A 115,343-nucleotide genomic window follows, 5' to 3' on the forward strand; every position below is an offset into this window, starting at 1 on the left:
TTAATTTCAAACTCTGGGCCAATTTGTTTAACGCCCGCATGATGGATCCAGCGTACTTTGATAACGTCTGGAATTGGAGAGCTGATCTCAGCTGTCAGCAGGGTGCCGTTCAGCGTATCCCCTTTAATATTAATCGGCTTCGTTGCACAGTAAGCTGTCAGCTTTCCGTTCTTTTCTTTCACTTCACGTACATCTACCGGATGCTGCATCTCTACGCCTTCGCGAATTTGCCAATAACCATCTGTAAATTTCATTGAATGGAAACCTCCCAGCATAAGTTTGCCCACTTAGTAGCTTCTCGTACCTTGTAAGCGGTTATGTTATAATAATATTGTCTTATCTTGTTTAACTCTGCCTAAATATTGCCCATTATTATCACGATTTTGACATTTGTCATCCGAATCGTTAGGAGTTCTTATAAATGGATAAATCAAGACTAAAAGAAGCACGAAAACATGGCAATCCGATCTATCCGGTAAGCTTGTATGACATCACTTGCCCACCGGATGCACCACTGCTCGACCTGCATTGGCATGATGAACTGGAGCTTCTGATGGTGACGGAAGGAACGGCTGTATTTCGCGTCGATATGAATGATTACGAGCTTCAAGCAGGCGAAGCAATCTTCGTAAATTCAGGGGAACTGCACTCAGGATATGTTGTTGGAGATCAGCCGTGCTCCTTCTCCGCTGTCGTGTTTCATTCCAGCTTGTTCAACAGCGGATCAATTGATTATTTATTTGACCGTTATATTTCTCCTGTATTGGAGAGAAGATATGATGTACCTGTTCATCTGCGGCGAGAGCCTGGAAACATGCAGGATTTATTGATCCTGTTGGATCAACTGTTTGCAGTTAATCGTATGAGTCTAATGGCTCCGGAGCTTACGATTAAAGGATTGCTGTACGGCATTATATCTAGGCTGATCAACCTCGGCGGAACGGCTGCCCGGGCAAAACCTGAGCAGGAAGGGTATCGGATTGAAAGGCTCAAGACTGTAATCGAATATATCGAGCAGCATTACGCCGATCCTATCCCCTTGCAAAAGCTTGCTGAGCTTGCGCGAATGAGCGAATCTTATTTTTGCCGATTTTTCAAACGGATAACAACAAAAAGTCCAATCGAATACATGAATAATTACCGCGTACAACTGGCGGCGAATCGCCTGCGGCAGTCCGATGCGAAAATTATGGAGGTTGCCCTTGATGTAGGGTTTAACAGCCTTAGTTATTTCAATACCGTGTTCCGCCAGCGATACGGCTGTACGCCGCGGCAGTATCGAAGCCGAACTGAGGGACAGCGGTCATAATTCACTAATTGGTCCAAATAAAAAGAGCCGATCCTTAATGGATCGGCATGATCTATTCTTATTTGATTAATTCGAACAGCGCACCTTGCACTTCCTTGGAGTTACCACCGATATATACTGTAAACTCCCCTTCCTCTGCGCAATAACGAAGCTGCTTATCATGATACTTCAAGTCTTCTTCTGTAATCTGGAAGCTTACTTCCTTCGTCTCGCCTGGTTCAAGATAAACCTTTTGGAACCCTCTCAAACGTTTTACCGGTCGTACGGTACTGCCGTAATGATCTCTGATATAAAGCTGAACCGTCTCTTCACCTGCATAATCTCCGTTATTGGTAACCGATATGGTTGCTGTAATCGTCTCCGTTCGCTGCATAGCCGTTTGATCCAGCGTAATCTCCGAATAAGCAAAGGTCGTAAAGCTAAGACCATAGCCAAACGGATAGAGTGGATCATTAGGTCCGTCAATATATTTTGAAAGGAATGTCTCATGTTGATTGCTCTCTGTCACTGGTCTGCCTGTTTGGAAATGGTTATAGTAAACAGGGGTTTGTCCTTCACTACGAGGGAAACTCATCGTCAGCTTTCCGGTAGGATTGTATTCGCCGAACAAAATATCAGCCGTTGCCGCACCAGCACAGGAGCCGAGGAACCAGGTTTCCAGAATGGCATTTACTTTCGTATCGAGCCCATTAAATACTAGTGGTCTGCCCATTAGTAAGAACCAGGACCGTTGGCTTGCCCAGCTCCAAAATAAATTCAGCCAGCTGTTGTTGAACCTCAGGAAGTCCGATATCCATCCGGGAAGCCGCCTCACCGCTCATGGTCCATGTCTCACCAAGTGCAAGCACGACCACCTCAGCCTCTTTTACAGCAAGCTTCCATCATGCCGTCTTCGATTTCCCCATTCACTTCGCAGCCTTTTACAATGTCCAGCTCCATATGGGGAACAAGCTGGCGAATACCTTCCGCAAGTGTGATCGTCTGCTCATGGTATTTTGTTCCTTGCCAAGGGCCAAGCTGATCCTTACTGTCTCCGAATGGTCCAATAATGGCAAGGCGTTTGATCGTCTTATCGAGTGGCAAAACGCCGTCATTTTTCAATAGAACTGCAGATTTAAGCGCAAGCTCCTTGCTTTCCTTCAGATGATCAGGATGGAAATGATACTCCGCTTCCTTCTCCGGCCGAATATATCGGAATGGATCATCCATGATGCCGATCTTATATTCGAAAGTAATGATTCGTCTAACGGCCAGATCGAGCTGCTCTTCCTTCACTTTACCTTCAGAAATCAGCTTCGGAAGATAAGCAGCATATGCGCGGGTCACCATCTCAATATCCATCGTTGCATCCAGCGCAAGCTTCGCAGCATCCTTGCTGTCTTTTGCCGCACCATGAGCAATGATCTCCTCAATGGAGCCAAAATCCGAGATTATCATCCCATCGAAGCCAAGCTCGCCCCGAAGCAATTCCTTCAACAAAAACTCACTCGCCGCACATGGGATCCCATCATATTGATTGAAGCCATTCATGACGGACGCTGCTCCTGCTTCTATCCCGGCTTGGAATGGAGGAAGATAGACATCACGAAGCGTTCTTTCGGAAAAGTCGACCGTGTTATAATCCCTGCCCGCTTCCCCAGCGCCATATCCGATAAAATGCTTCAAACAAGCAAGCATCGTCTCTTCGCTGAACAAGCTGTCCCCCTGATAGCCCTCAACTTGAGCTTTTGCAATCAGCCCTCCCAGATACGTGTCTTCACCAGCTCCTTCAACCACACGCCCCCACCGCGGGTCACGCGAGATATCTACCATTGGAGCATGGTTATACGTAATGCCAGTCGCGGTTGCTTCTTTTTCTGCGATTACACAAGCACGTTTGATTGCTTCCGGGTCCCAGCTGCAGGACCATGCTAGTGGAACAGGGAAAATCGTATGGAAGCCGTGAATAAGATCGGAGTTAAACAAGAGTGGGATGCCGTGCGGCGACTTCTCGACTGCCATCCGCTGCAGATCAAATACACGCTCCGACTCAATTGCGCCAAGTACCGTCCCTACACGTCCCTGCTCCTGCAGCTTCTCTACACTTTCTGACTCGACATCTCCTCCAAGTGAAACCTGGGAGCCAAGCACCTGACTCATTTGTCCAATTTTCTGATCTATGGTCAGCTGTCCAAGCAGCTTGTCTACTTGCACCGCAATATCTTCATCCGTCCGTGGCTTGATTGGTTCCATTGGGCGATAAGCTTGCAGGGAAGCCTGCCAGGTTTTCGTGGTCTGCCTACTTTCGTTCAATACAAACAACCCCTTCCGGTTGTAAACGCTTAATTCCATAGTAGAAGAGTGTCATGCAATGAACTATCCCTAATATTCGGTTGTAAGAGGGAGGATTTTCGGAACATAAAAAAGGACCGAAAAGCGATTCGCTTTTCGATCCTTTTATTCTTGCATTGCTGCTTAATTAACAGGCTTGTATTCCGAATTTGCTGTATCCAGCATTGATTTCCAGCTGTTAAATTTCGTTTCTCTTGCCACATGACGATCAAACAATTCCTCATGGATGTTATTGATTTCTGCTTGCGTCGAAGCTTGGAAGTTACCTTTTTCCAGAAACTCCGCAAAACTATCGAAACTCGAATGCTTTCTCATAAACGATCCATTAAACAATTTGTCTAATGAAATATTGTTCGGGTCTTCCTGCATGTTTTTTTGTCCTTGAAGATCCTTCAACAGGTCTTCCATCGACATCGGTTTTTGTTTTCTCAAATAAACACTCCTTTTCGTTTTTGTCTAACCTATCTTTTGGATAAAGATGCCCAAGTCGATTCCAGCCAGTTATCAAAGTCTGCGCCCTTGACACCATCATAGGCATCATACACATCAAGTCGCATTTTTCTTAGCTTTTCTTTAAACTCTTCATAAGAATGACCTTCTGGCAAGCTTTTCTTAATACGAATCAGGATTTTTGCGGTTCCTTTAATCGGATCGCCTTTTTTCTGTGCTGGCAGCTGAACATCCTCACCAAATGCCCTAAGCTTACGATAAGCAGCTTCTTGAACGGTGTACACGGAATCGTTATTCAATCTATGCGTTAGTACATCGATGATTTTCGGATGGCTCGACTGGCCCAGCTCTTCAACTGCATCCAGACGTTCTCTCCAATTAGATCGATTAGCTGCTGCTTTTAATTCATCATAATTCTCAGGCAATTCATTGTTAAATCCACGTTGACTCAAATGATCCCATCCGTTCTTTAAATATTTCACTTTTATAATTACCGGATATTACAACGTTATCCTTAACTTGCGCCGTTGACAACCCAATGTAATTTATCCTTCAGTTCTTTATAGTAACACACAATTCATCATCAGACTTGACTATTTGGTCATTAAACTTTTAAATTTAACAACTTCTTGCTGCTTCGCTATGTCTTTCTTTCCATTATCGCCATCCAAGCAGGCAGAATAAACTTTGCAACTTATATTTTGGCAATGTTTGACTGTATCCTCACGCTCTCCCTATGGTAAAATTATCTAATATTATTTACGTAAAGAAAGGGTGGCTGCTTTTGATAGGAATAGATAGAACCCAAACCATTCATACGGAAGCTGAACTTCGATCACTTATTGGTTTTCCAAGCGAGCTGGTTGAGCATAAGGTTATTCCTGCCATTGATCATAACTGCCGGGACTTTATCAATAAATCACCTTTTGTATTCCTTTCAACGTCTGATTCTCATGGTAAATGTGATGTCTCACCTAGAGGTGATGCCCCCGGATTTGTACATGTCCTGGATGACAAGCATCTCGTAATCCCAGAGCGTCCAGGCAACAAAAGAATCGATACCTTACGCAACATTCTGTCTAATCCTCATATCGGTATGGAGTTTTTGATCCCTGGTCTCGGCGAAACACTTCGAATAAATGGCCGCGCATCTATTACGAAAGATATGGAGCTCCTGAAGCAGCTGGCTGTAAAAGACCGCATTCCTCTGATCGGAATTATTGTTGAAGTTGAAGAATGTTATTTGCACTGCGCCAAAGCCTTCTTCCGCTCCCAGCTCTGGAAGCCCGAGACATGGTTAAGCAAAGAGCAGCTGCCTTCGCCAGCTAAGATCATTTCCGAGCATGCGAAGATTGACGGAGCAACTCCGGAAGTCATTGCTGCAAGGCTTGATGATGGATATAAGAATCGGTTGTATTAAAAAATAAGCAATCTGATACAGCCCAGCGGCTCGTCTGATTGCTTGTTTATTTTATCACTTCTTTAATTCAACAATGATATCTTCTAGTATAACCTCTTCTTGTTCATTATCTTTTCCCTGTTGTACCGTACTTTCCTCATCAGATCCTTCTCTCGTCATTTCCACTGAACCATGATTATCAGAGGTATGATTATATAAAGAAAGCTGAGGAGTAATAATAAGCTTCGTTGCTTTTAGATCTAATTTCTCAAATGTTTTACTCCAGCTCATATTATATCCCTCTTTATCCCCCGCACCTCCATTACTTTGACCTGAGTAAAGATTCCCTAAATCATCTTTCACTTTTATTCCAATATCTACGGCGTCCCACTTCGCTCTAATCTTCTGGTTAACCACTTGATCGTAATAAATAATAAAAGATATTGGTGTGACCGTTATTTTATCAAGATGAACCGTAACGCCGTCGTGCTCTATACTGCGATCAATCCGTTGTGTGCTGCTTTCGGTTGCTTTTAGCTTCAGCGAAAAATTCCAATCCCCTGTTATTTCCACCCTACTGTCTTGCTTCCATATAGTTCCAATATCCCATTTGATATTTGCAGTTTCTCGATCCTTATCCTGACTAAAGCTGGTTCCCGTCATTAAGCCTACGTATTTGTTATTTCCTACTTTAGATATTTGGTTGCTGCCCGCTACACCATCTGCACCCTTCATATCCAATAAACTGTGTACAATAGGATGAGTCCCTAAATCCTGATTACTCTCTAAAGAATAAGTTAAAAATGCGGTTTCGCCGTCAAATACCGCATCATTTATAGTGATTTTAATCCCGTTATTTTCTTCTGCTACGTTCATTGCGCTGGAATACTCCTTATAGTGATCAAAAAGCCCCGATCTTCCCACATCCAAAAATCTGAAAATATTATCGATTACAGGGATGCTGTTAGCGTAAGCGGGGAAAGTCATCCCAAGCAAGGCAGTTGATAAACCGGCTAAGAGGAGAGCTGCCGCAGCATTCCTTGTCCATCGTCTTTTCCGTGGGAGAATGGAGGACATCACTGCTCTTTTAACTTTAGTTCGTTCTAATTCACTTACTTCCATTTCCTCAAATTCGTTCTCATCGATGTCCATTTCATTTATTAATTCATAGATATCCTTCATCATATTTGACCTCCAGGATTAACCTTGTTATAAAGTTTCTTCTTCCCTCTATAGATTCGATTGTCTATCGAGGCTCTGGTCAGACCAAGTTTGCTGGATATATCGTCCGTCTTTAAACCCAGAAAAAATTTCATAACAAAGATATTCCGATCAACTGGCTCTAACAAATTAATGAGTTGGATGAGTTCCTTTTTATTTTCGCTCATAATAAGTTCATCTTCTGCCGACATCCCATGCTGGAGCTCCACATCAGTTGAGGTAAACTCCACTTTTTTACTGGCCCGTCTGTAGTAATCGATAGCCTTAAACTTAGCAACCGCACAAATCCATTTCTTAAAATCAGTGGAGTCTCCATCAAATTTACTCGAATTATTCCATACAGAAAGAAAAATATCGTTGATACATTCCTCTATCATGCCATCGTTATCCAAAGGGGAAAGAACCTTGTAAGTTACCCCTTTTATAAGCGGTAAGTATTTATCAATGATGAATTCTAATGCATCTTCTTTTTTACGCTTCAGCCGCTGGATAAAGTTATCCTCATTCGATCTCAATTACGGTCCTCCTTTATTTGTAAAACCAACACACCCTATATAACGAAGGAAATAGCAGTTTCTCTCATCTCAAGTTAATTTTAAAGGCAAAAAAAGCACCTCTTGGATAGGAGGCACTTTCTATTTTAGAAGCTATATTTTAACATATATTTCATCTGTATCGTCCAATCCTTTGTTTAACCTGCTCCAGCAATGGCTGAGCCATCGCCCTTGCCTTCTTGGCTCCTGCACTTAGTATCTCGTCAATCTCATCTCGAGAAGCCATAAGTTTATGGTACTTTTCCCGCGGCTGCTCCAAGTACGCGTTCATGACTTGGTATAATTCTTGCTTAGCGTCTCCCCAACTGATACCGCTATGGAAATTGTCTCTTAACTTTTCTACTTGAGCCGCTGATGCAAACTCTTTGTACAATAAGAAAATATTCGACGAATCAGGATCTTTAGGCTCATGAGGAGCGGTGGAGTCTGTTTTGATTCTGTTAATCAATTTTTTTAGATTCGCGGCCGATTCGAAAAGCGGAATCGTATTGTTGTAGCTTTTACTCATTTTCCGGCCGTCCAATCCTGGGATAACCGCTGTTTGATCATCAACGATATAGCTAGGTAATTTAAGCGTGTCTCCATAATTTCTGTTAAATGCTTCTGCAAGATCTCGCGCGATCTCTACATGCTGGATCTGATCCTTGCCGACCGGCACTTCATCGGTTTGGAACAGTAAAATATCCGCCGCCATCAAAATCGGATACGTGAACAACCCCATATTAACGCCAGTGTCCATATCGAGTCCCAGTTGTTCGTTCTTATCAACGACAGCTTTATAGGCATGAGCACGATTCATCAGTCCTTTTGGTGCAAGGCAGGATAGGATCCAGCTAAGCTCAAAGATTTCCGGTACATCCGATTGTCTATAGAAAATGACTTTCTCCGGATCCAGACCTAAAGCCAGCCATGTCGCGGCAATCCCGTATGAAAGTTCATTAAATAATTCCCGATTCTGAATGAACGTAAATCCATGATAGTCCGCTACAAAATATAAAGCGGTGCAATGGCTATTCTGGGCAATCTGCAAAGCAGGCTTAATTGCGGCAATGTAGTTTCCTACATGGACTTGCCCCGTTGGCTTAATTCCTGTTAATACGATCTTGTCGCTCATGTTATCCTATCCCTCCTCGATATAAATAAAAAAGGGGCTCCCGTCCTGAAAAGGACGAGAAACCCCGTGATACCACCTTAATTAGCCCGAATTTTGATCGGACTCACTTTAACGTATCGAAACCTAATAAAGGTTTGAATACGCGTCTCTTGTAACGACGAGACTTTCGCCAAAGCCTACTCAACTTAACTTTCGGTTTGGATGCTCAGAAGCCCACTTCGGCATAATCCCTACACTGATTCGCACCATCCATCAGCTCTCTGGAGTATTCATTATGCTTACTCTCTTCATCATCGCAATTTGGTATAAAATTGTATTAGTATATTTTTACAACAAAATGCGTCGTTTTGTCAAATACTTCCTTATCTGTTTTTAGGAAATAACCTCCATCAAACTTTCATTAAAACTTAAGGCCCTTTCTGGACCTTAAGTGACTTCATTTTATATGTACTCAGCAACTTAAGGCCCTCCAGGGACCTTAAGTTTTCGATAACATCCTTTTTCATCTTATATTCAGATATTCTTGATGACTTAAGGTCTCTTGGGGACCTTAAGTGCCCTACTCTTGCCTTCTGGAAGAGATTTAAGGCCTTTTAGGGACCTTAAATCGAAAAAAATCAGTCCCAGAAGCGTCGCTGCTTCTGGGACTGATTCAATTCTAGCTATTTCGTGTAAATCCGATACAGCACAACGGCTGTTTGGGCTTTCGTTACCTTGCCCAGCGGGTCGATCTTGCCGCCGCTGCCGAGGAGAATACCCGACTTCACAAGTGTCGCCATATCCTCTACCGCATACTTGGCAATCACCGATTTGTCTTTGAAACCATTCAGGTCCGACGCTGTGCCAGTTACTTCTATTTTACCTGCAAGCTTCAAAGCATGTACGATAAACGCTGACATCTCTTGTCTCGTAATTGGCGAGTTCGGCTGGAACTTACCATTGCCTATACCTTTGAAAATCCCCAGTTGTCGAGCGATCCCTACCATGTCACAGTAAGCATCAGTCTCTAAAATATCGTTAAAGTTTGAATCGAACTTAGCTGTAAGGCCCAGCGCCTTAATTAATCCGTCAATAAACTCCGCTCTAGTGATCGGAGCAGCTGGACTAAAGGTTGTTGCCGATGTACCGCTCATTACACGTTTAGCCGTCATCACTTCAATCGCATGGTTGCCCAGCTGATCAAAGCAATATCACTAAATAGAGTAGAGCTATAAGCCACGGCATATTAACTAAAGTGCGTAGTTGTGAACGTCACTTTCCCGGTTGCTGATCGTATTTGCCGCTTGGAATAGAGTGAGGCTTACCTTCGCCATCCACATACCAGACCACAATTAATCAAGGCACTACCGTGCTGATCACATTGCCGATTCTCTCTGATCTATAGTACAAAAAAGGCGATACAGGTGTTAAACCTGTACCGCCTTTTTCGTTAATACCTTTTCAAAGGCATCATTAAAGTATTGCATCACATACTTCGCGACATGACACTCAAAGGATGCGTAATCCGTCAGTACCTCGGAAGGATTCTCGATAAAATCATAGACCTTATCTGATACGAACTGAGGCTGATCGATAAACAACGTATTCGTTGCGTCAGGAACAACGATTACAGATGAATGCATCAGAAGCTGCGATGATAAAGCAGTAGACGATAAATAGATGGAATCATCGGCACCAACCAAGGCTAGTGTAGGATGAGAGAGCGAGGCAAAATCCTCATTCGTCCCGGCTCCTGTATACAATTCAAGAGCTTCAAAATACGTCTCCGGCTGGACTGACATATAGGCCGTTATCATCTTCTTAAATAATGAGCTGTCAGGTGGCAGCTTGGAAATCCCCTGTACCATACTTTCCGCTAGTGTTAGCATATTCCCATTACTCGTCAGCTGCTTGCGGCTTTGGATAATGGAGCCGACCGTTTCCCTCGGTAAAAAGGCCGGAACTGCAAGCAAAACAAGACTTTTAACCAGATCTGCATGCTGTAGGCTGAACTTAACCGCCAATGTGGCACCGAAGCCATGGCCCATCAGATGAATAGGACCTAGCTCTACATTGATAATGAACTGGAACAAATCTTGTATAAATAAATCCCAGCTAAGCTGCTCTGCACCTCTCTCTGTGTTGCCATGTCCGCGCAAATCGAGTACAACAACCCGATAATGCTGCTGGATATAAGGAAGGATTGGCTCCCATACATCCTGGTTATGCCCCAAATCATGTATAAATACAATGGTTTCCATCTTAGAATTGGCATTATAGATCTGATAGTTGATCGAGATCTCTCGCACTTGGATAAGTGGCATAGAATCCTCCTACGAATATGAACTTCATTTGAGCTTCACTTTATGATATCTCGATTCTTCCTATACGTCTGTTGACTTTAAGTCACATAGCAGATAATCTCAAAGTAGACTACTAGATTCTGGAGGTCCTGTTTATGGATATTCGCCTCGAGTTTGGACAACGGATTAAAGAGTTACGGGCCCGGAGCGGAATGTCGCAAGAGCATCTCGCCTATCGCGCCGGATTAGATCGGAGTTACATAAGCGGAGTTGAACGCGGTGAGCGGAATGTCAGTATTGTGAACATTGAGAAAATAGCCGCTGCGCTCCAAATTACAGTAGCGTATTTGTTCTCAACTGAACGCTTCTCTCTTACTCAAGCCTATCAACCTAAAGAATTTATAATCCCTTTTAAAGATAGAGTTCAATATACGCTGGATCCAGACAAGAAACTACTTTCCTTCCAGGTCAATGGATTAGCTTCCGGTAAGCAGGATGTTGAATACATGTCCTCCATCGTTCTTGGGATCTGTTCAGCTTTTGGTAAAGATGAGCTCGATGTGTTGGTTGATCATCGCGGCATGATCACTTCTGATGGCCAGCCCGTTGTCTACTCACCTGAGGTTGCAGAAAGAGCTGTACAGTTCCAGCAAGAGCTTACAGCTTACAGCAAAAAGGTTATTGTTCTATGTAATTCAGAGTTTATGGTTGAGCAATTAAATCATGTAGCGAAATTCAGCGGGATATACGATAAAGCGACCCATCTATTCGAGAAGGACCGGGATATGGTCGGCAAAGCCTATGAAATGCTGGATATTCATGATCATCAATTTATCCAAATGAACAAATAAAACCGCCTCCCAGGCGGTTTTATTTGTTCATTTTTCTATACAGAAGAACGTTGCAGGCGGCGTGGCCGGTTCACCATGTAGATACTGCAAAGTACAAATACAAGCCCGATCAAAAGAGTAAAGGTAAACGGTTCATGAAGGAATATCGTTCCGATCAGGATCGCTACAAGCGGGATCAGGAACGTATAAGAGGCTACCTTGCTCGCTTCCCCTGAATCCATCAGCTTGTAGAAGACAAGCCAGCCAAGTGCAATAACAAAGATCGAAATAAATAACAGGCTGGCGATAAACCCGCCGCTCCATTCCACATCCGACCAGCTTTCCGTCACAGAACCCAGCCCCGTCATGAATAAACCGCCGATCATTAACTGAAGGGTAACTAACCATATATTGTCTACCTTAGCGCTGGACTTCTTCACATAGATGGTGCCAAGCGCCCAGCTTAGCGCCGATCCAAGTGCGAGCAGAACACCTGCAATGGAGATATGGCCGGATGCGCCACTCGCTCCACTAGATATAACCCCCACACCAGCAAAGCCCAGAACAAGACCCGTCACTTTCAACCCGTTCATAAGCTCACCGAGCCATAACCAAGAGAAAATACCTACAAGAACCGGCTGCAAGAATACGAGCGCCGAGAACAATCCGGCAGGCAAATATTGAATACCAATCGTTTGCAGACCATAATACAGCACAACATTGACGATAGCAGATACCACATAAATGAACCAAGTTTCCTTAAACCGTAAACGGCGGTATCTAGGAATCGCAGCAAAAAGGAGAAGCACACCACCTAGTAAGGTTCTGACTCCGGAGAACAGCACAGGCGGCATGTAATCTAACGCATATTTGGATAATGGCCAATTAATACCCCAGACCAAAACCAGAAATATAATAAGGAAAACGGTCTGTTGTTTCGATAATTTTTGCACATGAACTCTCCCTTTCGGATGTAACAATAGCAGCATTAATGCCCCAACACAAGTGGCGTCAAGAATAACGTTATAACGGCGGCTAGTATCATGGACACACTGGATACGGTACCGGAAATACTACCCAGCTCAAATGCCTTGGATGTACCGGCTCCATGTGCACTTGTACCAAGCAGCACACCTTGTGCAACAGCATTCCGGATTCGGAACAAACGTATCATAAGCGGACCAATTAAGGAGCCGAAAATACCCGTAATCATTACCGCAACAGCCGTGATTGTCGGAATCCCTCCGATTGATTGTGACACATTCATCGCAATAGGTGTGGTTGCAGAATGAGGAATCAGGCTGTATGTTATTTTATCGTTTAAGCCTAATCCTTTTGCAAGCCATAAGGAGGATGCAACAGCCGTCGCTGATCCCGCTAATACACTCACAATAATTTGAGCTGCATGTTTCTTTATCAGCTCATAATGTCTCGACAGCGGAATCGCAAAAGCTATTGTGGCCGGGCCTAACATATCGGACAGCCAATGTGCACCGGCATTATAATCATCATAACTGGTTCTCGTGACCACCAGCAGGATGATCAACACGACGGGCGTAAGTATAATTGGTGATAAGAGCATATGGCTTTTTTGCTTATAAATCCTTTTTGCAACTACATACACAATGATCGTAATAAGTAAGCTTGCTGCTGCAATTATCATAACCGCGAGCCCCTCTTCCGCTTGGAAACCTGCTGAGCAACCAATCCGCTGCACAACATAACGATAATTGTCCCTAATCCAATAACCAAAGCAATTTGGACACCTTCATTCAGGATGAGCTGACGGTACCCTATTATTCCAACGGCAGGCGGGATAAAAAAGAGCAGCATCGTAGCAATAAGCCAATCTGAACCGGATTCTATATATTTGCGGGGAATAATCTTCATTTGAAGCATTACAAACAATAAGATCATGCCTAGAATACTGCCAGGGACCGGTATGTGAAGCCATAGGACAAGCCGGTTCATAATCCATGAGAATACTATAAAGAACAAGATTTGAATGATGATTTTCGATAAGAAACGCATAACAGCCAACTCCCTTTAATGGAAGTGTACAGCAGCCATTATCATAGGTAAAATACATTTACAGAATGTTTTTCATTCCATTTATCTATGGATAAGGAGAAGTTTACGATTGGATATCCGACATTTACAATATTTTGTTGAGGTTGCCCGCCTGCAAAGCTTCACGAAGGCAGCTCAATCCCTCTATATCACTCAGCCGACCATTAGCAAAATGATCAAAAACCTCGAAGAGGAGCTTGGCGTCGTCTTGTTCGAGCGTACCGGGAAAAGAATTGCGTTAACCGATGCTGGCTCTATTCTGTTGACGCAAGCTCAGCAAATGGTCCAGTCGTTCAGCAATATGAACTCCAGCCTGTCCGAATTAATGGAGCTGAAGGCGGGCCATATCCGTATTGGCCTTCCTCCGATGGTAGGCGTTACTTTTTTTCCTCGTATTATCGGAAAGTTTAGGGAGAAATACCCCAAAATTACGATGCAGCTGTTTGAGCATGGAGCCAAAAAAGTTGAAGCCGATGTAGGCTCAGGGGAACTGGATATCGGGGTTATTTTGCTGCCAACTAATGAGGAAAAGTTTGAATCGTTTTGTTTCTTACGACAAAATCTGATGCTTGTTGTCCCTCCCTCGCATAAGCTCGCGAATCAGAACGAGGTGTCTCTTATTGCGCTAAAGGAAGAGCCCTTCCTGCTGTTCCATGAAGACTTTACGCTGCATGACCGGATTATTGAGGAATGCGAGAAGCTTGGATTCCAGCCGGATGTCGTGTACAAAAGCACGCAGTGGGATTTTATCAGCGAAATGGTAGCGGCGAATTTGGGCATTGCTCTCCTGCCTGAAGCGGTCTGTAAGGAACTGGATCAGAAACGTCTGCGGGTCATCCCACTAATCTCACCAATCATTCCGTGGCATCTTGCCATGATCTGGCGCCGAGACAGCTACCTGTCGTATGCCACGCGTGAATGGATTGCTTTCGCGAAAGAGACGCTTCAGAGTATTCCGTAAAAAAAAACAAAGACGGTTTCCCGAAAAAGAAGGAAACCGTCTTATGTAAGTTATTGGACTTGCTTATTCTGCATCAGTCAGGTGGATATAAACTGTAGACCCCCACCACATAGTTAACTTGTAATCTTCACCCGGCTGGTAGCCCGTTGTATCAAATGAGTAAGTCTGATCTGCAGCATCGTCTGGAATTGCAACCTTGCCTCCGAAACCTCCCGTAACTTCTTCTTCATAATTATTCGAATCATCAAGTACGAAGTATACGGTACCGCCATGACTTACTGTAAAGTGCAATGTAGTCCCAACCGGAACGCTTAGCTCCATTTTGCCATTTTGTTCATTATGGCTAGCTCCATCAACTTGAATGAGCATAAAGGAATCGTGAGAACCCGTTTGTTCTTCCTTGTTTACAGAATCACCATTCAGCGTTTGAATCGAACCTGCAGCAATTTTGAACTGTACACTTTTTAATTTAAACTGCTTTTCAGGTATATAGAAGAGGTCATTCCCTTCTATCTCCACACTATCACCGGCACTGATAGGTAGGAATTCACCATTGCTTTCACTTGTAGCTACTGTGATAACATCGTGCAAATTCACTCCATCAACTGCTTTAATCTCACGGTTGAAGTCAATTCTAAATTTCTCTTGCTCAACGCTTGCATTGCCGCCTTCATTTATTTTTTTAAGAGGCGTTCCTTCAGTGTCAAAAATTGTGATCCAGTAGTTATAAGAATAATTCCCTTCAGTATCTACAATAATTAGCGTAACATCATCTGCAGAAGTTAATCCTGTAGTTTCGAAGTTTGCTGACTCATTGGCATGTACCTCCATCTTCTTAGCTATGCCACCTTCAACAGCTGCCTCGAGGTAATCAACATTATGAAGGTCGCCAATGTATTCACTGAGTAAATAAGCGGTACCGTTCCGAGGACTTGTTAAAGTAATCGAATCTCCGCTTACAACTTTTGATGTTGTTATCGAGATCCAGAAGCTACCCTCATATGGATTTTCATTACCATTGTCTCCGCCGGTACCATTATCCCCACCAGTGCCAGTGCCAGTTCCACTGCCGTTACTATTTCCGGTCCCGCTTCCACTGCTTATTCCTCCGGAAGGTGTAGTATTGCTAGCAGACTGCTCTTGTCCGCCAACGTTTACTTTAACGTCTGCAGGAACATTGCTGCCTGTTTCCATTTTTTTCGGAGCTTTGTCCATCGTTACTCCTGTGGAGTTAACAACTGCCTTCTCAACTGTGCCTTCACCCAGCATTTTGACGGCTGCATTTAGAATCGCATTCACAATGGTGGCTTCCTTATCGGCTTGTACACTGCTTCCAGCAGCTGTATCCGCCACAACCATTTGATCAATAGAACCTTTTGGTATCTGAACAATAACGCTTTGTGCTTCAACATTTACCGTATCAAAGTGTCCCGTCAACACAACACGAGAGTTATTCGGCAATTGATCAGAAAGGGTTACTTTATTGATATCCGCGCCTTCAGCCGATTCTACTTTTGCCCCTGTTTGAACGGTGATTTCCTGTACTGTCGTTTTACCCTCTGCTACAATGCGCACGGTTCCATCTGCTTTGTTGACAATAACGGTAAGAATCACAGAATCTTCTAGATGAATACTGTTCTCGCCGCCGCCATATACAAATGTCTTTCCGTGTACCGTAACATTCTTCAAATAGACATCGCCATCGCCTACACCCTTACCGATGATCAAATCGCCGGCGATATCCATGTTTTGTAAAGTGGTGCCAGCCGAGTTAATAATAATACTGCCAGCTTGTTTTTGTACGCCTTCCGCAGGTCCGTTGACGCCCGCTTCAGCCCATGTTCCGTAAGTATTAAACGCACGGTCTAAAATACTCGTTGCTTCAGCACGGGTTACTTGCTGCCCTGACTTGAATGTACCATCCGTATAGCCCGTAATAATACCTGCCTGTGCGGCAGAAGCAACACCTTGTAACGCCCAGTTGGAAATCTTATTCGCATCACTGAAAGAAGCATTTGTTGTGGATGCAGGAAGTGATAGCAGTTTCGCTATTGTAAGCGCCGCTTCTTCACGTGTAATGCTTGCATTGGGATGGAATGTTCCATCCGTATACCCTTTCATATAGCCTGTCCCATAAGCAACTGCTACATCATTTGCAAACCAGTCTGCAGCCACTACATCCTTGAAAGTTATCTCAGCTGCTTGACGATATTGGAACAGGCGGTTAATTAAAGCTGCCCATTCTCCGCGTGTGATAGCACGTTCCGGTTCAAACTTTTCCGAAGACACACCATTAATTACTCCTCTTGTACTCCAACGATCAATAGCTGATTTTGCCCAATGTCCAGATACATCCCCAAAGCTTGAACCAGCATCAGCTGCTGCATTCGTTATCGAAGTTGCTGCACTGGCCGCTCCCGCAAACAATGTTCCAAACATAAGAAACATGGCTAGCAGGAGGCTCGTTACTTTCTTCATTATTATTCCTCCCTTTCTGGTTATAATTTCCTATAAAAATCACATCTATTAAAATACCACAGCTCATACTAAAGTTCTATAATTATTTTCAAGATATTAGGATAATACGAATTTAGTAGATTTTCGAATAGATAATAACAATAAATAGACGAATGTCATCCTCTGTTTGGAGGATACATTCGTCCTTATATTGGAACTTTTATTATATCTATAAAATTTATTTTGAATTTATTTCACTTTACTTCCTGCTAATTCGTGGTCCTGGCGGCATTCCGCCTGGTCCTCCTGGACCACCTGGACCACCTGGACCTCCAGGTCCTCCAGGTCCACCATGCCATTGGCCAGGTCCTCCTGGTCCGCCTGGCCCCCATGGACCACCCGATCCTGGACCAACCCACGGTCCTCCCCATGGCGGACGCGGCGGTGGCCCCCAACCCCACCATGGTGGACGAGGTGGCTGCCAACCCCAAGGTTGGGCCTGCCAGGGCTGCCAGCCCCATGGCGGGCGAGGCGGCGGGAATCCGCCACCTGGAGGGAAAAATCCCCGATGCGATTTCGTCATTTGAAATTACTCCTTTGTCAAAAAAGTAATTTAATGCATGCGTTAGCGTATGTGAATACCCAATGGGATGTATAGGCAAACATAACACCTTCCAAGGATTAGGTGAATATCCTGTAGCAACTTGGTTTGTTTGGAGGAACAAAATGATCCCGATTTATCCTTATTACAGTCAGGAGACAAAATGTAAGCAAGTTCCCATTACTTTCCCGCCCCAGCATCAGGATCAGCAGCCTGGTCTCGAATATTTAATGAATCCTACACCTATTTCGGATAACCCCCAATATAAGGGCAGCGGTAAGCTGAAAGGTAAAGTTGCCATTATTACAGGCGGTGACAGCGGAATTGGCCGTGCGGTTGCCATCGGTTTTTCCAAAGAAGGTGCTGATGTAGCGATTGTCTATCTCTACGAAAGAGAAGACGCACTTGCGACGAAACAAATGGTTGAGAAATACGGAGGCCGCTGTTTGCTGATTGAAGGTGATTTGAGGAAGCCGGAGTTCTCCTCGGAGATTGTCCGCCAGACATTGGAGTGCTATGGTTGTCTTGACATATTAGTGCTCAATCAAGGCGTGCAATTCCCGCAAACTTGTATTCTGGACGTTACAAATGAACAGCTAGAGGACACGTACCGCACGAATATTTTTCCTCATTTCTATTTAACCAAAGCAGCCCTGCCCCATCTCAAACCGGGAAGTTCCATCATCAGCACGGCTTCAGTTACGGCTTATGCGGGTGCCCCCTTACTTGTGGATTACTCCTCCACAAAAGGGGCAATTGTCTCCTTCACCCGTTCCTTGTCGCTCCAGCTTGTAAGCTGCGGCATACGAGTAAATGCTGTCGCTCCAGGTCCAATCTGGACGCCGCTTATCGTATCCAGCTACTCTGCTGAATATGTCAAAACGTTTGGTCTTGAAACGCCGATGAAACGTGCCGGCCAGCCGTTCGAATTGGCCCCAACTTATATCTATCTCGCCTCCGATGACTCCTCCTTCGTTACGGGCCAAGTGCTCCACGTAAACGGCGGAGTAATGACGGAGACATAGGAGAAGAACGTCAAAAAGCCTCATAATCCACATTGTGTTGGGATTGAAGGCTTTTTTATCTTGCATGCTATACCGAAGTCTAGCTCTTCTTCAGCACCAGACTGGATCTTGTACAATAGAATTCTACCCCAACGCGAAATATGTACGCTATGTTTTTCATTGTACGTAATCCAACGCAGACATTAAAGTCTACACCCGCTGCTACTCGTACTAAACACCTTGTTCCATCGCATCCGCCAAAGCGACAAGCTTATTAACGGTATTCCAATTGCGGACAGTCGTATGACCGCCAAGCTTGTCCGCTTTGACTGCGAGCTTGGAATTACGGACGCTCTGTTTAAACAAAAGGTACAGATCCCGCCCAACGATTCCGAATGTCTCCTCTTCCGATTCGAACGTGCGGAGCTTCTCAATCTGCTCGAGGGTTGGTTCCTCATGCATCATCGACACATACAAATATTCACCTTGCGCGCTTGCTGCCGCATCTGCAATTTGCTTCTCCGTGAAGGGGCAGCTGGAAGCAATCGCGCGCATCTCATCTGCCGTCCTCATAATCACTCTGATCGACAAGCCAAACACTTTCTCAATTTGCTGCTCGATACGCTGCCGAAGTGCTGCCTCATCCTCATCAGAGGTGAACAAGATATTCCCGCTCTGGATATAGGTCTGAACATCAGATAAGCCTATAGAAACCAGCGCCTCTCTCAAATCTGCCATCTTTATTTTATTTTTACCACCGACATTTATCCCTCGCAATAAAGCAATCCGTACGCTCATACAGCACCTCATCTTTTCCTTATTGACTTTCAGTGAATGATTTCCGTTCAAACTGCTTTGCATGTAAATCTTTGTATACCCCACCAAGTTCGAGCAGCTCGTCATGTTTTCCTTCTTCTACAATCGTCCCCTCCTGCACGACCAGAATATGATCCGCCGCCATTATGGTGGACAACCGATGTGCAATAACGATACTCGTCTTATCCTGCAGCAGGACACTCATCGCCTTCTGAATATAATACTCGGATACCGTATCAAGCGAAGAAGTTGCTTCATCCATGACGATAATCGCCGGATTTTTGAGAAGCACCCTCGCTATGGAAATACGCTGCTTCTCACCGCCCGACAGCTTCATCCCCCGATTACCAACAACTGTGTCATAACCATCAGGCAGACCCATTATGAAGTCATGAATATAGGCAGCCTTGCATGCATTCTCCATCTCTTCCTCCGATGCTCCATCATTGGCATACATCAGATTCTCTCTTATGGTCCCGTTAAAAAGATAGCTGTCCTGCGTCACTAGTCCAATCTGCGATCGAAGCGACTCCAGCGTCATATCGTATATATCCGTACTGCCGATCCGAATACTCCCTGAAGAACGTTCATACAGCCGCGGCAGCAGATTCGTAATCGTTGTTTTCCCCGCTCCACTTGGCCCAACAAGGGCTGTCATCGTACCAGCCACAGCGGTGAATGAGATATGCTGAAGTGCTGGTTTATCTCTCTGATAGGCAAAGCCTACATCCTCAAACACAATATCTTGTCTAGAAATATTAACCGGCAGAGCTTTGGGCTTGTTCACAATAACCGGCTCCATATCGAAATAATCAAAAATCCGTTCAAATAATGCAACCGACCGGTTAATATCGACATACAAGTTCGTTAGCTGACCCACCGGACCGTAAATTCGGCCAAGAAGCGCGACAAAACTGATGATAGCCCCGATCGTAATCTCGCCTTGTATAAAAAGATAACCCCCATATAAGTAGATCAACATAGGCCCTATCGTTGTAAAAGTAGACAGCACCATCATAAACCAGCGGCCAGCCATCGATTCTCTGATTTGCAGGCGAGTTGATTCGGCGTTAACTGCTGTGAAGCCGTCAAATTCCTTCTGTTCCTTCGTGAACAGCTTCATCAGCAGGTATCCGCTAATGCTAAGCGTTTCCTGGATGATATGGTTCTGATCGGACATTTTCTCCTGGGTCTGCTTGGCAATATTCCAGCGGACACGACCCATTTTCCGAGTTGGCATAATAAAGAGCGGAACAACAAGCATACCCAGAATAGCTAGTTTCCAGTTCATGAAGAACAAGGTGCCAAGCGTTGTCGTCAATATAAATAAATTGCTGGAAAAATTGACTACCGTACTGCTGAATACCCCCTGAATCCCGGCGATATCACTCGTCATTCTCGTAATGACCTCGCCTTGCTTCACATTGGAGTAGAACTGCAGCGGCATTTGCTGCAAATGCTGGTACATCTGATTTTTCATATCATAGACAATATTTTGCGAGATATAGGAATTCAGATAGCTCTGCAGCACACCAATTAAGCCTGAAGCTACGGTAGCAGCAAGTGAAATAAGCACCAGCTCCACAAGCAGCCCCATATCTTTATTCGGCAAGGCATCATCCACAATATGCTGAATAAAGATCGGCGGCAAGAGGCCAAGCCCCGAGGAAACAAGCAGGATTAGCAGCACAACGATCGTCTGTTTCCAGTAGGGGATAAAATAACTGGCGATACGGGCAAGCATAGCTTTCGTAATGTTGGGTTTAGCTCCATCATCGAACTTCAGCTTGTTAAACCCCATTCCTCCAGGTCCTCCATACATTTTGGACATTACGGGACCCCTCCGTTCATAAATGTTTTAAAATTTGCTGATGCAGTTCAGAAAGCCGGTCAACGTCTTCCTTCCGCAAATGTGCAAGCGCAGCACTCAGCGCCTTATACGACGCTGCTTCCTGTTTATATACCTGACATAACTCTTCTCCGGCAGGCGTAATAAACAGCTGAATCTCTCTCCGATCCTGCTCGGAAGGCTCACGAAGGACAAGCCCCTTCTCCACAAGCTGGTCGATATAAACACTGACCCTGCTTTTCGCAAAAACAAGCTTCTCCGTTAAATCCTTTTGCTTCTGACCCGGATTCAAACGAACGGACTCCAGAATGTTGATCTGGTGAACCGTTAAGCCTAAATCAGCAGCACTTTGAAAAGCCAGTTTTTTTAATTGACGTGCTATTTTAAAAAACGATTGGTATATATCCATCTCTTTCGCATTTGAATCCAACAGCCACTCCACCTTATTAGTTATGTTTGTAAACAGTTACGGTTGTGAACTAATTATACATAAAAAGAAGAGAGCTTTCCAGCTCCCTTCCGTGCTTCCTAATATAGTGGAAATTTCTGACGGAGATCTTCCCGATGGAGGACATGTGAATCCTCTCGAATGTAGTGGCAGACATAGGAACGGCGCCATCTGTCTATGCTTCTATTCTTATTCGAGGAATGAATGAGCAGCTCGCTGAACAGGAGGATATCACCCTTCTCCATGATGACCGGTATTTGCTTCGTTGTATCTACACCTTCTGTCTCCTCGGTCCAATGCTCATGCTCTTCGATATTTTTCACAGCTCCATGCGGCAGGAGACCTAGCTTATGCGTGCCCGGCATTACCCATAAGCAGCCATTCTCGATATCAACGACATCCTCCATGGCTGTCCACGCGGCAATCATCGTCATGGGATCATTTTTAATATAGTAGTAATCCTGATGAGCGGCCTGTCCGGGGGAACCTGGTTCCTTGTAAAAATACATACTTTGCACGCATACCGCTTCTTTCCCCATCAATTGCGCCAGCGCCCCGCGTACAATCGCATGCTTCATCAGCTGTCTGGACATGCTGTCATGCTTATGTGGATTAAAGAGTCGCAGGGAATATTTCTTACTCTCCTCACATGCCGCCCATTCCGGCATTGGAGATTCATTTCTTATATCATAGATGTGTCCGTTAAAGGCATCAATCAAATCGCTGGACATGCCTTTTTTCCATAACAGATAACCATTTTCCTTAAAAAATTCAATTTGTTCTTCCGAAAGGGGAGTACGAGGAGCTGTATACGTTATATTCACTGTTCATTCTCCTTTATCATTTATTTGCTCGAGCGATAGCTTTATCGTACTGCTCCTCCTTAGGTCGGAACAATGGCTGCCATTTGCCTTTTTGTATCTGTAATTGATATTCAACTTTACATAGCAGTAGAATATAGACAAGAGGTGATTCCATGATCGTGACATCAACAGTAGCAGGCTCCGTTGTATATCCGCCTGGCGGAAAATTTGGTCCTCGCATACAGCCGGATATCCAGCTCGTTATGCTCTACACCGGAGAAATGTGCGTATCCATTGACGGCCGGGAAATCCATGCTCAGCCTGGTCATGTCGTGATTCTTCTGCCCGGTCATGAAGAACAGTTTGTCTTCTCCAAAACCGAAGATACCTGGCACCGCTGGATTGCCATACATGTACCCGAGTTTGATGAGGAGGCGCGGAAAGCACTCCAATTATTACCCGAATGCCTGCCGCTAACCGAAGACATGAACCGACTAACGGATCTCATTCTTCGCTTACAGCGGGATACATCCGCAAGTGATCCTCTCTTACTCCAGCTTGGTCTCGCGGCCTTACATCTGTACCCGGTTGAATCAAAGCGGGTCTTGCAGCAGAGGGAGAAGCATCCTGCCATTTACTCTGCATTGTCCTGGATTCAGGAGCATTATGCCGAAGACATAGCTTTAAAAGATATAGCTGCTTCCGCGAATGTTTCTCCAGAGCATTTGGTCCGGCTGTTTAAGCAATATGAGTTGACCACACCATTTCAATACTTGTGGAGCTACCGCGTTAACAAAGCAGTCGAATTGCTGAACAATACTGGTCTTACGATTACCGAAATCGCTTCGCGCTGTGGATTTAAGACTTCACATCATTTTGCAAGACAGCTTAAAGAAGCAACAGGCCGAACCGCGTCTGAGATTCGCCAATTATCCTGGAGTGGCCTGCGGAAAGCATAAAAAAACACCGGGAGTCCCGGCGTTAAAGAATCGCTTCCTCTTGCGTTTGCAAAGGTGCGAGTACCCCTTCCAAATACGCTTTATTATGTAGAACGGATGGATGGTTCGGGCGATAGGCCCGGGCAACCTCGTTATGTTCATAAGCTTTCAGCCATTGGCCAAGCTTATCGTAACAAACACAAAGCTGCAGGTGAGGCAGCCAGGTGGAACAGGATGTATTTTGCAAGGACCATGCCTCATCCTGTTTGGGAGTATGCAGTGCCGTATTATACCAGTACGCCGCGGTTTCGTAAGCGCCAGATTGAAGATGATAATAACCAATTCGGCAGCAGTTCTCAGAGCGTGGACTCCCATATTGGAAGGAGCGAAGCGCAGATTCCATAGCAGACTCCTGATTGCCTAGAGCCGCGTAACAATCCGACAGCTTTCCGCATGCCGCAATATTATCCTCTACCCAGCCTTTTTTTGTATTAAGGAAAAGATTATAGAATTGGATAGCTTTCTCGTTATGACTGTGATCCTTCAACTCATTTGCATAATAATACAAATCCCTTGGACTAAATTCTTCCCCCTTGGCCAGCCGTTGCTCATAAATACGCAGATTTCGATCACTATCATGTCGTGTGCTGGCATGTGTAACGGCGATATCTGATACAAGCGAAACCCCATATACCTCTAAATACTCATGAACAGCACCTATCCAACGGAACTGACGGTCTCTTCGAACTAATCGATTGCGGCGAAGCCTGCTCGTTATCATTCCGTTCTCGTCCTGCGATAAATAATAGAACATCGAAACGGTATCTACCTCAGAGGAAAGGGTTGCTTTCAGCTCCAGCAGCTTGATCTGATCCAGCTCCAGAAAAATATCGTCCGCATCCAGCCACAAAATATATTCGGAAGTCGCTTTATCAAACGCAAAGTTACGCGCTGCAGCAAAATCATCTATCCATTCAAAGTCATATACGTTATCCGTATAAGAAGAAGCAATCGATCTGGTCTCATCCGTTGATCCCGTATCGACTACGATGATTTCGTCCGCAATTCCTTTTACTGAATCCAGGCAACGAGCGAGAACATCCTCTTCATTCCTCACAATAAGACAAAGACTAATACTTACCATAGCCGCCATACTCCTCCTTTAGAGTTATTCCACCAGCAATCGACGCCTTTCGATGGACTTGCCCTCTTTTTACTTCAGAGATAAAGAATATTACTAATTTATGGAACATAATTTTCATTATTCCATTATTCAGGTATGCCATGAGGTGAAAGGAAAGGAAGCTGCTCACCACTGCCAAGATCTATCGGCCTATCCCGCAGCATTGTTAATTTTAGAGGAGTGAATGAGGATGGCGAATGGTTCAATACCGATTACCGCTCTACAATTAAGTGCCTTACGAAATCTGCTCACTGACCTGTCGAACCTGCTACCAAATGTACTTGCAAACCCTACATCAAGTCGGGTTGCCCAGCTCAATACCATATTGACTGAGCTTCGGGCGCTGGTATTGGAAATTGACTTTACTGCGACGGAACAAGCGACATTGCTTGGCCTGTTCGAGAATCTGATTACACACGTTGAGGTGACGCCTTTCTCCCCGCTAGGCACCGTTATTCTTATCGAAGATTTGGTGAATTTACTCGGAGCTTACGGTCTTCTGTTTGCAATAGCGCCAACAGAAAAAGATGCCCTCATTGGTCAAATTCGTACGATCGCTCGTCAGCTTGCTATTGTTATACCTACGCTTAGCGCGGAAGGAGCAACAGGTCCCACTGGACCACCGGGACCTGCTGGACCGGTTGGATCGGTCGGACCAGCGGGAGCTGCGGGAGCCGCTGGAGCTGCTGGATCTGCTGGATCTGTTGGTGCGCAAGGCCCTACGGGAACGGCTGGAGCCGTTGGTGCGACAGGTTCTACGGGGGCAACTGGGGCAACTGGGGCAACTGGTGTAGGTTTGCTTGGCATTACGGTTTTTAATCCGGTTAACTCTCCTCTATATCCGCAAGGCCAAGTTGTCGCTTTTGACAGAAGCACTTACTTAGCGCTTGTAGCAGGACCTTCAGGAATTCCTGGGGCATCACCCGATTATATGGAACTCGCTGGAGGTGCGACTGGACCAACAGGTGCGACTGGCGCTGGCGATACTGGCGCGACGGGCGCTACCGGAGCTACTGGGCCGACGGGTGGCACTGGCGCTACTGGCTTGACTGGCGCCACGGGAGCTGGCGCTACTGGCACGACAGGAGCAACCGGAGCGACGGGCTCTACTGGAGGCACTGGTGCGACAGGCTTGACTGGGGCCACTGGTGCTGGCGCGACTGGCACGACAGGAGCAACTGGAGCGACGGGCGACTCTGGGGCTAATGGCGCGACGGGCGACACTGGGGCTACCGGAGTTACTGGGGCAACCGGAGTTACTGGGGCAACAGGTGACACTGGGGTTATCGGAGTTACTGGGGCGACGGGCGACACTGGCGCGACCGGAGCTACGGGGGCGACGGGCGACACTGGCGTGACCGGAGTTACTGGCGCGACCGGAGTTACTGGGGCGACAGGTGACACTGGCGCGACTGGAGTTACCGGGGCGACAGGTGACACTGGCGCGACTGGCGTTACCGGGGCGACAGGTGACACTGGCGCGACTGGCGTTACCGGGGCGACAGGTGACACTGGCGCGACTGGAGTTACTGGCGCGACCGGAGTTACTGGGGCGACAGGTGACACTGGCGCGACTGGCGTTACCGGGGCGACAGGTGACACTGGCGCGACTGGAGTTACCGGGGCGACAGGTGACACTGGCGCGACTGGAGTTACCGGGGCGACGGGCGACACTGGCGCGACTGGAGTTACCGGGGCGACGGGCGACGGCGCGACCGGGGCTACTGGGGCGACGGGCGACACTGGCGCGACCGGAGTTACCGGTGCCACGGGTGACACTGGCGCAACTGGAATTACCGGTGCCATGGGTGACACTGGCGCAACTGGAGTTACCGGGGCGACAGGCGACACTGGCGCGACCGGAGTTACTGGGGCGACAGGCGACACTGGCGCGACTGGCGTGACTGGCGCGACTGGCGTCACCGGGGCGACGGGCGACACTGGCGCGACTGGAGTGACCGGTGCGACAGGTGACACTGGCGCGACTGGCGTGACTGGCGCGACTGGAGTCACCGGGGCGACGGGCGACACTGGCGCGACTGGAGTTACCGGTGCCACGGGTGACACTGGCGCGACTGGAGTTACCGGGGCGACGGGCGACACTGGCGCGACTGGAGTTACCGGTGCGACAGGTGACACTGGCGCGACTGGAGTTACTGGGGCGACGGGCGACACTGGCGCGACCGGAGTTACCGGTGCCACGGGTGACACTGGCGCAACTGGAATTACCGGTGCCACGGGTGACACTGGCGCAACTGGAGTTACCGGTGCCACGGGCGACACTGGCGCGACTGGAGTTACTGGCGCAACAGGCGACACTGGCGCGACAGGAGTCACCGGGGCGACGGGCGACACTGGCGCGACTGGAGTTACCGGTGCGACGGGCGCGACAGGAGTCACCGGGGCGACGGGCGACACTGGCGCGACTGGAGTTACCGGTGCGACGGGCGACACTGGCGCGACTGGAGTTACCGGTGCGACAGGTGACACTGGCGCGACAGGTGACACTGGCGCAACAGGCGACACTGGCGCGACAGGTGACACTGGCGCGACTGGAGTTACCGGTGCCACGGGCGACACTGGCGCGACTGGAGTTACTGGGGCGACGGGCGACACTGGCGCGACTGGAGTTACTGGCGCAACAGGCGACACTGGCGCGACAGGAGTTACTGGCGCAACAGGCGACACTGGCGCGACTGGAGTCACCGGGGCGACGGGCGACACTGGCGCGACAGGTGACACTGGCGCGACAGGTGACACTGGCGCGACAGGTGACACTGGCGCGACAGGTGACACTGGCGCGACAGGTGACACTGGCGCAACAGGCGACACTGGCGCGACAGGTGACACTGGCGCTACCGGAGTCACCGGGGCGACGGGTGACACTGGCGCGACTGGAGCTACCGGTGCGACGGGCGACACTGGCGCGACTGGAGCAACTGGCGCGACCGGAGTCACCGGGGCGACGGGTGACACTGGCGCGACTGGAGCTACCGGTGCGACAGGTGACACTGGCGCGACTGGAGCTACTGGCGCTACCGGAGATACTGGTACGACGGGTGCTACGGGTGTCACTGGCGCTACGGGCGTTGCTGGTCTCACCGGAGCTACTGGTGCTGCCGGCGCTGGCGCCATACTTCCATTTGCTTCAGGGACACCAGCTGTACTAACAACCGTTCTTGGCGGATTGCTTAACACTTCCACTTTAATCGGATTCGGAAACAACGCTGCCGGAGTATCCATCGTCGGCGGAACGATTGATTTAACGGGAGCCGCAGGACTCCTCCTTAATATGGCCTTCTCAGCACCTCGCGCTGGAACGATAACATCACTAGCCGGTTACTTCAGCATAACTGCAGGATTATCACTTGTCGGCTCGACAGTAACACTAACTGCCCAACTCTTCCAATCGACAGCACCAAATAACACCTTTACAGCTGTTCCTGGCGCCCTTGTTACTTTGGCTCCCCCTTTATCAGGCACCCTTAGCTTAGGCGCCATTTCTTCAGGGCTTACAACTGGATTATCCATTCCTGTAGCTGCTGGCACCCGCTTGCTTCTCGTCTTCTCAGCAAGTGTTACTGCAGGTATTGACGTCGCAACAACTGTTGCCGGTTATGCTAGTGCTGGACTAACGATCGTTTAATCTCAACACTTCAATTGAACTACAACAAAAAAAGCACGGAGCAGATGCTCCGTGCTTTCCCTATTAGTTATTGTAAGGGTCAATCGTCTGGATTGTACCGTCTTCGTTATACTTAAGCTCAGTGAATTTCACACTGCGCTTATGATCCACGCCGCCGGACAGCGACGCATCATGGTAGAACAAGTACCATTTGTCTTGGAACTCCACAATGGAGTGATGAGTTGTCCAACCCAGAACAGGCGTCAGAATCGTTCCTTTATAGACAAACGGGCCTTGCGGAGTATCGCCAATCGCATAAACAAGCTTATGCGTCGAACCTGTAGAATAAGACAAATAGTATTTGCCGTTATATTTGTGCATCCAAGGACCTTCAAAATATCTGCGTTCTTCGTCGCCAGCCAGAAGCGGATTGCCTTCCTCATCAACGATAGAAATTTCAGTAGGCTTATTCTTGAAGGTAAGCATATCGTCGCTCAATTCTGCAACAAGAGGTCCAAGTGCAGGTCCATTCACATCCGGATCAGCAGCGTCAGCTACAAACTCGCCTGTTGTCCACTTCTCCAATTGTCCGCCCCAAAGTCCGCCGAAATAGATATATGCTTTGTTATCTTCATCCACGAGAACAGCCGGATCGATACTAAAGCTGCCTGGGATATAGTTTTCTTCTGCTTTGAAAGGTCCCGCAGGAGTGCTACTCGTCGCTACACCGATACGGAAGATTCCATCCTTGTCTCTAGCAGGGAAATACAAGTAATACGTATTGTTCTTGAAGGCCGCATCTGGCGCCCACATTTGCTTCGAAGCCCAAGGTACATCCTTCACATGAAGAGCTTCACCATGATCAACACATGGGGAATTTACATCGTCCATAGACAGGATGTGATAATCCTCCATTTGATATTGATCGCCGTTATCGTTCGTTGGGCCGTCATGATCCAGGTCATGGGAAGGATAGATATAAATTTTACCTTCAAATACATGCGCAGAAGGATCTGCTGTAAAAATATGCGTTACAATTGGTTCATTAGGTTTTGTCATGATCACGTTCTCCTTTTCGCGCATTACGAATTCCATTCTAATTTATCTTTTTCATTCTAATCCGAAATCGCTTGCCGTAAACTACATAAATTAAAGAATATAGCGTAGAAAATATAGTTTTGCCTATAAAAAAAGCCGCGCAATCTCATAGATACGCGGATTTTGTATATGTTTTACAATAAGAATCTATTTATTACCAACTTGAAGAACAATCCGTCCTCGACCATGGCCTTTTTCCGACTGCATATGTGCCTGCTGAGCCTCACTAAGAGGCAATACAGCTTGAACCACTGTTTGGACGATTCTCTTGTCCATCAGCTCAGCTATGTCGATTAAATCCTGCTTGGTTGCAATCGCTGAACGAAGAACACGAACACCTTCTTCTTGTCCCCGCTCAAGCGGCGGCTGACCTGCAATCGTTAAGAGAGCACCTCCCCGCTTCACAACAACCCAGGAACGTTCAAGCGTTTGTCCTCCGATCGTATCCAGGACAAAATCCACCTTCTCCTCAATCAGCTGCTCAAAAGACTCAGCCGTATAATCAATAGCCATATCTACACCGATGGAACCAATATATGCCATATTCGACGGTCCAGCCGTCCCGATTACATACGCACCTCGCGATTTGGCGAACTGTACAGCGAACAGCCCTACCCCTCCGGCAGCGCCATGAATAAGGACACGCTCACCCGGCTTCACATTTGCATTTTTAATGGCACACCATGCTGTTGTTGCTCCGCCCGATAAAGTCGCTGCTTCCTCAAAACTGATGGATACCGGCTTAAGTGCAATGGATTCTGCGGGAGCTGTCGTATACTCGGCATAGGTCCCGTTTGTACTTCTGCCAAATACCTCCTGCCCGACCTGCAAATCGTTCACATCCAGCCCTACCTCCTCAACAATACCTGCAAATGCTGTGCCTGGAATCACTGGGAACTTGACCGGCATCGGGAATAAGCCTTTACGAATCTTCCAGTCGATCGGAAGTACACCTGCGGCTACAATACGAATAAGAACCTCACCTGTTTGCGGTATTGGCCGAGGAGCCTGCTCCAGCCGCAGTACCTCCACTCCTCCATGCTCATGATAGCGGATCGCCTGCATCATTTGGGTCATCTTTGAACATCCTCCCTATTCGAAATATTTGAAGAAACATTAGGATTCGTGTAAAATCAAATTACAGAACTAACACATATTGTGTATACTCAGTGTTTTATCGATATAGCGAGTATAGTTATTTTGCTTGTTTAAAGTCAAGGAGGATTTATGCCTACATCCGAATCAGTACCTGCAGCAGGCCTTGTATTGGAAACATTGCTACGAACAACTCATCAGCTGCATCTTCAATTTGAATCACATCTAACAGATCTCGATATCCCGGACTATTTGTCAGGACCGCGGCTGCGCTTTCTCGTCTCTGTATCGGAGGCTGGACAAATCCGAATGAGTGAGATTGCTGCCAAGCTTGGTATTAAACCACGCACGGTTACCCAATTCGTGGATGCCCTTGAGCAAGAGAAGCTTATTGTGCGGATTCCGGATCCGGATGACCGCAGAGCGACTTTTATCAAGCTATCCGAGACTGCCCCGCCACTTATACAAAAAGCCAGACTCGCCATGAGCGAATCTGCGGATATAGTACTGGCTTCTTTATCGCCAGAAGAACGAGGTCAACTGCTGCGCTTGCTGCATCAAATAACCGAGCACAAAGAAAGGACTCTATAACGATGAGCTTTCAATATACGGATGATGATGTCCGGGTATTGTGCGGCAGATTTGCTTTTGAAGAAGGGGAATCAATCTGGCAGTCCGGCGGCGTAACCATTCTGCGTTATGATCCGGACAAACCCTTCTGTGAGGCGAATGTCAGAACGAATCGCGATCTAATCGTAACCGCAACGAGCAGCCGTGGTGAGATTATCGCTACGTGCACTTGTCCGGACTTTGACCCTGAAGACAAATATTGCGAGCATGTTGCTGCTATGCTGCTGCATCTATTGGAACTGCCAGAGCTGCCCGAAGAGGCTCTTAATCTCGCCCGCATATCTGCAAGCGACCAGCTGTTGTCTAACAGCATTCTAGACTTATTTAATAGCCATGATCGTGAACAGCCTTCGCTCATCAGCCGCACAAGATACGTTAGAGACACTCGAACTCCTGTTGAAGTTCAGTTTACTTGTGTGATCTTCACAAGCGGCTACCGGAATTACCGAATCGGGATAGAGCTTAGAATTGGTCTTGGCAGATTGTATGTCGTACCGGATATCCGGGCTTTTATCGAAGGAATGGCGCTGAATGTCACTCGGACATTCTCCAAGCATTTCACCTTTAACCCGGCAGAGCATTGTTTCAAGGCGGAAGATCATGCTGTGCTAAATGAACTTGCCCGGATCAGCAGGAATGAAGCGCTGTACCAGGAGGGCGCACAGCCATTACCTGGGCGAGCTCGCCTGAAAAATGCCGATCGAATGCTCATGATTCCGCCTGCAGATTGGCCAGCTCTGCTGCCGCTTCTTGCTGCATGCCCTTCCGTTCTGATTGATCAGGAGGGCACCATCACCGCCGGCTTGCAGATTAGTGATGAGACCACTCCTATCCAATTTGGATTTGGCGATCATGACGGGAATGGCTTTCAACTCGAGGTCGAAGGACTTGACCAGATTATTGTTTTGTCCGCCTACAATATGGTTCTTAGCAAAGGCCTGATCATCAAGTTGTCCCCGGATGCCTGTAAACGGCTAGCGGATCTCAAAAATATGCTGGATGCCTCCCGCAGGCAGCATGTCATCATTTCCTCGGAACAAATCGAACCGTTTATGGAGAAGGTTGTTCCCGAGCTGATGAAGATTGGGCAGGTTCAAGTTACTCGAAGTGTATCGGAGCGGATCGTGCAAACACCTCTGAAGGCTAAGCTGTATCTGGACCGTGTCCGGGAAAGACTTCTGGCCGAAGTAGAGTTCCAATACGGGGATATTAGAATCAATCCTCTGGCGGCAAACACTGATTATAAGAACACGGACCGGATTTTACTAAGAGACGGCGATCGTGAAAATCAGATCCTAGATATCATGGACCAAAGTGGTTTTGTTACAACCGAGCTTGGTTACTACATGCAGGATGAAGACAGCGAATTCGAGTTCCTGCGGCATACCATTCCAAAGCTTGAAAAATGGCTTCAGATCCATGCAACAACGGCAGTTAAGACAAGGATAGTTGTCCCTAACTCGCCTCCTAGCTTAAAAGTTGAAGTCGATGAACGAACAGACTGGCTGGAGTTCAAATTCGAATTGACGGGAATATCGGATAACGAAATCCGTAGTGTGCTGCGCTCTATTGTGGAGAAACGCCGCTTTCATCGCCTTCAGGATGGAGCTTTTCTGCCGCTGGAGGGCAAAGAATATGAAGCTATTACTAGGATTATTAATGAAACAGGCTTCTTGCGTTCGGAGCTCAATAACACCACGTTCCGCATCCCGCTTGCACGGGGACTACACCTTGCGGATATGGAAAATGACGGCCGAATTATACAGCTCGGCAAATCATTCCGTAAGCTGCTTGCCCATATCCGTAATCCGGATCATCTGGAGTTCGAGGTTCCTGCAAGCCTTCAACACGTGCTGAGGGATTACCAGAAATACGGTTTCCAATGGATGAAGACACTTGCTCATTACCGAATGGGCGGCATTCTGGCCGATGATATGGGACTTGGTAAAACCATTCAAAGCATTACTTTCCTGCTGTCCGTATTACCGGAGATTAGAAAATTCGATCAGCCAGCCATCATTGTTACGCCAGCTTCCCTGATGTACAACTGGTTAAGCGAGCTGAAGCGCTTCGCTCCGGAGATTTCGGTCATTATCGCAGATGGAACACGGCCGGAGAGAGCTGCCAAGCTGCGTTCGTTAAAAGGCGTCGATGTGGTTATCACTTCCTATCCCCTTTTGCGGCGGGATATTGATCTTTATGTCACACGCTTTTATCATACGGTCGTACTGGATGAAGCTCAGGCATTTAAGAACCATACGACTCAAACCGCACAAGCGGTAAAAGCTCTTCAAGCCAAACACCGTTTCGGATTAACCGGAACGCCGCTTGAGAATAAGGTGGAGGAGCTATGGTCGCTCTTTGGAGCCATTTTCCCGGAGCTGTTCCCTGCCCGAAAAGTATTTGCAGATATGCCAAGAGAAAGCATCTCCCGCCGTGTACGGCCCTTCCTGCTTCGACGCTTGAAGTCCGACGTGCTCAAGGAGCTGCCAGAGAAAATCGAAACCATGCAGGCCACCAATTTGCTGCCGGAGCAGAAAAAACTCTACGTCTCGTATTTGGCAAAGCTGCGGACGGAAACGGTCAAGCATCTGGACAATGATCGCAGCTTCCATCAGAACCGAATCAAAATATTGGCGGGCATTACTCGACTTCGCCAAATCTGCTGTCATCCTGCACTGTTCGTAACGGACTATGAAGGCAGCTCAGCCAAGTTCGAGCAGCTGTTCGAGATTGTGGAGGAATGCCGAAGTACTGGCAAACGGATGCTGATCTTCTCCCAATTCACACAGATGCTTGGTCTAATCAGCAAAGAGCTTGTCCGGCAAGGTATACCATACTTTTATCTCGACGGCAGTACAAAAGCTTCTGAGCGAGTGGAATTATGTAACCGATTTAATGATGGTGAGAGGGATATCTTCCTCGCTTCTCTGAAAGCAGGCGGCACGGGACTTAATCTGACTGGTGCGGATACGGTCGTCTTATACGATCTGTGGTGGAATCCAGCGGTTGAGCAGCAGGCGGCAGACCGGGCTCACCGGATTGGACAGACCAAGGTTGTCCAGGTTATCCGTCTTGCTGCTCATGGCACGGTTGAAGATAAGATGTACCAGCTTCAGCAGCGGAAGAAAAATATGATAGACGACATCATTCAGCCTGGTGAAGAGCAGCTATCTTCACTTACCGAATCTGATATTCGGGAGATTCTCGCGATAGGCGCCAATGAACGGGATTTATAAAAGAATCGAAGAAGCCTCCAAGTTCACTTTACTTGGAGGCTTCTTTTGGCATGATGGCTTGCATACCAGCGTAAGTTATAAGGTCAGATCGTTATAAATTCCGACATGAGGGGGAGATTGGGATGCTTAAGGAAGAAGTTTGCAGGTATGAACAGCATAGTCATTTCCCCTATTTCATAAGCAGCAATGAGGGTAAAGAAACAATTGTTATGCTGCATGCTGCCTTTGCGGACTATACCTTGTTCCAGGAACAAGTCTCTTTTTTGCAAGACAGCTATCAGCTTATCCTTATTAATCTGCCTGGGCACGGGGCTGGAGCTTCTGTCAAATCCAAGGTTACGATAAAAGATATACCTGCTGTCATCAGCCGTATTTTGGTGGACAACCGGATCGAAGCCTGTCATCTCCTTGGTGTATCGCTTGGCTCGCTGATCGCACAAGCCTTTGCAGATCGCTATCCGGAGCAAACACAATCCGTTATCGTTGTCGGAGGTTATTCCATACATAAAGCAAATAAGCGGATCAAAAAAGAGCAGCAAGCTGAAGCGCTCAAATGGATTGGCTACATCCTATTCTCCATGACAAAGTTCAAACAGTATGTTCTTCGCGTATCCTGTTCAACAGAACGAGGACGTACATTATTCGAGCAAGGGATCCGGCACTTCAAGCGGCGGTCATTCGAGACAATGAGCGGTATGGGCTCCTTCTTTACCGATCGATGGAAACCCATGCCGTATCCGATGCTCCTAATTGTGGGTGAGCATGACCGAGAACTGATTCATGAAGCCTTAAGTTTACTTCACCAGTTGGAGCCGTGTTCACAGCTTGTAACGATCCCGGGAGCAGGTCATTGTGCAAATGCAGACGCACCGGAAGCTTTTAACCAAGTTATTGCCGATTATTTATCTACAATCACACTTTCACCATCGGCTGGAATCAGAACCTGATCCATCAATCCCTCAGTTTGCAATGCACGAGAGAGATCCTCTCTTGTCACCAAGCAGTGATTAATAGTATCCATATGAACCGCGATAACTTTGGAATAAGGCGCATAGCTGCAGACGCGAATAACATCTTCAACATTCATCGTAATCGGATCCCCTACAGCAAATTGTGCACCACCAGCGTTGACGATCACCACATCCGGCTGGAAGGCGTCCAGCGCCTGCCTTACCTCATCGCACCAGATCGTGTCACCTGCGATATAAAGGGTCGGATGTCCTTCTGCTTGAAGGACAAATCCGGACACCTTCCCCATTTTTTGTCCGATCTCACCTGTACCATGCTGGCCGCTTGTTCTTGAAATTGTGATGCCTTTATATATTGCCGACTGGTCAATCTCTGTAACAGAAGAAAAACGCTGGTCTGTTATACTGTGAGCATCACCAGGCTGACAAAATATGACCGTCGACTTAGGCAGTGCTTCTGCTGCAGCAGTGTCCCAATGATCTTGATGAAGATGTGTGACGAGAACAGCATCCGGCTTCACCAGCTCTTCCTTAGGGAGTGGCAGCGGAACAAGCGGATTGCGCCTCTCATTCGTCGAGTTGTTGATTGGCGGATTCACTCCAGCTTCACTAAACATGGGATCCACGAGCAACCGTACTCCTGCGTATTCCAGCCATAAGGTGGCATGTCGAATCAATTGAATGTTCATATTTGTAAAACCTCTCTTCCCTTTACGTCTACCTTAATTATAAAATAAGGTTCATCTAGCATGAATAACCTCATGAAACAAAATGGCCTCGATTATTTTCACAATGAAAGGATTTCCTATTACATGTCAAATCAATACGGAATCGATGATGTTGATATTCAGATCTTAGATAGCTTAATTGCAGATGCCAGCCAGTCTCATAAAGCAATCGGAGAACATGTTCATTTGACCGGCCAGGCCGTTGGTGCTCGTGTTCGGAAACTCCAGGATCTGGGCATTATTGAAGGCACAACCGTTCGTTGGAATCCTAACAAAATCGGCCTGACCGTCCATGCTTTTGTTACCGTCTTTATGAAATCCAGCACCGCCCATCAAACCTTCCAGGCCTTCGCTCAGCAAAGCAGTCATGTAATAGAAACCCATCGGGTCAGCGGAGAGGGCTGCTATTGGATGCGGGTTCGTGTAGGCTCACAGCTGGAGCTGAATGATTTTCTAGATGAGTTATTAACGTTCGGGAACTACAAGCTTAGCTTGTCTATTGGACAGGTAAAATAAAAATTGGAGGTTGTACATAATGAGTACAAGCATTGAAGAACGATTAAGAGATTTAGGAATTATCCTTCCAGAAGCCAGTGATCCAGCCGCTAATTACACAAATTGTGTTATGACGGGTTCACTACTGTTTGTAGCTGGTAAAGGTCCATCAGGGAAACCAAAAGGAAAGCTGGGACAAGCCTATTCCACAGAGGAAGGTTATCAATTTGCCCGAAGCGCGGGGATTGAAATTCTCGCTGTTGTGAAACAGGCTTTAGGCAGCTTGGATCGAGTAGCTCGAGTGGTTAAACTGCAAGGGTTTGTTAATGCGGATCCTGCATTCGAACAACATCACCTCGTACTGAATGGCTGTTCCGATCTCATGCGGGAAGTATTCGGGGATAGCGGCATTCACAGCCGCTCCGTCATGGGAGCTAATTCCTTACGAGACAATCTGCCTCTTGTTATTGATTCGATATTTGAGATTAAACCATGATGATGTGCAGCATCGTTTAGCACAGTAAAAAGCTCATTCCACCTATCATTCAGGTGAAATGAGCTTCTTTATTTAATCAAGCACGGTCTTGTAACGGTCCGGCTTATAGCCTGCTTTTTCCGCCATTATTAGGGTCAAGTCTTTGCCCTGCTCACGTAAATCATCCATGTAGAGGTCCGCCTCAATTCGGCCTCTGGACATAATAAGCGCCCGGTCAATGACCGTTTCGATCTCGTCGAGGTGATGAGTCACGATCAGGATTGTCTCATCGCCCTTCAGGTTGCCAATCATCAGCTTCAGGAAGTCCCGCCGGGTGAACATGTCTTTTCCAAGGAACGGCTCATCCATCAGTATATATTTAGCACCCTTCGCCATACCCGCGCTAATCTCCAGCTTCGATTTCTGCCCTCGCGAGAACGTCCGAATTCTCTTGTTTGGTTCAAGCTCGTAAAATTTCAGCAGCTTATTATAGTACACAAGATCAAAGTTTGGATAAAAAGCCGCTAAGAAATCGGCATATTGGAGAGGAGTCAGTTTTGGAATGTAGCTGCCCTCTTCCGTTATAAAAGCAAGCTGATCATACTGCTGCTGCACCGGCCTGCCGTTAAGGAGAATTTCACGGTACTTCACTTCGCCGAGGCCCATTATAGCCTTGAGCAAGGTTGTTTTCCCGCTTCCGTTCTCGCCTAGTACGCCAACAATCTCTCCACTTGGAATCGTTAGATCCCTGACATGCAGGATAGGCCGCGATTGTCCAATCGATTTCTCCACATACTTTAGTTCGAGCATGTGCTACTCCTCCTCTCTTGCCTGCAGCTTCAGATGGTCGAACATACGGTAATCATCCGAATTTGTATCAAATAGCTGGCCATCTGCAAGGTTAAGCGTATTAATGCTGTCATCATTCAGATCAGACACAATCTCACCTTCATATAACAGCAGGTTCTCCTTGTACACCCTGATAAACAAATGAATCGGAAGGTAGCTGTCTGCATAATATTGGTCATCCGGTCTTGGCTCCGTTGACGTATAAACAAAGTAAAGCTGACCACCCTGATATAACATCGCCATCCGGCTGCGGAAAGTATCATGACCATTGTAATCATAATCTAAATTTGTCTTGTCAATTAACTGCATACCGTTGCTGAAATCAATCGTCCATACTGATTTATGAGCACGGATGTTAAAGTCGCTGACGGAATTCTTCTGAAAAACCAGATTCAAAATCTGATCATTAGCGTAGGCTTCATATTGGCCGGAATATTGGATATCCGTTTGATCTAGCACGATATTACCGAGCAGCTTCCCGCTATCTGGATCGTAGCCCCGCACGATAGGATGCCCATTCTCCATAAGAATAAGGGCCAGCTTATCCCCCACTACCTCAAGCCCCCACACTTCAAGAGAACCACCATCTTTATTCTGGTCAAGACTGTATTCAGCAACAGTCCGGGTCGTTCCGTCTTCTTCAAAGGAAGGCTCATAAATGCCGTTTGTCCCTGTAGTTTCAGCCGATGTTGGTACAGTAAAATACACATGATCGCCAATCTTGGCAAGTCCACGCTCTAATGAATTGGAGTAAATATTTTCGCTTTGAAACACTAGTCCTGTATTGATGAAAGAGGATTTCCTGCCACCAATATAACTTACAGAGTAGGTATATCCGCCTTCAACCTGATAATCAAGTCCGTCCATTCTTTTTTTCCATCCTTGGATGTACTTATAATGATCCGTGATAAGAGCAGGAGGATCATTCACCTCTGTATGCTTGTTTAATTGGCTATTCGATATTTCAAATCTTGTACTTGCATACTGATCACTGATATCTCCTGAGATCATAATCGGATCGATCGCTGAACGGTCTCCTAAATGATCCTTCAAATATAAAGTTCCCGCATTCACATGTGTATAATTAAGTCCAGCGACGACTCCAATCAGCAATAGAGCTGCCAGGAAACAAGGTATGGCCAGATGGCGGGACAGCTTCTTTACTTTATCCGTCATTATAAAAGTCTCCCCCTTACTTCATCGATTGCACAACGATATGATCGAACTCTCTGTTGTACGCAGGGTCATAAGTGAAGGAGTCCCGATTATAATTAAGGAATTTTATAAGATCATCATTCTGATCGGTTACAAGCTCTCCTTCATAGAGAAGCTTATGCGTTTCGTAAACTTGAATAATGAGCTTCTTGGGCTGGTAGGGATCGAACACTACCTGATCATCCGTCTTCCCTTCCAGTTCCAAATTGCTATAAATAACATAGAGCTTGCCATTTAGATAACGGATGGACTGCATATTATGTTTATCGGTTTCTCTGAGATCTTTATAGTTGATATCCGTTTCATCCAACAGTTTCACTCCGTCTGAAAAATCAAAGCTCCAAATGGTTTTATGAACTAGTCCCTGGTCATAACCGCTCATTAACGCGATACTCAATCGATTGTTTTGCACGTCAGAATAAGCTTCATACGATTCATTAAACGTTCTCTTAGATTCAGCCAAATAAGAATTAGAAACGGTAAAATCATCAGCCGCCGCTTCACCTAAGAGCTCCCCGCTCTTGCTGTCATAGCTTCGAATGACTAGCTTCTGGTCCTCCTCTAGGATAAGAGCTAGCTTGTCGTCAACTGCTTCGAGTCCAAGAACCTGAATTTCGGAAGGTGCCTGCTCCTTATTCTTATCCAAGCTGAAAGTGACAAGCGCTTCCGACGGAGGCGTCTCACCTAGATTGCTTCTGGCATCTATGAAATTCAATTTATAAATGCCGCTTATTCCAACATAATGATTCGTTGAAGGCACTACAAAAAAAGGTTGATCGCCTATCTTTGCAAGTCCGTATTCAAGCCTATTTGTATAAGTACTAGTGTTATCCTGTTTGAGTTGGCCCGTATCATCATATTCTGTAATATTAGGCATAACGGATGCCGTCCAATAGGAATTAGAATCTTTAGGATCCCTTACCGCGATGGAAGACGGCTGGTATATGAGATCATACCGGAGATTCCCTTTTAATTTATCAAGGGTAAGATTGTTGTACCAGACTTCACGAGGTGGATCGTAAACCTCTGTATGCGTTACAACATGGATATTATTTCCTGTCAGATGAAACAACGTTTTATGAAACCCATCCCCCAGCTCCCCGCTAATTGTCACATCCGCTAGTGCCGAACGCTCTCCTTGATGATCCTTTAAATAAAATGTTCCTTTATCCCGGTCCGCATTTACTTGCATGAATTGGGATCCGATAAGAAGCAGCGCAATTATGAGCGCCGGAAGCGCCAAGTGCCTTGCTGATTTCTTCCATAACGCCTGCATCAGGAGATAACTCCTTTCCGGATTAGCCGTATGCTATGCCACACGAAGAAGCCGCTCATTACTAAAAGAATAGTGCTGTACGTATAAAGCTTGCCTATTGTCCATTCCATAGAAGGCGCGGAGAGCTGAGCATTCACAATATGCCGTATGATTAAGCCAGCAGCAAATACGAAGATAATAAACCAATGGTTTCTGCTGCGCTCACAGAGGAACGCGTAATATAAGCCGATAGCCCCTGTGAGAAATACGCTGATCGACGCGAACCATCCGCTAATGCTCCAAGGTAATATCAGCTTCAGGAAGTTCGAGCGGATAAAAGCTAGGAACAACCCATTGTGCATCACGAACTTGCCGCCACCGTAACTGCCAATATGATCAACAACAGCGGAATACCCCCATCTAATTGCAACCAGATGAGCCGCAAGAAGAAGCAGCAAGCCTATGATAAAAGACAGCAGATTACTCCAGTAATATGCTTCTCGTCTCACCGGCAGCGTTAAATACGTATAAATACTTTTGCTTCCCCAATACGCGTTGTACTGCTTCACAAGAAAATAAATGCAGAACGCAGCAATAAATCCGTATAACGCCGTCTTGCAGCCGGACGAATAATACAAACTTTCAAACCGCGGATGCATCGAATTCTCATTCCAATGTTCAACCTCAGATTGCAGCAACATATAGGGTGTCAGCAGCATCCCTGCCGTCAAAATCAATAAAACAGGCAGCATCGACGCAAATTGAATATTCAGAAGCCGGTAAAATCCTTTCACTTTCCTGCACCTCCTGTATTAATCGACTAATACAATGAATGTATAAAAAGCTTATTCCCAAAGCTCGCTAATTAGCTCCACCGTTTTCTTAAACGAAAGATTTGCTTCCTTAGCTTGAGCGATAAACTCCGCCACCATTTCTTTTGTAAGCTCTGACTCAATTCGGCCATAGATCTCATCTTCCAAATAAATGACGCTTCCTAATGTACTGCTCGTTCGAACATAACCTTCATCCTCCATTAGCTTGAATGCTTTCTGGACTGTATTCGGATTAATGTTCAACTGCATGGCAATATCCCTCCTTGAAGGAAGCTTATCGCCCGACACCGCCCATTTGAGCAAAATACGCCTCTTTACATACAAGGCAATCTGCACGTAGACCGGCATTTTATTATTTAATTGTAAATCCTGAAAAGTCAGCAACTCCATCACCTGCCTCATGCTATGACTGTATTATGGCAGTAATACAAGAAGACCGCAAGAGGCAATTGGGAAAAATCCTCTGTTATAAAGTGTTTGCAAGACATAGAGGTTTTGTTACTATTAAACTAAAACAGACAAAGGAAAATATCACTATGTCTTCTACTTCTCTGGAAACCGTTGCTTATCGTGAAATACGTGAACGAATTATGCGTGCGGAATATATGCCCGGCTCCATGTTGTCCGAGAATGAGCTTGCTGGACTTCTCGGCATGAGCAGGACGCCTATCCGCGCAGCCATCTCCTTGTTAGAACGGGAAGGACTAGTTGGATCTTTCCGAGGGCGCGGAGTTATGGTGAAGGAAGTGTCCGCTCATGATTTCAGCGGAATGTATGAAGTACTCGTCTCGATGCAGCTGTTCGTACTGGATACCGCTGTGAAACGCCAGCTTAACTTCGATCTGGAAACACTAAGCCAATACCTCGAACAGCAGCAGGCGGCTATGGAGAAAAGTGATTTCTACAGTTACTATAACAGCACCCTGCTCTTCACTGAGACTATCCTTCGGACCATTCATAATGAGAGTATGCTGCAAATTATGGAGCTTTACCGCGGCAGATATGTATTCCATACCGTCTCTTACCGCAAAAAATATCCACAATACCAACCAAGCCGATCTGTTCAAACGAACCGCCGGATTTATGAGGCGATTAAGATCGGTGACATCACCGCAGCAAAAGCTGCCGTCACCGAGCAATATTCGGATGTCCATGAGCAGTTTATTCTTGGTGGATTATTGAAATAACCTCCTCATAATGATCAAACCGGAAGCCAAATGGCCTCCGGTTTTTTTGAGTTGTATTTACAAATACTTAAGCTCGCTATTACACACAACTTACATACAAGTTGCATACTTAACTTGAAGTTAAGAGGACGACAAAGGAGATTAGATAAATGACAACTAACATTCAAGAATCTCAAAAGAATAGAGTAGTTAAGCTGGATGGCGCCTATAACATGCGTGATCTTGGCGGTTATGAAACAAAAGACGGACAAGTGACAAAGTGGAGACGATTTTTCCGAGCCGATGGTCTTCACAAGCTGACGGAAGCCGACCAACGTTATGTTCTGGACCAACAGGTAAAGTTGATCGTCGACCTGCGTCATACCCAAGAGCTGGAGAATGATCCTAACGTGTTCGCAGCTTCCGAAAAAGTTGCTTACCATCATGTCAGCCTTATCAATTCTGCTACACCAGACGTCCTGCATGTGCAAAGCTTGGGTGAGCTCTATGTAGACATGCTGGATAAATCTCAACCTCAACTCCGAGAGGTGTTTGAGCATCTTACAAACGAAATTGAAGCTGTTTCACTCTTCCATTGTACCGCAGGCAAAGATCGGACCGGTGTTGTCTCCGCCCTGCTTCTTGATACCGCTCAAGTTCCTCACGAAACGATCATTAACGACTATAGCCTGACAGCAGAGTGTCTCGCACCGATGGTCGACGAAATGCGTCTGAAGCATCTTGGTAGCGCAGATGCCGCAGCGATTGAGATGTTCGAACGCTTCATGGGCAGCGCCCCGGATAATATGGTCATGATGCTCGAGCATCTGTACAACCGTTATGGTTCAGCAGAAAAGTATTTGCTTACGATTGGCCTAACAGAAGAGCAAGTAGCGGTATTGAAGCGTAAACTGCTTAACTAAGCAGGGCTGAAAGATAAAAGCCTGCACCGGACTTGGTGCAGGCTTGCTTTTTGGACTTTACGCTTTGTTGCCCCCTTGTACTATGTTGTATTCTGTACAGTAAAATATGACTGATTCAAAACAGTCTTAGGCTATGTTGTATTTTCTACAGCCTATTTCATCAGTTTGAACTACTAGTGTTCAAAGCGGCGGATTATACTGTACGTAATACAACATAGCGCTAGTTGCATGGTTGAGATTCCTCATTATGCTGGATGGAATCCAATCTGTGCTTAGTACACAAGAACCGCTCAACCCCAGGATATAGCTCCCCAAGACTCTCAATATGAAAACCGCAAGTGCGATAAAATCCTACGGCATCTTTATCCGTCTCCGCTTTCAAAGTTGTCAGCTCATACAACGACATCACTTCATCGAGTAAAGCACGGCCAATGCCCTTTCCTCGCATCTCTTCTCTTACTGCGATATGTGAAATAATGGTCTCCTCAGGTTTGATCAGAAGACCAATAATCGCAGCAATACGGCTGCCATCATCGTAAGCATATAACACCCGGTTAGCATCCGATTTATATAGTTGAACGATCCCGTTCATTTTCTCTTCTGTAGGGTTATATACACATTGTGCGATAACGGAGACAACTTGTTCTGAAAATCCCTCTACCTGTCTAAGTCGAAGCATCTATTTCACCTCTACTTCATTTCACCTTTTATGGGGCTGCTGGGCAGATTAAGTGTTAATTCATTTTCCGAATCCTCTTCATTCCACAGAACGCTCACAGTTGTTTCATTAAGAAATTGTTTGAGATCTGCTTCGTTTGCAAAGGTGTATGTCGTGTAATACTCATGCGATTCGTTTTTCTTGAGAATACCGTTCGTATTCCCCTCACTTCCCGAGCTATGTACATATTTTATCGGAAGCGGTTCATTAACACTAATCTTAATAGACTCAGCGATTTGTTCTCCTTTATTAGTTATCTCTAAAAACACTCGGATCATAACCGGATTCTTTAATGAATCACTGACGTGATCTATTTCATTGATACTTTGCTTATCTCTAATAATTTCGTAATTAAGTGAAGTAAACAGACTAACACGATCATCCCTTTGATCTTTAAATGAAGTAACATCCGTCTGATTGCTGCTGCAGCCTGTTAATAGCGATAGCAATAATAGAACGCTAATTAAAATCTCTCTCACGATAATACCCTCTTTGTTAATAAATATGGTATTTATTTCAATTATGCAGATGCCTCAGCAAAAAGAAAAGCAAAAAATAACTATAATCCTGTCTCACTGCCTCCGTTTTAGGAGAAAAGCATTAATCCTATTAAATATATTTGATAGATATTACCTAAACTGGTTCCTTCTTTTGAACTGTGCCTATATACTTGAGTTGTGAGTAATTTCATAATTTTCTCAAAATTAATCTTATGCTTACGATGCAAGAATTTCCAAAAGCAGAAATTCTTTTAGCTCATGCTTACGAAGTAAGAATTGCCAAGAGCGCAATTCTTTTAAGCTCATGCTTACGATGCAAGAATTTCCAAAAGCAGAAATTCTTTTAGGAGGGTACAGATGGAAAGAACCTTTTCGATTTCCCGCTATCCTGATGTAAAGGCAGTGACGAGCCAGCTCGATCAGCTCATCTCTAAGCCTATTTATTCAATCAAACCCGAAGCATTAAAGCACTACGAAAAGGATTATTTTGAAGCCAAATGTGCGAAATCGAAGGACATGATTGACGTTGCCAAGGAGATTATTCCCGGCGGCGTGCAGCATAATTTAGCGTTTAATCATCCGTTCCCACTCGTATTTACAAAGGCCGAAGGTGCCTACCTCTATGATCTTGACGGCAATCGTTATTATGATTTTCTGCAGGCAGGCGGCCCAACGGTACTGGGAAGCAACCCGCCCGAAGTACGTGAGAAAGTCATCGAACTTCTTAATGATTGTGGTCCCTCCACCGGACTATTCCATGAATATGAATATAAATTAGGAAAAAAAATTGCCGACAGCATCGATAGCGTCGAGATGTTCCGTATGCTAGGTTCCGGCACGGAAGCTTGCATGGCGGCCATTCGTGTAGCACGCCTCGCTACTAAGAAGAAAAAGATTATTAAAATGGGCGGCGCTTATCACGGCTGGAGCGACCAGCTTGCTTACGGGATCCGGATTCCCGGCTCCAAATGGACCCAGGCGCATGGCGTTCCTCGCTACATCTTTAAGCATACGCAGGAGTTTTTCCCAAATGATCTTAACGACCTGGAAAGAAAGCTTCGCTTCAACCAGCTTCGCGGTGGAACAGCAGCCGTGCTGATCGAACCGGTTGGCCCGGAAAGCGGCACAAGACCGGTTGATCTGGATTTCAATAAAGGTGTAGAAAAGTTATGCCGCAAATACGGCGCTCTTCTTATTTTCGATGAAGTGGTTACCGCTTTCCGAATTGGCATGTCCGGTGCCCAAGGCTATTATGGCGTTTCGCCGGATCTTACGATCTTTGGTAAAGTTGTTGCCGGTGGATATCCGGGAGCCGGTGGTCTTGGCGGCAAGAAGGAATATATGAAATATTTGTCCGCAGGTATTGAAGCCGGCAGCAAGTATAAGAAAGCACTTGTTGGAGGTACGATGGCTGCCAATCCACTGAGCTGCGTGGCCGGTTATTATACGCTTTGCGAGATTGAGCGGACAAATGCCATCCAAAGATCAGGCGAAATGGCCGACCGGCTGACGACAGGACTGCAAGCCTTGATCAGCAAATACAAGCTGCCGTTTGTCGCCTTTAACCAAGGGTCAATCTGTCACCTCGAAACGGTAGGTACAATGCATTTTTCCATCAACTGGTCGAAGCCTTGGCAAATTCCAAAGGTGCTTTCCGAGACATCTAAACGAAAAAAAGAAATGGAGCATATGGGCGCGGCTTATATGGCCGAAGGCCTTGTAACCCTGGCAGGCAGCCGGCTGTACACAAGCGGCGCGTATACGGAAGAAATGATTGATGATGTACTGGTCCGCTTCGAAAATATTTTCAAAAATGTAGCCTTGATTTAAGGAGTAAGGAGACGACTATGACCGCTGTCCAAGAAGCCAAGCAACGCGTCATTCAAGCAGGAATTAAGCTGATGGAAACAGGATTGATCGCCCGTACATGGGGCAACGTCAGCCATCGCATCGATGGCGGGCAGTTCGTCATTACACCAAGCGGCCGGGATTACAGATCTCTTAAGCCAGAAGATATTGTGACCGTTCAAATCGCTGACTGCAGCTACAGCGGCAGCATCAAGCCCTCCTCCGAGAAAGGCGTTCATGCCGAGGTGTATAAACGTTTTCCAGATGTTAATTTCGTCATTCATACTCATCAAGAATACGCTTCCGTTATCAGTGCCTGCGATGTGGATGCAATCCTTATTGAAGAAGGGCTGCTTGCAGGGAAAGTCCAATGCGGAGCCTATGCACTCCCAAGTACAAAGAAGCTTCAGCGTAACGTTGCCAAGGCGCTTACTCACTCCGTGAACCAGGCGGTTATTATGAAAAATCACGGTGCGGTCTGTTACGGCGCTGACGATCAAGAAGCTTTCGAAGTGGCACTAGAGCTGGATCAAGCTTGCCGACAATATATCGATGATACTTACAAAAGCTTAAGTGGTGAGCCAGAAGCAAATGCTGCCCAATTAAGCTGCTTTGCCCTTGGACTTGGTCAATCTGCTAACTTGCAATCGAAGTCATCAGCAGACAATCAGCTCTATCATAGTCGTCGATTGGAAGACGGTTTCATTCTCTTCGATGACTCCGGTTCCGAGATTCAGGTCCGTTACGATGAGCTGGACGGCACAATGCCTGAGGAGGCATGGGTCTATCAGCAAATCTATCGAGCACATAAGCACATTCATCATATCCACTGGAGCGGAAGTCCGGAGGTTATCGCCTTTTCCCAAACGGCACAGCCTTTAAAGCCGCTGCTGGATGACTTTGCTCAGCTCATTGGAACTTCAGCGAGAAGTGTTGAGCTCTCTCCTGCAGAGGCTGCTGCTGCTTTGAAGAGATCGTCGGCTGTCTTAATCCGCGGTATGGGAGCATTATGCTGCGGCAGCACTCATGACGATGCCCTAGCGACACTCATGGTCCTTGAGAAAAACTGCAAAGCCCATATCGGAGCTAAGCTGCTTGGTCATGTGAAGCCTATTCATTACTTGGAAAGCCTCTTAATGCGATTCGTTTATTTGAAGAAATATTCGAAGCAAGCTTCAATAACCTCCTAATAAGAATTATCACACAAATTCTGGCTATTTGTGATGATTCTTACAACGTAAGCAATCGCTAAGAAAGGTGGAATTTATATTAAAAGAATCGATCATTCACACATGAAATGGATCATTCTTTTATCGATCGTACCGATCATCGTATCAACCGAAATGATGTGGCTCTCGCTCGCGCCAATTTCAAGTCTTGCAGAAGATTTCTACGGAGTAGGCAGCATGTCAATCACTTTATGCTCCATGAGCTTTATGATTATGTTCATTCTGTTCTCTTTGCCCGCTTCCTGGGTCATTGATAAATGGGGCTACAAAGCCTCTTTGTTAATCGGTGCAGGTATAACAGCCGTGTTCGGAACGCTTCGCGCTCTTTTCGCAGATGATTTCACACTCGTTCTAATCATGCAGTTTATTCTGGCAATCGGTCAGCCTTTTCTTCTCAATATAGCGACTAAGGTAGCCTCCGACTGGTTCCCGCTTAAAGACCGGTCAACGGCGGCAGGTATTCTGACGTTAGCCCAATATATTGGATTTATTGTTCCAATGGCCATAGCACCTGCGATTGCAGAATCATCCGGCATCCCCACACTCTTCAAGTGGTTTGCCAGCTTCGCGATCATAGCCGCCTGTTTGGCTGCTGCCTTTGTAAATTTGAAACCTCCTGCTTCCCTCACCAATGACTCTCCTGCTAAGCAAGAGGTTTTACGATTCGAATCGATTCGACTTCTTGTAACGAACAAAAGCTACGTCCTTATTCTATTAATCAGCTTTATCTCCATTGGCATATTCAACACCATACTAACGCTTCTTGAAACGATTCTTATCCCACGTGGATTTACATCCGAAGAAGCCGGCTTTGTTGGAGCCGCTTTCATCGTTGCCGGTATCATAGGGGCTGTTATTCTCCCTATTCTATCGGATCGATACCGGATCCGAGTACCATTCTTTGTTTCCGCTATCGCCATACTGATTCCCTCCTATGTTGGTCTTACCTTCGTCGATCAGCCTATTCTGGTGTCCATCATCGCCGGAATTGCAGGCTTTATGATTATGGGTGTAGCACCAATTTTGTTCCAGCATGGATCGGAGGTTGCTTATCCCGTCCAGGAAGGAACATCTCTTGGCATGATTTTATTAATGGGGCAGGTATCCGGCATCGCCTTTGTCTACTTATTCGAAGTGCTTAATGATGCTTTGGGCACGATTGTCTGGCCGATGCTTCTGTTTGTGCTTTTAACCATCATCATGCTTCCTATTACCTTCCGGATTAAGGAATCTACCTTACCGGTTCCCACCACAGATATAGGAAACAATCAGCCTATGTAAAGGCAGGTGCAAGCTATGGGTACTTATGTACTCACTTATGATGTAGGAACTTCTGGTGTCAAAACCTGTCTCTATCATCTTACGGATTCGATTACACTTGTCGCGAGCGCTTTGTTTAGCTACGAGCTCTCTATTCTGGATAATGGGGGCGCTGAGCAGGATCCGGCCGACTGGTGGAACGCCATGCAGCATACGACCAAGCAAGTTCTTCAGGACAGCCTTATTCCAGCTGAGCAGATTGGAGGTATCTCCTTCTGCGCTCAGATGCAAGGGATGATCCTCGTTGATCGTGAAGGTCAGCCCATTCGCAAAGCGATGAGTTATATGGATACCCGTGCAGCCAAAGAGCATCGAGAAGGTATTATGCACGGCATGAAGATAGCAGGCGTTAACGTCTTTAAGCTTGCCAAGTCGCTTGCAATTACACGCGCTGTCCCGGCTAGTGTGAAGGACCCCGTCTGGAAGTATACCTGGGTAAAGCGTAATGAACCAGAGTTGTTCCGCAAGGTGTACAAGTGGCTGGATGTAAAGGAGTATCTCCTCTATAAATGCACGGGAGAATTCGTTATGACGGAAGATAGTGCCTATGCAACCTTGTTATATGATTCGAGAAATGGAAGGAAGACGTTCAGTAAGCAAATGTGTAAAATGTTTGGCGTCGAGATCAATCATTTCCCAAGGGTCATAAAGTCTACGGAACAGGTTGGAAATTTGTCCACACAAGCCGCTGCTGAACTTGGACTCTCGGTAGGGACACCGGTATTTGGTGGAGGCGGGGATGCTGCGCTGATTGGCGTTGGAGCTGGCGCTGTAGCTGAAGGCGACACCCATATCTACCTTGGCACCTCGGGCTGGGTATCCACTGTCGTCAACAAGCAGTTAATTGATACAACCAATATGATTGCATCAATCGTAGGAGCCATCCCTGACCGTTATCATTATTTCTGTGAGCTTGAGACAGCAGGCAAATGTTTGGAGTGGGTCAAGAATCATCTTGCCTTGGATGAGATCGGAATCTATCTGGAGAAAAAACAAATCTCCGAAACCCAGGAGACAATGTACCGGAGCTTGTATGACTACATGATGCACGCGATCAAAGACGTACCTGCCGGAAGTAACGGCGTCATTTTCACACCATGGCTGCATGGGAATCGCTGCCCGTTTGAGGATTCGAACGCTCGGGGACTATTTTTCAACATCAGCATTGATACAGGTAAGACCGAGCTGATTCATGCGGTGCTCGAAGGAATCTGTTACCATCTTAGATGGCAGCTGGAATCACAGGATCGGAAAATCAAGACATCCCAGACGATCCGTTTTGTTGGAGGCGGCGCATTAGCTCCTCTCACCTGCCAGATTCTTGCCGATATTCTCGGACGAGAAATTGAAACGGTGGACAGCCCGCAAAATGCTGGCGCCATAGGTGCAGCTCTTGTCGCAGCTGTTGGACTAGGTATGATCCCAAGTATACATGAAGCCAAAAGCTTGGTGACTGTCCAAGCAACTTACAAGCCAAACCCACGGAATAAAGCTACCTATGACATCTATTTCGAAGTATTCAAGTCCCTCTACAGCAGGAACAAGAAAGCATTTGGCATCCTAAATAATCTCAGCAGCCGTCCGGATGTTTTTCATGCTTCTCTGTGATACAATACTGGAATTGATGGGCTTACAAACTAGGGGGCTTTTAGAACAATTATGCTTATTATTGGTATTGCAGGCGGCACTGGTTCGGGGAAAACCTCAGTGGCACGCTCTGTTATAGAACGCCTTGGCGCAGACAAGGTGACCTTCATCTCGCAAGATAATTATTACAAGGATCATCCCCATTTGACATTCGCTGAGCGCGAAGGGCTGAACTATGATCACCCGCTTGTCTTCGACAATGATTTGTTGGTAGAGCATTTGAAACAACTGAAAGCTGGAGAAGCTGCCGAGGCGCCTATTTACGATTTCGCGTCGCATTCCCGCTTTAAGGATAAGACAGTAGAGCTAAAGCCATGCAAGATCGTGGTCATTGAAGGGCTTCATGTCCTCTCCGATGAGAATTTGCGGGCAATGCTCGACATTAAAGTATTCGTGGACACCGATCCCGATGTCCGAATCCTGCGCCGTGTATTGCGGGATATCGAAGAGCGCGGACGCTCGATTCAATCCATACATGACCAATACCTTAAGACGGTCAAACCGATGCATGAAGCTTTCATCGAGCCGTCCAAAAAATACGCCGACATCATCATTCCCGAAGGCGGAAAAAATGAAGTCGGCATCCAAATGTTATCGATTCTGATGGAGAAATACTTCTAAAATAACAAAGGACGCAGCCATGATGGCTGCGTCCTTTGTTTAATCATGTTAATTACCCGGGTAATACTACCCACCTTAAACAAGCTTATGAGCTTGTACTCTTTTACGATAAGACGAGTAATACCAGCCCAGCATCACAATCGCAATAACCGGACATAGGAATAGCAGCTGGTACACATGGTTATACGCATGTTCCAGAGAGGTATTGCTCATCTTATGGAGCAGCAATCCGCAGAGCGCCACCGACAATGATCCCCCGAAAAACTGAATAAGCTGCATCATCCCCATACCAGAACCAATCAGATGCCGCGGCAAAATGCTGGACGTCTGATTATTCAGCGAAGCCAGCGTTGCCGAGAAGGCAGGAGAGAAGAGCAAGTACCCGCACATAATGACAAACGGCGATCGTCCTACAAAGGTCATGAATAAGGCAACGACAGCTGTCAGGATCACTGTTCCAATAAACAGGAACCGGATATTGCCGTAACGGTCAAGCCAGCGCCCAACAAACGGTGTAAGCATCGCGGACAGGATTGCTCCTGGTGCAATGAGGAAACCGATCAACAGCTCTGATTTGTGGAACAAATTCGCGAGAACTAGCGGCATCAGAAACAAATTGCCCAGGTTAATAATCAGCAGACAGAATCCTACAACAAGCAGGCGGTTATAACCAGGCTGTCGGAATACTTCCGGATTAACAAAGGTCCCTTCGCCTTTCGACTTACGAATATGAAGCACATGCAGGACGATCGTCACTACACTTGCTGCAAACCAAATCAAAGACTGCTGGGTTACGGCAAGTAATAATGTCGTCGCGTTGATGACTGTCCATGCCGCCCCGAAGTAATCAAATTTTGCAGGCTTTGGATTTTCTTTTGGCAATAGCTTCAGCAAGATCGGCAGGATGACTAACACGAGGCAAGTAACGACAAACAAACCATTCCATCCAAAGTATTCGCTGATCACACCACCAACGATTGGCCCAAGTCCAAACGCCATCGCACTGCCGGCTGCTATCATCGAAATCGCCTTGCCTCTTCTCTCGATCGGGATATATCGGCTTGCCAATACAAGTCCAAGCCCCGCCATCGCACCTGCTCCAGCCGATTGCAAAATTCTTGCTGTCAGCAGCAGAGCGAAACTATGAGCAAAAATACCTAGAACGGATGATAATCCTAATATGAGCAGCCCTATCGCAACCAGTCTGCGGATCGGAGCAATGTCCGACAAGCGGCTGTAGATGACGGTTGATAAAGCATATCCAATCGAATAACTGGATACAATCCATGATCCGAGATCGGATGAGATACTCAAATCGTTAATAATACTTGGTACTGAGACGTTAAACATTGTCGTATTCATGACAACGACAAACAAGCCCAGCATCCATACGGGCATTACAATTCTGTCATTCAAGTTGTCCACCTAGTTTCCTTACGAAGTTACTTTACTTTGTTTAGTATAGCACAAAAAAAGATGAAGCAAGGATCGGCCCCTTGCCTCATCTTCTATTGCGTTCCTTTAAGAATTCGTTACTTGAGGGGCATGACTCTGACGATATGCCAAAGGGGTCATTCCCATCTTTCTCTTGAATACTTGGAACAAATAGTTGGTGTTCGTAAAGCCGTGGTTGACCGCAATTGATTCTACCGTATTCGACGTCTCCACCAGTTCTTCGCAAATACGCTGCAGACGGAAATCCTCCAAATAACTGCTAAAGGAGCTTACCCCATAACGGTGAAATACTCGTTGCAGCTGTCTTGTGCTGATCTGGATACGATCTGCAACCTCCTGCAAGGTAAGCGGCCTTGCGTAATTGTCGTAAATATACTGCTGGGCCATCTCGAAGCGATGCGCCTGAATATCTCGGGATGGCAGCATCTGCTGCCCTTCCCGATCAACTGTCGCTTTTGCCGCACGAAGCAGAATTTGAATTAGGGCCTGCCGTATCGTGGTATAAGCGCCAAGTTCTCCAGATCGCCAAGCTATATACGCCTGCAGGAAGCATGTCATCGCATCATGCTGATCCATGAATGGACGAAGAGGAAAATCAATCAGCGCCTGCATGCAGGCTTCCGATTCCTTATTCTCCCACTCCGCTCCCCATTCTTCTGTACCTGGCTCATCCGAAAGGCGAGTAATATCGACATGCAGGCATAGCTCTTCCATTCCAGAGCGAGCATCGGCTGTCTGTTGATGGACAACACCGGGACCGGTCAAATAGAACATGCCGCTGTTCAGCTTATAGATATGGTCGATAAGGGTAACAGTTCCCTTGCCTCTAGGTATAAAATGAAACTCAAACTCCGAATGTTTGTGAAATTTGATGACATGCCCCGGTTTGAAGGTGGTCAAATGCCATTTCAATACCCGAATGCCGTAACGTCCCCATCTAAAATGCAGATCAAGCCGTTCAAGCGCATCCATCTTATCTTTCATTATTGCATAAGGATACGGTCTCGCATTCACTTTGCTGTCTGACTCTGCTGCCTGCTCCCGTTCATCCCCACTAGACATGATTTCAGTTGAGCTCTTCAAGACGTACAGCTCTCTTCTCTGCAACCGAGCGGTTAGAAGCTTCCATAAGCATCGTCAGCTCTTGTGCCATACGAATGTTATCTACAGCTACTGTATTGCTTTGAATATGCTCTGCCCATTGCTCGAAAGCTTTGTTACGGTCGCTTTGCGGCTCCGCTGCGATCCACTCTGATTCGCCGTTTTTATTGCTGCGAACTAGTACTTTGGCATCTGGTGTTCCATACAGCAGCGAGCCTTCTGTACCATGCACCTCAATTGTAAATGGAGAATGCGCATTAACAAAGCCCGCTTCTACAATACCAAGCGCACCATTCGCCGTTGTAAGAATCGATACCGCGTTGTCCTCGACTTTTTTACCAGTCACATAGCCGAATGAAGCTTGAACCTGTACAGGCAATTCGCCCAGGAACAATCTTGTCAGATACATCGGGTGGCATCCCAGATCAATCAGAGCGCCGCCACCGCATTGTTCGAGGTTGTAGAAATGCTCAGGAAGCCAGTTAGCAGTTGCACCGTTATGCGACAAACGAACACGGACCATAGTAACGGTTCCGATATCACCTGACTCCAGTACCTTCTGAATAGTTGCTGTATACCAATCATTTAATCTTGGCAGCGAAACGGTCAGCTTCACACCTGCTTCTTCTACAGCGTTTACAATTTCGTTCACTTCTTTTGTTGTAAGCGCAAGCACTTTTTCAGTGAAAATATGCTTACCTGCCTGAGCAGCCTTCACCATTACGTCACGGTGGATGTTTGTTGGTGTATCCACGATTACGCCGTCAATATCTTCTCTAGCAAGCAGTTCATCCAGGTTTGCAATAAAAGGAACGCCTAATTTAGCCGCTGCTTCTTCGCCTCTTGCCGGAATTTCATCCCATACTGCTACAATTTCCGTATTCGGATGTGCTTGTGCCTCTCTCGTATAATCCCATGCATGTACATGCCAATAGCTTAACATTGCGACTCTAATCATATAACGTCCACTCCTTAAATTAAATGATTGCGATCACTTCATATTCGCGACTTATTTCTAAGGTAGCACACCATTCCCCAAAGGAAAACTAGAACATAAAGACAATCTGACTATAATAATGCGACATAGACAAGAACATTTCTCTAGACTTATTGACTCCAAATATCGGTCAAACCTATAGTAATGGCATAAACATATTTTACTTATAACGGAGGCTGAACATGAGTAAATTATTGAAAATTGGTATTATTGGCTGCGGCGGTATCGCCAACGGCAAACATCTTCCAGCTCTTAGCAAAAACAAGAACGTAGAAATCGTTGCTTTCTGTGACATCGTTGAAGAACGCGCTGCAGAAGCACAGCAAAAATACGGCAAAGAAGGCTCGAAAGTATATTCGGACTACCGCGAGCTGATTGCAGACCCATCTATTGATGTCGTGCATGTATTAACACCAAACGACTCCCATTCCTTTATTGCGATCGATTCGCTGGAAGCTGGCAAGCATGTTATGTGCGAGAAGCCAATGGCGAAGACAGCTTCTGAAGCAAGAGCGATGCTGGAAGCTGCCAAACGTACAGGCAAAAAGCTGACGATCGGTTACAATAACCGTTTCCGTTCGGACAGCCAATACCTGAAGAAAGTATGTGAGCAAGGCGAGCTGGGCGAAATCTACTATGCACGTGCTCATGCGATTCGTCGCCGCGCAGTTCCAACTTGGGGCGTATTCCTTGACGAAGAGAAACAAGGCGGCGGACCACTTATCGATATCGGTACACACGCACTTGATTTGACGCTTTGGATGATGGACAACTATAAGCCGGTGTCGGTAACAGGCTCCGTATTCCATAAACTTGGTCACAAAGAAAATGCCGCTAACGCATGGGGCCCATGGGATCCTGCTAAATTTACAGTTGAAGATTCGGCTGTAGGCTTCATTAAAATGGAGAACGGCGCAACGATTACGCTTGAAGCAAGCTGGGCGCTGAATACACTTGATATCGATGAAGCAAAATGTACGCTTTGCGGTACAGAAGGCGGAGCAGACATGAAGAATGGTCTCCGCATTAATGGTGAAGAGAACAGCCGCTTGTTTGTGAAAGAGGTTGACCTCTCCGCTGGCGGTGTAGCCTTCTACGACGGCGCATCGGACCGCGATATCGATGTTGAATGCGCAGCTTGGATCAATGCGATCCTGAATGATACGGATCTGGTTGTTAAAGCCGAGCAAGCACTTGTTGTAACGGAGATTTTGGAAGCGATTTACGAATCCGCTCGTACAGGCGAGACCGTCTACCTCAATCGCGAAAAAGTAGCGAAATAAATCATACAAAAAAACACGTCCGGAAACGGGCGTGTTTTTTTGTGCTGCCGTTATTCTTCATCCTCATCCTCCAGCACAACATCAAGCACCGTTGTCTGATTCGCAATGATGATCGGATGACGTAGTGCCGGTTTTTTATCTGGATACGTAAATACAGCAATAAGAGTACCTGCAGGAAGATTGGTCAGCGTATACCTGCCATTCACATCACAAATGGTGGATCGTAGGAAGGTTCCACTCACAGCTGGAGACTGCTCAAGTGCTTTCGTATTGACCCGCTTGCGGCTTCTTGAAACTGGCTGTGCCGGAATGGGGTCAGGAATATAAACCTCAACAAGCGCCTTGTAAAGAGGCCTCCCCTCCGTATCCCGAATCGTACCAGTCAACGTCCCATATTCCGTTGGCATTCGGAATTGTATAACCGGATCAGCCGCCGAATTGCTGCTTACCGTAACTCTCTGAGCTTGTGACGCGTAGATCGGTGAAGTAGCAGTGACGATATAGCTACCGGGACTTAACGTCAAGAAAATGAAATTCCCCTCTTCATCACTGGATATGGATTCAATCGCAATTAACTGCTCCGTTAATACGGTAATAACCACGCCCGAGATCGGAGCACCGCTGTCTGCGTTGAATGTAATCCCCCGCAGCTGTGCGGCACCTGGCTTCAGTTGTAGATTTACACTTGCTTGCTGGCCAGGTGGAAGAACGGTTCGGACAAGGCCATACTCATAGAATCCTAGAATGGCAACCACCGTAATAGGCCCTTCCGTTCCCGTTCCTAATGCATAGAACCCTTCTTGGTCAGTTACGCCCTGGCCGATAATAACACCGTTATCATCAATCCCAACAACCAGAGATTCTGGAACGCCCGCTCCCGTATTGGTATCCGTTACTTTGCCGATTACTCCTGCTCCAGACGGTCTTAACGTAAAGTCAACACGGGTCACTCCCCCTTTGCCAACAAAGAAAGAAGACTGCTCCAGCTGAAATCCAAACAAGGTCACATTCATCGTGTAATTACCTTGCGGTAGATCCTGAAACAAATAATTGCCTGAGCTGTCTGTCGCTGTAAGAGCTAAAGGAGCTGCAAAGTTATTAAACGGCCGTAAGACAACGATTACATTAACAAGTGGAGCACCAGTTAAGGCATTTTTGATCGTTCCCGCCACAGAGCCAGGAAGCGGCTGCAGGGCAAAACTAAGCTTCGATGTTGTACCAGGTGCAATCTGAAATCCCGATTGGCTGGTCGCAAAACCGTTTGCAGATGCAAATAAGAAGTAGTTGCCGAAGAACAGCTGGTTATATTCATAGCTTCCACTATTGTCTGTCAATACGGTCGCCAATTGCAGCTGACTGCGGTTAAACAATTTAATTTCCGCACCTGCAATAAGACTTCCATCCAGCAGGTTTGTCACAAAGCCAACAACAGAACCAGGGTTTGGGCTCAGCTCGATCGGAATATTTTGAGTAACGGCAGATATGGCATTTACCGCAACAGCATTAGTAGAGAAACCAATCAACGAAGCAAATATTGTGAAACGTCCTAAAGGCAGAAAGTTAATAATAAAGCTGCCACTTCGGTCAGTATACGCCGTTTCAACCGGTATCGCTGTCCTTCCGTTAATCCCAATCAGCACACCTTCAAGCGGCTCTTTCGTAACGGCGTTGCGAACAGTTCCAGATAAGGATACAACCTCGGGGTTAAGGATAATCGTAATGAGATTACTCATATTCGCAATGACATTTATCGTTTGAGAATTTGTCGTAAAACCTGGTGAAGTGACGCTTAGTTGATACGTATCTGGCAGGATGCCCTCTATAAAAAATAATCCATCATTATTAGCGAATAAGGTGTTGACCAAGGTCCCGTTAGCGGTAAACAGCTTAATGGAAGTTCCGTTATTGTTCAGCGGGGTATCATTGGAGCTTCTTATTCGTCCTTCGATGGAGCCTTTCAAGCGTGTCAATTGAAGTGATGCTCCTGTGATCATGTCATTACGGACGATAGCCCCAACCGAATTCGTGGCATATCCTTCCGCACTGACAATAACGGCATAGGAGGCAGGCCGCAAATCATCTACGATAAAATTACCGAATTGACTCGTCGTAGCAATCGCTATGATAATCCCAGAAGCGTCGGCTGACCGGATTTCAATACTTGCACTGATCAGCAGTTCTCCAGTATCTGCATCCGAGATCTGACCGCTTATCCCGCCTGCTAACGAGAGGAGAATGTAGCTTATTCCTGTCTGCTGTTCACCAGGGCCAAGTCTGACAGCACCAGATTGATCGGCAAATCCTGATGCTGAAATAATAATGGTAAGAAAACCAGGGGGGAGAGTGCCTACAAAATAACTACCCCATTGAGAGGTTTGCCCGTTCCCACGCAGCGTTTCGGTCTGATCGAATATCAAGACCGCCGCATTCGAGATAGGCTCCCCTGTATCCGCTGTAATAATCCCAGAAATGGAGCCAGGGTTTGGACTTAATTGAATGACGGTTTGAGCTGTCTGATTAACAGCTACCCTTACTCCCACTGGGGATGAGGAGTAGTTGTTCGCCGATGCTGCTAAGATATAATTACCTGCTCTTAGTTCAATAAATCGGAAAGTCCCTGTATTGTCCGTTAGTGTAGAAGTTAGTGATAGATTGTTATTCAAAGAGAGTCGAACAAGCACATCCGGGATAGGCGGGTCTAGTATCCCTTCAATGTTCCCCGTTAACTGCGATAAAGCAAAGTTGGTCTCGGTAATCGTATCGGCAACAATGGTTGCACCAACAATGACAAAATCATAATTATCAGCAGTAGCAAGAATGTTATAGTTGCCTGGCTGCAGACCACTTATTTTGTAAAAGCCCGTATTGTCCGTTATACTCGCACTTATCGTCAGTCCATGTTGGGTTGAAACTTTGACAAACGCTCCTTCAACTGGAGCTAATGTTACGTTATCCAACACCCTCCCTTGAACAGCCCCGGGTAAAGGAAACAGAATCAAATCACCATTAACTGTCGAATCCGTTAAGACTTCTACCGTAAGCTGATTCGTCTGAAATCCATTCGCCTGGAAAGTTAACAGGTAAGAGCCTGGTGCCAGATCATTGGTTACATAGCTGCCAGACAGCTCAGTAAATATCGTCGAAACAATTGTCTCGGTTGAATTGGTAATGATAATAGATACGTTAGCTGCTATGATCTCTCCTGTGCTGCTAGTGACCCTGCCCGCAATCCTACCGGGATTAGGCAGCAGTTGAAATGCAGTTTGCGTCTGCTGACCGGGCTGTACGACAACAATGGTAACCACATTCTGAAAACGTTGAAGAGCAGCTGTCAAAATATATTCACCTGGTGTCAACCCGCTAATCATAAATGCTCCTGTAGTATCGGATATCGATTGCGTGATGACTGTTTCAAGACCGATCACACTAAGCGCTGCACGTACAACTACACCCTGAAGGGGATTACCTGATGGATCTGTAACCGTGCCAAGCACACTTCCGTTGTCCGCTTGAAGAACAAAGTCAAGCTGAGTAGCTTGAAGAGGCTGAATAAGAGCACCAAGTTGCTTGGCAGCAAAGCCTGCTGTTTCGGCAACAACAACATAGATATCAGTAGTCAGGTTCGCAATAAAATAGGTGCCTGACTCGTCAGTAAAGTCTCTAATAATCGGTCTGTTGTTTAACAGAATTGTAATAAGAGCATCAATAAGGGGGCGCCCCCCTTCATCCGTAACACTTCCGCGCAAGGAACCACTTAGACGAGTCAGGAAAACTTCAATGGAAGTATTCATCCCCATCGAAATCGTGACACTAATCTCTCGATTGGAAAAAGTTGTGGAGTTAAGAAGTAACGTGTAAGTCCCTGCGGCTAAAGAATCTATAGAGAATTGCCCTAAATCGTCTGTTGAAAAGGTATCAAGCAGTACCCCATTCAGCTCTTGGATGATGATCGCTACGTTACTAAGAGGAAGATTGGAACCTTCTTCCCTTACCGTACCGGACAAACTCCCAGGCAGCGCAGCAAGCTGAAGATTAATCGTCTCGGTTGCTCCTGGAGCCACACGTACAAAAGCATTAGCCCCAGAAAAACCACCGGCTGTCACCCGAACGAGATATAAAATTCCTGGTACCAACAAATCCAGAGAGAATTGTCCATTAGCATCAGATCGTGTCTCGAATTGTAATCCTCGCTGTTCATTAATCAAATTAACGGCGGCTCCGGCAATCGGCTGTCCGTTTGTTGATGTGACCTGACCAGTCACGCTGCTTGGATTCGGTACAAGAACAACATCAATAATACGATCATCTGCTGGAAGCAGCGAAATAACAAAAGAAACAAGCATATAGCCTTCTGCTCCCGCACTTACACGCAGCTTTCCTGCGGGCAGATTCGTAATCGTATATTGCCCATTGTTATCTGTGAACGCTTCCGCGATGAATACGCCAAGAGGGTCTTCAATCGCAACCCGAACATTTTCGATTGGTGAACTGTCAATTGAAGAGACAATTGTTCCGTGTATCGCCGCAGGTAAAGGAACAAACAACGGGTTAAGCGTTATACTTTGCCCTTCCGCTATCGTAACGGCTATAAGCTGCGTCTGAAAGTCTGTCCGTGACAATTGAACGGTATAACTTCCTGGAGGAATACCTGTTATGCCAAATTCACCGTTAGCGACTGAGACGGTTTGGAAAGCACCTGTTGGAAGCAGAACAACACTAACTCCATCCACTGGTAAACCGCTGTAAATATCTTTTATAACCCCAGATATACTTCCTGAGGCTTGAACCGCAATCTTCTGTGACAGCTTCAGCTCGGGAAGACTGTTTCCCGTAAACTGATCAATCCCTCTAACAACAAAGGTGTCGATCGTAATCTGCCCCGGATTTGGAAAAATGGTCGTAAGGTCAACGCTATAAGAGGCAGTCTGTCCGTTTGCCAAGTTCCCGATATTCCAGCTTAAAGTATTGTTAGCTGCATCAAAGGCGGCGTTTCCAACGGATGGCGTACTATTAGAGGCAGAAATAATTGTATAATCGCCAGGTGTTACCGTAACTGAAATCGATTGCGCTGGGCTTGTTCCCACATTGCTGACTTGAAGATTCCTTCGGAAATTTTCAATGCTGCCTGATGGAATCACGGCAGGAAGGGTATTTTGTGCATTAGCGGTAAGCTGAGCCCGTACGTTCGCCTGATTAAAGGTAACGCTGTCTGAGAAGGGCAAGGAATCTTTATCGAAATTTTGATTCGTCGTAGCGGTGAAAAAGAGCATACGCACAGGAGAATTGGGAGTGAAGTTAATACCGTTTATTGTGAGCTGACTAAAAAAGGTCCCCGTATCCACGAAGAAATCAAGAAAGTAATTACTCGTCCCGCCAAACGATGAGCCGTCATTCGTAAGGCCTGCACGGGCTAAGTCAAAGTTATTGATTGGACGTTGAAAGTTAGGAAATCCATTACCATCGGATCCTTCAGGCCTATCGGACAACGGATCGCCTGATGTGCTTTGATTACCATTACGGACGAGTGTAATCCAGCTTCTTCCACCATCAACGGCCATCATAAATTCATAGGATGGAACCGCCTGATAATCAAATAACACGCCCCAAATCCTATTCTGAAAGCTGTTATTGGATCTTGGATCACCCTGTAGTCTTATTCGGAAATAAACGTTCTGTCCGTCATACGCATAATAAGCTGGCGGGAACTGTGCATCTCCAACGATGTCTACGGATGCCGGCGTTACATCGCCTGCCGGGTCAGATGGCGGAATGCCATTCACCTTTATAGGGACAAATTGAATATTAGAGGGGAACGCCATATTAGTACCTCCTTCATTCTCACGCGCAAATTTCTCACTTTTTCAAAGGTATGCAGCGGGAAATGAAGTCATTATTAAATAAAGAACCTCCAGCCAAGTGGCAGGAGGTACTTGTTATCTATTGTTATGCATTGGGCAAACTCAATTGCCACGATATACCGAACCGGTCGTTCAGCCAGCCGAACCGTTTGGCGAATGGATATTCACCAAGAGGCATTAATACGCTGCCGCTAGTTGAAAGGGCATCAAACAACCGGTCTACTTCCTCTTCTGAGTCGCAGGTTAGAAATATGGAGAACGATGGCGTGAACGTAAATGCATGTTTCACATAACTGTCGATGCACATAAAAGACTGACCTTTTAAGGTAAAGCTTGCCTGTACGACGCTTCCCTCTTTACCAGGTCCTTCTGCGCCATACCGCGTGATGTTTGTAATCTCCGAATCTTCAATTAAAGAAGTGTAAAACGTTATCGCTTCTTCTGCATCATTTCCTTGAAACATGAGGAATGAACTTACAGCCTTCATTGGGCTCAACTCCTTACTATTCATTTTGTTTGCAGCTTCGTAAGCTTTTCCGGATTCCGTACAATATAGATTTCCTGTGCCTTGCTTTGCTTCAATTGAATGAATGTCGCAGTTGTTATAATTCCATCCTGCCGTAAGAGAATACCGATTTCACCACCAATTGTGACGAGCTCCACTGAAAAGCCCCCTTCCTCCTGCTCTGCTTTACGTATAATACCAAGCAGGAACTGGACCACGCGTCCAGCAGATTGAATTGGCCGAATAGCTGAAGTAACTTTTCCGCCTCCATCTGAGAGTAGGATAGCATCCTCATGAAGCAGGGATAAGACCTCTTCCACTTTGCCTTGAGATAGTGCACCAAGAAATTGCTCAATCCATTGTTGCTGGACAGCGCCATGCTCAAGCAGGTCTTCTTCTGTTATTCCCATCTTTGCCTTTGCCCTGCTCATGATCTTGCGGCAATTTTGTTCGCTCTTGTCAGTTAGCTCAGCGATTGCAAAATAGTCGAAGCACAGCGCTTCGCGTAGAACAAAGACGGCCCGTTCAGCAGGCGTTAGTCTCTCAAGCAGGACCAGCATCGCATAAGAAAGCGTTTCATGACGTTCAGCTTCTTCAAAGCTGCTATCGTCAAAAATCGGTTCCGGCAGCCATGGCCCGATATACAACTCTCGTCTTTTACGTGCGGACCGCAGCTGGTCAATACAATGATTGTTCATTATTTTACACAGGTAGGCTTTTGGCTCCTGCAGCAAGTCTACACTAACGTTCTGCACTTTGACGAACACATCCTGCACGGCGTCTTCCGCATCTGCAGCCGATCCTGTTAATTGATAAGCCAGGCGGAACAGCAGTTTTTGATACTGCTTATACAGTTCTACCATGTCATAGCTCCTTAAGATTTCAGCATACTGGAATAATCCCACACATAGCTCTTAATTTTGTAAGCAAGCCTGCCCGAGATGATTATATCAAGCCCCCATTTGTGCGTCCACAAAAGCCCGCGTCCCGGACCAAGCCCAATGACAAAGGCATCCATAATTGCTTTATGCTTAGGCGCCTCACCGCCTGTCAAATCTGCTGCAACAATTTTACCCAAACGCTGTGCTTGCGGAATCGCCTCTTTACAGGTCATTTGACTCGCTTTGCCGCTCGCCCGCTCCACAATAAAGGCATTATCGCCAATGGCATAGACTCCGTCGGCGTCAGGAACCCTGTAGCTCTCATCTACAATTACCTGCCCGCTGTCTGTTAGAGGCAGTCCCATTGTACGAAGAATAGGATTTGGCATAAGGCCAAGCGTCCATACGGTGAGACCCACCGGCAATGAATCACCATTGGATAAAAGAAGGCGGCCTCCTTCCTCCCGAAGTGCTTTCCGCTTATGGTGCACCGTAACTCCGCATTCCGCAAGATCCTGTTCCAACTTGTGGCTTACTTTTGCTGGCCCCTCCAGAAACAACCGTTCCTGCGCATTAATGAGATGAACCTTGACCTCTGAGGGATGAAATCCATATTTGCCAGCTTCCGCCCGCATAGCAAAAGCAAGCTCAGCGGCTGTCTCAACACCGGATATACCCGCACCTGCGACCGTAGCTGTCAGTAAACACTGCCGTTCTTCCTTGCTTTTCCCTTCAGCCGCTCGTCTCATATTATCCTGCCATAGGTCGTAAATCTGTGAAGCAGCGCTCACACCGGATAACGCAATTCCTCCATGCTCCGGCTCCAGCCTACGGGCAACACTCCCGATCGCCATAACAAGAACATCATAAGCAAGCTGCTGCTGGTTCCCTTCATAATCGGTATATAAAAGACTTTTATTCTCCGTTTCTATTTGCATGAGAGAGCCCTGAATAAATCCTGTACCCTCTGGCAGCAGCTGCTCCCAAGGAACGGTAATATTGCTTCTGCTGACGGCAGGACGAAATAATAGCACTTTCCGTATATGATGCGGCTGCTGATCAAGCAAGATCAGATTAAGCTTTAGCCCACTTCCAACTGCTTTATAAGCTTTCTGAATGGCCTTCATCGCATGAATACCCGCGAATCCTCCTCCAACAACTATACAGGTCCGTTCTTTCATAGATAACCTCTCCCTTATTTCCATTTGCACATGTAACGAGAAGAGGCTGTTTTTTGTGACAGTCGTTATATAGAATTACATTTAATAGCACAAAGTTAACGTTGACGTAAAGATTAACTCATATTACATTGGTGAAGTTTGCAAACCATCTACAACAATCACTGAAAGGGAGAATGACTAACATGTCTTCACCAGCAAAAGCAATTGCTCATGAACCATTACAGAAGTCTGAATCTATGTTTAATCAACCAATTGCCGTTTGGGCCATTGCGTTCGCCAGTATTATCGCCTTTATGGGTCTTGGCCTGGTCGATCCCATCCTGCCAATGATGAAGGATCAGCTTCATGCCTCAGACAGTGATCTCACCTTGCTCTTCACCAGCTACAATGCCGTTATGGCCATTGCCATGCTCGTAACCGGCGTTATATCCTCCAAGCTTGGCACGAAAAAGATGCTGCTCACCGGTATCGTCATTATTGCCATATTTTCCGCTCTCGCAGGCAGCGTGGATAATGTCATGTCAATCGTATGGCTTCGAGCAGGCTGGGGTCTAGGAAATGCCTTCTTCGTAGCAACGGCATTGTCGGCCATCGTTTCTTTGTCCCGTGTTGGTGTTGCCAAATCGATTATTTTGTTCGAGGTTGCTGTAGGTCTTGGTATCTCCGTTGGCCCTTTGCTGGGCGGTGAGCTTGGCGCAATCTCGTGGCGCAGCCCGTTCTACGGTGTTGCTTGCCTTATGGTTCTCGCTTTCTGTCTTATTGCCTTCATGATGCCTAAACCTAAGGCGCCGGCTGTCGCAGCTGTTAAAAAGAAAGCATCTATTCTTGATCCGTTCCGGGCGTTAAAGCATCGTGCTCTACTCATCTTTGGCTTGTCTGCTGCCTTGTACAATTTCGGCTTCTTCACCTTGCTTGTATACGCTGCACTCGTTCTTGGCCATATCCATCATGTCGACGTTCATGGACTAGGTTATGTATTCCTTGGCTGGGGGCTGCTCCTTGCCTTTACTTCCGTCTTTATGGCACCTAAATTGCAGAAACGTTCGGGTACAATCAAATCGATGTGTATCCAGCTTACGCTCTTTGCTTGTACCTTGTTTGCAATGGGCTACTGGACGACGGAGAAAGCCGTTGTCATTAGCATGGTTATTCTTGCAGGGGCATTCCTTGGAAACAACAATACGCTGATTACAACTGCCGTAATGAACGCTGCACCAGTTGAGCGTCCAACCGCATCTGCAGCTTACAGCTTTCTCCGGTTCATAGGCGGCGCACTTGCTCCCTATTATGCCGTGAAATTTGCGGAATGGTTTGATTTCCATGCGCCATTCTACATTGGCGGCGGCTTCGTTATCCTTGCGGTTATCCTCATCGCGGTTAACCATAAGCATCTGAAGCATGTCGATGATGTTGAAGGACATTAAGAACAAATAAAGAACAAATTAAGAACAATTAACATACAAGTTGGCTCTGATTATTGAGGGCCAGCTTGTTTTTTTATCTGATGGGCTACAATATAGAAATATGACATTACATGGAATAGAGGTTACCTATTGAAAAAGATCGTTCTGATCCGTCACGGACAAAGCAATTGGAACGTCGAGAACCGATTTACAGGTTGGACCGATGTAGACTTATCGACTCAAGGGCTGGATGAAGCAAGAGAGGCTGGGAAAATATTAAAAAAACATGGCTACGTCTTCGACACTGCCTATACTTCCGTCCTGAAACGCGCCATTCGGACATTGTGGATTATCCTTCATGAGATGGATCTGGTATGGATTCCCGAGCATAAGACATGGATGTTAAATGAACGGCATTACGGCGCTCTCCAGGGGCTGAACAAAGCCGAGACAGCTGCGAAATACGGAGAAGACCAAGTATATCTATGGCGCAGATCCGTTGATATCCGCCCTCCCGCATTGGACAAATCCGATAAGCGATACGAGGCAGCCGATTCACGTTACAAGGACCTGAAGGACGGAGAAGTTCCTTTAACGGAAAATCTGGAGGATACGGAAGCACGTGTGCTGAGATACTGGAATGCAGAAATAGCTCCCGTCATCTCCGCTGGAGGCCGCGTTATTATTTCTGCTCACGGCAACACCCTCCGGGCATTAGTGAAATACCTGGATCAAATTCCGCCTGACGGTATAGCAGACCTGAACATTCCAACAGGCATTCCACTTGTCTATGAATTAGATGATGAATTAAAACCGATCCGCCATTATTATTTAGGCTGGGAAGGTCCCTATCCTGAGGGCCAGATTCCATCGCATATGACCCATTAATTATAATTGGAGCCGGCAGCAAGCCGGCTCCAAGAATACTACCCGAATATGAGAATTATGCTATTACCTTCCCACGAACAGCTTACAAGTTCATACCGCCTGACGCTTCGATACGTTGCGCATTCACCCAGCCGAGCTCTGGCGTACATAATGAGGCTACAACTCCGCCGATATCATCAACTTCACCAACGCGGCCAAGTGCCGTCAGCGAGCCGAGATGATCACGAATGTCCTGATTATCCCTCACAACTCCTCCTCCAAAGTCTGTCGCAATAGCACCAGGTGCAACCATATTCACACGAATGCCGCGTTTGCCAAACTCCTTCGCCATATATTTCGTCAGTACTTCAATTGCACCTTTCATAGCGGCATAAGCACCATAGCCATCTGTTGTAAATCGCGTTAATCCGGTAGACAGATTGACAACACCACCATGATCGGCAATACGAGAGAGCAGCTTCTGCGTTAAGAAAAAGACTCCTTTGAAATGAACATTCATCAGGGAATCGAATTGCTCTTCTGTTGTACTTGCAATTGGCGCATTGATGCCAAAGCCTGCATTATTGATCAGGAAGTCGAATTGGTCACGATTCCACTTCTCTTTCAGCAGATCGCCTAAACGCTCGGCAAAGCTGTCAAAGGTAGACACATTGCCCGCATCAAGCTGCAACGCCGCCGCTTTACAGCCATTTGCTTCAATTTGCTGTACAACCTCTTCGGCACCTTCCTTACGAGAAAGATACGTAACGATAACGTCGATCCCTTTCTTCGATAAAGCTATAGCCGAATTGCGCCCAAGGCCTCGGCTTCCTCCTGTGACAAGTGCGATTTTATGATTAGTTTCCATGATTGTAGTCTCTCCTTTAACCCCGAAATTTGAACCCTTGATTATTGTAACCAGTTGTTCTAAAGTGAGATTACTCCTTCGAGTTAACTCTAAGTCAAGCCAAAGGGTGAAAAAAAATGAATTATACGATTAATGAAGTCGCAGCCAAGTTTGGACTGTCTGCCCATACGCTCCGATTTTACGATAAAGAAGGCCTTCTTCCCTTCATTACAAGAACCAAATCCGGTAACCGCACTTTTACGGAGATGGATCTGGACTGGGTCGCTCTGATCTGTTGTCTGAAGGATACTGGCATGCCAATTAAAGAAATCAAGCTGTACAGCGATTGGTGCAAACAGGGACGCGGAACAATTGATGAGCGTAAAAAAATGCTTGCTGACCACCGCAGCGAGGTGCTGAAGCAGATCGAAGAGCTTAACAAAAACCTTGAGCTGATTGATAAGAAGCTGGATTGGTACGAAGACCCTGAAATGCTTCTCAAGATCGATGAACATGTAGAAAAAGCAGCTTTGGAAAAATAATGCTTTGAATTTCCGTTATTCTTCCCCTACAATAGGTACTAATATTGCGTATAACCTCGGCAATACGGGCCGAGGGTGTCTACCGGGAACCGTAAACTCCCGATTACCAGCATGCTTATTTCAGCATCGATGGTGATCGGGAGTTTTTTTATTTTCTTGGCAAAAGAATTGCTCTACCTTGGCACAAGGTGCCGATAATCTCACAATTCTTTAGGCTTATGCTTTCGAAGTAAGAATTGCTCTACCTCGGCACAAGGTGCCGATAATACCACAATTCTTTTTAGGCTTATGCTTTCGAAGTAAGAATTGCTCTACCTCGGCACAAGGTGCCGATAATACCACAATTCTTTTTAGGAGAGGATATAAATATGAAAACAAATGAACGGCTTAAGAAGCGAATCGAGGTTGCGAGCAAGCGCGCCGCCGCGGATGTTGTCATCCGAAATGGCAGCATCGTTAATGTATTTACAGGTGAGATCATGACAGGCGATATCGCCATTGTTGATGGTGTTATCGCGGGGATTGGCGAGTATACAGATGGTGCAACGATCGTTGACGCAACGGGTCAATGGATCATCCCAGGCTTAATTGATGGACATGTGCATATTGAAAGCTCGATGCTTACTCCTCGGGAATTTGCCAAAGTTGTTCTTCAACATGGAGTAACAGCAGTCGTTACCGATCCGCATGAAATCGCCAATGTAATGGGCAGCGTAGGTATTCAATATATGCTCGACCAGTCTGAAGGGCTGCCACTCGACATTTATGTCAATCTGCCGTCCTGCGTGCCGGCAACTCCATTTGAAACAAGCGGCGCACAGCTGGAAGCTGCGGATCTTCGACCATTCTACCAGCATCCTAAAGTGCTAGGTCTAGCTGAAGTGATGGATTTCCCCGCCCTTGCCGCAGCCAGCCCCGGACTAATTAATAAATTGTCTGACGCTATCGATCATCAAGCCCATATCGACGGACATGCGGCCGGCATAACACGCGAGCAATTAAATCTGTATATGACAGCAGGCATTCGTACAGACCATGAATGTATTAATGCTGAAGAAGCCAAACACCGTCTGGACTTAGGTATGTATTTGATGATACGTGAAGGAACTGTCGCGAAGGATTTGGAAGCCATCCTTCCTGTCGTGACGACGAGGAACAGCCGGAGATGCCTATTCGTAACCGATGACAAGTTAATTGATGATCTCCTTACTGAAGGTAGTGTCGATTACAGCATCCGTCTGGCTATTAGTAAAGGGCTTGACCCAATAACTGCTGTTCAGATGGCTACTATAAATACGGCAGAATGCTTTGGCCTTCGTGATCAAGGCGCAATTGCTCCTGGTTATAAAGCCGATCTTGTCATTCTTGATGATTTGCAGCAGCTGGTCATTAAACAAGTATACAAGCAAGGGGTAAAAGTGTATGCGAATGGCAAACTTGATGAAGAAGCTTTTCCCGCTCTGACACCCGCTTCTATCAGTAACAGTAATCAGAACGTTGCTGCGCTTCGAAACGGGATAAAACCGCTGCAGCCGGATGCTCTCCGCCTCCCTCTTAAGTCCAAGCTTGCCAATGTCATAGGGATCATTCCGAATTCTTTGGTAACCCGTCATTTGAAGGAAGCGGCAGAGAGAGATCATGAACAGCATTTTGTAACATCAACAAAGCAGGATCAATTAAAACTTGCTGTGGTGGAACGCCATCATGCAACAGGGAATATCGGGCTTGGCATTATAAAAGGGTTCCAATTCCGCAAAGGCGCCATTGTTTCTTCTGTTGCCCATGACTCGCACAACATCATTTGTGCCGGGGTGACGGATGAAGATATGCTTATAGCAATCGAGCATGTCGTTACGATGAACGGCGGCTTAGCGGTAGTTGCAGATGGTGAGGTACTAGCTTCCTTACCATTGCCTGTCGGCGGTCTCCTGTCCGAGCAAAGCTACAGCGAAGTGAATGAGCAAATGCTGGGGCTATATGCAGCACTTCGCGAGATTGGCGCCCCAGATACCTTTAATCCCTTTCTAACTTTATCGTTCCTGGCGCTTCCGGTTATTCCAGAGCTTAAGATAACGGACAAAGGCCTGTTCGAATTTGCTTCCAATAATCATATCAGCATCGAATGCTAATAGATTCCTATTCCTTCTAATTGATATAATAAGGAAGAGAGGAGTGGAATCGGATGACTAGATGGGTAGATCAATATATTCGCAATGAGGAACAAAGAACCCGGGTTACGGAAATCGATAAATTAGCGGCTAGTTTTGCGGAGAGAGCGTCAACGCATGATCGTGAAGGCTCTTTCCCCTTCGATAACTTCGCGGATTTGCGCGAGGCGGGTTACTTGAAATTGACAGTGCCTAAAGCTTTTGGCGGGGATGAGATTTCTCTCTATGACCTCGTTATGCTGCAGGAGCGTTTAGCATACGGAGACGGATCAACAGCTTTGGCTGTTGGCTGGCATATGGGACAGATTATCCATCTTCGGACGACGCAAAAATGGCCGCAGCCTATATTCGCAGAATTATGTAAGGCTATCGTGAATGAAGGCGCAATGATTAACACCTTCGCCAGCGAAGCTGCTTCAGGCAGTCCAAGCCGGGGAGGCAAACCCGAGACAACGGCAGTTGCAGTTGATGGCGGGTGGCTCATTACTGGCCGCAAAACCTTTAGTACATTGTCGCCGATCCTCGACCGTTTTGTTGTAACGGCTTATATCCCTACTGAAGACTGTGCCGGTGATTTCCTAGTCACACGCGGGGAGCAAATAAAGCTTATTGAAACTTGGGATACGCTTGGCATGCGTGCTACCGGAAGCCATGATGTTGTACTTGATCAAGTATTTGTCCCTGCTGTTAACCGGCTTATCAGCAATGGAACAGATGACGGAGGCGGCTGGCTGCTGCATATTCCAGCCTGCTATTTGGGAATCGCATTAGCTGCAAGAGATTTTGCCTTAGAGTTTGCAAACAGGTACCGGCCAAACAACATGGAGAAACCCATCTCTGCTATCCCATCTGTTCAACAATCGATTGGTGAGATGGAAGTTGAGCTTCGAACCGCTCATACGATGCTCTATTCGATCGCCGACCGCTGGGATCAGGAAATAGAAAACAGGCCCGCTTTGAAAGCGGACCTCGGTCTTGCCAAATATGTCGTAACGAATAATGCCATAAAAGTTGTAGATATCGCCATGCGGATTGTTGGCGGCACCAGCTTATCCCGGCAGCTGCCGCTCGAGCGTTATTACCGAGATGTCCGGGCTGGATTACATAACCCTCCGATGGACAATGCTGTGATTCAGAATCTCGCTGCCGCAGCTTTAGGCGAATTCGTAAAATAAGTTGATGTAGAGGCGCTAGAACAGATTATCGTGGTCACGTTTTAGCGCTTCTTCATTTCCTTTTATAAAATATTCATAGTCCCCTAAACGTCTCATCGCCTGTTGATCTGACAGCCACACCCATTCATCAATCTCCGTCTGACAGCGGTGTGCACGGAACGCCGCAAGCTTCGCTTTCTTCTGCCCGCTGACGTTGATTTTGGCAATGTCCTTTTTGAAGTATCCATACACTTCAGGGTATTCCATCGCATCTCCGAATGAAATGAAGTACAAAGCTTTCGTCAGCCCCGTACGATCCAATGCTTCAATCGTCGCTTTTCCTATAGCACAATGATCAGGATGCCCGCCCCACTGTTCATGGAAGGTCAGAATAACATCAGGATCTACTTCTCTGATCAAACCTGCAATACGATCAGCTAATTGATCTGGATCGGCAAATTCAACGGTTTTATCACGGATATTGAAGAAATGAAGATGTTGAATGCCGAGGCGCTCGCAGGCTTCGCGCAGCTCCAGTTCACGTGCCTCCGCCATCGTCTCACGGTTTAAATAGGGTGGATTGCCCATTCTCCGCCCCATCTCGCCTCTTGTTGCACTGACAAGCGTGATCTCAACTCCAGCATTTGCATACTTAGCCAAGGTACCCCCACAAATAAAAGACTCATCATCGGGATGAGCAAATACGGCAAGAAGCTTTCTTGTTTCTGAGCTCATTCGGCAAACGGCTCCTTTCCGATATGTAAAGCGACATTCATCCGCCCTCTGTCATCGTACCCGGCAAGTAATAGACGGCTTCCTTCGTCAAACTCATAATGCGTGAGTGCTTCCATACGCAGCCAGCCAATCTGATCAAATCGGAAAGCCACTCGGAATGGTCCGTCTCCTGCTACAAAGGCCTGCGACAGCTTCACCTTAAAATTGCGTACAAAAACATAAGAGGTTGCCTCGCTATGGACGTAGATGTCTTCGCCAATGAAAACCCGAAGCAGCTCTTCTACTTCTGATTGGATAATCGGTTTCATCACTTGTTTCCCCCGGACTCTTCTATCGATTCTTGCTTCAACTTATAAAGACAGGCTTGGCATACACATGCCTTACCTGCTAGTTCAGGCGGTATCCGTTCAAAGACCGCCTGCGGAAAGGCTTCCTTGCTGCACCAGCATTCTCCTGCCGGTAGTCCAGCCAGATTACCACAATTATTCTCTTCCTTACAGATTGGACAACGGGCTTCGCTTATCTCGGTCATCTCTTCACCTACTTTTATTGCTATTCGCTTTAATAATACTGCTTGAACCCTATAATTGCATCCTCTCAAAAAAAAAAAATGCCCAAATGGATATACTCCACTCGGGCATTTTTATCTCATTTTACTATTTTACAAGACCCTCACTGGCTCCTTCTCACCAAGTGTCCTCAAGTAGTTGGCAATGACCCTGGCCAGCTGCTCAGGTGCTTCCACAAGACTCATATGAGCGACGCCTTCAAACGTATTTTCCTGAATATGCGGGTAATCATAAGTCGACTTAGGCGTCTGCCTCTCATTGACGGAGAATGTATCATCTGGTGAGATCACTTCATCATCCGCACCAGCTACTAGTAAAACCGGGAAAGTTGCTTCATGCAGCATTGCACTTCGGTCCGGCCGCATCATCATGCCTTCCAGCGTATGAATAGCTCCTTTGGCAGACATCCTTAAACCTGCCTCCTTAACCCGCTCAACTTCATCCGGCATATCCTCACGCTTCGACTCCTTAAACAGCTTTGGAATCAGATCATGCACATAAGGCTCGATCCCATCCTTCATAATGAAGGAAATATCCTGATACCTTTTCCGCTTCATTTCTTCCGTATCCGGGAGAGCAGTAGAATGAATAAGACCAAAACCGGACAGCTTGTCTGGATATTTATCCGCAAATGCCAATGTGACATAGCCGCCAAGGGAATGGCCAAATACAACTGTTTTATCTATTCCCAACTTTTCCACTAATCCATTTATATCATCTGCCATCGCTTCCATTGTATATATATTGTCTGGTACCGATGTCTCGCCATGACCCCGCAGCTGCGGCATGATTATACGATAATGGTCGGTCAATAGCGGACAAACATTATGCCAGTAATGGGAGGAGCCGCAAAAACCGTGAATCAGAATAATCGTTTTTTCATTTTCTTGACCACATTCTTCATATACCATATCGATGCCGTTAACATGTACTTTATGCTTCTCCATCGATCCCACATCCTTTTCGATTTGGAATTGCTATCATGTTATTACTTAACCAGCTATCGAACCGATGAAACACAATTTATCAGATAATTCTGAACATATTTGATAGCTTTTTAGCTTATCCCTTTTTTTACTTATTATATTAATGAAGAAAAATTTCTTTTCCTAATAAATCAGACTTTTTGCAGATAAAACTGTTTCATCTCCGTGCATGCTGGTTAAGTATCTATCAAGCAAGACAAGCAAACAAATAAACAAGCCAACTGAAAGAAAGGTGATTCCGATGTTAGGATGGGCTTTAGTATTTTTTATCTTCGCAATCTTAGCCGGTATATTTGGATTTCTTGGTATCGCATCAGCGCTTGCCGGCATAGCGAAAATTCTATTCGTAGTCTTCATTGTTCTCTTCATTGCATCTCTAATTTTTGGAGGACGAAGACGAGCATAACAGCATTACAAACTATTAATTAGAAATCGAGGAGGAATTACAAATGACAACTCAAACCATGACGACAAGAGTACACACGGTTAAAAACATGCTGGAAGTACAGGAACAGGTTCATCGTTTCCAACGTGACGGCTATGAGAGAGAGAATATCTTTGTACTAACTCACGATAAAGACCGTACAGCACGCATTGCTAACAGAACCGATGCCGAGCAAATCGGGGTCTCCGCCGAAGGAGTCGGAACGGCTATTGCTAACATCTTCCGATCCACAGGCGATGAGCTTCGCGCTAAGATGAGATCGCTTGGGATTTCGAAACAATATGCCGAACATCTGGAAGAACAGATGGACAGGGATAAAATCCTGGTCATCGCCTGGGGCGGCAAGGAATACAAAGATGATGAATTTGACTCCTCCGTCTATTACTACCCAGAATATCGGATTTAATTAGCAGTCATCCTCTTCCATAGCACCTAACAAACGAAGACCTATCCGTACGGGTAGGTCTTTGATCTATGGTATAGTAAAAGAAGCTGCTGACGAAAGGAGCGCTTAGGATGAGTATCATCATTGTTGACGATAACACAACCAATCAGTTAATTGTGCAAACTATACTAAATAAAGCCGGCTATCGAAACTTACTGACGGCGTCTTCTGCTGTCGAGCTGTACGATATGCTTGGTATTGGCGACTCAGCACCGTCTTCGGATACAGATGTTGAGTTAATTCTAATGGATTTGATGATGCCTGATATTGACGGCATCGAAGCATGCAAAACGGTGCTGCAGGACCAACGTTATAAAGATATTCCAGTCATCTTTGTAACAGCCGTTGGCGATTCCAACAAAATGGCTGAAGCGCTTGACGCCGGAGCCAGTGACTATGTAATGAAGCCGATCAACCGTATGGAGCTTCTTGCCCGTATCCGTTCCGCCTTGAGACTAAAGCAAGAAATCGATCGTCATAAAGAACGGGACGAGAACATGCGTTACAATTTGGAACTAGCCAAGCAGGTACAGCTTAGTGTGCTTAGCACAGCCATTGATGACGAGAACATTCGAATCAATGCGGCTTACCAGCCCTCCTCCGAGCTTGCCGGCGATTTTTACAACTGGTATCGGATTGATAAGCATCGTTACGGCATCATTTTACTCGATATGATGGGTCATGGCATTTCATCTTCCCTTGTTTGCATGTACATTTCTTCCGTGCTGCGTGATACGATTACTCGTATTTCTGATATGGAGCAGGTGATGCATGAGCTTAACCGCTATATGAATCAGTTACATATGCAAGATGAATTAATGAACTACTATTTTACTGCCATTTACTTGGTGCTTGATGTAGAGGAAAAAACGATCGAGTACGTAAATGCCGGCCACCCGCCAGGTATCGCTTTCCTCGATGGTAAGCCCGCCTTACTCGAACCATGCTGTAGTGCTATCGGCTTATTTAATAAGCTGAAAGTCAGCAAAGGCAAGCTTTATTATGAGAAAGACGCTGTAATCACTCTGTATACGGACGGGTTAACGGATGGTATGGCGAATGGCCAGGAAATATCCAGCCAAACGTTAATTGACCTCATGAGAAACGAACAACAGCTGGAACCAAGTGAACTAGTAGCCTCCATTCTTCCAACTAACAACTGCATTCAGAAGGACGATATCTGTCTTGTCACCCTTCACACCAAATAAAATTTCTCCTTCCTTGTTTCAATCATTGCCTTAATGGGTAATCAATAACATGGCCAATGATAAAGGTTGGAGGGATAGCGCATGAAGAATACATTTGTTCTTTGTTATCTTGTAGGAGGGATCCTCCTTGGCGTAGTACCACTTGCATATACATCTCAGCCTCATCACGTACAAGAACTGCAAACCGATTGGGCAGAGACTGGATTAACCACCGTCTCGCATGCTGACTATGACTTATCAGAATCAGCGATCAAGCTGGAATCCGTAAACGGACTGTCACTTTATGATGATAAAACAACCGTACAGCGTTTGCTCGGCGATCCTGTAAAGGTGTCCAAAGATACGCTGTTTACGGAATTTGAGACTTATGAATATCCAAATATGAACATCGTCTTCTCCGATGGCATCATGGAAGAAATTAAGGTGAGCGGCAGCGCAAACACCATTTGGATTGATGACCAAGAAATCCCGGTTTCGATTGAAGCGTTAATTAAGACGCTTGGCGAGCCTGATTATAAGGCAGATGATGGGATTGTCTATCAACGACAGGAGAACGTGCTGAAGCTGTTCATTGACTATGATACAGGAACGCTCGATTCCATCGCTTATTACCACATATCTTCTGTATAACCTAAAATTATGATCGGAGTGAATCTAATGAAGCAGCAGCAATTTCAGATCGAACAAACAGAAACGAACGACAGCTATATTTTATCCCTTAGCGGTGAACTCGACCTATCGGTCGTAACTCAGTTAAGAGCCGCTTTGGAGCCTGTTATGGAGCGTACAGATCGCGCTTTGGTGCTGAATCTTAGAGACTTAAAATATATCGACAGTACAGGAATAGGTATTATTGTATCCGTACTGAAATACCGTGACGGGATTAACGCCTCTTTATCCGTGCAGGAAATCCCGCCTACCATTCAACGATTATTTGATCTAACTGGCATTTCCGGATATTTAACGGAAGGGACAGAACAACAAACATGATACGATTACAAATCCCTTCCCATGCCGACTATATCGAGATCGTCAGAGTATGCCTTTATGGTATTGCGTCCAAGCTGTCCTTCTCCTATGAGGACATTGAGGATATGAAAGTAGCCGTCTCAGAAGCTTGTACCAATGCGGTGCTTCATGGCCGCTCTCAGGAAAATGGTGGCAGCTTAATCGATGTTTGCTTTCAGCCTTCTGAGGCTGGTATGACCGTCATTGTTAAAAATGAAGGGGAACCATTCGAGCATTCCGAAACCACAGCTGATGAGAATACTCCACCTCTTCAAGGTATTGAGATTAGTGAACTTCCCGTTGGCGGGCTGGGCATCTATTTAATGGAGGCTCTTATGGATGAAGTAACGGTTCAATCCACGGACAGCGGAACGGAAGTCATCATGACCAAATATATCAGTCAATAACAAAAGGCCGGCGAATACTCGCTGGCCTTTTGCATTTTTCATTAACAACTCTATATGCAAGCAGAAGCAAGGAATGATGCTGAGGCTGTTAGTTGAGGGCGTCTTAAAGACAATAATCTGGAGGAATTATGAGGGGTTATTACATCACCTTTATTTCTTCAATTGATCGTTTAATAGCTTGAATATATTCCCTTCTATTGTTAACCTTTAGCTCGTCCATCAGTTTATTTATTTCTTCATTTCTTTGTGTGATAAGGTTCTCAATTTCCAAGGTGTTTTCTTGTGCATGGATGTATACCAATCGTTTGGCCTCCAGACACCAGATTGCTTCCTGGATTTTTTCGATTTGTTTATGCAGCTTATCGTTTTTTTGCTGGATCTTTATTTGAGCATGCTTTAAGAGCTCATCCAGATGCTCCAATTGCACCGTTTTTTTCTCTCTCATGGATGATCACCTCCTCTGTCTATCAATAGCATTTTCCAGAATAAAACACAAAACATTAAATGGCAATCATTCATTAGAATAGCAAAATCCCGCCTTACTGTCATCGACAATAGGCAGGACCTTGTATTCTTACTATCTTTCTAAAGCTTTTTTCTTAAAAAGACGTTCGCCGTCCGCTAGCTCCTCATAATGCTGCTTCCATGGAGCAATGAGGTATTCCATGCTGCCCAAAGCCAGAATGCCGTCTGCCGATAAACTGTCATGGAACAACTTATGGACTCGATTTTGCAGCTCGGGGTCGAAATAGATCATCACATTGCGGCATAGGATCACATGAAATTCGTTAAAGGTACTGTCCGTAGCCAAATTATGCTGAGCGAATATCATTTGATCCGCCAAGGAGCTATTGAAGAACGCATAATCACTGTTCGTCGAATAATAACCTGAAAATTCCTTTGAACCGCCGGCATGCAAATAATTTTTCGTAAAAGCCTGCATCCGCTTCAGAGGGAATTTCCCTGCCTTCGCCTGATCAATAGCCCACTCACTCATGTCAGTAGCGTAAATTTTGGCTTTATCTAAGAGGCCTTCCTCTTGTAGTAGAATCGCCATGGAATAAACCTCTTCGCCTGTCGAGCAGCCAGCATGCCATATTCGAATCTCCGGCAGCTTCCTAAGCAGCGGAACAGCATTCTCGCGAAACGCACGGAAGAAGCTTGGATCACGGAACATTTCTGTCACCTTAATAGAGAAGTCATTCACCAGCTTATTCACATAATCAGGCTCATGAAGTACCTTCCCTAGTAGCTCTGTCACTGTCGCAACGCCGTCCATGTACATCCTGTTTCGAATACGACGGCGAATCGAGGAGCGTAAATAATGGCGGAAATCATGGCCATACGCACGATATAACCCTTCAATCAACAATTCAGTCTCAATGCTTTCCCATTCGCTGACCGGAAGTTCATCCGTAGACATATCGAGTGCATCATGATCCATTAATTCCCCACCTGCTTCGTCAACCACACCCGCATCAGTGAGAACAGCTGGTCCATCTGTAACGGCTTGCTTATATAGTCAGAAGCCCCTGCTTCCAGACATTTGTCACGGTCAGCCTTCATCGCTTTCGCAGTTAGTGCAATAATTGGCAGCGACTGCAGCTGTGAATCCTTACGCATCTCTCTCATCGTCTCATAACCGTCCATAAGCGGCATCATAATGTCCATCAGCACAAGATCAAAATCGCTATCACTGCGTAAAATCTCTAGACACCGCTTGCCGTTGCCAGCTACAGTCACTTGCATGTTCTTACTCTCAAGTGCATGAACAAGAGCGAACACATTACGAGCATCATCTTCAACCAACAGTACCTTTTTACCGGCAAACTCGGAAGTTCTGGCATTCTCCGTAATCTTTTGTTTCATATCTTGTTCTAGAACTTCAGATTCAGCGGCCATCAGCTCAGCCGCAGCAGCTGCTTCTTGTTGTGCAAGAAGGATAGAGTCAAGCTTCTCTTGACTAAGCTGCGGCAAATATACCGTGAAGCAGCTTCCTTTATCTATTGTACTGTTCAGCTCAATTGACCCGCCAAGCAGCTTCACAAATTCGCTGCAGATGGATAAACCTAGCCCTGTACCGCCATATAACCTGTTTGTATTGCCATCAACCTGCTGGAAAGCCTCAAAGATCAGCTTTTGCTTATCCTTCGGTATGCCAATTCCGGTATCGGTAACTGATATGGCCAGCATGTCTTGACTAGTATGCTCAAACCGCAATTGAACGGAGCCTTTATCCGTAAACTTGAAAGCATTGGACAACAGATTTTTCAGAATCTGCTGCAATCTCTGCCCATCGGTATACCAGACATTAGGCAGATTAGCATCCATGTCTATAACAAATGCAATATCCTTTTTCTCTGCTATTGGGTTAAAAGTCAGCTTCATGAGCTCTGGGATCTCGGTCAGATTAACCTCGTCTACGGTAAGAATCACTTTCCCAGCTTCTATCTTCGACAGATCGAGAATATCGTCAATCAGCTTCAATAGATCCGTGCCGGACGTATGAATAACTTTTGCAAAACCTGCTTCATCCTCACCTAATGTTTGGTTCTCATTCTCAGCAAGCAACTGAGACAAGATAAGAATGCTGTTAAGCGGCGTCCGAAGCTCATGAGACATATTCGCAAGGAAATTTGTTTTGTACTGCGAGCTTTTCTGCAATTGCTCGGAATAATCCTCCAGCTCTTCTTTCGCTTTCTCCAGTTCCTTTGTTTTCTGCTCAGCGATCAAATACTGCTCCTCGAGATGTTCGGTTGTCATCCGCATTTCCTCTTGCTGCATTTGGAGTTCTTCCGTCAGCACCTGCGATTCGCTCAGCAGTCGCTCTACTTCCATACGGCCTGCTACATTGTTGACCGCAATCCCGAAATCTTTCTCAATCTCCTCCAACAGCTTCAAATGCAGGGAAGTGAATGATTCTAAGGAAGCAAACTCGATGACTGCCTCTAACCGGTCTTCATATTCAATCGGCACCATGAGGATACTACGCGGTTCGAAATCTACAAGCCCTGTCGTAATTAGAGGTGCTTGCTCCTTCCGCTGATTAATAAGGAACACTCGTTTTTCCAACGCACATTGACCAACCAGCCCTTCTCCAAAACGGAAGACCTCTTTGCCAGCACCCTCGCCTGAACCTGCGTAAGAGGCTAACTTCTCCAGCCGCTGCTGATCCCCTGTCCCTCTGCGAATATAAAATACGCCATAAGTGGCATTCACCATAGGGGCTACCTTCGTTAGGAAGGATTGTGCCAACAATTCAAGATTGTTTATACCTTGCGTCATAGTAGCCATTTCTGCCACATTGGATTGAATCCAGCTTTGTGCCTCAAGGCTTGATAATAACTGATTAGTTGCATCGCCAAGCTCTTTGATTTCATCATTGGTATTCACATGAATTCTTGTTGCAAGACTGCCGCCAGATGAAGCGATTTCCTTAATCGTACTGACAACCTGCTTGATCGTTCCCACAATAGAGCGAGAAACAAAAGAAACGATCATAAACGAAATAATCGATGCAATCAGGAGCAGAACGTAAATGCCGATGGTGAGCAGCCTGTTCTTATTTTCCAAATCAATAATATGCAGCTTCGTGGACTGAACTTCTTGATTACCGATGGCGTCAAACTTCGTACGCAGGTCATCCATCTGCTGTTTGCCGATATCATTTTGGAAAAAGGCAATAATATCATCATCCATATCTTGCTTTTTCATCGCAATCGTTGGCTCTCCAGCCTTGCTGATCCATTCCTGAATCGTGACCTTAATTTCTTCAAGCTCCTTCTTCGTGCTGGGATTATCAGAAATATAGGCATATAAACTGTTGTAATTAGCTTCCCACTGGGATACCCCTTTATTGTAAGGAGCTAGATAACTCTCATCTCCAGTCAGCAGAAAACCGCGCTGGGCAGTCTCCATACTGATTGCATCATATTGAATGGAAGCAATCAAATTATGAATTTCGACATCCCGGGTCGTAATTGTCTCCACTTCGTTTTGCAGCGCTTCAATACGGTCCGTAACCGTCACAATTGAAACTCCTAGGCAGATGAGAATTAGGAAATACCCGATTGCAATCTTGCTTCGGATATTAAATTTAAACGCTCGAAGCATATCAATTCTCCTTCTCTTCTTTTCTCTTCTATTAAGTATACCATTATCTCTTCACTCAGACTGCTGTTTCAATGCTATAAATTCAGGGTATTTATGAAACAAAAGAGGATGTGAATTCCATGGATCTCTACATTCAGATCAGTATTATTGTCATTACCGTTGCTATTGTCGTTCTCATGTACTTCCTCATTCAGACTATGAAAGTACTAAAAGCCGCGTTAGAAGAGGTTCGATTAACAGTTGGTGAATTAAGAAGCGACGTCTCGCAAATTTCAGTTGACGTTAAAGAAATGATTCATAACACGAATGAAATGACACTTGATGTTCGCACAAAACTAAGATCGCTGGATGTCCTGTTCGCAACCGTCAATGACGTCGGACAAGCTGTGCATAGCTTCACACACGTCATGAAGGAATCCGCTGCAAGTTTGGTTACAACCTTAAAAGGCAAGGAGCAGCATGAGGTATACGATTCCGAATCCGTCCATTCGCACAAAACCAAAAAGATCAGCGCAGTAACTGACGGTATTATGTCTTCCATACGAATTTGGCGAAAGCTCAAGAATAATTAAGTTATAATAGGATAAGCAGAGAGGAAAGAGGATAATGATGAAACCATGGGTAAGCTTAACCATTCCCGCAAAAGCCGAATATATCGATGTCGTAAGACTAACCTTGTCAGGGTTAGCTGCCAAAGAAGGCTTTTCCTACGAGGAAATTGAAGATATGAAAGTAGCCGTTACAGAAGCATGCAGTAATGTTGTCCTTCATGCTTACAACGGCAGCGATTTCGGCATTATGGAAATTGTATTTGAAATGGAGCAGGACTTCCTTCAAATCCGGGTGAAAGATTCTGGCAGCAGCTTTTTGTTTGAACCAACCCTTATTGCCAATGCTTCCCTACATCACAAACCATTAAGCGATGCAAATGTGGGAGGACTCGGCCTATTTCTGATGCAGGCTTTGATGGACAATGTGGAGGTCCGCTCAGAGATGGGTACAGAGGTGCTTCTCACCAAGCGACTTGGTAGGAAAGAGGAGATGGCATGAAATCACATTCATCCTTCCTAAATCAAGAACAAGCAGCAGAGCTGCTTCAGCGATATAAGGAAATGAGCTGCAATGATGCCGCAACGGCATTATTGCAGCATTATGAACCGCTTGTTCGGATGGCCGTGTCCAAAATTTCACGTAACCGCCCTGATTTATATGAAGATCTATTCCAGGTTGGTCAAATGTCGATGCTGCGGTTATTTAAGCAATTTGACAGCGACAAAGGTATACCTTTCGAAGGTTATGCCATGAAAAGCGTCATCGGTCAGCTTAAAAACTATTTGCGCGACAAATCTTGGTATATACAAGTACCTCGAAATATGAAAGAAAAAGGCTTGCTCGTTCAGAAGACCATTGATGAACTAACAACTAAGCTTGAGCGTTCACCGAAGATGGATGAAATTGCGGAGCATCTGGGATTAACGATAGAGGAAACGATCGAAGTGTTATCTTCAAGGGAATCATATCAGTATGTTTCCCTTGATACTCCTCTCTCGAGTGAAGCTGACAGTGCCACCATTGGAGATGTCATCAGCGATCAAACGGATGACTACCGCCATGTCGATAATCGAATGGCTTTGAATGAAGCCTTGGAACAGCTGAAGGAGGAGGAGCGCAAGGTGCTTCTCCTCGTATACCAGCATGGACAATCCCAGCGTGAAATTGCAGATCAGCTTGGAGTATCACAAATGAGCGTTTCCCGATTCCAAAAAAGAGCCCTCGATAAGCTAAGGCAGCTGTTTCAACCGCCGCAAAGCGAAGGAGGCTGATCCAACGCCTGTCTCAATAATGAGACAGGTGTTTTCTTTGGGTTAAACAGCAACCTACACATTCGAATGTTCTTCCGATCGCCATTGCTCAAAGCTTTCTGAAAGAAAGCTACTTCGTAAGCATACTCTTCGCTTCTCCAGAATCATTCGAATTGCTCCGTTTGCAGTTAACCATATCCCTTACATTTTGATACTATCCAAACACCGAAACAAAGGAGCGGCTTCCGCGACTCTACTCTACCAGCCAAATTTTCCGAACTTTCCTTTTGAGACAGCCCCTTTTTTCCATTTTATAACACACAGAAAAAAGCTGTCCCGCAGGACAGCTCTTTCTTATGATAACAGTTTAATTGGAAGAAGATCTGAGCTTGTCTTTCACATCATCTTTTGCAGAGCTTAAGGCATCCATCACATGCTCATTGGATTTTCTCGCGTGATTAGCCAAATCCGAGGTTTCTTCCTTCACACCGGATAATACATCCTTCGTTTTATCGCGGGCTGTGGAAGCAAGATCCTGTGTCCTTTGGCTGAAGGCTTGGAATTTATTCGAGATATCCTCCCTCAGCTTCTCACCTGATTTTGGAGCAAGCAGCAGCGCCCCAACCGCACCTACAGCAGTCCCGACAATTGTACCTACAAGCATTCCGTTACCTGAGTTTTCCTTTGGCATAGATATCTCTCCTTTATTCAGCAGTTGTATTCGAAACCATTTTCGATCTCGTATTATCTATTACACCAATTCGGTTATTCTGAAACGCATCATTTATAAAAAGCAGGATTTTATCTATCGCTTCAATTATTCGAGCAAGCCCATCATACATTAAATTAACCATGTCCCATAAAATTTGTATGCAGATATGCAAAAAAGTCGTTGCGTCTTTTATTGTTTATATCATATACTGTTTATATAATAATCAGTGTACGACGTACACAGAAATGAGGAATCTTGTGAATCAAATGGCGATTGAAGTATCCAATTTGCGAAAGAACTTTGGCAAGCAGATTGTGCTTAATGGTATCAACCTCTCGGTACCAGCCGGAACCGTCTTTGCCCTGCTTGGTCCAAACGGTGCTGGAAAAACAACCCTTATTCATATTCTATCTACCTTAATTGCGCCGGATGAAGGAAAAGTCCGTGTAGGCGGGTACGATGTCCTAACGCAGCAGGATCAGGTGAAACAAACCATTAGCCTTACTGGTCAATTCGCCGCCGTAGACGAAGTCTTATCAGCGGAAGAAAATTTAATCCTGATCGGCAGGCTTTCCGGCCTAACAACCGCAGAGTCCCGGCAGCGTACAGTTGAGCTTCTAAAGGCATTTGATCTTGTGGACGCGGCTAAGAAAAAGGTAAAAACCTATTCCGGAGGTATGAGGCGAAGACTCGATCTTGCGATAAGCCTTGTTGTCAGCCGCCCTGTTATTTTTCTGGATGAACCGACTACTGGCCTTGATACCATTAGCCGGCGCGCCCTATGGGAGATTATTAAGCAGCTTACTAAGAATGGCATGACAGTCTTCCTTACTACACAATATTTAGAAGAAGCGGATCAGCTTGCAGACAGAATCGGAGTTATTAACGGTGGACGGATCGTTGCGGTCGGAAGCTCGGAAGAGCTGAAGTCACATGTCGGTGGTGAAGTTATTGAATTGCTGAATGCCGATGATGAGGTTATTCATACCATCCCGACGAGCGGCAGCATCGAGGATATTAGCCGCACCTTAAATGAACTGGTCCGCTCGGTGCCACTTGGAACGCGTGTTAATATTCGCAGACCAAGTATGGACGATGTTTTTGTTGCCTTAACTTCTGCAAAGGAGACTATACACGCATGATCACGACCAATAAGCCGCTTAAGCCGGCATCACTTGCTGTTACGAACCTTGTTTTTATTGGCCGAAGCATCCGTCACAGCCTGCGTAATACAGAGGCGCTGCTTATGGCCATCATGCTTCCTGTTATGCTTATGCTGCTCTTTACCTATGTATTTGGAGGAGCTATCGATTCAAGCGGAGACTATGTCAATTACGTCGTTCCCGGCATTATTTTATTATGCGCAGGATTTGGCTCTTCAAGTACAGCCGTAGATGTATCCAATGATATGACCAACGGTATTATCGACCGATTTCGGACAATGCCCATTGCAAGTCTTAGTGTTGTAACCGGCCACGTTGTTGCAAGTCTTATCCGTAATTTGTTCGCCACAGGAGTTGTCTTTGGTGTAGCTCTGTTGGTCGGTTTCCGGCCTACAGGAAGCCTGGTGGACTGGATCCTTGCCATTGCTGTCATTACGTTGTTCATTCTCACCTTCACTTGGCTCTTCGCGGCTATTGGATTAGTTGCCGGAAGTCCATCCGCTGCAAGTGGATATGGCTTTGCGCTCTTGTTCCTCCCCTATTTATCCAGTGCCTTCGTTCCGACTGACACGATGCCAACATGGCTGCGAGGTGTTGCGAACCATCAGCCAATTACACCAGTCATCGAGACAATTCGGGGGCTGCTAACAGGTACGCCACTTGATAATAGTCCATGGTGGGCTGTCGGCTGGTGCCTGCTCATTCTGGCCGTAGCGTTCATATGGAGCATCTCCTCCTTCCGAAAAAAAGCCGGACGCCGGTAATTCCGTAAAAAAGACAACAACTCGATGAAATCAATCGAGCTGTTGTCTTTTTTATATCTGTGTTTTGGACGCAAGATAATGCTCAATCCCATCCATAATCCGCTCTAGTCCAAAATCAAAATCATCCCCAATCGGATTATCCGCTGGATTCTCCTCCGTATAGACACCTGATGCTACAATCGGTTGTAAATCTGGATAATCCTCCGCTTTAACAAGAAGCTTGAGCGCCTTGCTATAATTTTGACCGCTGAATGCCCCCGGGCTTGCGCCTCCTTTAATCGCCCGCACCATATCCCTTTGCACCATACCGACTGACCGCGCGTAGCTGCTGATGAGCAGAACCATTGACATTTTCTCATAGTCATTAAGCGAGAAGCCCCGCATCGGACGTAGTGCCAAATCCACATAGAGCAGGTTATTGGGAGTTACGGGTACACCTGCAATCGGAACCTCTCCATACCATGGATGCTCGACGAAAACTTTAATACATCCACGTACATACTGACGGATGCCATCACGCCAATCCGTTATCTCTTCACTCATTTGCAGAGCGGATTTGCAGACGGCCTCCTGCATCAGCAGCAATAGATCATCTTTACTTTCAACATATCGATAAAGAGACATTGCCGTAAAGCCTAAAGAAGCAGCAACCTTGCTCATGGATACTGCAGCAAGACCTTCGTTATCCGCGATAGCGACTGCCTTCTCAACGATTTGGTCAATTGTCAATTCCCGCTTTGGTCCTCTTTGTGATTCTTTCACAAGGCCCCATGCTAACGCCACTCCGCGAGGCAGGCTTTTTAAAACCTCAATCTCATCTTCATTTTGCATTCTATCTTTCCTCCATGCCCGACCTCGAATGTAATTGCTTACTATGTATACAGTATAACACAATCAAATAAAAAAACGGCCTCATCACGAGGCCGTTTTTCTTTAATCCATACCATGCTCTGTCCGAATTTTGTACAAACCTTTCAGGAGCAATTCTGCCGGATCACGATTGATCAACAGATGCGTATACAACAGATGAAGAGAGAAAGCGCAAACATTATTGCCATCAGAAATAGCCGGGAAGCCCGTTTCAAACACTGGGCCTTTCAACTCTTCGTTCCAAGCAAGTCCTGCGTGAACCTTCTCCTCAGGGAATTCCTCTTCAACAGCCTTAATGCAGTGCGGAATTAATACCTTATCAATTAATGCTTTGGCATCGTCTTCGCTTGCAGGAGGTTGTGGAAGCGGTTTGCCCCCTTCGACTTTCATTAATTCATAGAAAAATGAAGCCATCCATTCTGTTGCTTCTTCGTTGCCTGCCTGGAAATTCGCAATTAACTCACGAAGGAAGAAACCGCATACGTAGTCGCTGCCCGACTCATCCTTCACTTTGTAAACAAATACGGGACCATAAAGCTCTTGATTTAATACTTGGCCTTGGACGTCTTCAAAATGTTGTCTCAAAGCGACAAAACCGTTATGCTGGACCGCATTTACCAGCTCAGCGAATTGCTTCGCTTCTTCTTCTTGACTGCCTTTAATTTCTTCGTTTGTCGTCTCGTTATTCATTCGCTTCACCCGTATTCATCATATCATTCCACTAATTAATCAGTCTAGTCCATTTCCAACAAAAGAAAGCCGCCTCAAGGGACGGCTTTACTACCATAATTAGATAACACCATGCTTCTGACGAAGCTTAGATAGTGCAATTAGAAGGGTATCTGAAGGATCACGATTCAATTGCATCATCTTGTACAGGTAATGAATCGGGAAGACGCATTTCTCCGAAGGAATGTCCACGAATCCGAGCTCCAGAACTGGCGTATGATTATCATCTAGTCCTCTTTTTCCCGTAATCCTGAGAGGAGCAAACTCCTCGCTGACCGCACCAAGGCAATGAGGGAACAGAACATGATCAATAAATTCCTCTTCCTTCTGTTCGCTCTCATGTGGTGCAGGCAGTTCCTTACCGCCCTTCGTCGTCTTCATCAGCTCATAGAAGAAGGATGCCATCCATTCCCCTGCATCCCGGCCGCCGTCCTGGAATTGCTCAGCCAGCTCGCGAAGGAAGAAGCCGCAGTCATACGACTGCTTGAAATCATTCGTCACCCGGTAAATGAAGATTTGACCGAATTTCTCATCGTTTACAATAAGACCTTCCACATTCGGGAAAAACGGTCTTAAAGTTGCGAGACCCTTCTGAAAGATCGTCTTCATCAGGGAGTCCCATACTTCGGTATTATCGTTATTATCCGTATTCGTCATTTCATTATTCATCTTGTAATCACCCTCAAGCATCATATCATTCGGCGCTTTGTACCGTCCAGTGCTATACTTTAACAGTCCTATCCACGGCTTACGAAGAAGGGAAGCTTCTCGATGCCTGCCAGACGCAAATAAGTAAACAGTTGGCCTTTATGATGAATCTCATGGTCTTTTGCATTTTGGAGCAAAGCAAAGCCCGGAACCGGATTGCCAAAGAAGTCAATCGATTGCGCAAGCTGCTCTGGAGTAAGCGAACGAAGAATCGCTTCTGTTTGTTCTGTAGCTGCGGCTACACCAGCTCTCAGTTCCTCTGCACTTGCAAACGTCTGCTTGCTGCCTGGCGTGTAAGCACCATGTTGTACAGTTTTTGCGAACATCTCCATCGCACCGGTAATATGTAGGACAAGCTCCGCGACCGTCATGCCTTTTTCCCAAGGCTTAAAGGACAATTGCTCTGTTGTTACCTCTGCCAGCATGTCATGCAATACGTTGCGATGGCTCTTCCAGCCCGCAATAAACTCATTGATGTTAGTCATCTTATGATCTCTCCTCTGGTTCATTATTATCACTATTCATTATAATGGCTGAACCTTTCAATTTCATCTTTTATGCCTTTTCCCGGTTGCACCAATCCGCGATAAAAGCAATCATAACCTTCGTATAATCTACAAGCTCCCTTATATCCAAGCTTTCGTCAACAGCATGAGCCTTACCCAGTTCCCCGGGGCCGTAAATGACCGTTGGAATCCCTACCCTTCCGATCCAGCCAGCGTCCGTAACGGTTGGAGTCATCCCGACTTCGGCTTCACGCTTCAGTACCTTCTCATGATTCGTTAACAATGCCTTAACCCCATCATCATCCTGATCAAGCTTTAATGAAGGGAAAATTTCTCCCCGCTCCTCGATCATCGACCTGCCGCCCCAACGGAACTCAGGCGGATTATGTCGAAGCCACGGATCACCTTGCGCTACACGAAGCAAATGCTCCTCGATCTCTGCAGCTACAGATTCATAATCTTCATCCGGGTAAAAATGAACCGTTATCCATAACGAGCACCGGTCCGCAATAAAGGCCGCATGGCGTCCCCCTTCAATAACAGCGGGGTTAATGGTATTGGACCCCGGAAGGAATCCCGGATACGACTTCGTAACCGCCCAATGCCGTTCGAGCTCCTGGAGTCCGGTAATCAGCTTCGCCATCTTCTCAATCGCACTTGCGCCATGCAGCCCGCCTCCTGCATGAATCATGCGGGAACGCATTGCGTCATGATGGGTTACCGGACTTTGCACCGTCACCCAGCCGGTAATAACCCCTCCTTGGCCCTGAACGGCCAAATGACTTGTATCCGCCACAATGGCGAAATCCGCTGTGCAGCCCCGCTCCATACAAGCTCTTGTCCCTGCCTCTCCGGCCTCTTCTCCGATAACGGATTGGAAGAGCAAATTCCCTTTCAGCTCAATTTCTGCTTCTAATAGAAGCTTGACTGCAAACAGCATGGCAGCGAGGCCGCCCTTCATATCCGCTGTCCCGCGGCCGTAAGCTCGTCCATCAAGAACGGATAAGCGAAACGGATTAACCGACCATTCCGAGCTGTCGCCTACTTCTGCAACATCCATATGTCCGTTCAGCAGCAGACTCCGGTAAGCCCCATTGTTAGTTCCTTTACGAACAGCCGTCACATTGGGATCACCCGGATATACCTCCCACAGTTCAGTCTCAAAGCCAAGACTGCTTAGCTGCTCCTCCATAAACTGCTGCGCCTGCATCGTATTGCGCGCTGGCGGGCTTACAGTCGGAAATGCGACCAGTTCGGCCAGCAAAGCGAGCAATTCCTCCTGCCGTTCCTCCACTTGATCCCATACATGCTTCAACTGGAATTCCTTCATCTATTAGATCCCTCATTTCAATAGGAACTTTCATTCCTACTATAGAGGATTTGATCCCCATGGAGCAATTTTTACAACGCTCAAAAAAATTTACATTGCGTTAACATGATTCGGGTTTTCTGTTTACGTAGCTCTACTACAATGACTCTTGTAAGGAAAAAACAAAAATGAAAGTTTGGAAGGGGAACCTACTCAAAATGAAAAAGTCTCTGATCGTCACTATGGCACTAACATTGTCGCTCTCGCTCGCAGCATGCGGCAATAACACAAATAACGGTGCTAACAACGGAAACGCAGCTGCTACGAACAATGCTTCAACAAATAACACTGCATCCGCTGATTTGTCCGGTTCGATTCTGGCATCTGGCTCCACAGCGCTTCAACCACTTGTTGACCAAGTATCGAAAGAATTCATGGACAAAAACAGCGGTGTATCGATTCAAGTACAAGGCGGCGGCAGTGGTACTGGCTTGACGCAAGTATCCGAAGGCCAAGCACAAATCGGTAACTCCGACGTATTCGCTGAAGAGAAGCTTGACGCTGGAAAAGCAGCTGAACTGGTTGATCATCAAGTAGCAGTTGTAGCAATGGCTGCTGTTACAAATAAAGACGTAGGCGTAGACAACCTGACGAAACAACAACTGGTTGATATCTTCACTGGTAAAATTACGAACTGGAAAGATGTTGGCGGCAAAGACGAGAAAATCCAAATCGTTAACCGTCCATCGAGCTCCGGTACTCGCGCAACATTCGAGAAATTCGCACTTGGTACGAAAACAGAAGACCTTGCAGGTTCGATCCAAGAGGACGCTTCCGGTACGGTTAAGAAGCTCGTAAGTGAAACTCCTGGCGCTATCGGTTACCTGGCTCTGTCCTACCTGGATGACTCGGTAACATCCCTGAAATACGAAGGCGTTGACGCTAATGAAGACAACGTAGCAAACGGTTCTTACCCAGTATGGGCTTACGAGCACATGTATACAAAAGGCGAGCCTGATGCAGCAACTAAAGCATTCCTCGACTACATGGTTTCTGAAGAAGTTCAAAACGGCGACGTTGTAGAATTGGGCTACATCCCAGCAAGCAAAATGGAAGTTAAACGCGATGCTTCAGGTGCTGTAACGAAATAACGGATCAGATATAAATAAAGGCAAAGTCAAGAGACGGGCCAGCTCGTCTCTTGACTTCATGCCTATATGTAAACTAAGTAAAGGGTGGTCACGATGAAGAAGTCTAATGATCGAGAAGTAGCCACGCCGCATCTTGCGGAAGAATGGGTTGGCAAAGTATATACATTCATCTGCATCTTGTTTCTTATCATCACCATTTTTTCGATGGTTTACTTCGTCGCTTCAAAAGGACTTAGCACCTTTATCGTAAACGGCGTAAGTGTAAAAGATTTGTTAACAGGATTGAAATGGAAACCAGACAGCGATACGCCATTGTTTGGCGCATTGCCATTTATTTTCGGATCGTTCAGCACATCAATTCTTGCAGCTATTATCGCTGCCCCGCTTGGTTTTTGTGCAGCAGTATTTATGGTTGAGCTTTCTCCAAAAATCGGCCGTACGTTTATGCAGCCCGTGATCGAACTGCTTGCCGGCATTCCATCCGTTGTATACGGATTTGTTGGTCTCAGTGTTATCGTTCCGTTGTTCCGCGATATTTTCCCTGGTCAAGGTGTCGGAATAGCAGCAGGCTCGCTTGTACTTGCCTTCATGATTTTACCTACTATTACGACAATAGCAACGGATGCACTAGCCTCTCTGCCGTCGGGCCTGAAAGAAGGCTCTTACGCACTAGGTGCTACCCGTTGGCAAACTATATATCGCATCGTTCTGCCAACTACGCTTCCTGCGCAGATGACAGGTATCGTTCTAGGTATTGCAAGGGCATTTGGTGAAGCGCTGGCCGTACAGATGGTAATCGGCAATGCGCCGCATATCCCTCATTCCTTGTTCGAATCAACTTCTACCCTTACGAGTGCCATTACGCTCAGCATGGGCAATACGGCAATGGGTTCGGTTCAAAATAACGCATTATGGTCACTCGCATTAATTCTCATGATGATGACCTTTGTATTCGTCTTTATCATTCGCTGGCTGGAAGGAAGGAAAAAGCTATGAGCGCCAAAACGGTAGATAAAATCGCAACCGGTGTTATTGTTTTTATAACTGGCCTGATCGCGCTCGCCTTAATTGGCTTGCTAGGCTACATTTTGTTCCGTGGGCTTGGTCATATTAGCTGGCATTTCCTTACCTCTCCACCGGAAACCATCCGTAAAGGCGGCGGTATTGGACCGCAGCTGTTCAACTCGTTGTTCTTGCTCGTCTTAACGATGGTTATTACGGTACCGCTTGGTATCGGTGCAGGTATCTATATGAGTGAATACGCTAAGGCTGGCAAAATCACTTCCGCTATTCGTCTCGTCGTTGAAGTATTGTCTTCCTTCCCTTCGATAATCGTTGGTTTGTTTGGCCTTCTTGTTATCGTTAATAAATTTAACCTTGGCTTCTCCTTACTCTCAGGTGCATTAGCTCTCACCATCTTCAATCTGCCTCTGATGGTCCGTATTACGGAGCAGGGTCTTCGCAGCGTTCCGGTTCAGCAGAAAGAAGCCAGCCTTGCGCTTGGTATTTCCAAATGGAAAACGATTCGTTCGGTACAATTGCCGATCGCATTGCCAATCGTGCTTTCCGGCTCGATTCTGGCAGCAGGCCGGATCTTCGGTGAAGCAGCAGCTCTTCTGTTCACCGCCGGCATGAGCAGCCCACGTCTTGATTTTTCCGATTGGAACCCGTTGCACTCTGACTCACCACTTAATCCGATGCGTCCGGCTGAGACATTAGCTGTTCATATCTGGAAGGTCAACTCGGAAGGTCTAGCACCGGATGCAACACAAATTGCTGCTGGCGCTTCGGCTGTACTTATTATTACTGTACTACTCTTCAACTTAGGCGCTAGAGCGCTTGGACGTTATATGCACAATAAATTTACTGCATCCAAATAAGCTGATGCTTACGGTGCAAGAATCACCACAAATGGCCTAGACTTGGCATTTGGGTGATAATTCTTTTTAGGAGGTCAGTTAGCAATGGGAGAAATCGCCTTATCCGCTAAGAAATTAAATGTCTACTATGGTGAGAAGCATGCCGTACATGATGTCTCGCTTGATTTTGCAGAAAAGGAAGTCACTGCACTGATCGGACCTTCCGGCTGTGGCAAATCGACGTTCCTAAGAAGCTTGAACCGAATGAATGATCTCATTCCATCTTGCAAGGTTACTGGTGAAATCTTGATTGATGACCGCAATATTAACGGCACGGATACAGATGTCGTTGCGCTTCGCAAAAAAATCGGCATGGTATGGCAGCGTCCTAACCCATTTCACAAATCGATTTATGAGAATATCGCTTTTGGACCACGTTACCATGGCATAAAAAATAAGAAACAGCTCGATGAGATTGTTGAGCAATCACTTCGGAAAGCTGCGATCTGGGAAGAAACGAAGGACCGTCTTCACAAATCAGCGCTTGCCTTATCCGGCGGTCAGCAGCAGCGTCTATGTATTGCCCGCACAGTCGCGGTTAAACCAGATGTTATTCTGATGGATGAACCAGCTTCTGCCCTTGACCCAATCTCAACCTCGAAGATCGAGGAGCTGATCTCCGAGCTGAAACAAGACTACAGTATCGTAATCGTGACACATAACATGCATCAGGCAGCACGTGTATCGGAGAAGACAGCCTTCTTCTTAAATGGTCATGTGGTTGAATATGATAAAACGGAAACAATCTTCACTAATCCGACTCATCAAAGAACGAACGACTATATAACAGGTCGTTTCGGCTAATGATATAAACAAAAGGGCTAGGCGCACCGAATGGTGGCCTAGCCCTTTTGTTTATTCTTAGTAGCCGAGGATACTCTTCGTTTTTCCGAAGATTTCGTTAGCCATTTGCGAGTAACGGTCACTGCCGTTTGCTTGTGTTTGTTTTACATAGCTGTCGAAGTTGTCCATCTTCTCTTGGCCTGTGATGAATTTAAGCGTCATCGTGCTTACATAGTCCATAAGCGGCTTCGAGATCAGGTTCAACTGTTCGCTTTCGTCTGCTGTTGCCATAATTGGCGGTGTAACAGGACGAGCTTGACGGTTGTTCAGAATGCGGTTATTGAAGTCTATTTCGCCTTCTGTCATCTTCGACTGTCTCAGCTTTGTAGTACCGCCGTATGCGAATACGCCGCCGCCAAAGCCGTAGTCTGCGTTCAATTTCTTCGTTGCTGTAGGGTTCATACCGTTGTACGTAATATCTGGATTAAGTGTAATTTTACCACTTGCGTCCTTCGTATAAGTCTCGCCTTCTACACCCCACAGGCTGAGTGTTTGACCTTCATCGGAGTACCAGAGCCAGTCGACAAAACGAAGCATCTCAATAAATTTCTCTTCGCCCAGATCTTTCAGTGCGTTCTTGCTGATCATAATGCCGTTCTCAAGACGTGAGTTTTCAACTTGAAGCTGGCCTTTAGGACCGCCTGGAGGCGTGATCATCATAAGCTCTGCACCAGGATCTTCCATCTTCGTTTGGAAGTCAGTAAATACTTGGTAGTTGGCGTTGATTACATAGGTATCGCCTTTGTAGAATTTCGCTTTAGCTGCATCGTCTTCTTGCGTGAACGATTCAGGGTCCATAAGACCTTCTGTTACCAGTTTATTAAAGTACGAAACATAATCCTTGAAATCTTGTGTATTATCGGCAAATTCGAATTGTTTCGAATCTTGGTTGAAGCGCATGCCGTTTGCTTTACCCCAGCCAGCCGTTACGCCGTATTCTACAGCTGCAATATTCAAAGTCGCTTCGCCTTTGGATTGATCAGAGAATACATATTTCTTGCCTGTGAATTCTTTAACTTTTTTCATTGCCGCGTAGAAATCTTCATAGGTCCAGCTCGTTTCTTTGGACAGATCTACGCCGGCTTTCTCGAAAATATCTTTGCGGATGACAAAAGAGTAACCGCCGCCTGGTGCTTCCCACATACCAGGAAGAACATAGTATTTACCGTTAGCTTGCATTTTTACCTTCAGGTCATTTTCCATGCCCCAAGTTTTTACAGCTTTTTGGAAGTTAGGCATGTATTGTACATAGTCGCTGATCGGAACGATTTGTCCGCCTGCAACAAATGCTGTTTCATCATAAGTTTTAGGGATGATATATGGAGCATCGCCACTGTTTACAAGGAGCGATTTTTGGTTCTCATATTCCGTTCTAGCGACAACCGATAGGTCAAACGAAACGTTTGTTTTCTCTTTAATTGCGCTCCAGATTCTCCAGTCTTCTTTGTAAGGATAACCTTCGTTGTCACTGAACATCATGGAGTACTTAACGGGCTCATTGGAATGGAACGTGATATCCTCGCCAAATGTGTAATCCTCTGCAGGTTTATCCGATGCTGCAGGTGAAGCTGTACCATTATTCGCTGTTGGTGAAGCCTCGTTATTGCCAGACTTCCCATTGTTGTTCCCACTACATGCTGCCATTACGAACATGACCATGATGACCGATAAAATCAATGCAGTTGCTCTACTGAATCTTTTCATGCCGTGCCTCCCTTTTACTATTTATATATAACAGAAGTCGCCTAGCGGCAGTTCCGTTCTATATCGCGTTTACCCTTTCACTGCGCCAATCATCATCCCTTGCACGAAATACTTTTGTACAAATGGATAGATGCAAATCATAGGCAATGACGTTAATACCATCGCAGCAGATTTAACTGTCGCGGCAATCTGCGTCGTTTGTTCAGCGCTTGCTCCAAGTTCAGCCGGACTAATAGCCGTCTCAATAACTTGCCGTAAATAGAGAGCTACCGGCCATTTTTCTTTCGACTGCAAGTACAGAGAAGCATCAAACCAGCTGTTCCAAATCCCTACGATAACAAACAAGAGCATCGTTGCCAGAATCGGCTTAGATAAAGGAAGCGTAATGCGAAGGAAGATCCCATAAACATCAAGCCCGTCAACTTTCGCCGATTCCTCTAGTTCATTAGGCAGACTGGAGAAAAAGGTTTTCATTAATATAACGTTAAAGGCGCTGATTGCACCGGGAATAACAAGAGCCCAAATCGTGTTACGCATATCCAGCGTTTTGGCCACCAGAATGTAGTTCGGGATCAGTCCACCGCCGAAATACATCGTGAAGAGAACAAACGGGATAAAAAACTTGTTAAGACGAAGCTTTTCTTTCGAGAGCGGATACGCCATTACAGCTGTCGCCGATACGGCAATAAGCGTACCAACTACTGCATACAAAATCGTATTGCCGTAGTACTGGAAGAAATCCGGCTTACTCAAGATAACTTTATAAGTAAGTGTAGTGAACTCTACAGGATAGAACGTTACCTTCCCCCCATAGACGGCGGCCTCAGAACTAAAAGACTGCGCAATGAGATAAACAAATGGATACAAGGTAAAGAGTACGACCAGCGTCATAATTAAGGCATTGATGCCATTAAACAATCGAGAACCTGAAGTTACTTTCACGCTTAAGCACTCCTTCCTACCACAGACTTGATTTCGTCGTTTTTTTCGAGATCGTATTCGCGATCGTTACCAGAATTAAACCGATAACCCCTTCGAACAGACCAACAGCCGTTGCATAGCTGAAGTTAGCGTTCGTAATACCCATCCGGTAAACGTAGGTTGAAATAACGTCTGCCGTTTCATAGGTAAGTGGATTGTACAAGAGCAAGATTTTCTCGAAGTTCGAGCCCATTATGCCACCGATATCTAAAACAAGAAGCGTCATAATGGTAGGCAGAATACCTGGGATCGTAACATGCCATGCGAGTCTAATCCGGCTGGCGCCGTCAATCCGGGCTGCCTCATACAATTCGGTGTTGATACCTGTCATCGCTGCGAGGTATAGAATCGTACCCCAGCCAAGACCCTGCCACATACCGGAAGTCACATAAATGGTAGAGAACCATTGTGGCAGTGAAATAAATGCGATTGGCTCAATGCCGAGATGTCCAAGCATAGTGTTGATCGGGCCTGACGCGGACAACATCTCTTTCACCATACCGGCCAAGATAACCATCGATATAAAATGCGGCAAATACGAAACCGTCTGAACGAACTTCTTCAGCTTCAACCGCCGAATTTCATTAATCAACAAGGCAAAAATTAAGGTTAATGGGAACCGTACAACTAGGTAAGAGATACTTAAGAATAAATTGTTGTAAAATGCCCGCCAGAAGGTAGGATCCTTCATAAACATCCTGAAATATTGGAATCCAACCCATTCCGAACCAAGGAAATTCGGTCCGCCGCGATACTTACGGAAAGCGATTACATTTCCGATCATAGGCGCATACTTGAAGATGATGAAATAGATCAGAGGAATAATAAGGAATGAATACAGCTTCCATTCTTTTCTGACATGCCTCCAAAGAGGGGATGCGTCCAATGCCTTGTTCGTGCCTTCCATTTATCTCCACTCTCCTCTAGTCCATTTTGTCTACGCCGCCCTTAAATATAGCTATATTTAACTATTTAAGTTGCCACGAATAACGGACTATACTATGAATACATGCAATTTTAATGTCATACTTCGACAAATGTATTCGCTTTCATTGGATTCATTATATCCCTATTTGTTTTCCCCCTCTTCGTAAATATAGCTTTTCACTTCTCATATATTGCCTTTTTTGATAGACTTATTGCTTTTCGGTTCACAGGATGCCATTATCTGATAGGTAGCAATCTGACTAACGAGAGGAAGAATGATTGATGATCCCAGTCCTTAACGGTGCCAAAGAAACAGTCTCATACGGTGAACATTCCGGAATTCGAGTTTTCCTCAACAAGGAAGTCGAGAATTATCCCATTCATTGGCACACCGCCGTGGAAGTCATTATGCCGCTGGAGAACATCTACACGGTAATCGTTGATGAAACAAAGCATGTCCTCTATCCAAACGATATTCTAGTACTGCCACCAGGAGAGCTTCATGAGATTTTTGCACCGGATTCCGGAACTAGGCTGATCCTGCAATTTGACAGCTCGATGCTGTACGCGTTAAATGGCTTTGATTCTACCTTCCATTTGCTTCGTCCTTACCTGCTCATTACTGCTGAACAGAATAAGGAGCTTCATAGCCTGTTACGACCTATGCTTTTAGAGCTTGTGAACGAATATTACAGCCATACGATGTTGAAAGAAGCTTCTGCCTACGCGAAGCTCATCTCCTTTTTTGTTACGCTGGGACGTAACTTCATGCATGAGGAACGTCGTTTTCCACGTACAAAAAGCCATAAGCAGCATAAATACATCGATAAGTTTTTGCAGGTATGCAACTATATGAACGAGCATTGCACTGAAGATATTCACGTTGATGAGCTTGCCGAGTTGTCAGGCTTCAGCAAATATCACTTTACCCGTATGTTTAAGCAGTACATGGGATTATCCTATTACGACTATCTGATTCAGCACCGTATCATGCATGCCGAGAAGCTGCTTACTGATCCTAATCTGTCCATTATGGAAGTGGCTATGAGATCCGGCTTTGGCAGCCTGCCGACCTTTAATCGCGTGTTCAAAACGTATAAAAAATGTACGCCTTCGGAGTATAAGGCTTTGCACGGGAGAGGGTAAAAACCGGATAACTTGACAAACTGCGCATTCGAATGTTCTTCCGATCGCCATTGCTTGGGGATTCCTTTGAACTATTCCAATAGGATTGGAATCCCCTCACAAAAGCGAGCACTACGTTTCTCCAGAATCATTCGAAATGCTCCGTTGCATTTAACCGTTTTTTTGAGAGGGAATAAAATCAAGTGGCCGTGCAGGTTTATTCTGCACGGCCATTTGTTTATAAACATTAGAGGCTGCTTCCCTTTAATTTGGGTAAGCTCTGCTTACTCTTTTGAATAGACACTGTCGCTGCGACCAAGGCGAGAACTAGTACAATGCCTGCTACTAATGGATTGTATAGTACTGTGTCGTTCCAATCTACAACCATTCCTCCAACACCTGCGCCTGCAGCAATCCCAACCTGTGTGACTGAAATATTCAAGCTGATGATAAGATTCGAGGATTGAGGCGCTCTCTCGATGAAATAGGTTTGTGTAGCTGGACCTAAAGTAAACATCGACATGATCCACAAGGATAGAAGTGTAAGGGCGAGCGGGAAGGAATCGACGGCTAATGGCAGAAGAAGAAGCGCTAAGACATGGATCATAACTCCAATCATAATTAATTTGGCACTGCCCCATTTGTCTACAGCTGAGCCTCCAATCCGTGCACCAACTGCACCTGCAATACCGAACAGCAGCATCATCATGCCAATTTCAGTTGTACTTCTATGAAGAATTGAACTAAGGAATGAAGCGATATACGTAAACATAACGGAGTTGCCAGCTTCTCTAAATAGAACAAGCAGCAGTGCGAAGAAGATGACAGGATTAGCTAATACACCTAACTGCTGCTTGAAAGGAACTGGGGAATCACCTTCGATCTGCGGCAGCAGAAGAGTGAGGCCAATCAGAATCACAATCCCTCCTGCTCCGAGGACCAGAAAAATCATCTGCCAGTTAAACATATTGGTTAAAGCAACTCCAAGCGGTACACCAAGGATCATTGCGCTGCTGAATCCGAGAATGATCGTCCCCATTGCACTGCCTATTTTTTCAACCGGCACCAGCTTTGCTGCTGCGCTGAATGCTGCCACCATAAATACACCTGAGCTAACTCCAAGAATCATCCGTCCAGCCATTAATACAATAAAACTGGTGCTTACAATTGAAATCAAATTGCCTAATATAAAAACGGCGATTGCCATAAGCATTAGCTTTTTCCTCGGAAATTTGGCTGTAAGTGTGATAATAATTGGCGTTCCAATGGCAAAAGCGAGCGAATAAGCCGTTATAAGCTGTCCAGCAAGGCTCACCGATATTTGCATTTGATCCGCTAATACATTTAAAATTCCAGCGATCACGAGCTCCGAGGTTGCCGTAAAGAATACCGCTATCATTAAGACATAAATCACCATTCGATTCATAACTGCACATCCTTTCTTCCTCTTCATTTGCTTGCTATATTCGAATTATAACGAAGCAACTTACTTTTAGTAAGAACGCAATTTGTTTTGCTATAATCCATCTATTTGGAGTAACTAACCATTTGGTAAGTGACTTTAACACAAAAAACCGCAAGAGCACGAAGCTCTTGCGGTTTTAAGGAACCTTCTATTTAAGTACGACTAAACCTTGGATGAGGCGAGTCGCCCCATTTTTGAACCCATTTCTCCATCTCTCTGAGTGCTGCTTGAAAATCTCTGCCCTTCTCCGTCAACGAGTATTCCACGGATACGGGTACCGTCGGGAACACTTGGCGCAAAACAAGACCATTGTTCTCCAGATGACGAACCGTATTCGTTAACGATTGGGTCTTCACGACCGATATGTTCCGTTGAAGCTGATTAAAGCGAAGTGGTCCAATCATCAGCTCCTCAAGAACAAGAAAAGCCCACTTTGCCCCTAAAATCTGCAGAACTTCACAAATGCTTGAGCCTGTATTTTCATTGTTGATTGCTTCATTGTTGCCTTCCATGTTGTCCCTCCTACTATCATCAGCTGCCCTCACTATCAATCGGTATCGCTTTTCCATTCTTAATGACTTGTATACTATCAATCTTATGATTCTTATTAATCTTGAAAATAGAAAGTTTCTTCAACCGTTCATCTTGGAGATCAGATGTCTCCTTTTCTTTCATTATAATCGTAAAGACTTGACCGCGGATCTCCGCATGAATATCATCCAGGAATTTCGCCGGCTCACCTTGCTGAATTGTTGCATAGTTCACGATAAAGTACTCATCTTCACCTACTCGAGAATATAAGAAGATCCCATTTTGGTCTTTGAACTGATCGACAAATGCCCTAACCTCTTTATTCAGATGGTTGAAGTGTACTTCCTCCAATGAGGATGAAGAACGATTGCATCCAGTAAGAACAAAGATAACCAATAAAAGAATACAACCTATCTTGTTCAATTGATTCCTCCATGTACATGGGATACGCCGCTATATGCTGACTTTACCACAATTAGCCAATTCTGCACACTACATCTGAACCCATCCTCGCACCTTATATATCCGCTTACGCGCGAAAAACCTCACTATTAGCGAGGTTTTTCGCTTTTCTATCCTTTAATCGAGCCAAGCAGCGCGCCTTTGGCAAAATGCTTCTGAAGGAACGGATATACGGCCAGAATCGGAAGTGTAGCGACTACGATAACCGCCATCTTCACCGCCTGATCCGGTGGGGGCACGGCGCCGTCAAGGCTGGAGCTATAATCAAATCCGCTTGCTAGAACGACGATTTGACGCAGCAGCACCTGGATCGGCCACATTTTGCTGTCGTTCAAGTACAAAATTGCATTCAAGTACGTGTTCCAATAGGTTACAGCATAGAAAAGCGAAATGGTCGCAATAGCCGGCATCGACAGCGGAAGCACGATTCGGAACAGGATACCAAAATCGCTGCAGCCGTCAATCTTTGCCGATTCCTCCAGCCCTTCCGGAATGTTCTGGAAGAAATTGCGGAGAATGATCATGTTGAACGCACTAATCGTGAGCGGTAAGATAAGAGCCGCATACGTATCGATTAAATGGAGCTCTTTTACAACAAGAAAGGTAGGTATAAGTCCCCCATTAAACAACATGGTGAATACAACCATAAACATCAAGCCCTTGCGGCCATCGAGATCTTTGCGGGACAAACCGTATGCCATCATCGAAGTAACAAGCATACTGAAGGCTGTACCAATTAAGGTTATTCCGATCGATACCGCTATGGAGCGGAATATCGTATTCGTCGAGAAGACGAAGCGATAAGCTTCAAAGCTTATATCTGTCGGGAAAATAATAAATTTCTTGACCGCCATCTCCGCGCTTGTCGTTAAAGAGCCGGCTACGACATGGATGAACGGGAGAACGGTGGCTAGCGAAAAGATCGCGAGCAGCGTAAAATTCACGATGCCAAACAGCCGGCTTCCTAATGTGCGATCCTGTATCATGCTGATTCCTCCTGGTCATAGCTTAATAGATTCCTTCTGATCCGAATTTCTTGGAAAGCCTGTTCGCAGAAATGACCATGACAAGCCCAATAACGGATTTAAACAGTCCGATCGCTGTACTATAGCTGAACTTCCCTTGCTTTAATCCCGCCGTGTATACATACGTATCAATAATTTCCGCTACATCCCGATTCATCGCATTAAGCAGCAAATAGACATGCTCGAAGCCAAGCTCCAATACATCGCCAATCTTCAGAATGAGCAGTACGATGATAACGCTGCGGATGGCTGGAAGCGTAATATGCCAGATTTGCTCTACTCGTCCCGCGCCGTCCATACGTGCTGCTTCATACAGCTGCGGGTCGATCGCTGCCATAGCCGCCAAATAAATAATGGTTCCCCAGCCAGCTTCCCGCCAGATGACCTGAAGAATATAAGTTGGACGGAACCATTCCGGGCTAAGCAAAAAATTGATTTTTTTCAATCCGAATTGTTCAAGGACCGCATTTACGATCCCTCCATCCATCGTCAGCATCACATAGCTGATCGACACGATAATGACCCATGACATAAAATGCGGCAAATAGATAAGGGTTTGGAACAATTGTTTGAATGAATTCATCCTTAGCTCATTCAGCATTAAAGCCAGTACAATCGGAATTGGAAAATAAAACAATAAATTAAAGCCAAACAATATTAACGTGTTACTCAATATGTTCAGAAAATCGGGTTCGGTAAATAAACGGTTGAAATGCTCAAAGCCTACCCATTCACTTCCCTTTATCCCCTTGAACGGTTTAAAGTCCTGGAACGCAATAATCAATCCGAACATTGGCGCATACTTGAAAATCAAAAAATAGAGGAGTCCTGGCAGCACCATGACATACAGCCATATATTGCGGCGAAGACGCCTCGTGATCCCGCTTCCTGTTCTAGGCAACTGCACTTGCTCCGGGTGAACGATCACTTCCCGCATCCTGCTTCTTCCTCTCTTCATGTGTAGATCGAAGAGGCGGTTGATGGATCAGCCAGCCTCTTCGGCTTTCCTTACTTGGAACGAATTATTTTTTGTACACCGCATTAAACTCTTCGATAATTTTGTCGCCGCCGCGTTTTTTCCACTCTTCGACCGCTTTATCAAAGCCGGCTTTATCGATTTCACCGTAAATATACTTGTAAGTCGCATCCGTAATGAGAGTTTGCAGCTCTACCCCTTTTTCTGTATAGGTCGGGGAATCAAGTGCTGCAGTAGGATCCATGATGGCAATTTTCTCATTCTCTTTTGTAAAAGCTTCTGCGTTAATACGTCCTGGCAATGTATAGAACCCTTCGTACATGCCATTCGTCTCTGCTTCACCGATCAGACTGTCTTTGAACCCTTTAACCTCACGTTCAATCAGATCGCCATCCTCTGTAACCTTTGCCTTACCCTCTTCTACGGTATAATGCGTTCCTTCAATTCCCCAGAACATGGTGTTCGCAACTTCAGGTGTCATCAACTTATCGTAGAATGCCAGTACTTTCTTTAATGCCTCTTCATCTTTAATTGCTGATTTCGGGAACAAGACAACGTTGTTGTAGCCTGGAATCGCCCAGGTAGCTTGCTCGCCGTTTGGCCCTTTAATAAGAGCTAATGTATCCACAACCGCTGTTGGTACGTTTTTGATCAGGTCTTTATTCAAAGAATCGATGTCCGACATGGAGCCGATGTAAAGGCCAGCCTTGCCGCTTGTAAACAAGCTGATTTGATCGGTTTTGGATGTTGCTGCAAAATCTTTGTTCATGGCGCCAGCATCACGGATTTGCTTCATCGCGTCCATAGCTGCTGTATATTGTGGGAAGGTGAAGTCTGGCTCCAGCTTTCCATCCTTTTCGCCCCAGTTATTTGGCGTAGCATACCAGGAGGCAATCGTCTTAAATGCACCATAGACCAAGTCATTCCGGTCGGCGAGTCCAATCGTGTTTGCTTTTTTGTCCCCATCCGGATCCTGTTCGGTAAAAGCTTTGGCCATCGCGATCACTTCATCTACCGTCTCGGGCTTCTTCAGTCCAAGAGAGTCGGCCCAGTCCTTGCGGTATATAATGCCTTGGCGGGCAAGTGGTCTGCCGATATACAGCGAATATAGCTTGCCGTCTACCTTCGTATTGTTCAAGATGAGAGGCTTCAGCTTGTTTAGATTCGGGAATTCGCTTAACAGAGGTCCGATCTCCCAGAACTGACCATCACGAATCGCACCTTTCATTTGAACGAAAGTCGCTTGGTTTTTCAAATACGTAACTTGCGGGAGACCACCGGTAGCCAAGGTCGTGTTTAGTTTATCTTCATAAGTGTCAGCCGGGAAAAATTGATACGTCAGCTTCGTATTCGTCAGCTTCTCGATCTCATTCTTAATCGTGTCAGGTGGTGTCTGTGCAACGTTAAGCGGGAGCATAATCGTAATCTCTGTTGGCTTCTCCGCTGCTGGTTCTGATGCCTCCGGCGAAGCTTCCGTACTTGTCGTTGGAGTGGCTTGATTGCCCCCGTTATTCGCTGGACTGTTATTATTGCTGCTGCATGCAGTAAGAACCATGCTGAGGCTCATTACCGTTCCTAATAGAAAAGCAAACCCCTTTTTGTTCATGTTCATTGGCCTCCACCTCGATATTGGATGTGCTGCAGATCAACCATACCTCCCGCCCATTCATTACGGATACAATCATTCGTACACATTAACCGCTCATCTAGCCTGATCTGAAGAAATGATTATGATCCTCTCCGATGACAACAAAAGAAATCCGCCTCGCAGACACGAGGCGGATTTCTTAACCTTCTATTCAAAATAGGATTTCGTATATTCCTCAATAATCTGCTCGCCGCCGCTGCGCCGCCACTTCTCAATCTCTTGATTAAATCCTGCTTCATCCATTTGTCCAAGAATATATTGATAGGTCGCATCACTGATGATCTGGTTCAAATCCTCACTATGCTCATCAAAAGCGACGGATTCGAGGTTCACTGTTGGATCCTTAACGATAAACTTCTCATTATCGACGCTCAGCTTCTCAGCTAACGCCAGCAGCGGATCTTCCTGTGCGACCTGCATCAGATTGGGATTGCTCAAATCGGCAATCATCAAAGAATACAGTGGGCTGACTTCGTCAATACGAAGCTGTTCATTCTTAACAGGAAGCTGTACTTCTTTGCCTGCCAGTGTATAGTGCCTGCCTTCTATTCCATATTTCATCAAGTTTGCGGCATCTGCTTCCATTGTTCGGTCAAAAAAGCCAAGCACCTGCTTCAGCTCATCCTCCGTCTTAATCGCACTCTTCGAGAACAGGAACAGCCCATTGAAATTGGGAATCGACCATACCTTGTAGCCTTCAGGTCCTTCAATCCGGTTCACGACTGTAAAGCGCGCCTCAGGATTAAACTGCTTTGCTTCATTCGATAGACGCTGTACATCCGTCATACTGCCGATATAAACACCAGCTTTTCCACTGATGAGCATATTTCGCTGGATATCCTTACTGGTCACGACAAAATCCTGGTTAATGAGCTTCTCATCATACAGCTTCTTCATAAAGTTCATCGTATCTCTATACTGCGTTGTCTCGAACTCCGGAATAATCCGATGATCTTGTGCAATCCAGTTATTTGGGGTGCCAAAATAGGAACTAAGCGTCTTGAATGCTCCAAATACAAGATCATTCCGGTCCGTTAACCCAAAGGTATCATCTTTTCCGTTCTGATCCGGATCTTTGACTGTAAACTGCTTTAGTACGTTATAAAGCTGATCAAGCGTTTTTGGAGCTTCAAGCTGGAGATTCTCCAACCAATCCTCCCTAAGAATAACACCTTGCCGAGAAGACGGCCGCTCCGTGTACAAGCCATATATTTTACCATCAACTGCCGTTTGGCTCAGAATATTATCATTTAACCTTCTAAGGTTAGGATATTCGTCTAAGTATGACCCAACCTCCCAGAACATGCCGGAGCGAATCGCGCTCTTTAGAAATATGTAATCGGTATATTTCACAAACGTCGCTTTCTTGAGTGAATTCATCGTTAATGCCGCATTCATCTTATCCGTATAAATTTCGTCGGGAACCCAGTCGATCATGAGCTTTGTACCCGTCATTTCTTCAAGCTGCTGAACGAGAGCTGAATCCGGACCTTGCGGAAAATGAAGTGGAGCCATAATCGTGATGACAGGCCTGGATTGACTCTTCTCAAATACTTCTGATCCGGTCTGATTGCTGCATGAACTAAGGAAAATCGCCGCCATCACTATTCCCGAGATTCGCTTCTTTCTGCTGATTACATCCTTTAGAAACATCGAAATTCCCCCTGAATCTGCAATAATGATTACTCTAGGATCTAATGATTATTGTCCAATCGATGGTAAATGACCTACAATATACACATATAAAGAGGATAAGGTGTTGGTAATGGATGCGCTCTTTTAGTTTTCTAACCAAAATGACCGTCTTCGGTTTCTTGTTAAGCACATTGCCCGTATTATTCATCGGCATCTTTTCATACGTCACTTCATCAAACGAAATACAAAAAGATGTAAATAAAGGAAAATATCAACTTCTTGTTCAAATTAATGCCAATGTAGATCAAATCCTGACAACTGTCAACCATACTTTAAATCAGGTCATCAACTCCAACGTCTTAAAAAAAGCGATGAACAGCCCTTTAAATGTAAGCGATTTCACACTTTATGACAACTTACGTGATGAGCTTCTACATATGCAATCCTTTGATACGAAGCTGGAAGACGTCGTGCTGATCAACAGCCGCCATAACTGGATGATCAAAAATTCTGGTCTATATCGGTTTGATCAATATGCTTACCACGAACAGCTGTCAGCGCTTATACAATCCAACGAGAATACCGCTTGGACGATGAATCCATCCGTCTGGTTCTATAGCGAAGAAAGCGCAGACAGCGGCAAGTGTGAATATAACATTAGCCTGATCAAAAAACTGCCAGTTACGGAACGTAACCCATACGGGCTCATCATGGCTAACATTCCTTCCTGCAGCCTGCAAACCTTACTGCAATACGATCCCGAGCAATCGGATACAACAATGGTTTTGGACGACAAGCATCGTATCCTGCTTCACCCCGACCATTCTGTGATTGGTCAATCCATATCGGTTACCGGATTTACTGATGCAGAGAAGCTGAACGAACAATCCGGGCAATTCATGTCACTCATTAACGATCAGAAGTACTCGGTCACTTATTATAAATCGCCAACCAACGGCTGGATCTATCTGTCCTTCACCTCTATTGCCAGCTTGACGAAAGAATCGCAAAAGATTGGCATTTACACGCTTGTTGTCTGCTTATTTATGCTTCTTGTTACGATGCTGCTCGCATGGATTGGTTCAAGGCGGATGTATTCTCCTATTCAAATACTGCTGAAGCAGATGGACGTTCGCACCCCAGAGATTCGGCAGAACCGTAAGAATGAATTCCAAGCAATAGGCGAGCAAATTCAGCAGCTCTTTCAATCTAAAACCCAGCTCGAGAGTGAGCTTCAGCAGCATCTTAAGCAGGTTCGTACGTTATTCCTAGCCAAAACGTTCCAAGGTCAGGTTAAAAATAACGATCTCACTGAACAGCTGGAGAGGTTTGGCTACAGCACGCAGCTTCAGGCGTGGGAATCGCTGGCTGTTGTCACCTTCCAGATTGATTCACTGGATGGGACCCGCTATGAGAAAAGAGATACAGAACTGCTGTTATTCGCCATTCATAATATGATTGAAGAACTTATTCCTGCAAGCAACAGGCTTGGCTCTGTGACGATCGATCATACCGTAGCGACTTTATTTGGCAGTGCAACGGTAGAGATAAACGACTTTAAGACCGCCTTATTTGAATTAACCGAGCATTTGCAGCAGCAAATCCAGACGCTGCTCGAGTTAAAAGTCAGCATCGGGATCAGCTTACCTTTCGATTCGATAGCACATATTTCACTCGCCTATCAAGAAGGCTTGGATGCGCTGAAGCATCGTCTCAAGTTAGGGGAAGGTATTGTCATTCAGTACGAGAACGTTAACCAAGGCAAACATTATTTGAATATCAACTATCCGAGCCATCTGGAGAACGAGTTGATTGATGCGATCAAATTGGCAGATAAGGATAAATCGAAGGAGCTGCTTCGTTCCTTCCTTGGACCCGTCTTCTCAGATCAGATGTCACCGCAGGAATATCATCTTCCGCTAGTTCGATTATTGAATAGTTTATTGATTGTGAAACAAGAATCAGGGATTAGCCTTTATCAAATTCATCCCGGCAAAAGCTCTTTATTTGAGGATCTTCTTCATTTGAATACGGTGCCGGAAATCGAGGAGTGGTTCTGGACGAGAGTGATTCATCCGATGATACAAATCTTCCGGGATCGGCAGGATGCTCAATATCATAATATATCGGAAAAAATTATCGATCTGATTCATCATCATTACGATACTGATCTTTCGCTTGAGGAATGTGCATCGAGGCTTAATTATAATGCCAACTATTTAAGCAGCGTTTTCCGTAAAGAAACAAACAGCTCGTTCAGCGAGTATCTGGCGACTTACCGGTTCAGCATGGCCAAGAAGTGGCTGAGAGAAACCGATATTTCGATCAAAGACATTGCCGCACGTCTTTGCTACAATAATCCGCAAAACTTCATCCGTTCGTTCCGCAAGCTGGAAGGGATTACTCCGGGGCAGTACAGGGATAAGCATGTTTCTTCTTAGGGTTAAAGGCAGCTCACTGCGCATTCGAATGTTCTTCCGATCGCCATTGCTCGGGGATTCCCTTGAATCAGCTTAATAGGGTAGGAATCCCCAGAGCAAAAGCGAACGCTTCGCTTCTCCAGAATCATTCGAAATGCTCCGTTTGCTTTAACCAGTGTCTAATTTATTGTTGAGCAAACTGTGCATGCATATCATCAAACAAACCTTTAAGATTAGCGGCGGCGTTGTCTGAGAACATCAGCTTCAAATTGTCATCCGATCCCTGAGCGGATTCCGAGGAGTATTGATACATGTTCTCCTCATAAATTTGGATTGCATGCTCGATATTATCGTTTCCCGCGATAGCTAGCGCAAGATTGGCTGCATCAAGCATAGCAAGATTCACGCCTTCCCCTGCGAATGGAGACATCAGATGTGCTGCATCTCCAATCAGTGTGACCCCTGGTTTCCGTTCCCACCGCAAACCAAGCGGCAGCATATAGATCCGTCTAGGCAGAACCGTATTATCTGCATATCGAATATAATTTTTGAGCATGTCGTCCCAATCTTCGAAATGCGTTAATAGCTGATTCTTTGCTTCTACAGGCTGGTCGAATGGAATACCGCAAGTATCAATCCATTCCTGTTCAGTCGTAAAGGTTAGGTACACTTTGATTTTTCCGTCCCCGTTTAACTGAGCTAATATGCCTTTACGATCATCCAGTGCAAATACTTTACCTCTCGCATTAAAGGCAGCAAGATCCGGATGTGCATTTGTATCCACATGGAGCTCTACCATACTAAGCCCGGTATAGGTTGCCTTGGCGTCCGTCAGAAGTGGTCGAATACGAGAGAAAGCACCATCCGCTCCAATAACAAGATCAGCAAGTTCCGTCTCTCCATTGTCAAAATGAAGCTCATGTCTGCCGTCAGCGAGCGGAATCGCTTCTGTCAGCTTATAGCCGTAACGGATCGTTCCTGGCTTCAGATCCTTCAGCAAGAGATCGCATAGCTCGCCACGGTCAATCTCTGGGCGGCCTCCGCCACCGTCTTCCTCTGCTACCTCATCCATATAAACCTTGCCCGACTTATCGAACAACCGGAAGTCTTCACCTTCGTAACGGGCAATCGCCTGGAATTGCTCAAGCAGTCCTGCTTCTTTCAGTGCCAGCTGGCCAGAATCCTCATGAATATCGAGTGATCCACCCCGCTCAGCGTTGCCCTTCACTCCACCACGTTCATATATCGTTGCCGCAATGCCATGCTTCTGCAAGATTAAGGCGAGTGTAAGTCCACCAGGTCCTCCACCGATAATTGCGATTCTTTTCTGTGTGTTAATTGTTGTCATAATAATCAGCTCCTATATGGAATGATGTTGTTAGTTTGTCGTTGCTATATGACTACAATAACTTGCTTACTTAAACCGAATTTAAACGGAACGTAAAAAACCACGCTCCATGATGAAGTGTGGTTTCTATTCGGAACTAAAAGCCTGTTTTAGGTATCTCGACTGGTGCTACATCATATGGTTGGATCGATCCCGCACGCACATCATACATCCGCTCATGAGCTAGCTTAACTCCTTCTATAAATGGGGCATAAGGCCGGTTGCATACATCTACTACACCTATTTGATAATTCTCTCCATCAAACCGCCCAAGTACAGGCTGATCATTCCATTGAAAATAATGGACACCAATCAGCTCGGGAATAGCTGCTGCCTGTTCCACAAAATATCGGTAAGCATGCCCACGCTCCTCTTGCGTTGCTACTGCCCTGATCCCGTATGCCAGCATACCGCTGTCTGCTGCACCAAAGTGGTATTCGCCAATCATCACTGGCCTGTTCAGTTTCCTGCTTATCTGGATAATTTGGTCCCTGTCAGGAGAAAACTGATAACAGTTAAGGGAGAAGACGTCAAACCATTCGCAGCCTTCGAGCACTTCATCGCTGCCTACCCAGGCATATCGCATGCCTAAGTTAAGATGGTTAGGATCTATTTGCTTGCACAGCCCTGCAGGTAACTCCACATAACGGCGAATCAGCAAACGGTTAAATGAGGCATAATCCGCATCACGTGCAGGTTGAGAATTAACTATGCTATTCTCAGATTGAAACAGCTGCTCAAAGCTGCTGTATGCACTTCCCCAAGTTGCATTTAATTGCTCCACGTCCACATATTTATCTCGCAGCCACTGGGCAAATCGTTCTTTGCTGGCAAATCGCACTGGCGATTTCATCATTTGCTCAGTCAGGTTGAGACCATCTACGAATGCCCAGTGAGGTTCATTGCGTAGAAAATAACCAATCATACGGCGATCATCCAGCAAGGGAAGCAGTTGCTCAGCGAATCGTTTAGAATTCTGCTCATAATCTGCACTAAACACATCCGGAAAATCCCGAAAGATTGTCTGCTCTGTTTGCGGAAAATCAGACATCGGAAATACATAAGGAAGCTGGGTGCTCCGGATAAAAGAGGGATCAGACCAATTGCCAATCGTGTTGAAGCCCCATTGTCTCAAACGGTAATCGGTTAACGTTGTCCAAGCTGAACGCCAATGTTCACCAAATGCCCTAATAAGATTGGCAATTTGGAAGCTGAACTCTTTCCCATCCTTCGACCATGCATCCCGATAGGTTCCTTCCTTATCAGGCAGCGATGGCAGCAGATGTTCCATGCCGGTTACTCGCATAGAGGAGGACGGACCAACGCAGTCCATCCCTGTACTAAACAAAGCAAACCCTTCAGGATCAACAAACCACCAGTTGCTCCCATCATTTTCTGTACGGAAATAACCTGTTGCTTCAAACTGAAGTCCTCTCCAGCCTCCATAACGGCTAATCCTGTTGTCTAACTTATCTGCTCTAACATCAAACACTAGCTTCTGCTCTGTCTGCAAATCATCCACAAGTTCATTTGAATGTTTCGTCTTACCCTGCCAGTCCCTGTTTCTTAATTGACCTAACTCATCTATATAAAGATCAGCCTTATAATCTGGTATCGGTTCCGTCTTGCTTAAGCATATACTTCGGATTTCTACACTTCTGTCTGTTGTTGATGGAATCGTAGAAATAGAGAATCCAATAATCCTTTCCCGGTCAACCTGCGCATCCCCTCGCAGCACTGTTTGCATGACGCCTGGAAAACGCGGGAGAAACAGCTTCTCTCCATTAAGATGGACAAGCGGCAGGCAGATCATTGTGCTTACACCTGGAAGAGTACCTACATGATAAGTAATGGAACGATTGTCTTCATCGTAAAAGCTGAACAACAACACCAGCACGTCATGGCATTCGTGATACACTTCTAAATATACAAAATGATAATTAACCCATGCTTCAGCAGCTAGATTTCCGAGTGTAAGCGCCATCCCACCTCCAATTGGCGATGTTGTCATCCGACAGCCTCCTGTAGGATTAGCTTCAAGCAGTGTTTGTTCATCAACTTGGAACCACCCTATAGGCACCGATAGTGAACCCTTCATAGCTATGCCTCTTTCCATCCAAGGATTATCTTACTGGTATTAGTTGAAAGAGCTGCTTGTTTGCTCCCTTACGCGGATCATAAACAAGCTTGGATTCCAGCGTTATTTCTCCGTTGCTGCTTCTTTGCTCAGAAGATGCTGTTAGAACAATCTCGCCACAGCCAATCAACAATCCCTCTTCGTCAGCTGGAGTAAACTGCCAAGGGAATTCATCATTACCTGCTGCTTCAAGGTTCAGTGAACCTGAGGCATCCGTCTTCAACACCTTATCACCGCTCCGCAGTCTCGCCATCCCTGTAGAGTCGTATTCCACCGTCCATTGCTGCTCTTGATCTCCATAAGCGAGTTTACGAATCTCCAATTGATCTCCTGCGGCAAGATATTGCCCTGTCCCGATACTCTTGATTCGAATACGATTGCTGCCAGTCCCTTGTTCTGCCTTCAAATTACCCGACTTTAAATCGATATTTATCAGATCCGCCCAATCAAGCTTCATTTCCCGATCCGAAGGAAAACTAAGCGGAAGGAACACATAAGAAGAGGCATGATAATGAGAAGGATCCCAGCGGTCACCGACATACAGATACGAGGTTTGTCCACTTTCCGTTCCTGTAATCGGAACAATAAATGCAGGCTGGGAATCATACGTAGTCGCATCCCCCAAATGCTGCAAAGGAGACCATCGGCCGGTCAGGTCTTCCGACCAGGCATAAGTTCCTTGATTCGGCAGCCAGCCGGTACAGGCAGAAGAAATTAGAAAATAGACCCCGTTACGCTTCATAATCGCCGGTGCTTCTCGTGCCTGACCCGGCCATAAAATTTTCACCTGCTCTTCAATACTTAGATAATCCGGCGACAACCGGTACATGATCAAATCCGCATTCTCTCTTGCCGCGGATACGAAATATGCTGTACCATCATCATCCTGGAACAACGTGCAGTCTCTCGACATATGACCAATCGGATTAAAACTGCCCCGGTAAACATAATTGCCATCCACCGTATCACAATCAGCGATCGCACAACGCGCATCAGAGTAATCCCGCCCGTTCTCCCAATGCATCCACATCACATATCGTTCAGTGGTTGCATTAAACAGCACTTTCGGGCGTTCGATAACCGCTCCCGTACCGTAACCACGATCAGCGCCTTCCTTCGTTTCAAGTGTGAGCGACGCACGGTGATAAATCGGCTTCACTGGTGAGTCCAACGTAAGCACATCATTCCGCCATTCCCAGTGCGACAAATCATTGGACCGGTAACAACTTACTTTCCGTCTTCCCGTCCGGTTTTCTCCAAACCAGTAATAATACCCGCCTTCGTAGAGCATATGACCTCCATGTGCATGGACGGGGTTGCCGTTCTGATCCACAAGCGGCTCAATATTAGACATTTTCATTAATAATTCCTCCGTTTCTGCAAAAAAACAGGTCCGGCCAAGATGACCTTGACTGAACCTGTCCTTTCTCTTTATTTATTTCAATCCCATGTTGGTCATGACATCAACTTTGCTAGCATTGGTATACCACTCGTTTACTTCTTCCGTAATCTGAGTGCCGCCTTTGTCATGCCATTTTTTCACAAAATCATCATACGCCGAGATTGGCTCTCTGCTGTAAATGATCTTGGTAAACGTTTCTTTCTCCATCGTTGTAAGCTGTTCCCATGAAGCTTGCATCGTCTTAGTTGGAGGACCGTTAAATGCATTTGGCAGCAGGACATCACTGTTCTCATAAGAGATAACATACCCGTCTCTTGTTGTCTGATCTGCCGAAGCAGCTCTCATCAGAACGCCAGTATTGGCTTCTGCGCCACTAGCCAGATCATAGAAGGATTTGCCCGTGCCATCGACGCTTGGCGTATTTTTCGTAAACGACATTTTCCCAACCATGACAGCAGCCTCAAGAGGCTTATTGAATTTTGTAGGATCAAACACAACTTCATCATTGACGATATCATAATCATAGCCTTGAGCGTATCCATACTTGAAGTCGCCAGTACCAAACGCAGCATCGTACAACTTGTCATAGTAAACGAAGAAAGCTTCCATGTTCTTGAAATCTTTATTGAACATAAACACGCCGTCATTTTGCTGGCCTGCCTGATAAGTTTTATCTCCGTTCACGCCATTGATCGTCGGATACATAATAACCTTCGCACCTGAAACATTCTTCTCTACGTCTTTGATACTTCCATACAGCCATGGACGACCGATAATAATGCCGGCTTTGCCTTCTGTAAAGTCAGCAAGTGCATCCCATGCGCCTTGTGTAGCAAGCTCCGGATTCAGGTAACCTTTGGAATACCAGTCTTGCAGCTTGAGCAAAGCTTCCTTCGTGCCTTCGGCTACTGATCCGTAAGCGAGCTTCCCGTTATCGTTATACCATTGTCCAGGAAGATTCTTACCAGTGAAGGCACTGAAAATCATGACCGGATCACTTACCCAGCCTGTGTTATAGGAATCTTTGCCGGAGAAGTCGAAACCGTAAGTATCCTTCTGACCATTACCATCTGGATCATCATTCGTAAACGCAGCAATAACCTTCTCAAATTCATCGATCGTAGTTGGTGCTTTCAGATTTAATTTATCTAACCAGTCTTGACGGATCAGCATTACTTGGCCTTCCGTTAAGTTCGGCGCAATAGCCATACCGTAAACCTTACCGTCATGGACGATCGGATTAAATGACGTTGGGAACTGCTTGTATATCTCTTTCAAACGGTCAGGCATATATTTGCTGATGTCTTCTGTAATATCCTTCACAAGTCCGGATTGGATCAGATCATTCTCCAGCATCGTATCGTACACGGGCAGCACATCCGGAAGCTTCTCGGAACCGGTAATGGCCAGACGAAGCTTTGTATTGTAGTTGCCAGCGTCACCGCCTAATAAAGTGGTTTCAATATTAATACCTAGATTATCTTTACCCCAGCGCGTCAGCACATTGTCGTTTATGGTCTCTCCATTAATGTATTTGCCCGCATTCTCGTCCTGCTGTTTGGCAATCGAAATCGTGATAGGTGGATCGAATTTACCGTCCTTCATAGCTGTTCCAGCGTCAGCATTTGCAGTTGCATTAGATCCTTTATTGGTATTTTCTTTATTATCTGAGCTGCAACCGGCGAGCAATCCAGTAGTAAGAATAGCAGCGGAAGCGAGAACCGCGATTTTTTTCATATCCATTCTATCCCCTTTATATTTCATATGGAAACCCTACTCTTTTACTG

The 115,343-nt window shown here is 45.9% G+C and carries 109 protein-coding genes, 1 riboswitch and 1 other annotated feature (2 of these 111 cut by a window edge); of the genes, 42 read left to right on the forward strand and 67 right to left on the reverse strand.

Going from position 1 to position 115,343, the window contains the following annotated elements; genetic code table 11:
* Positions 1-254 carry the start of an alpha-xylosidase gene (gene yicI / locus AC0YNT_RS13210; RefSeq protein ID WP_475805005.1) on the reverse strand. Its footprint begins 2,059 nt before the window's first position, so the window shows 254 of its 2,313 coding nt (coding positions 1-254); its start codon is at positions 252-254; the stop codon falls past the left edge of the window.
* 167 nt (positions 255-421) lie between these two features.
* On the opposite strand from yicI, the gene AC0YNT_RS13215 reads away from it, so the two are divergent.
* The gene (locus AC0YNT_RS13215; protein WP_475805006.1) at positions 422-1,309 is read left to right on the forward strand and encodes a helix-turn-helix transcriptional regulator; all 888 of its coding nucleotides are present in this window, start codon (positions 422-424) and stop codon (positions 1,307-1,309) included.
* A 58-nt stretch (positions 1,310-1,367) separates the two neighbouring features.
* On the opposite strand, the gene AC0YNT_RS13220 is transcribed toward AC0YNT_RS13215, so the two are convergent.
* The 5 genes from AC0YNT_RS13220 to AC0YNT_RS13240 all read right to left on the reverse strand — a co-directional run bounded on the left by AC0YNT_RS13220 (position 1,368) and on the right by AC0YNT_RS13240 (position 4,542).
* The gene (locus tag AC0YNT_RS13220; protein ID WP_475805007.1) at positions 1,368-2,021 is read right to left on the reverse strand and encodes a fibronectin type III-like domain-contianing protein; all 654 of its coding nucleotides are present in this window, start codon (positions 2,019-2,021) and stop codon (positions 1,368-1,370) included.
* Positions 1,999-2,163, reverse strand: coding sequence for a hypothetical protein (locus AC0YNT_RS13225; RefSeq protein ID WP_475805008.1), 165 nt, complete (start codon positions 2,161-2,163; stop codon positions 1,999-2,001). Before AC0YNT_RS13225 ends, AC0YNT_RS13220 begins: the two co-directional genes overlap by 23 nt.
* Before the next feature lies 1 nt (position 2,164).
* Positions 2,165-3,601: a glycoside hydrolase family 3 N-terminal domain-containing protein gene (locus AC0YNT_RS13230; RefSeq protein ID WP_475805009.1), complete on the reverse strand. Its 1,437-nt coding sequence runs from the start codon at positions 3,599-3,601 to the stop codon at positions 2,165-2,167.
* A 162-nt stretch (positions 3,602-3,763) separates the two neighbouring features.
* Positions 3,764-4,054: a hypothetical protein gene (locus AC0YNT_RS13235; RefSeq protein ID WP_167280076.1), complete on the reverse strand. Its 291-nt coding sequence runs from the start codon at positions 4,052-4,054 to the stop codon at positions 3,764-3,766.
* A 47-nt stretch (positions 4,055-4,101) separates the two neighbouring features.
* Positions 4,102-4,542, reverse strand: coding sequence for a HEAT repeat domain-containing protein (locus tag AC0YNT_RS13240; protein ID WP_475805010.1), 441 nt, complete (start codon positions 4,540-4,542; stop codon positions 4,102-4,104).
* Positions 4,543-4,877: 335 nt separating this feature from the next.
* Between AC0YNT_RS13240 and AC0YNT_RS13245 the strand changes: the two genes are divergently transcribed.
* Positions 4,878-5,510: a pyridoxamine 5'-phosphate oxidase family protein gene (locus AC0YNT_RS13245; protein WP_475805316.1), complete on the forward strand. Its 633-nt coding sequence runs from the start codon at positions 4,878-4,880 to the stop codon at positions 5,508-5,510.
* Positions 5,511-5,564: 54 nt separating this feature from the next.
* Here AC0YNT_RS13245 and AC0YNT_RS13250 read toward each other — a convergent pair whose 3' ends face one another.
* From AC0YNT_RS13250 to AC0YNT_RS13270, 5 genes are all read right to left on the reverse strand, one after another.
* Positions 5,565-6,674, reverse strand: a complete 1,110-nt coding sequence (locus tag AC0YNT_RS13250; RefSeq protein WP_475805011.1) for a DUF4179 domain-containing protein — start codon at positions 6,672-6,674, stop codon at positions 5,565-5,567.
* Positions 6,671-7,225, reverse strand: a complete 555-nt coding sequence (locus tag AC0YNT_RS13255) for a sigma-70 family RNA polymerase sigma factor (RefSeq protein WP_475805012.1) — start codon at positions 7,223-7,225, stop codon at positions 6,671-6,673. Before AC0YNT_RS13255 ends, AC0YNT_RS13250 begins: the two co-directional genes overlap by 4 nt.
* Before the next feature lie 151 nt (positions 7,226-7,376).
* Positions 7,377-8,378 (reverse strand): tryptophan--tRNA ligase, encoded by a 1,002-nt coding sequence (locus tag AC0YNT_RS13260; RefSeq protein WP_475805013.1) that lies wholly within the window; start codon positions 8,376-8,378, stop codon positions 7,377-7,379.
* 47 nt (positions 8,379-8,425) lie between these two features.
* Positions 8,426-8,681: a binding site (T-box leader), on the reverse strand.
* Positions 8,682-9,040: 359 nt separating this feature from the next.
* Positions 9,041-9,529: an S-layer homology domain-containing protein gene (locus tag AC0YNT_RS13265; RefSeq protein ID WP_475805014.1), complete on the reverse strand. Its 489-nt coding sequence runs from the start codon at positions 9,527-9,529 to the stop codon at positions 9,041-9,043.
* A 255-nt stretch (positions 9,530-9,784) separates the two neighbouring features.
* Complete coding sequence (locus tag AC0YNT_RS13270; RefSeq protein ID WP_475805015.1) at positions 9,785-10,681, reverse strand: alpha/beta fold hydrolase; 897 nt, start codon at positions 10,679-10,681, stop codon at positions 9,785-9,787.
* Positions 10,682-10,815: 134 nt separating this feature from the next.
* On the opposite strand from AC0YNT_RS13270, the gene AC0YNT_RS13275 reads away from it, so the two are divergent.
* Positions 10,816-11,511, forward strand: a complete 696-nt coding sequence (locus AC0YNT_RS13275; RefSeq protein ID WP_475805016.1) for a helix-turn-helix domain-containing protein — start codon at positions 10,816-10,818, stop codon at positions 11,509-11,511.
* A gap of 35 nt (positions 11,512-11,546) precedes the next feature.
* Here the strand turns inward: AC0YNT_RS13275 and AC0YNT_RS13280 are convergent, their stop codons facing one another.
* The 3 genes from AC0YNT_RS13280 to AC0YNT_RS13290 are packed head-to-tail and all read right to left on the reverse strand — an operon-like array spanning position 11,547 to position 13,521.
* On the reverse strand, positions 11,547-12,443 hold the full coding sequence (locus AC0YNT_RS13280) for a DMT family transporter (protein ID WP_475805017.1): 897 nt from the start codon (positions 12,441-12,443) through the stop codon (positions 11,547-11,549).
* Positions 12,444-12,478: 35 nt separating this feature from the next.
* A complete protein-coding gene (locus AC0YNT_RS13285) occupies positions 12,479-13,153 on the reverse strand; it encodes an LrgB family protein (protein ID WP_475805018.1) in 675 nt (224 codons plus the stop codon).
* Positions 13,150-13,521, reverse strand: a complete 372-nt coding sequence (locus tag AC0YNT_RS13290) for a CidA/LrgA family protein (RefSeq protein ID WP_475805019.1) — start codon at positions 13,519-13,521, stop codon at positions 13,150-13,152. The genes AC0YNT_RS13285 and AC0YNT_RS13290 overlap by 4 nt, the downstream gene beginning before the upstream one ends.
* A gap of 109 nt (positions 13,522-13,630) precedes the next feature.
* Between AC0YNT_RS13290 and cidR the strand changes: the two genes are divergently transcribed.
* Positions 13,631-14,521 carry a cidABC operon transcriptional activator CidR gene (cidR, locus tag AC0YNT_RS13295; protein WP_475805020.1) on the forward strand — a complete coding sequence of 297 codons (891 nt, stop codon included), beginning with the start codon at positions 13,631-13,633 and terminating at the stop codon, positions 14,519-14,521.
* A gap of 63 nt (positions 14,522-14,584) precedes the next feature.
* Here the strand turns inward: cidR and AC0YNT_RS13300 are convergent, their stop codons facing one another.
* Together AC0YNT_RS13300 and AC0YNT_RS13305 are read right to left on the reverse strand one after the other, a co-directional pair.
* A complete protein-coding gene (locus AC0YNT_RS13300) occupies positions 14,585-16,999 on the reverse strand; it encodes an S-layer homology domain-containing protein (RefSeq protein WP_475805021.1) in 2,415 nt (804 codons plus the stop codon).
* Between the two features lie 238 nt (positions 17,000-17,237).
* On the reverse strand, positions 17,238-17,561 hold the full coding sequence (locus tag AC0YNT_RS13305; protein WP_475805022.1) for a hypothetical protein: 324 nt from the start codon (positions 17,559-17,561) through the stop codon (positions 17,238-17,240).
* Between the two features lie 143 nt (positions 17,562-17,704).
* Between AC0YNT_RS13305 and AC0YNT_RS13310 the strand changes: the two genes are divergently transcribed.
* Positions 17,705-18,604: an SDR family oxidoreductase gene (locus tag AC0YNT_RS13310; protein ID WP_475805023.1), complete on the forward strand. Its 900-nt coding sequence runs from the start codon at positions 17,705-17,707 to the stop codon at positions 18,602-18,604.
* A 210-nt stretch (positions 18,605-18,814) separates the two neighbouring features.
* Here the strand turns inward: AC0YNT_RS13310 and AC0YNT_RS13315 are convergent, their stop codons facing one another.
* The 4 genes from AC0YNT_RS13315 to AC0YNT_RS13330 form a co-directional block, all read right to left on the reverse strand.
* The gene (locus AC0YNT_RS13315; protein WP_475805024.1) at positions 18,815-19,381 is read right to left on the reverse strand and encodes a DUF1697 domain-containing protein; all 567 of its coding nucleotides are present in this window, start codon (positions 19,379-19,381) and stop codon (positions 18,815-18,817) included.
* Positions 19,382-19,400: 19 nt separating this feature from the next.
* Positions 19,401-21,230: an ABC transporter ATP-binding protein gene (locus tag AC0YNT_RS13320; protein ID WP_475805025.1), complete on the reverse strand. Its 1,830-nt coding sequence runs from the start codon at positions 21,228-21,230 to the stop codon at positions 19,401-19,403.
* Positions 21,231-21,246: 16 nt separating this feature from the next.
* Positions 21,247-21,678, reverse strand: a complete 432-nt coding sequence (locus AC0YNT_RS13325; RefSeq protein ID WP_475805026.1) for a MarR family winged helix-turn-helix transcriptional regulator — start codon at positions 21,676-21,678, stop codon at positions 21,247-21,249.
* A gap of 98 nt (positions 21,679-21,776) precedes the next feature.
* Positions 21,777-22,520, reverse strand: coding sequence for a phytanoyl-CoA dioxygenase family protein (locus AC0YNT_RS13330; protein WP_475805027.1), 744 nt, complete (start codon positions 22,518-22,520; stop codon positions 21,777-21,779).
* Between the two features lie 152 nt (positions 22,521-22,672).
* Here AC0YNT_RS13330 and AC0YNT_RS13335 point away from each other — a divergent pair, with 152 nt between their 5' ends.
* Positions 22,673-23,458, forward strand: a complete 786-nt coding sequence (locus AC0YNT_RS13335; protein WP_475805028.1) for an AraC family transcriptional regulator — start codon at positions 22,673-22,675, stop codon at positions 23,456-23,458.
* A gap of 22 nt (positions 23,459-23,480) precedes the next feature.
* On the opposite strand, the gene AC0YNT_RS13340 is transcribed toward AC0YNT_RS13335, so the two are convergent.
* Positions 23,481-24,581, reverse strand: coding sequence for a tetratricopeptide repeat-containing glycosyltransferase family 2 protein (locus AC0YNT_RS13340; RefSeq protein ID WP_475805029.1), 1,101 nt, complete (start codon positions 24,579-24,581; stop codon positions 23,481-23,483).
* Between the two features lie 229 nt (positions 24,582-24,810).
* Here AC0YNT_RS13340 and AC0YNT_RS13345 point away from each other — a divergent pair, with 229 nt between their 5' ends.
* The gene (locus AC0YNT_RS13345) at positions 24,811-28,266 is read left to right on the forward strand and encodes a collagen-like repeat preface domain-containing protein (protein WP_475805030.1); all 3,456 of its coding nucleotides are present in this window, start codon (positions 24,811-24,813) and stop codon (positions 28,264-28,266) included.
* Between the two features lie 63 nt (positions 28,267-28,329).
* Here the strand turns inward: AC0YNT_RS13345 and AC0YNT_RS13350 are convergent, their stop codons facing one another.
* Positions 28,330-29,304, reverse strand: coding sequence for a glycoside hydrolase family 43 protein (locus AC0YNT_RS13350; RefSeq protein ID WP_475805031.1), 975 nt, complete (start codon positions 29,302-29,304; stop codon positions 28,330-28,332).
* A gap of 186 nt (positions 29,305-29,490) precedes the next feature.
* A complete protein-coding gene (locus tag AC0YNT_RS13355; RefSeq protein ID WP_475805032.1) occupies positions 29,491-30,420 on the reverse strand; it encodes an NADP-dependent oxidoreductase in 930 nt (309 codons plus the stop codon).
* Positions 30,421-30,570: 150 nt separating this feature from the next.
* On the opposite strand from AC0YNT_RS13355, the gene AC0YNT_RS13360 reads away from it, so the two are divergent.
* The 3 genes from AC0YNT_RS13360 to AC0YNT_RS13370 all read left to right on the forward strand — a co-directional run bounded on the left by AC0YNT_RS13360 (position 30,571) and on the right by AC0YNT_RS13370 (position 35,254).
* Positions 30,571-31,029: a MarR family winged helix-turn-helix transcriptional regulator gene (locus AC0YNT_RS13360; RefSeq protein WP_475805033.1), complete on the forward strand. Its 459-nt coding sequence runs from the start codon at positions 30,571-30,573 to the stop codon at positions 31,027-31,029.
* Positions 31,030-31,031: 2 nt separating this feature from the next.
* Entirely contained in the window at positions 31,032-34,307 is a 3,276-nt protein-coding gene (locus AC0YNT_RS13365; protein ID WP_475805034.1) for a DEAD/DEAH box helicase, read from the forward strand.
* A gap of 122 nt (positions 34,308-34,429) precedes the next feature.
* Complete coding sequence (locus AC0YNT_RS13370; protein ID WP_475805035.1) at positions 34,430-35,254, forward strand: alpha/beta fold hydrolase; 825 nt, start codon at positions 34,430-34,432, stop codon at positions 35,252-35,254.
* Here AC0YNT_RS13370 and AC0YNT_RS13375 read toward each other — a convergent pair.
* Positions 35,206-35,964 carry an MBL fold metallo-hydrolase gene (locus tag AC0YNT_RS13375; RefSeq protein ID WP_475805036.1) on the reverse strand — a complete coding sequence of 253 codons (759 nt, stop codon included), beginning with the start codon at positions 35,962-35,964 and terminating at the stop codon, positions 35,206-35,208. The two genes, AC0YNT_RS13370 and AC0YNT_RS13375, sit on opposite strands and share 49 nt — an antisense overlap.
* 123 nt (positions 35,965-36,087) lie before the next feature.
* Here AC0YNT_RS13375 and AC0YNT_RS13380 point away from each other — a divergent pair, with 123 nt between their 5' ends.
* On the forward strand, positions 36,088-36,519 hold the full coding sequence (locus AC0YNT_RS13380; protein WP_475805037.1) for an Lrp/AsnC family transcriptional regulator: 432 nt from the start codon (positions 36,088-36,090) through the stop codon (positions 36,517-36,519).
* Between the two features lie 19 nt (positions 36,520-36,538).
* The gene (locus AC0YNT_RS13385) at positions 36,539-36,994 is read left to right on the forward strand and encodes a RidA family protein (protein ID WP_475805038.1); all 456 of its coding nucleotides are present in this window, start codon (positions 36,539-36,541) and stop codon (positions 36,992-36,994) included.
* Between the two features lie 72 nt (positions 36,995-37,066).
* Here the strand turns inward: AC0YNT_RS13385 and AC0YNT_RS13390 are convergent, their stop codons facing one another.
* Genes AC0YNT_RS13390 through AC0YNT_RS13410 form a run of 5 tightly spaced genes read right to left on the reverse strand, consistent with a single transcriptional unit; the run spans position 37,067 to position 41,515 of the window.
* Positions 37,067-37,783, reverse strand: a complete 717-nt coding sequence (locus AC0YNT_RS13390) for an ATP-binding cassette domain-containing protein (RefSeq protein WP_475805039.1) — start codon at positions 37,781-37,783, stop codon at positions 37,067-37,069.
* A 3-nt stretch (positions 37,784-37,786) separates the two neighbouring features.
* Positions 37,787-38,998 (reverse strand): hypothetical protein, encoded by a 1,212-nt coding sequence (locus AC0YNT_RS13395; protein WP_475805040.1) that lies wholly within the window; start codon positions 38,996-38,998, stop codon positions 37,787-37,789.
* 16 nt (positions 38,999-39,014) lie between these two features.
* Positions 39,015-40,313 carry a hypothetical protein gene (locus AC0YNT_RS13400; RefSeq protein ID WP_475805041.1) on the reverse strand — a complete coding sequence of 433 codons (1,299 nt, stop codon included), beginning with the start codon at positions 40,311-40,313 and terminating at the stop codon, positions 39,015-39,017.
* The gene (locus tag AC0YNT_RS13405; RefSeq protein WP_475805042.1) at positions 40,313-41,086 is read right to left on the reverse strand and encodes a hypothetical protein; all 774 of its coding nucleotides are present in this window, start codon (positions 41,084-41,086) and stop codon (positions 40,313-40,315) included. The genes AC0YNT_RS13400 and AC0YNT_RS13405 overlap by 1 nt, the downstream gene beginning before the upstream one ends.
* A 51-nt stretch (positions 41,087-41,137) precedes the next feature.
* Complete coding sequence (locus tag AC0YNT_RS13410; RefSeq protein WP_475805043.1) at positions 41,138-41,515, reverse strand: GntR family transcriptional regulator; 378 nt, start codon at positions 41,513-41,515, stop codon at positions 41,138-41,140.
* Between the two features lie 146 nt (positions 41,516-41,661).
* Between AC0YNT_RS13410 and AC0YNT_RS13415 the strand changes: the two genes are divergently transcribed.
* A complete protein-coding gene (locus AC0YNT_RS13415; RefSeq protein ID WP_475805044.1) occupies positions 41,662-42,312 on the forward strand; it encodes a GntR family transcriptional regulator in 651 nt (216 codons plus the stop codon).
* 149 nt (positions 42,313-42,461) lie between these two features.
* Positions 42,462-43,214 carry a tyrosine-protein phosphatase gene (locus AC0YNT_RS13420; RefSeq protein ID WP_475805045.1) on the forward strand — a complete coding sequence of 251 codons (753 nt, stop codon included), beginning with the start codon at positions 42,462-42,464 and terminating at the stop codon, positions 43,212-43,214.
* 220 nt (positions 43,215-43,434) lie between these two features.
* On the opposite strand, the gene AC0YNT_RS13425 is transcribed toward AC0YNT_RS13420, so the two are convergent.
* Positions 43,435-43,893 carry a GNAT family N-acetyltransferase gene (locus AC0YNT_RS13425; protein WP_475805046.1) on the reverse strand — a complete coding sequence of 153 codons (459 nt, stop codon included), beginning with the start codon at positions 43,891-43,893 and terminating at the stop codon, positions 43,435-43,437.
* Positions 43,894-43,904: 11 nt separating this feature from the next.
* Complete coding sequence (locus tag AC0YNT_RS13430; protein ID WP_475805047.1) at positions 43,905-44,411, reverse strand: hypothetical protein; 507 nt, start codon at positions 44,409-44,411, stop codon at positions 43,905-43,907.
* Positions 44,412-44,789: 378 nt separating this feature from the next.
* Between AC0YNT_RS13430 and AC0YNT_RS13435 the strand changes: the two genes are divergently transcribed.
* The 5 genes from AC0YNT_RS13435 to udk all read left to right on the forward strand — a co-directional run bounded on the left by AC0YNT_RS13435 (position 44,790) and on the right by udk (position 51,097).
* The gene (locus AC0YNT_RS13435; RefSeq protein ID WP_475805048.1) at positions 44,790-46,262 is read left to right on the forward strand and encodes an aspartate aminotransferase family protein; all 1,473 of its coding nucleotides are present in this window, start codon (positions 44,790-44,792) and stop codon (positions 46,260-46,262) included.
* A 17-nt stretch (positions 46,263-46,279) separates the two neighbouring features.
* Complete coding sequence (locus tag AC0YNT_RS13440; RefSeq protein ID WP_475805049.1) at positions 46,280-47,470, forward strand: class II aldolase/adducin family protein; 1,191 nt, start codon at positions 46,280-46,282, stop codon at positions 47,468-47,470.
* Between the two features lie 102 nt (positions 47,471-47,572).
* Positions 47,573-48,790: an MFS transporter gene (locus AC0YNT_RS13445; RefSeq protein WP_475805050.1), complete on the forward strand. Its 1,218-nt coding sequence runs from the start codon at positions 47,573-47,575 to the stop codon at positions 48,788-48,790.
* Between the two features lie 15 nt (positions 48,791-48,805).
* Positions 48,806-50,437, forward strand: coding sequence for a xylulokinase (locus tag AC0YNT_RS13450; RefSeq protein ID WP_475805051.1), 1,632 nt, complete (start codon positions 48,806-48,808; stop codon positions 50,435-50,437).
* Between the two features lie 51 nt (positions 50,438-50,488).
* Positions 50,489-51,097, forward strand: a complete 609-nt coding sequence (udk, locus tag AC0YNT_RS13455; protein WP_167279860.1) for a uridine kinase — start codon at positions 50,489-50,491, stop codon at positions 51,095-51,097.
* 75 nt (positions 51,098-51,172) lie between these two features.
* Here the strand turns inward: udk and AC0YNT_RS13460 are convergent, their stop codons facing one another.
* The 3 genes from AC0YNT_RS13460 to AC0YNT_RS13470 all read right to left on the reverse strand — a co-directional run bounded on the left by AC0YNT_RS13460 (position 51,173) and on the right by AC0YNT_RS13470 (position 54,611).
* The gene (locus AC0YNT_RS13460) at positions 51,173-52,522 is read right to left on the reverse strand and encodes an MFS transporter (RefSeq protein ID WP_475805052.1); all 1,350 of its coding nucleotides are present in this window, start codon (positions 52,520-52,522) and stop codon (positions 51,173-51,175) included.
* 96 nt (positions 52,523-52,618) lie between these two features.
* Positions 52,619-53,635, reverse strand: coding sequence for a helix-turn-helix domain-containing protein (locus AC0YNT_RS13465; RefSeq protein WP_475805053.1), 1,017 nt, complete (start codon positions 53,633-53,635; stop codon positions 52,619-52,621).
* A complete protein-coding gene (locus AC0YNT_RS13470; RefSeq protein WP_475805054.1) occupies positions 53,619-54,611 on the reverse strand; it encodes a Gfo/Idh/MocA family protein in 993 nt (330 codons plus the stop codon). Before AC0YNT_RS13470 ends, AC0YNT_RS13465 begins: the two co-directional genes overlap by 17 nt.
* 221 nt (positions 54,612-54,832) lie before the next feature.
* Here AC0YNT_RS13470 and AC0YNT_RS13475 point away from each other — a divergent pair, with 221 nt between their 5' ends.
* Positions 54,833-55,933 (forward strand): Gfo/Idh/MocA family protein, encoded by a 1,101-nt coding sequence (locus AC0YNT_RS13475; RefSeq protein WP_475805055.1) that lies wholly within the window; start codon positions 54,833-54,835, stop codon positions 55,931-55,933.
* Between the two features lie 50 nt (positions 55,934-55,983).
* Here the strand turns inward: AC0YNT_RS13475 and AC0YNT_RS13480 are convergent, their stop codons facing one another.
* From AC0YNT_RS13480 to AC0YNT_RS13495, 4 genes are all read right to left on the reverse strand, one after another.
* Positions 55,984-61,752, reverse strand: coding sequence for a carboxypeptidase regulatory-like domain-containing protein (locus AC0YNT_RS13480; RefSeq protein WP_475805056.1), 5,769 nt, complete (start codon positions 61,750-61,752; stop codon positions 55,984-55,986).
* Between the two features lie 124 nt (positions 61,753-61,876).
* Complete coding sequence (locus AC0YNT_RS13485; protein ID WP_475805057.1) at positions 61,877-62,278, reverse strand: VOC family protein; 402 nt, start codon at positions 62,276-62,278, stop codon at positions 61,877-61,879.
* A 20-nt stretch (positions 62,279-62,298) separates the two neighbouring features.
* The gene (gene sigJ / locus AC0YNT_RS13490) at positions 62,299-63,159 is read right to left on the reverse strand and encodes an RNA polymerase sigma factor SigJ (protein WP_475805058.1); all 861 of its coding nucleotides are present in this window, start codon (positions 63,157-63,159) and stop codon (positions 62,299-62,301) included.
* An 11-nt stretch (positions 63,160-63,170) separates the two neighbouring features.
* Positions 63,171-64,358 carry an NAD(P)/FAD-dependent oxidoreductase gene (locus AC0YNT_RS13495; protein WP_475805059.1) on the reverse strand — a complete coding sequence of 396 codons (1,188 nt, stop codon included), beginning with the start codon at positions 64,356-64,358 and terminating at the stop codon, positions 63,171-63,173.
* A gap of 182 nt (positions 64,359-64,540) precedes the next feature.
* Between AC0YNT_RS13495 and AC0YNT_RS13500 the strand changes: the two genes are divergently transcribed.
* Positions 64,541-65,782, forward strand: a complete 1,242-nt coding sequence (locus AC0YNT_RS13500) for an MFS transporter (protein WP_475805060.1) — start codon at positions 64,541-64,543, stop codon at positions 65,780-65,782.
* Positions 65,783-65,911: 129 nt separating this feature from the next.
* On the forward strand, positions 65,912-66,649 hold the full coding sequence (gene gpmA, locus AC0YNT_RS13505) for a 2,3-diphosphoglycerate-dependent phosphoglycerate mutase (protein WP_475805061.1): 738 nt from the start codon (positions 65,912-65,914) through the stop codon (positions 66,647-66,649).
* 82 nt (positions 66,650-66,731) lie between these two features.
* Here the strand turns inward: gpmA and AC0YNT_RS13510 are convergent, their stop codons facing one another.
* On the reverse strand, positions 66,732-67,496 hold the full coding sequence (locus AC0YNT_RS13510) for an SDR family oxidoreductase (protein ID WP_475805062.1): 765 nt from the start codon (positions 67,494-67,496) through the stop codon (positions 66,732-66,734).
* Between the two features lie 116 nt (positions 67,497-67,612).
* Between AC0YNT_RS13510 and AC0YNT_RS13515 the strand changes: the two genes are divergently transcribed.
* The 3 genes from AC0YNT_RS13515 to AC0YNT_RS13525 all read left to right on the forward strand — a co-directional run bounded on the left by AC0YNT_RS13515 (position 67,613) and on the right by AC0YNT_RS13525 (position 71,360).
* Positions 67,613-68,017, forward strand: a complete 405-nt coding sequence (locus tag AC0YNT_RS13515) for a MerR family transcriptional regulator (RefSeq protein ID WP_475805063.1) — start codon at positions 67,613-67,615, stop codon at positions 68,015-68,017.
* A 28-nt stretch (positions 68,018-68,045) separates the two neighbouring features.
* Positions 68,046-68,143: riboswitch (purine riboswitch) on the forward strand.
* A 242-nt stretch (positions 68,144-68,385) separates the two neighbouring features.
* Positions 68,386-70,146, forward strand: coding sequence for an adenine deaminase (gene ade / locus AC0YNT_RS13520; RefSeq protein ID WP_475805064.1), 1,761 nt, complete (start codon positions 68,386-68,388; stop codon positions 70,144-70,146).
* A gap of 53 nt (positions 70,147-70,199) precedes the next feature.
* Entirely contained in the window at positions 70,200-71,360 is a 1,161-nt protein-coding gene (locus tag AC0YNT_RS13525) for an acyl-CoA dehydrogenase family protein (RefSeq protein WP_475805065.1), read from the forward strand.
* Positions 71,361-71,375: 15 nt separating this feature from the next.
* Here AC0YNT_RS13525 and AC0YNT_RS13530 read toward each other — a convergent pair whose 3' ends face one another.
* The 4 genes from AC0YNT_RS13530 to AC0YNT_RS13545 form a co-directional block, all read right to left on the reverse strand.
* Positions 71,376-72,074, reverse strand: a complete 699-nt coding sequence (locus tag AC0YNT_RS13530; RefSeq protein WP_475805066.1) for a PIG-L family deacetylase — start codon at positions 72,072-72,074, stop codon at positions 71,376-71,378.
* A complete protein-coding gene (locus AC0YNT_RS13535) occupies positions 72,071-72,382 on the reverse strand; it encodes a DUF1806 family protein (protein WP_475805067.1) in 312 nt (103 codons plus the stop codon). Before AC0YNT_RS13535 ends, AC0YNT_RS13530 begins: the two co-directional genes overlap by 4 nt.
* Positions 72,382-72,606 carry a cysteine-rich CWC family protein gene (locus AC0YNT_RS13540; protein ID WP_475805068.1) on the reverse strand — a complete coding sequence of 75 codons (225 nt, stop codon included), beginning with the start codon at positions 72,604-72,606 and terminating at the stop codon, positions 72,382-72,384. The genes AC0YNT_RS13535 and AC0YNT_RS13540 overlap by 1 nt, the downstream gene beginning before the upstream one ends.
* Before the next feature lie 129 nt (positions 72,607-72,735).
* Complete coding sequence (locus tag AC0YNT_RS13545) at positions 72,736-73,590, reverse strand: alpha/beta fold hydrolase (RefSeq protein ID WP_475805069.1); 855 nt, start codon at positions 73,588-73,590, stop codon at positions 72,736-72,738.
* Positions 73,591-73,870: 280 nt separating this feature from the next.
* Here AC0YNT_RS13545 and AC0YNT_RS13550 point away from each other — a divergent pair, with 280 nt between their 5' ends.
* The 6 genes from AC0YNT_RS13550 to rsbW (AC0YNT_RS13575) all read left to right on the forward strand — a co-directional run bounded on the left by AC0YNT_RS13550 (position 73,871) and on the right by rsbW (AC0YNT_RS13575) (position 77,142).
* Positions 73,871-74,035, forward strand: a complete 165-nt coding sequence (locus AC0YNT_RS13550; protein WP_167279844.1) for a DUF1328 domain-containing protein — start codon at positions 73,871-73,873, stop codon at positions 74,033-74,035.
* Positions 74,036-74,078: 43 nt separating this feature from the next.
* Entirely contained in the window at positions 74,079-74,480 is a 402-nt protein-coding gene (locus tag AC0YNT_RS13555) for a YflT domain-containing protein (RefSeq protein ID WP_167279843.1), read from the forward strand.
* A gap of 110 nt (positions 74,481-74,590) precedes the next feature.
* The gene (locus AC0YNT_RS13560; protein WP_475805070.1) at positions 74,591-75,727 is read left to right on the forward strand and encodes a PP2C family protein-serine/threonine phosphatase; all 1,137 of its coding nucleotides are present in this window, start codon (positions 74,591-74,593) and stop codon (positions 75,725-75,727) included.
* Between the two features lie 81 nt (positions 75,728-75,808).
* The gene (locus AC0YNT_RS13565) at positions 75,809-76,357 is read left to right on the forward strand and encodes a hypothetical protein (RefSeq protein WP_475805071.1); all 549 of its coding nucleotides are present in this window, start codon (positions 75,809-75,811) and stop codon (positions 76,355-76,357) included.
* Positions 76,358-76,384: 27 nt separating this feature from the next.
* Positions 76,385-76,717, forward strand: coding sequence for an STAS domain-containing protein (locus tag AC0YNT_RS13570; protein WP_475805072.1), 333 nt, complete (start codon positions 76,385-76,387; stop codon positions 76,715-76,717).
* Entirely contained in the window at positions 76,714-77,142 is a 429-nt protein-coding gene (gene rsbW / locus AC0YNT_RS13575; RefSeq protein ID WP_475805073.1) for an anti-sigma B factor RsbW, read from the forward strand. Before AC0YNT_RS13570 ends, rsbW (AC0YNT_RS13575) begins: the two co-directional genes overlap by 4 nt.
* A 139-nt stretch (positions 77,143-77,281) precedes the next feature.
* On the opposite strand, the gene AC0YNT_RS13580 is transcribed toward rsbW (AC0YNT_RS13575), so the two are convergent.
* The 3 genes from AC0YNT_RS13580 to AC0YNT_RS13590 form a co-directional block, all read right to left on the reverse strand.
* Entirely contained in the window at positions 77,282-77,587 is a 306-nt protein-coding gene (locus tag AC0YNT_RS13580) for a hypothetical protein (protein WP_475805074.1), read from the reverse strand.
* 132 nt (positions 77,588-77,719) lie between these two features.
* Positions 77,720-78,586: a CheR family methyltransferase gene (locus AC0YNT_RS13585; protein ID WP_475805075.1), complete on the reverse strand. Its 867-nt coding sequence runs from the start codon at positions 78,584-78,586 to the stop codon at positions 77,720-77,722.
* Positions 78,586-81,255, reverse strand: coding sequence for an ATP-binding protein (locus tag AC0YNT_RS13590; RefSeq protein WP_475805076.1), 2,670 nt, complete (start codon positions 81,253-81,255; stop codon positions 78,586-78,588). Before AC0YNT_RS13590 ends, AC0YNT_RS13585 begins: the two co-directional genes overlap by 1 nt.
* Positions 81,256-81,374: 119 nt before the next feature.
* Between AC0YNT_RS13590 and AC0YNT_RS13595 the strand changes: the two genes are divergently transcribed.
* The 3 genes from AC0YNT_RS13595 to AC0YNT_RS13605 are packed head-to-tail and all read left to right on the forward strand — an operon-like array spanning position 81,375 to position 83,078.
* On the forward strand, positions 81,375-81,827 hold the full coding sequence (locus AC0YNT_RS13595) for a DUF948 domain-containing protein (protein WP_475805077.1): 453 nt from the start codon (positions 81,375-81,377) through the stop codon (positions 81,825-81,827).
* A gap of 37 nt (positions 81,828-81,864) precedes the next feature.
* Entirely contained in the window at positions 81,865-82,305 is a 441-nt protein-coding gene (gene rsbW, locus AC0YNT_RS13600) for an anti-sigma B factor RsbW (RefSeq protein WP_475805317.1), read from the forward strand.
* Positions 82,302-83,078 carry a sigma-70 family RNA polymerase sigma factor gene (locus tag AC0YNT_RS13605; protein WP_475805078.1) on the forward strand — a complete coding sequence of 259 codons (777 nt, stop codon included), beginning with the start codon at positions 82,302-82,304 and terminating at the stop codon, positions 83,076-83,078. Before rsbW (AC0YNT_RS13600) ends, AC0YNT_RS13605 begins: the two co-directional genes overlap by 4 nt.
* Before the next feature lie 346 nt (positions 83,079-83,424).
* Here AC0YNT_RS13605 and AC0YNT_RS13610 read toward each other — a convergent pair whose 3' ends face one another.
* Positions 83,425-83,748, reverse strand: a complete 324-nt coding sequence (locus AC0YNT_RS13610; protein WP_475805079.1) for a YtxH domain-containing protein — start codon at positions 83,746-83,748, stop codon at positions 83,425-83,427.
* Between the two features lie 278 nt (positions 83,749-84,026).
* On the opposite strand from AC0YNT_RS13610, the gene AC0YNT_RS13615 reads away from it, so the two are divergent.
* Together AC0YNT_RS13615 and AC0YNT_RS13620 are read left to right on the forward strand one after the other, a co-directional pair.
* A complete protein-coding gene (locus AC0YNT_RS13615) occupies positions 84,027-84,911 on the forward strand; it encodes an ATP-binding cassette domain-containing protein (RefSeq protein ID WP_475805080.1) in 885 nt (294 codons plus the stop codon).
* The gene (locus AC0YNT_RS13620) at positions 84,908-85,696 is read left to right on the forward strand and encodes an ABC transporter permease (RefSeq protein ID WP_475805081.1); all 789 of its coding nucleotides are present in this window, start codon (positions 84,908-84,910) and stop codon (positions 85,694-85,696) included. The genes AC0YNT_RS13615 and AC0YNT_RS13620 overlap by 4 nt, the downstream gene beginning before the upstream one ends.
* Positions 85,697-85,747: 51 nt before the next feature.
* Here AC0YNT_RS13620 and AC0YNT_RS13625 read toward each other — a convergent pair whose 3' ends face one another.
* From AC0YNT_RS13625 to AC0YNT_RS13645, 5 genes are all read right to left on the reverse strand, one after another.
* On the reverse strand, positions 85,748-86,527 hold the full coding sequence (locus AC0YNT_RS13625) for a TetR/AcrR family transcriptional regulator (protein ID WP_475805082.1): 780 nt from the start codon (positions 86,525-86,527) through the stop codon (positions 85,748-85,750).
* Positions 86,528-86,629: 102 nt separating this feature from the next.
* Positions 86,630-87,256, reverse strand: a complete 627-nt coding sequence (locus AC0YNT_RS13630; RefSeq protein WP_167279829.1) for a hypothetical protein — start codon at positions 87,254-87,256, stop codon at positions 86,630-86,632.
* Positions 87,257-87,355: 99 nt separating this feature from the next.
* On the reverse strand, positions 87,356-87,964 hold the full coding sequence (locus AC0YNT_RS13635) for a hypothetical protein (RefSeq protein WP_475805083.1): 609 nt from the start codon (positions 87,962-87,964) through the stop codon (positions 87,356-87,358).
* Positions 87,965-88,032: 68 nt separating this feature from the next.
* Complete coding sequence (locus AC0YNT_RS13640) at positions 88,033-88,488, reverse strand: DinB family protein (protein WP_475805084.1); 456 nt, start codon at positions 88,486-88,488, stop codon at positions 88,033-88,035.
* 70 nt (positions 88,489-88,558) lie between these two features.
* Positions 88,559-89,839, reverse strand: a complete 1,281-nt coding sequence (locus AC0YNT_RS13645; RefSeq protein WP_475805085.1) for an acetylornithine deacetylase — start codon at positions 89,837-89,839, stop codon at positions 88,559-88,561.
* 197 nt (positions 89,840-90,036) lie between these two features.
* Here AC0YNT_RS13645 and AC0YNT_RS13650 point away from each other — a divergent pair, with 197 nt between their 5' ends.
* The 4 genes from AC0YNT_RS13650 to pstB all read left to right on the forward strand — a co-directional run bounded on the left by AC0YNT_RS13650 (position 90,037) and on the right by pstB (position 93,692).
* Positions 90,037-90,969: a phosphate ABC transporter substrate-binding protein gene (locus tag AC0YNT_RS13650; protein WP_475805086.1), complete on the forward strand. Its 933-nt coding sequence runs from the start codon at positions 90,037-90,039 to the stop codon at positions 90,967-90,969.
* Positions 90,970-91,062: 93 nt separating this feature from the next.
* On the forward strand, positions 91,063-91,965 hold the full coding sequence (gene pstC / locus AC0YNT_RS13655; protein ID WP_167279824.1) for a phosphate ABC transporter permease subunit PstC: 903 nt from the start codon (positions 91,063-91,065) through the stop codon (positions 91,963-91,965).
* A complete protein-coding gene (gene pstA, locus AC0YNT_RS13660) occupies positions 91,962-92,849 on the forward strand; it encodes a phosphate ABC transporter permease PstA (protein WP_475805087.1) in 888 nt (295 codons plus the stop codon). Before pstC ends, pstA begins: the two co-directional genes overlap by 4 nt.
* Before the next feature lie 84 nt (positions 92,850-92,933).
* Positions 92,934-93,692: a phosphate ABC transporter ATP-binding protein PstB gene (pstB, locus tag AC0YNT_RS13665; protein WP_167279822.1), complete on the forward strand. Its 759-nt coding sequence runs from the start codon at positions 92,934-92,936 to the stop codon at positions 93,690-93,692.
* Between the two features lie 57 nt (positions 93,693-93,749).
* Here pstB and AC0YNT_RS13670 read toward each other — a convergent pair whose 3' ends face one another.
* From AC0YNT_RS13670 to AC0YNT_RS13680, 3 genes are all read right to left on the reverse strand, one after another.
* On the reverse strand, positions 93,750-95,435 hold the full coding sequence (locus AC0YNT_RS13670) for an ABC transporter substrate-binding protein (RefSeq protein WP_475805088.1): 1,686 nt from the start codon (positions 95,433-95,435) through the stop codon (positions 93,750-93,752).
* A 69-nt stretch (positions 95,436-95,504) separates the two neighbouring features.
* Entirely contained in the window at positions 95,505-96,326 is an 822-nt protein-coding gene (locus tag AC0YNT_RS13675; protein ID WP_441890497.1) for a carbohydrate ABC transporter permease, read from the reverse strand.
* A gap of 67 nt (positions 96,327-96,393) precedes the next feature.
* Positions 96,394-97,323 (reverse strand): ABC transporter permease, encoded by a 930-nt coding sequence (locus AC0YNT_RS13680; RefSeq protein ID WP_475805089.1) that lies wholly within the window; start codon positions 97,321-97,323, stop codon positions 96,394-96,396.
* Between the two features lie 302 nt (positions 97,324-97,625).
* Here AC0YNT_RS13680 and AC0YNT_RS13685 point away from each other — a divergent pair, with 302 nt between their 5' ends.
* The gene (locus AC0YNT_RS13685; RefSeq protein WP_475805318.1) at positions 97,626-98,489 is read left to right on the forward strand and encodes a helix-turn-helix domain-containing protein; all 864 of its coding nucleotides are present in this window, start codon (positions 97,626-97,628) and stop codon (positions 98,487-98,489) included.
* Between the two features lie 226 nt (positions 98,490-98,715).
* On the opposite strand, the gene AC0YNT_RS13690 is transcribed toward AC0YNT_RS13685, so the two are convergent.
* The 7 genes from AC0YNT_RS13690 to AC0YNT_RS13720 all read right to left on the reverse strand — a co-directional run bounded on the left by AC0YNT_RS13690 (position 98,716) and on the right by AC0YNT_RS13720 (position 106,228).
* Entirely contained in the window at positions 98,716-99,894 is a 1,179-nt protein-coding gene (locus AC0YNT_RS13690) for an MFS transporter (RefSeq protein WP_475805090.1), read from the reverse strand.
* Between the two features lie 191 nt (positions 99,895-100,085).
* Positions 100,086-100,445, reverse strand: a complete 360-nt coding sequence (locus AC0YNT_RS13695; RefSeq protein ID WP_475805091.1) for a winged helix-turn-helix transcriptional regulator — start codon at positions 100,443-100,445, stop codon at positions 100,086-100,088.
* Positions 100,446-100,464: 19 nt separating this feature from the next.
* Positions 100,465-100,887, reverse strand: coding sequence for a hypothetical protein (locus AC0YNT_RS13700; RefSeq protein WP_475805092.1), 423 nt, complete (start codon positions 100,885-100,887; stop codon positions 100,465-100,467).
* Between the two features lie 149 nt (positions 100,888-101,036).
* Positions 101,037-101,912: a carbohydrate ABC transporter permease gene (locus tag AC0YNT_RS13705; RefSeq protein ID WP_167279815.1), complete on the reverse strand. Its 876-nt coding sequence runs from the start codon at positions 101,910-101,912 to the stop codon at positions 101,037-101,039.
* 22 nt (positions 101,913-101,934) lie between these two features.
* Positions 101,935-102,888: an ABC transporter permease gene (locus AC0YNT_RS13710; protein ID WP_475805093.1), complete on the reverse strand. Its 954-nt coding sequence runs from the start codon at positions 102,886-102,888 to the stop codon at positions 101,935-101,937.
* Positions 102,889-102,973: 85 nt separating this feature from the next.
* Entirely contained in the window at positions 102,974-104,533 is a 1,560-nt protein-coding gene (locus tag AC0YNT_RS13715) for an extracellular solute-binding protein (RefSeq protein ID WP_475805094.1), read from the reverse strand.
* A 189-nt stretch (positions 104,534-104,722) separates the two neighbouring features.
* Positions 104,723-106,228 (reverse strand): extracellular solute-binding protein, encoded by a 1,506-nt coding sequence (locus tag AC0YNT_RS13720; protein WP_475805095.1) that lies wholly within the window; start codon positions 106,226-106,228, stop codon positions 104,723-104,725.
* A 116-nt stretch (positions 106,229-106,344) separates the two neighbouring features.
* On the opposite strand from AC0YNT_RS13720, the gene AC0YNT_RS13725 reads away from it, so the two are divergent.
* Positions 106,345-108,651, forward strand: a complete 2,307-nt coding sequence (locus AC0YNT_RS13725) for a helix-turn-helix domain-containing protein (protein ID WP_475805096.1) — start codon at positions 106,345-106,347, stop codon at positions 108,649-108,651.
* Between the two features lie 163 nt (positions 108,652-108,814).
* On the opposite strand, the gene AC0YNT_RS13730 is transcribed toward AC0YNT_RS13725, so the two are convergent.
* The 5 genes from AC0YNT_RS13730 to AC0YNT_RS13750 all read right to left on the reverse strand — a co-directional run.
* Entirely contained in the window at positions 108,815-109,978 is a 1,164-nt protein-coding gene (locus AC0YNT_RS13730; protein ID WP_475805097.1) for an FAD-dependent oxidoreductase, read from the reverse strand.
* Positions 109,979-110,114: 136 nt separating this feature from the next.
* On the reverse strand, positions 110,115-112,115 hold the full coding sequence (locus AC0YNT_RS13735) for a beta-galactosidase (protein WP_475805098.1): 2,001 nt from the start codon (positions 112,113-112,115) through the stop codon (positions 110,115-110,117).
* A gap of 25 nt (positions 112,116-112,140) precedes the next feature.
* On the reverse strand, positions 112,141-113,514 hold the full coding sequence (locus AC0YNT_RS13740) for a family 43 glycosylhydrolase (protein ID WP_475805099.1): 1,374 nt from the start codon (positions 113,512-113,514) through the stop codon (positions 112,141-112,143).
* A 75-nt stretch (positions 113,515-113,589) separates the two neighbouring features.
* On the reverse strand, positions 113,590-115,293 hold the full coding sequence (locus tag AC0YNT_RS13745) for a type 2 periplasmic-binding domain-containing protein (RefSeq protein ID WP_475805100.1): 1,704 nt from the start codon (positions 115,291-115,293) through the stop codon (positions 113,590-113,592).
* Positions 115,294-115,329: 36 nt separating this feature from the next.
* Positions 115,330-115,343, reverse strand: partial view of a carbohydrate ABC transporter permease gene (locus AC0YNT_RS13750; protein WP_475805101.1) — the final stretch only. Its footprint extends 856 nt past the window's final position; the window shows 14 of its 870 coding nt (coding positions 857-870); its start codon lies off the right edge, out of view; the stop codon is at positions 115,330-115,332.

Source organism: Paenibacillus sp. J22R56 (assembly GCF_056269375.1).

Coding starts and splice junctions, on each gene's coding strand:
- AC0YNT_RS13215 (WP_475805006.1), top strand. CDS start 422: ATGGATAAATCAAGACTAAAAGAAGCACGAAAACATGGCAATCCGATC.
- AC0YNT_RS13220 (WP_475805007.1), bottom strand. CDS start 2,021: ATGGGCAGACCACTAGTATTTAATGGGCTCGATACGAAAGTAAATGCC.
- AC0YNT_RS13235 (WP_167280076.1), bottom strand. CDS start 4,054: ATGTCGATGGAAGACCTGTTGAAGGATCTTCAAGGACAAAAAAACATG.
- AC0YNT_RS13250 (WP_475805011.1), bottom strand. CDS start 6,674: ATGATGAAGGATATCTATGAATTAATAAATGAAATGGACATCGATGAG.
- AC0YNT_RS13260 (WP_475805013.1), bottom strand. CDS start 8,378: ATGAGCGACAAGATCGTATTAACAGGAATTAAGCCAACGGGGCAAGTC.
- AC0YNT_RS13265 (WP_475805014.1), bottom strand. CDS start 9,529: ATGACGGCTAAACGTGTAATGAGCGGTACATCGGCAACAACCTTTAGT.
- AC0YNT_RS13270 (WP_475805015.1), bottom strand. CDS start 10,681: ATGCCACTTATCCAAGTGCGAGAGATCTCGATCAACTATCAGATCTAT.
- AC0YNT_RS13275 (WP_475805016.1), top strand. CDS start 10,816: ATGGATATTCGCCTCGAGTTTGGACAACGGATTAAAGAGTTACGGGCC.
- AC0YNT_RS13285 (WP_475805018.1), bottom strand. CDS start 13,153: ATGATAATTGCAGCAGCAAGCTTACTTATTACGATCATTGTGTATGTA.
- AC0YNT_RS13290 (WP_475805019.1), bottom strand. CDS start 13,521: ATGCGTTTCTTATCGAAAATCATCATTCAAATCTTGTTCTTTATAGTA.
- AC0YNT_RS13300 (WP_475805021.1), bottom strand. CDS start 16,999: ATGAAGAAAGTAACGAGCCTCCTGCTAGCCATGTTTCTTATGTTTGGA.
- AC0YNT_RS13305 (WP_475805022.1), bottom strand. CDS start 17,561: ATGACGAAATCGCATCGGGGATTTTTCCCTCCAGGTGGCGGATTCCCG.
- AC0YNT_RS13310 (WP_475805023.1), top strand. CDS start 17,705: ATGATCCCGATTTATCCTTATTACAGTCAGGAGACAAAATGTAAGCAA.
- AC0YNT_RS13315 (WP_475805024.1), bottom strand. CDS start 19,381: ATGAGCGTACGGATTGCTTTATTGCGAGGGATAAATGTCGGTGGTAAA.
- AC0YNT_RS13320 (WP_475805025.1), bottom strand. CDS start 21,230: ATGTCCAAAATGTATGGAGGACCTGGAGGAATGGGGTTTAACAAGCTG.
- AC0YNT_RS13335 (WP_475805028.1), top strand. CDS start 22,673: ATGATCGTGACATCAACAGTAGCAGGCTCCGTTGTATATCCGCCTGGC.
- AC0YNT_RS13340 (WP_475805029.1), bottom strand. CDS start 24,581: ATGGTAAGTATTAGTCTTTGTCTTATTGTGAGGAATGAAGAGGATGTT.
- AC0YNT_RS13345 (WP_475805030.1), top strand. CDS start 24,811: ATGGCGAATGGTTCAATACCGATTACCGCTCTACAATTAAGTGCCTTA.
- AC0YNT_RS13350 (WP_475805031.1), bottom strand. CDS start 29,304: ATGACAAAACCTAATGAACCAATTGTAACGCATATTTTTACAGCAGAT.
- AC0YNT_RS13355 (WP_475805032.1), bottom strand. CDS start 30,420: ATGACCCAAATGATGCAGGCGATCCGCTATCATGAGCATGGAGGAGTG.
- AC0YNT_RS13360 (WP_475805033.1), top strand. CDS start 30,571: ATGCCTACATCCGAATCAGTACCTGCAGCAGGCCTTGTATTGGAAACA.
- AC0YNT_RS13365 (WP_475805034.1), top strand. CDS start 31,032: ATGAGCTTTCAATATACGGATGATGATGTCCGGGTATTGTGCGGCAGA.
- AC0YNT_RS13370 (WP_475805035.1), top strand. CDS start 34,430: ATGCTTAAGGAAGAAGTTTGCAGGTATGAACAGCATAGTCATTTCCCC.
- AC0YNT_RS13375 (WP_475805036.1), bottom strand. CDS start 35,964: ATGAACATTCAATTGATTCGACATGCCACCTTATGGCTGGAATACGCA.
- AC0YNT_RS13380 (WP_475805037.1), top strand. CDS start 36,088: ATGTCAAATCAATACGGAATCGATGATGTTGATATTCAGATCTTAGAT.
- AC0YNT_RS13385 (WP_475805038.1), top strand. CDS start 36,539: ATGAGTACAAGCATTGAAGAACGATTAAGAGATTTAGGAATTATCCTT.
- AC0YNT_RS13390 (WP_475805039.1), bottom strand. CDS start 37,783: ATGCTCGAACTAAAGTATGTGGAGAAATCGATTGGACAATCGCGGCCT.
- AC0YNT_RS13395 (WP_475805040.1), bottom strand. CDS start 38,998: ATGACGGATAAAGTAAAGAAGCTGTCCCGCCATCTGGCCATACCTTGT.
- AC0YNT_RS13400 (WP_475805041.1), bottom strand. CDS start 40,313: ATGCAGGCGTTATGGAAGAAATCAGCAAGGCACTTGGCGCTTCCGGCG.
- AC0YNT_RS13410 (WP_475805043.1), bottom strand. CDS start 41,515: ATGGAGTTGCTGACTTTTCAGGATTTACAATTAAATAATAAAATGCCG.
- AC0YNT_RS13415 (WP_475805044.1), top strand. CDS start 41,662: ATGTCTTCTACTTCTCTGGAAACCGTTGCTTATCGTGAAATACGTGAA.
- AC0YNT_RS13420 (WP_475805045.1), top strand. CDS start 42,462: ATGACAACTAACATTCAAGAATCTCAAAAGAATAGAGTAGTTAAGCTG.
- AC0YNT_RS13425 (WP_475805046.1), bottom strand. CDS start 43,893: ATGCTTCGACTTAGACAGGTAGAGGGATTTTCAGAACAAGTTGTCTCC.
- AC0YNT_RS13435 (WP_475805048.1), top strand. CDS start 44,790: ATGGAAAGAACCTTTTCGATTTCCCGCTATCCTGATGTAAAGGCAGTG.
- AC0YNT_RS13440 (WP_475805049.1), top strand. CDS start 46,280: ATGACCGCTGTCCAAGAAGCCAAGCAACGCGTCATTCAAGCAGGAATT.
- AC0YNT_RS13445 (WP_475805050.1), top strand. CDS start 47,573: ATGAAATGGATCATTCTTTTATCGATCGTACCGATCATCGTATCAACC.
- AC0YNT_RS13450 (WP_475805051.1), top strand. CDS start 48,806: ATGGGTACTTATGTACTCACTTATGATGTAGGAACTTCTGGTGTCAAA.
- udk (WP_167279860.1), top strand. CDS start 50,489: ATGCTTATTATTGGTATTGCAGGCGGCACTGGTTCGGGGAAAACCTCA.
- AC0YNT_RS13470 (WP_475805054.1), bottom strand. CDS start 54,611: ATGATTAGAGTCGCAATGTTAAGCTATTGGCATGTACATGCATGGGAT.
- AC0YNT_RS13475 (WP_475805055.1), top strand. CDS start 54,833: ATGAGTAAATTATTGAAAATTGGTATTATTGGCTGCGGCGGTATCGCC.
- AC0YNT_RS13480 (WP_475805056.1), bottom strand. CDS start 61,752: ATGGCGTTCCCCTCTAATATTCAATTTGTCCCTATAAAGGTGAATGGC.
- AC0YNT_RS13485 (WP_475805057.1), bottom strand. CDS start 62,278: ATGAAGGCTGTAAGTTCATTCCTCATGTTTCAAGGAAATGATGCAGAA.
- sigJ (WP_475805058.1), bottom strand. CDS start 63,159: ATGGTAGAACTGTATAAGCAGTATCAAAAACTGCTGTTCCGCCTGGCT.
- AC0YNT_RS13495 (WP_475805059.1), bottom strand. CDS start 64,358: ATGAAAGAACGGACCTGTATAGTTGTTGGAGGAGGATTCGCGGGTATT.
- AC0YNT_RS13500 (WP_475805060.1), top strand. CDS start 64,541: ATGTCTTCACCAGCAAAAGCAATTGCTCATGAACCATTACAGAAGTCT.
- AC0YNT_RS13510 (WP_475805062.1), bottom strand. CDS start 67,496: ATGGAAACTAATCATAAAATCGCACTTGTCACAGGAGGAAGCCGAGGC.
- AC0YNT_RS13515 (WP_475805063.1), top strand. CDS start 67,613: ATGAATTATACGATTAATGAAGTCGCAGCCAAGTTTGGACTGTCTGCC.
- ade (WP_475805064.1), top strand. CDS start 68,386: ATGAAAACAAATGAACGGCTTAAGAAGCGAATCGAGGTTGCGAGCAAG.
- AC0YNT_RS13525 (WP_475805065.1), top strand. CDS start 70,200: ATGACTAGATGGGTAGATCAATATATTCGCAATGAGGAACAAAGAACC.
- AC0YNT_RS13530 (WP_475805066.1), bottom strand. CDS start 72,074: ATGAGCTCAGAAACAAGAAAGCTTCTTGCCGTATTTGCTCATCCCGAT.
- AC0YNT_RS13535 (WP_475805067.1), bottom strand. CDS start 72,382: ATGAAACCGATTATCCAATCAGAAGTAGAAGAGCTGCTTCGGGTTTTC.
- AC0YNT_RS13540 (WP_475805068.1), bottom strand. CDS start 72,606: ATGACCGAGATAAGCGAAGCCCGTTGTCCAATCTGTAAGGAAGAGAAT.
- AC0YNT_RS13545 (WP_475805069.1), bottom strand. CDS start 73,590: ATGGAGAAGCATAAAGTACATGTTAACGGCATCGATATGGTATATGAA.
- AC0YNT_RS13550 (WP_167279844.1), top strand. CDS start 73,871: ATGTTAGGATGGGCTTTAGTATTTTTTATCTTCGCAATCTTAGCCGGT.
- AC0YNT_RS13555 (WP_167279843.1), top strand. CDS start 74,079: ATGACAACTCAAACCATGACGACAAGAGTACACACGGTTAAAAACATG.
- AC0YNT_RS13560 (WP_475805070.1), top strand. CDS start 74,591: ATGAGTATCATCATTGTTGACGATAACACAACCAATCAGTTAATTGTG.
- AC0YNT_RS13565 (WP_475805071.1), top strand. CDS start 75,809: ATGAAGAATACATTTGTTCTTTGTTATCTTGTAGGAGGGATCCTCCTT.
- AC0YNT_RS13570 (WP_475805072.1), top strand. CDS start 76,385: ATGAAGCAGCAGCAATTTCAGATCGAACAAACAGAAACGAACGACAGC.
- rsbW (WP_475805073.1), top strand. CDS start 76,714: ATGATACGATTACAAATCCCTTCCCATGCCGACTATATCGAGATCGTC.
- AC0YNT_RS13580 (WP_475805074.1), bottom strand. CDS start 77,587: ATGAGAGAGAAAAAAACGGTGCAATTGGAGCATCTGGATGAGCTCTTA.
- AC0YNT_RS13585 (WP_475805075.1), bottom strand. CDS start 78,586: ATGGATCATGATGCACTCGATATGTCTACGGATGAACTTCCGGTCAGC.
- AC0YNT_RS13590 (WP_475805076.1), bottom strand. CDS start 81,255: ATGCTTCGAGCGTTTAAATTTAATATCCGAAGCAAGATTGCAATCGGG.
- AC0YNT_RS13595 (WP_475805077.1), top strand. CDS start 81,375: ATGGATCTCTACATTCAGATCAGTATTATTGTCATTACCGTTGCTATT.
- rsbW (WP_475805317.1), top strand. CDS start 81,865: ATGAAACCATGGGTAAGCTTAACCATTCCCGCAAAAGCCGAATATATC.
- AC0YNT_RS13605 (WP_475805078.1), top strand. CDS start 82,302: ATGAAATCACATTCATCCTTCCTAAATCAAGAACAAGCAGCAGAGCTG.
- AC0YNT_RS13610 (WP_475805079.1), bottom strand. CDS start 83,748: ATGCCAAAGGAAAACTCAGGTAACGGAATGCTTGTAGGTACAATTGTC.
- AC0YNT_RS13620 (WP_475805081.1), top strand. CDS start 84,908: ATGATCACGACCAATAAGCCGCTTAAGCCGGCATCACTTGCTGTTACG.
- AC0YNT_RS13625 (WP_475805082.1), bottom strand. CDS start 86,527: ATGCAAAATGAAGATGAGATTGAGGTTTTAAAAAGCCTGCCTCGCGGA.
- AC0YNT_RS13630 (WP_167279829.1), bottom strand. CDS start 87,256: ATGAATAACGAGACGACAAACGAAGAAATTAAAGGCAGTCAAGAAGAA.
- AC0YNT_RS13635 (WP_475805083.1), bottom strand. CDS start 87,964: ATGAATAATGAAATGACGAATACGGATAATAACGATAATACCGAAGTA.
- AC0YNT_RS13640 (WP_475805084.1), bottom strand. CDS start 88,488: ATGACTAACATCAATGAGTTTATTGCGGGCTGGAAGAGCCATCGCAAC.
- AC0YNT_RS13645 (WP_475805085.1), bottom strand. CDS start 89,839: ATGAAGGAATTCCAGTTGAAGCATGTATGGGATCAAGTGGAGGAACGG.
- AC0YNT_RS13650 (WP_475805086.1), top strand. CDS start 90,037: ATGAAAAAGTCTCTGATCGTCACTATGGCACTAACATTGTCGCTCTCG.
- pstC (WP_167279824.1), top strand. CDS start 91,063: ATGAAGAAGTCTAATGATCGAGAAGTAGCCACGCCGCATCTTGCGGAA.
- pstA (WP_475805087.1), top strand. CDS start 91,962: ATGAGCGCCAAAACGGTAGATAAAATCGCAACCGGTGTTATTGTTTTT.
- pstB (WP_167279822.1), top strand. CDS start 92,934: ATGGGAGAAATCGCCTTATCCGCTAAGAAATTAAATGTCTACTATGGT.
- AC0YNT_RS13670 (WP_475805088.1), bottom strand. CDS start 95,435: ATGAAAAGATTCAGTAGAGCAACTGCATTGATTTTATCGGTCATCATG.
- AC0YNT_RS13675 (WP_441890497.1), bottom strand. CDS start 96,326: ATGACGCTGGTCGTACTCTTTACCTTGTATCCATTTGTTTATCTCATT.
- AC0YNT_RS13680 (WP_475805089.1), bottom strand. CDS start 97,323: ATGGAAGGCACGAACAAGGCATTGGACGCATCCCCTCTTTGGAGGCAT.
- AC0YNT_RS13685 (WP_475805318.1), top strand. CDS start 97,626: ATGATCCCAGTCCTTAACGGTGCCAAAGAAACAGTCTCATACGGTGAA.
- AC0YNT_RS13690 (WP_475805090.1), bottom strand. CDS start 99,894: ATGAATCGAATGGTGATTTATGTCTTAATGATAGCGGTATTCTTTACG.
- AC0YNT_RS13695 (WP_475805091.1), bottom strand. CDS start 100,445: ATGGAAGGCAACAATGAAGCAATCAACAATGAAAATACAGGCTCAAGC.
- AC0YNT_RS13705 (WP_167279815.1), bottom strand. CDS start 101,912: ATGATACAGGATCGCACATTAGGAAGCCGGCTGTTTGGCATCGTGAAT.
- AC0YNT_RS13710 (WP_475805093.1), bottom strand. CDS start 102,888: ATGCGGGAAGTGATCGTTCACCCGGAGCAAGTGCAGTTGCCTAGAACA.
- AC0YNT_RS13715 (WP_475805094.1), bottom strand. CDS start 104,533: ATGAACAAAAAGGGGTTTGCTTTTCTATTAGGAACGGTAATGAGCCTC.
- AC0YNT_RS13720 (WP_475805095.1), bottom strand. CDS start 106,228: ATGTTTCTAAAGGATGTAATCAGCAGAAAGAAGCGAATCTCGGGAATA.
- AC0YNT_RS13725 (WP_475805096.1), top strand. CDS start 106,345: ATGCGCTCTTTTAGTTTTCTAACCAAAATGACCGTCTTCGGTTTCTTG.
- AC0YNT_RS13730 (WP_475805097.1), bottom strand. CDS start 109,978: ATGACAACAATTAACACACAGAAAAGAATCGCAATTATCGGTGGAGGA.
- AC0YNT_RS13735 (WP_475805098.1), bottom strand. CDS start 112,115: ATGAAGGGTTCACTATCGGTGCCTATAGGGTGGTTCCAAGTTGATGAA.
- AC0YNT_RS13740 (WP_475805099.1), bottom strand. CDS start 113,514: ATGAAAATGTCTAATATTGAGCCGCTTGTGGATCAGAACGGCAACCCC.
- AC0YNT_RS13745 (WP_475805100.1), bottom strand. CDS start 115,293: ATGAAAAAAATCGCGGTTCTCGCTTCCGCTGCTATTCTTACTACTGGA.